Consider the following 112,420-nt stretch of genomic DNA (forward strand, 5'->3'; position numbering starts at 1 on the left):
GCCATGGACGTGAACCCCCTTGGCGGAGAAGGGCGGTTGACCGGGCAGCGTCACGATAACTGGCGTTCCGTCAGATGTCTGCACCGCCCGGAGGGGATCAGCTCTCCGGCTCGCCCGCCACGACCAGCCGACGCAGATGCTCGGAGATCTCCTCACGCGCGTCGCCCGCCAGCCCCGCGTCCGTCACCAGCGTGTCGATCTGCTCCAGCGCGGCGAACGAACTCAGGCCCACCACACCCCACTTGGTGTGGTCGGCGACCACCACGACCCGCCGCGCCGACTGCACCAGGCGCCGGTTGGTCTCGGCCTCCGCGAGGTTAGGCGTCGACAGGCCGGCCTCGACCGATATGCCATGCACCCCGAGGAACAGCACGTCGAAGTGGAGCGCCGCGATCGCCTGGTCGGCCACCGGCCCCACCAGCGAGTCGGAGGGCGTGCGCACCCCGCCGGTCAGCACGACCGTGGCCGCACCCTGCCGCGGGCCGGAGGTGCGCTGCGCCGCGTGGAAGACGTCGGCCACCCGGACCGAGTTGGTGACGACCGTGAGGTCGGGCACGTCCAGCAGCTGGTGCGCCAGTGCGTACGTCGTCGTACCGCCCGACAGTGCGATCGCGCTCCCCGGCGCGACCAGCTCCGCCGCGGACCGCGCGATGTCCTCCTTGGCCGTCAGCTCCAGGCCCGACTTGGCCTCGAAGCCCGGCTCGTGCGTGCTCGCCTCGACGACCGGCACCGCGCCGCCGTGCACTTTCTCCAGGACGCCCTGGCGGGCCAGCGCGTCGAGATCGCGGCGCACGGTCATGTCCGACACGCCGAGCTTGCGGGTCAGCTCGTTGACGCGAACCCCGCCCCGGCGCCGGACCTCGTCCAGGATCAGGGCGCGCCTCTGCTCCGCGAGGAGGTTCTGATTCTCACTCACGTACGCTCCGGTCCTTTCGCCTCAAGCAGTCCGACACGCCCTGCGCACCTACTGCGACAAGGACATTCTCCCCGGCCCGGGTGCACGGACGTCCCATCCTTGCACGGGTGGGTGCCCAGGGCGCCACCCACCCGACGCGGGCATGCCACCAATGCCTCATCCGATCCCCGCATGTCACTCGGATCGGGGAGATTCGGTGTCCACGGCTGTGCGCCCCCGCCGGAGGGGAGATCCTTGTGCCCGCACTGGCACAAGGAGACGGCGCGTCACGGGGGAAGTGCGAACAGTGGAACGTGCGCAGCGACATGCTTCGACGGACGGCCCCGCACCGGGGCCCGGGGAATCCGGAACCGCCCTGGAACTCCTGGTCCACGGGGTGGGCGGCACCACGCCCCAGGAGATGCTGAACGATCCGCGCACGGTGCGGATCACCGGCGACGACACGGCGGCCGTCTTCCGGCGTGCCGAGGACGTCGACGCGGAGAGCAGACCCGACGACTACCGCGGCAGACCGGTGCCGGAGGCGTACGTCTGGTGCAACCTCACCTCCGGCAACAGCGCACGTGCCCTGTGGCTGTTGCTGCTGCCGTTCATGGTCGCCAACCTCGCCCATTGGATGCGCCCCACCGCACGCGGCCGCAAGCGGACGGTGCGTTTCTACGGGCTGCTGGTGCGGCTCGTAGGGCTGACTTTGACGGTGCTGCTGGTCGCGGCCGCCTGCGAGGTCGCCCTGGACCTGGCGGCCTGGCAGTGCGCGGGCACGCGCGCGTGTGCCGAGCAGCACTCCTGGCTGGGCTTCCTGTCGCCCGACGTGTCGGACCACGGCTGGTGGAGCAGGCCCGGCCGCCGGCTCGCCGTCGCGGCCCTGGTGCCCGCCGTGCTCACCGGGCTGCTCTGGTACCTCTCCCACCGCACCTGGAGCGCGTACGAGTCCGAGCAGCCGATGTCCCGCGGTCCCGAACCGGACGAGGAGACCGGCCGCACCGCCCTGGGCCGGCCCGGCTTCTGGTACGGCCGCCGGCTGGTCGCCCGGCTGCGCGCCGCCCACACCGCGGCGGGCCTGCTGACGGTCGCCGCGGCGGTCGCGGCCTCCGCGGCTCGCTTCGACCGCAGACCGGGCGGCCCCGCCGTACTCGACACGCTGGGCTGGCTGCTCTATGCGGCGCTCGCCGGGACCGCCGCCGTCGTGCTGTGGGTGGTCTGCCGCCGGGGACGCAGCGAGAACCGCCTCGACCAAGAACTCGACGAGCACCTCGTACGCCGCCTCCCGCTCGGCGCCCTCCTCCTGCTGCTGCTCGCCTCGGTGTACGCAGGCTGGGAGCGCCCCGGGTGGCAGTCGGCCGGCCGGCTCGCCGGAGGCGGCACCACCTTCGGCGCCATCGCCCTGGTCCAGGGGTTGCTGGTGATCGTCCTCGCGGTGGTCGCCCACCTGCTGTACCGCACCCACCCCGACCCGCGCTCGGTGCTGCGCGGCAGGGGCGGACCCGCCGTCGCGATGCTGGCCTGCGCCCTGGGCGGCGTGATGTCCGGCGGCGTCTCCCAGCGGGTGTCGGACTGGCTGGACGGCACCGGCACCTCCATCGACGGCCCGCCGGTCCTGCTGACCTGGCAGTCGTCCGTGATCCCCGTACTGCTCCTCGTCCTGGTCGTGTTCTGCAGTTGGCTCGGGTGGCGGGCCTGGATCCTGCGCGGCACCGAACTGGGCACCGTCGAGCTCGACTACCCCGGCGAACCCAAGGACACGGCGCGCACCCGCCGCATCGCCACCACGCGCGCGCTGGCCACGCTCACCGACCGCGCTGCCCTCGTCGTCGCCGTCACCGCCGTCGCGACCCTGATCCTGGGCGCCGGAGCCATCGTCGGCGCGAAGATCACCGAAGAGGCGCCCGGCGAGGCCGCCCGGCATGCCGCCACCTTCGTGCAGGGCGCGGCGGAGACCGCCCAGGCCCTGGGCTCCTGGCTGATCGGACTGGGCTTCATACTGTTCGTCACCTGGGGCCGGCGCGCCTACAAGGACGCCTCCGCCCGTCGCACCATCGGCATCCTCTGGGACGTCGGCACCTTCTGGCCGCGCGCCGCCCATCCCTTCGCCCCGCCCTGCTACGCCGAGCGCGCGGTGCCCGACCTGACCTGGCGGATGGCGACCTGGACGCGCGCCACGGGCGGCCGTCTCGTCATCTCCGGGCATTCCCAGGGCAGCGTGCTCGCGGCCGCCGCGGCCTGGCAGCTGACGCCGTCCGTCCGTAAACGGGTCGCCCTGCTGACCTACGGCTCCCCGCTCGAGCGCCTCTACGGCCGCTGGTTCCCGGCCCACTTCGGCCCCGCAGCCCTGAGCTCCCTGCACCACGATGTCGACTGCTGGCGCAACCTCTACCGGCTCACCGACCCCATTGGCGGCCCGGTCCGCCTGTCTGGCGACTGCGGCCCCGAGGTGGACTGCGGCCCGCTGAAGGACCCGCTCGCCTACGGCCGCACCGCCCAGCACCCGCTGCCCGCCCCGATCCTGGGTCACTCCGACTACCAGGCCGACCCGGCGTTCGCCGAGGAGCGGGAACGGCTACTGGCCCGTCTGCGCCGGGAAGTGCCGGGCCCGCGCCCCGGGTAGGAACCGGGGGCCGTCCCGCCCGAACTGCCGCAGGCCGCCGTCCTGTTGCTGGTGCCCGTGGCTGCCCTACCGGTGGCCTGGGTCCGGGGATGGGCGGCAGCCCGGTCTAGGAGGATTCCGGAAGGTCCTCGGCGAAGAGCAGAGTCAGGTCGTCCGTGCTCGGTTCGTCGAAGTGGGCGACCCTGCTCGCGTGCCGCTCGACCATCGCCTCGAAGGTCTGGCGGGCGGTCCGGCCGTTGCCGAACGCCGGGCCCTTGGGGATCGCCGTGAAGTACTTCAGCAGGGCCTCCGCGGTGCCCGGCGCCAGCCGGTACTCGTGCTCGTCGGCCTGCTGCTCGACGATCCGCAGGAGCTCCTGGGGGTCGTAGTCGCTGAAGGTGATGGTCCGTGAGAAGCGGGACGCCACACCGGGGTTGACCGACAGGAACCGTTCCATCTCCGCCGTGTAGCCCGCGACGATCACCACGACCGCGTCCCGGTGGTCCTCCATCAGCTTCACCAGCGTGTCGATGGCCTCCCGGCCGAAGTCCCGGCCCGAGTCCTCCGGCGACAGCGCGTACGCCTCGTCGATGAACAGCACACCGCCGCGCGCCCGGTCGAAGGCCTCCTGGGTGCGGATCGCCGTCGAGCCGATGTGCTCGCCGACCAGATCGACGCGGGACACCTCGACGAGATGGCCCTTCTCCAGCACGCCGAGCGAGGCGAGGATCTCGCCGTAGAGCCGGGCCACGGTCGTCTTGCCGGTGCCGGGGGAGCCCGTGAAGACCAGATGCCGTTTGACCGAGGCCGCCTTGAGGCCCGCCTGCTGGCGACGCCGGCCGACCTCGATCATGTCGGTCAGTGCCCGCACCTCGCGCTTGACGCTGTCCAGGCCCACCAGCGCGTCGAGTTCACCCATCACGGCCTTCGACGTCCGCGTCGGCGGCTCGGGTTGAGCGGCGGCGAGCAGGGGCTCCTGTTCGGTGGTGCGCTGCCCGGGGATCGCGCCGAGCAGCCCGGGCGACTGACCGGTCGTCTGTACGGCGGGCTCCGGGGCGGCGGGCGACCCGAGGCCCGCGCTCTCGTCGCTGGTGCAGTCCTCGACGACGGGGCCCGTGCCAGGCGCGGCGTCGCCGGCTTCCGCGAACTCGTACCCACCGCGCGCGCACCGCTCCGTACGGCACTTCCTCAGCGTCGTACGGCTGCCGTCGATCACATGGAAGCCATAGCCGCCGCTGCCCGTCACACGGCAGTTGAGGAAGCTGCCGCGCCCGCCCGCCGACACGTAGAAACCCGCTTCGGCGGGGGAGTCGACCGTGCATCGCTCGATGGTGGGATCGGCGCCCTTGGTGACGATCACGCCGGTCTGCGTGCCGTCGATGGTGCAACTGTTGAGGGTGCCGCCGCTGCCGTGGTCGCGGAACCAGGCGCCCGTCGCGGCGTCCCGGATGCGGCAGTCGTCGAGCTGCGCGGTCGCACCGTCGCTCACCGACACGGCCGTATTGCGCACCTGGGACAGGTCGCTGTCGACGACGTCCGCGCGCGAGCCGCGGTCGAGGACGAACAGCGCGTCCGGCACGTCGTGCACCCGGCAGGAGTCGAGCACCACCGTGGCGCCGTCGCTCACCCACACCGCCGGGTAGTCGCCCGTGCTGTCGAAGATCTCGCACTGGTTGGCGTCCACGCGCGTGCCCGGATCCCACACCGACAGGCCGTTGCGCCCGAACTGACGCACCGTCGTCCGGGTCAGGGTGAGCACCGAGCGCGACCGCAGGTCGACCGCGTTCTCCGGGATGTCGTGGATGCGGCAGTCGGCCAGGGTGAGTACCGCGTCCGTGTCGAGCGTGACACCGTCCCCCGTGGTGCGGTGCACATCGCAGTCCGTGAGGTGCGCGGTGGCCCGGCCGGTGACCTGGACCCCGCTGCCACGGACCTCGTACACCTCACAACCCACCGCCTCCAGGGCGGAGTTCTCACCGGTCGCCGACAGACCCGCCCCCGAGGCGTGATGGATCCGGCAACGCTCCAGACGCGGGTGCGCACCGCCGCGGACCGCGACCCCCGACTGACCGGCGGACACGACCTCGCACTCCTCGAACACTCCGCCCCCGCCGTCGAGTACGGCGATACCGATGCCGGCCGGATTGTCGACGGTGCACCGCCGCACGGTCGGACGCGCGCCCCCGCGCACCTCGATCCCGGCCGCGGACCGGGTGATGATCCGGACGTCCAGCAGCTCCGGCGTGCCCTCCTCGACGAGCAGGGCGGGCGCCGCGGCGTCCTGCCCCTCCACGTGGAGGTCCTGGACCACGGCCGAGGCGCGCACGGTCAGCGGCACCCCGTCCACGGGCGCGATCCGCACCGAACCGGGGGAGCCCTCCGGCCCGCGCAGGGTCACCGACCGCTGCACGACGAGGTTTTCCCGATACGTACCGGGCGCGACGGTGAGGACGTCGCCGTCGGCGGCGGCCTCCAGGGCGGCGGCAAGCGATGCGTACTCACCCGTGCGGCGTCGCCACCGCGATGTGCCGGTGTGCGTCACCTGGACCGTGCCCTGTGCCATGGTGTTTTTGTGCCCCCACCTCGTGATACGCGGGTTGATGCCGAAGGGATCGGCCGGTCCACCGTAGCGTGCGCGCGGGTGGTGGGTTGACCAGAGCCGGAAGGCCGTCAGCTGCCGGTGCCGGTCCTGCCCCAGTCCGGGCCCGCCCGGTCCCAGGCCTGGTCCCAACGGGCGTACCGGCGGCGGACCATGCGCCAGACGATCAGCCGCCGGCCACTCTCGACGGCACCCGCGGTGAGCATGGCGGCACCGAACCCGGCGAGCACCGCATGCGTCGTCGCCGTCGCGGGATCCAGCGGCCGGGCCACTATCCGGCCGTGCTGGTCCGTCCATATCTTGAAGTGGTCGCCATGGTGCGGGGACTTGAGGTTCGCCATGGCCGTGCCGTGCTGGGCGGAGCCGTCCGGCGCGGTCCAGTCGGCGACGACGCGGCTGCGCAGGTCCCGCGACGAGGAGGTCTCGGGGTCGGTGTCCAGCGGGGAGCGGTCCAACTTGCGCACCACGGTGGCCGTCACCGGGTGGCGGGCCGCGCGCTGGTCCCGGACGGACTGCTGCAGGGAGTCCTCGGCGATGCCGGCGACGAGGGAACCGATCACGGGTGTGACGACCAGGATCAGCAGCAGCGCCACCAAAGCCACCCAGGCCTCGATCAGATCGCTCGTGCGCCGCAGCGGATTGTGCCGCCAGCGCCAGAGTCCGCCGATTGCTCGCACCGTCCCCGCACCCCCTTCCGGCTCCGTGATAACCCCCCGCGGAGCCGTTCACGTGCCGGCCCCGTCAAAGAGAGAGCGAAATCACCCGCTCCCTGGGCCTCTCATGAACTTCTCACGAAAACTCAACGCGCAGGCCCCCGGCCTCGGTTCCCGCGCAACGGGCGTTGTCCGGATCTTTCTTCGAGGGCCGCTCGCGAAGCCCTCTACTCGAGGACCGTCACCGGATCGCCGACCCGGATGGTGCCGGGGGAGAGCGGCACCAGGTTCTGTCCGAAGACCAGCTTGCCGCCGATGCGGCGGTGGCGTCCCAGCGAGGCGAGGGGCTCCTTGCCTCGCGCGGCGGTGCCCTGGTCGGTGGTGGTCACCACGCACCGCCCGCACATCTTGGCGACACGGAAGGTGACTTCGCCGACGGCGACGCGCGACCAGCCGTCCTCGGCCCAGGCGGCGGTGCCGGCCACGACCACGTTCGGCCGGAACCGGTTCATCGGCAGCGGCCCCTCGGCCGGGTGAGCGCCTTGGGCGATCAGGGAGTTGAGGGCGTCGAGCGAGGCGGCCGTGGTGAGCAGCAGCGGGTAGCCGTCGGCGAAGCTGACCGTTTCGCCCGGTCGCGCGTACTCCGGATCGACGGGCCTGCGCGTGGCCGGATCATCCATGTGCACGAGGCGCACGTCGGCGCCGAGATAGTGGCTGCACCAGGCGTGTGCGGTCACGTCCTCGGCGAGGATCCCCTCCACCTTGTCGCGGAAGATCTCCACCGGCACCGTGCCGACCGGCCGGGGAACCGCAACGGTCAGCGGGTCCATGCCCGGGGCGGACAGCCGAACGCCGCCGCCGGGTACGAGCTCGGCGGCGGCGAGGGCAAGTCGCGGCTGCTGACGCTGGGTGACGACCTTTCCCCCGTCGTCGATCAGCGCCCAACGCCGGTCTCCGGCCAGCCCCCAGGGCTCCACGACGGCTTCCCGGGGCGCGAGGCCCCGGAACGCCTTCACCGGATGGACGTGAATCGACTGCAGCAGAGCGTTCCCCATGAGGTCATCGTGCCAGGTGGCAGTGACAACCAGGGAGGACGGCTCAGTAGCCGCCGCGGTACTGCTGCTGGTTGTTGTACGGGTCCTGATACGGAGCCGGCGCGGGCCGGGGAGCGGCGGGGCGCATGGCCTCGTAGCCCATGCCGGTTGCCATCGGCCGTTGTGGCTGCGGCTGCTGCGGACCGGGATAACCGCGCGCCGCCGTGGCCTGCTGCGGGATGTACGCCGCGGGCGCCTGCTGCAGCGGAGCCGGCTGCTGCGCCTGCGGATAGCCGTAGGACTGGGAGGGGCCCGCCGGAAGGGCGGGGAGTGCCGAGGGCAGGGCCGGCAGATAGCTGCCCGGCGCGTCGTACGCGGCGGGGACCCGGATCGGAGCGATCTGCGGGGTGCCCCGCTCGGCGACGAGCCTGTCGTAGATCGGGGTGTCCGGGAAGGCGGAGTAGTAACCGCCGCCGAAGGTGGAGCGGGGGGAGGTCATGGCACATAAGTTAAGCCCTCGATGTGCTAGTTGGGGAGACCGATAAGAGGGTTGTTTTCAGTGTCGCCAGTGACGCGGGATCCCCAATGCGAGCGAACTTGTCAAAAAAGGGCGTCGAACGAGGTGCTGATCCGGTAAAGGCCAAGTTCCGGGCGGGTTACCGGCGGGTTGGCCGCCGGTCCCTGTGTGCTCCCCATGGGAGTTCACTGTTGTGGGGAATAGGTTGTGCGGGTGGAGAAGCCGAAGGGTTGCGCGGACAGGCGCGGTGACACGTGATGGGGGCAGACATGTCAATGCCGAAAGGGTCGAATACGCCGGTGCCGACGACGGCACTGCGGGTGGAATTGGGCTGGCGTTCCGGGCCCGGCGTGCCCGACGCGGACGCGTCGGCGCTTCTGCTCGTGGGCGGCAAGGTCCGTTCCGACGGCGACTTCGTCTTCTACAACCAGCCGGCGCACTCCTCCGGCGCGGTCCGGCACGAGGGCAAGCGGGACGCCGGCGGCCGCATCGTCGACAGTCTCCTGGTCGACCTCGCGCGCGTGGAGCCCGCGATCGAGACCGTCGTCCTCGCCGCCTCCTCGGACGGCGGCACGTTCGGACAGGTCCCCGACCTCTACATCGAGGTCCGCGACGCAGCCCAGGGCACGGTGGTGGCCCGCTTCGACAGCACGGGCGCGAGCGTCGAAACCGCTTTCGTGCTCGGTGAGTTCTACCGCCGCCAGGGCGCCTGGAAGTTCCGCGCCGTCGGCCAGGGCTACGGCAGCGGACTCAAGGGCCTGGCAACCGATTTCGGCATCACGGTGGACGAACCGCAAAGCACCGCACCCCCCGCCCCCGCGCCGCCGCCCCCGCCCGCACCGCCGGTGACCATGCCCCCGCCCGTCGCCCCTCCGGTGACCATGCCGCCGCCGGTGGCGCCCCCGGCCGCCGTGCAGCCGCCCCCGCCGCCGGCACCCCCCGCGCAACCGGTCCGCCTGACCAAGGTGACGCTCACCAAGGCGGCCCCCGCGGTCTCGCTGGCCAAGCAGGGCGGCACCTCGGGAGCCATGCGCGTGAACCTCAACTGGCAGGTGCGCAAGCAGTTCTCGGGCTGGGGCAGCAAACGCGGCCGCGCGGTCGCCATGCACGCGGACCTCGACCTCGACCTGTGTGCCCTGTACGAACTCACCGACGGAAGCAAGGGCGTCGTACAGGCCCTCGGCAACGCCTTCGGCGCCCTGAACCGGCCGCCGTACATCCACCTCGACGGCGACGACCGCACCGGCGCCGTCGACAGCGGCGAGAACCTCACCGTCAACCTCGACCACACGCAGAACTTCCGGCGGATCCTCGTCTTCGTGACCATCTACGAAGGCGCGCGGTCCTTCGCCGACCTGCACGCCACTGTCACCCTCCAGCCCCAGTACGGCGCCGCGATCGACTTCTCGCTCGACGAGTGCACGGTCCCCTCGACGGTGTGCGCCCTCGCCCTGATCACCAACACGGGCAGTGACCTGGTCGTCCAGCGCGAGGTCCGCTACCTGGTGCCCGAACGCGGGGTGAGCCCCCAGCGGACCATCGACTACGCCTACGGGTGGGGCATGAACTGGACTCCCGGCAAGAAGTGAGCGCTCTAGAGAGGGTGCTCGTCCGCGACGGCGTCCGGGCGTGCGTAGGTGCGGCCCTTCCAGGCCCCACCACGTCCCCTGTAGTGCTGCACCGCGGAATCGACCGTCATCAGGAGATAGAGGAACGCGGTGAACGGCAACAGCGGAGCGAGCCACAACGGCTGCCGGTAGTAGCGGAGCATCGGAACATACGTCCCCGTCATCACCAGCCACGCGAGACCGCTGCCGACCGCGGCCGCCGTGTCCCCCGTGGCCAGACCCACGACCAGGACCACGGGCGGCACCAGATACACCAGGGCCAGCCCTACGACCGTCCCGAACAGCAGCAGCGGATTGTGCCGCAACTGCGCGTACGCGCTGCGTGACACCATCCGCCACAGGTCGTGCAGCCGCGGATAGGGCCGCACGCTGTCCACCCGTTCGGCCAGCCCCAGCCAGATGCGACCGCCGCTGCACTTGACCGCGCGCGCGAGCGCCACGTCGTCGATGACGGCGTGCCGGATGGAGTCAGGGATCCGCGCCCGCTCGGCGGCCTCGGCGCGCAGCAGCACGCAGCCGCCCGCCGCGGCCGCCGTCCGCGCGTCCTTCCTGCCGATCCGGCGAAACGGGTACAGCTGCGCGAAGAAATAGACGAAGGCCGGCACGACGAGCCGTTCCCACAGGCTCTCCACCCGCAGCCGGGCCATCTGCGAGACGACGTCGAAGCCGCCGCCGCGTGCGGCGGCGACCAACTCCCGCAGGCTGTCCGGCGCGTGCGCGATGTCCGCGTCCGTCAGCAGCAGATATTCGGGGCCACGCGCGCGTGCCAGGCCGATGCCGTGCCGTACGGCCCACAGCTTGCCCGTCCAGCCGGCGGGCGGTTCGCCGGGGGAGTCGACGGTCAGGGGAAGTCCGCCGTGTGTGTCCGCCAGTGCGCGGGCCAGCTCCCCGGTGCTGTCCGAGCTGCCGTCGTCCACGAGGAAGATCTCCGCCCGGCCCGGATACTCCTGCGCGAGCAGGGACGGCAGGCTCGCGGGCAGTACGGCGGCCTCGTCACGCGCGGGGACGACGACGCAGACCGACGGCCAGTTGTCGGGGTCCTCGCGGGGCGGCAGTCTGACGTCCGTACGCCAGAAGAAGCCCTGACAGAGCAGCAGCCACAGCCAGGCGGCGAGTGAAACGGCGGCGATCCACGCGATGGCGCTCACCCGCGCAGTCTGCCCCACCCGACCGGCCCGCAAGGGCCCATCGTCTATCGTGGCCGGGTGAAGATCGCGCTCATGGACTCCGGAATCGGTTTGCTGGCGGCCACCGCGGCGGTACGGCGTCTTCGACCCGACGCGGATCTCGTGCTCTCCCTGGATCCCGACGGCATGCCCTGGGGCCCCAGGACTCCCGAGGACCTGACCCAGCGCGCCCTGGCCGTCGCGGAGGCGGCCGCCGCGCACCGGCCCGACGCCCTGATCGTCGGCTGCAACACGGCGACCGTGCACGCTCTGCCCGCCCTGCGCGCCCGCCTCGAACCTGGTCTGCCGGTCATCGGCACGGTCCCGGCGATCAAGCCGGCCGCGGCCGGCGGCGGCCCCCTCGCGATCTGGGCGACACCCGCCACCACCGGTAGTCCCTACCAGCGCAACCTCATCGCAGAGTTCGCCGGCGGCGTCGCGGTCACCGAGGTGCCGTGCCACGGGCTCGCCGAAGCGGTGGAACACGCCGACGAGGCAGCCATCGATGCCACCGTCGCCGCGGCCGCCGCGCTGACACCCGACGATGTAACGACCGTCGTCCTGGGCTGTACCCACTACGAACTTGTCGCCGAGCGCATCCGCGCCGCCGTGCAGCAGCCCGGCGTCCCACCGCTCGCCCTGCATGTCTCCGCAGGCGCCGTCGCCACCCAGGCGCTGCGCCGCATCGGCGAGCAGCCCGCCCCCGAGGCACCGGCCACCGGAACCCTGACGGTGCTGCTGAGCGGACGCGAGGGCGCACTCCTGGCGCCCGCGCTGGCCTACGCGGAAGGCAGGCTGCTCCAGGCGGTCAGCCCGGCACGGTGACTGAAAGCGACGAAGCGGACCCCTGCGGTCCATGTCGGCCCCGATCGGCGAAGTCACTCTCCGCGACTCGGTGCCCGCACAGTGAAACCTGAGTAATCTCGTAGGCATGAGGGACCACCCCCACGGCGAGAACGCCCAGTACCCCGATGTCTGGACCGGACGCGCCACCAAGCGCATCCAGTGGCTGCCGGCAGTCGCCGGTGCGGCCGTCATGGCGCTCGGCATCGAGCTGGCCGTCGACTCCGCCTGGACGTCGGGCATCGCCCCGCTGGTCATGGCCGTCGTCGGCTGCATCGCCGCAGGGCTGCTGGTCATCCTCGGCACGCTCGCCTTCCTCCATGTCGATCTGAAGCTCGACAAGGAGTGCCTCGAGGTGCGCTGCGGCCACATCGGTGTCCCGCGGCGTCGCATCCCCCTCTCGCATGTCGCCGGCGCCGAGTTCGAGGCGCACGTCACCCCGCGCCAGTGGGGCGGCTGGGGCTACCGCTGGCGGCCCGAGAAGGGCACCGCGGTCGTCGTGCGGCGCGGCGAGGGCGTCGTCCTGCGCCTGTGGGACGGCCATACGTTCACGATCACCGTGGACAACGCCGAGGCCGCCGTCCGGGTCATCAAGGACCGCCTGCGGCCGGGCACGACCGGCTCGCTGCACTGAGCAGTCCCGTCACGGCGTCAGCCGGTCACCGCGCGCGCGTTCGTCCATCTCCTCCTGCGGTGACTCGTCGGCGATCGGCCGGGCCGTGGCCAGGCCCGCGAGAAGGCCCGCACCGACCGACACGGCGGTGAAGCTCAGCGCGTTGCCGACCGAGGCGATCGCCGCGAGCGCCGTCAGGGCCGCTCCCGCGGTCAGTACGACCGGAGTGGGGCGCGGAGAGCGCCACAGTGCGTGCAGCACCCAACAGAAGGACGAGCCCAGCAGGACGACGCCGACGACGCCCTGTTCCGCCGCCTGCTGCAGCAGTGCCGAGTGCGGTTTGTCGTCGGAGAGCAGGGTGCTGGTCGCCGTGCTGCTCAGTTCACCGAAACGCTCCGGGCCCACGCCCAGGGCGGCATTGCGGTGGGCCAGATGCAGGGCGTCCTGCCACAGCTGGATCCTGTGCGGGGTGAGCTGGCCTTCCAGCGACTCGGTGAGCCCGGCGGGCAGGGCTTTCCCGGCGATGGCCCAGGTCAGGCCGGTCACCAGGGCCGCGGACAGGGCGAGGCCGGCGATGCCCAGGCCGCGGCTGCGCATACGGCCGGCGGCGACGGAGCACAGCAGTACGGCGGCGCAGGTCACGAACCCGCTTGTCGAGCCGAGGACGGCCGCGGTCACCGTGATGCCGACCGCCAGCGCACCCATGGCGAACCGTCTGGTCGGCGCGTCGGTGGCCCAGGCCGCGCAGCACGCCGCGCCGGCGCACAGGGTCAGCAGTGCGGCGGTGGCACCTGCGTGTCCGAGCGGCGCGACGATCTGGGGCCCCGGGGCGAGGTGCGGAACAGCCACCGCCAGGCCGAGTCCGGCCAGCGCCCCGGCACACGGCGCGGCCACCGGCAGCAGCGCCCCGCAGATCCGCCCCGCGGCATAGCCGGCGGCCAGGGCCAGCACCGCGAGCAGCACACCCTCCGGACGGCCGTCGTGCACGGCCGCCGTGATCAGCGACCAGGTGGCACAAGCCCCGAGCACCACCACACCCGCCGCGTCAGAAACGTTTCGTCTCTCGCCGTCCTCCCCAGGACCGGCATCAGACGTCATCCCTGTGGAACCCACCCCGCCCCCCGAACCCGACCGAAGCCCCCCGACCTCGTACGACCCCGGCCTCCGGCTCCTGAAGTGCCGGACGACCAAGACTGGGCACACCGTAACTGCTGATGGACGTTTTGTGGATGAGTTGGGCCGAGTTACGCAGGAACGATGCGGCGGCTGCGGTGGGCAGCGCCCCGTGCTGCCAGGCGGACCGAGCTGTCGGCGTCAAGGTCACCCGCCGTACACTCCCGGAGTGACCGTCACCGCAACCTCCGTGGACGAGTCGGACCAGTTGCAGCCGCCGAGCGCGCCCGCATCGCGTGCCGCGCGCCTCGTACGCTTCGTTCCGGCCCTCGCCGCCGCACTCTCCGGAGTGCTGCTCTACGTCAGTTTCCCGCCGCGCATCGTGTGGTGGCTGGCCCTGCCGGCCTTCGCCGCCTTCGGCTGGGTACTGCGCGGCCGCAGCTGGAAGGCGGGACTCGGTCTCGGCTACCTCTTCGGCCTCGGCTTCCTGCTGCCGCTGCTGGTGTGGACCGGCGTGGAGGTCGGCTCCGGACCCTGGCTCGCGCTGGTGGCGATCGAGGCGATCTTCATCGCGTTGGTCGGCGCGGGCATTGCCGCGGTGTCGAAGCTGCCCGCGTGGCCGGTATGGGCGGCCGCGGTGTGGATCGCCGGCGAGGCCGCACGCGCGCGCGTGCCGTTCCACGGCTTCCCCTGGGGCAAGGTCGCCTTCGGTCAGGCCGAGGGTGTCTTCCTGCCGCTGGCCGCGGTGGGCGGCACCCCGGTGCTCGGCTTCGCGGTCGTCCTGTGCGGCTTCGGCCTGTACGAGGTCGTACGCCTGGCCCTGGACGCGCGGCGCACCCGGGACGTCCGGCGCTCGGCCGCGGCCGTGGCCCTGCTGAGCGTGGCCGTGCCGGTGGTGGGCGCGGTGGCCGCCCGTTCGCTGGTGAGCGACAAGGCCGAGGACGGCTATGCGACCGTCGCGGTCATCCAGGGCAACGTGCCCCGCTCCGGGCTGGAGTTCAATGCCCAGCGGCGGGCCGTGCTCGACTACCACGTGCGCGAGACGAAGCGCCTGGCCGCCGACGTCAAGGCGGGCAAGGTCGCCAAGCCCGACTTCGTGCTGTGGCCGGAGAACTCCTCCGACGTCGACCCCTTCGCCAACGCCGACGCCTACGCCGTCATCGACAGCGCCGCCAAGGCGATCGGTGTGCCCATCTCGGTCGGCGGCGTCGTCGAGCGGGACGGCAAGCTCTGGAACGAGCAGATCCTGTGGGACCCCAAGAAGGGGCCCACCGACACCTACGACAAGCGGCAGGTCCAGCCCTTCGGCGAGTATCTCCCGCTGCGCTCGCTCATCGGCGCCATCAACAGCAACTGGACGTCGATGGTCCGCCAGGACTTCAGCCGGGGCACCAAGCCGGGCGTGTTCACCATGGACCACGCCAAGGTCGGCCTGGTCACCTGCTACGAGGCCGCCTTCGACTGGGCCGTGCGCTCCGAGGTCACCGACGGCGCGCAGATGATCTCCGTACCGAGCAACAACGCGACCTTCGACCGTAGCGAGATGACCTACCAGCAGCTCGCCATGTCCCGTGTCCGCGCCGTCGAGCACAGCCGGACCGTCACGGTGCCGGTCACCAGCGGCGTCAGCGCGATCATCATGCCCGACGGGAAGATCACCCAGAAGACCGGCATGTTCGTCCCGGCATACCTGGTCCAGAAGGTGCCGCTGCGGTCGTCCGAGACGCCCGCCACCCGGCTGGGCATCCTGCCGGAGATCGCCCTGGTGCTGGTCGCCGCGGGCGGGCTCGGCTGGGCGATCGGCGCCGGGGTGCGCGGGCGGCGCGCCCGGGACGTGTAGCCGCACGCCGGGCGGGCGACCCATGGCCTGCCCCGGAGCCGCAAGTGCGGGCCCTTTAGGGTCGGACGTATGGGTACTCCTGACTTCATCCGTGAGATCCGGGCCTCCGCGGGCCACCAGCTGCTCTGGCTCCCCGGCGTCAGCGCCGTCGTCTTCGACGAGGAGGGCCGGGTCCTGCTGGGGCAGCGCGCGGACAACCACAAGTGGGCGTTGATCTCCGGCATCCCGGACCCCGGCGAACAGCCCGCGGCCGCCATCGTGCGGGAGGTGTACGAGGAGACAGGCGTCCAGTGCGTCGTCGAACGCATGGTCGCGGTGCGGTCCGGGAAGCAGGTCACCTACCCCAACGGCGATGTCTGCCAGTTCATGGACCTCTGTTTCCGCGCGCGGGCCGTGGGCGGCGAGGCCCGGGTGAACGACGACGAGTCGCTGGAGGTCGGCTGGTTCGCGCTGGATGCCCTGCCCACCATGAGCGAGTACCACCACTTCCGGATCAAGCAGGCGCTGTCGGATGAACCCACATGGTTCGAGCCCACGAGTCCGGCATGAAGTGTGGGTGATGACCACATGTGGGGAGTGAAGGGGTGTGCCTAGGGTCGGCACATGACCCCGCCCAACGCCCTCCCGGCTCCGCACGCCCCCTCCCTCGACCTCGGCGGCCGCACCGCCCTCGTCACCGGCGCCGCCGGTGGCATCGGCCGCGCCTGTGCGCTGCGCCTCGCGGCCGCCGGGGCCAAGGTGAGAGCGGTGGACCGGGACGGGGCGGGCCTGGAGGTCCTTGCCGAGCAGGCCCGGGGTCTCGCGGGCACCGTCGAACCGCACGTCCTCGACCTCACCGACCTCGAGGCCGCCGAACTCGCCGCCGCGGGCACCGACGTCCTGGTCAACAACGCCGGGCTGCAACTGGTGCGCCCCATCGAGGAGTTCCCGCCCGAGGTCTTCCACACCGTGCTCACCGTGATGCTGGAGGCACCGTTCCGGCTCATCCGCGGTGCCCTGCCGCACATGTACGGCCAGGGGTGGGGCCGCATCGTCAATGTGTCCTCCGTCCATGGTCTGCGCGCCTCGGCCTACAAGTCGGCCTATGTGGCCGCCAAACACGGCCTGGAGGGACTCTCCAAGACCGCCGCCCTCGAAGGCGCCCCCCACGGCGTCACCTCGAACTGTGTGAACCCCGCGTATGTGCGCACTCCCTTGGTCGAGAAGCAGCTCGTCGACCAGGCGCAGGCACACGGCATCCCCGAGGAGCGCGTCCTGACGGAGGTGCTGCTGCAGGACAGCGCCGTCAAAAGGCTCATCGAACCGGAGGAGGTCGCCGAGGCCGTGGCCTACCTGTGCGGCCCGCAGGCCTCCTTCGTGACCGGCACCTCACTCGTCCTCGACGGCGGCTGGACCGCCCACTGAGCGGGCCGGTACCCGTGCCACGACGAGTTGTCCACAGGGCTGACGGGGCGGCCGTGCAATGGGGAATCCTGTGAGCATGTCCCGCGATCACCTGCAGTCCGCCGAGCGCTCCGACGCCGAAGCCCCAGGGCCGACGCTCACCGGCGCCGAGTCGCCGTTCCTGGAGCTGCTGGCCCGGGGCGCGTCCGTCGACGCCTACGAGCAGCCGGTGCTGCTGGCCCGCGCCGAGGGACGGCCGGCCGAGACGATCACCGCGCTCGAGCACGCCAAGCTGCTCGCGCTGCGCGTGCGCGCGGAGCTGGAGGGGCGGCGCCGCCGGGAGGCCGAGCTGTCCGCGCTCTTCGAGACGGCCCACGACCTGGCGGGCCTGCGGGACCTGGACGCCGTACTGCAGGCGATCGTGCAGCGCGCCCGGTCGCTGCTCGGCACGGACGTCGCCTACCTGAGCCTGAACGACCCGGCCCGCGGTGACACCTACATGCGGGTGACCGAGGGCTCGGTCGCCGCCCGCTTCCAGCAGTTGCGGCTCGGCATGGGGGAGGGGCTCGGCGGCCTCGTCGCCCAGACCGCCCGCCCGTACGTCACCGACGACTACTTCAAGGACGACCGTTTCCAGCACACGCACGCCATCGACTCCGGCGTGCGGGACGAGGGGCTGGTCGCCATCCTCGGCGTGCCCCTGATGCTGGGGCACCACGTCATCGGGGTCCTCTTCGCGGCCGACCGGCGCGCCCGGGTCTTCGAACGGGAGCAGATCGCGCTGCTCGGGTCGTTCGCCGCACTGGCCGCGGCCGCCATCGACACCGCCAACCTCCTCACCGAGACCCGCTCGGCCCTTGCGGGCCTGGAGCGGGCCAACGAGATCATCCGCGACCGCAGCGGCGTCATCGAGCGCGCCTCCGACGTCCACGACCGCCTCGCGGAGCTCGTGCTGCGCGGCGGCGGGGTCCACGACGTGGCCGCGGCCGTCTCCCAAGTCCTCGACGGTACGGTCGAGTTCACCGAGGCGACCACCGCTCCCGCAGCGGCACTCGAGGCGTCCCGCGCCGACGGTCACGCGGTGCGCCACGAGGAGGACTGGATCGCCGCCGTCGCGGCAGGCGGCGAACTGCTCGGTGCGCTCGTCCTGCGCGGCCACCCCGGCCTCGACCCGGTCGACCAACTCACCCTGGAACGGGCCGCGATGGTCACCTCGCTGCTGCTGCTCGCCAGACGCTCGGCCGCCGAGGCCGAACAGCGTGTCCGCGGCGAACTCCTCGACGACCTGCTCGACGCCCGCGACCGCGATCCGCGCCTGCTGCGCGAGCGCGCTTCCCGGCTGCACGCCGACCTCGACGCCTCCCACGTCGTGCTCGCCGCCCGACTCGACGGTACCGCCCCCGACGCAGACCAGGAGGCGGCCGCCCGCCGCCGCCTGTGGTCCGCCGCCTCGCACCTCGCCGCGACCCGGCACGGCCTGGCCTCCGCGCGCGACGGCGGCACCGTCCTGCTGCTTCCCCTGGCCCCCGACGACGCCGCCACCGACGTCGCCCGCCGCACCGCACGCCACCTCAGCACGGCGGTTCACGAGGCGGTCACCGTCGGTGCCTCCGCCCGGGTCCAAGATCTCGCAGCTCACCCCGACGCGGTGGCCGCCGCCTACGAGGAGGGCCGTCGCTGCCTGGACGCCCTGCGCCTGCTCGGCCGCTCCGGCGACGGGGCCGCGGCGGAGGACTTCGGCTTCCTCGGCCTGCTGCTTGCCGGGGACCGGGACATCGCCGGCTTCGTCGACCGTACGATCGGCCAGGTCGTCGCCTACGACGAACGCCGCGGCACCGACCTCGTACGCACCCTCGACGCCTACTTCATCTGCGGCATGAGCCCGGCCCGTACCAAGGACGAACTGCACGTCCACGTCAACACCGTGGCACAGCGCCTGGAGCGTGTCGGCCGCCTCCTCGGCGACGACTGGCAGAGCCCCGCGCGCGCCCTGGAGATCCAACTCGCCCTGCGACTGCACCGGTTGTCAGGACCCGCACAGCGCTGACCCCCGTACGCGAGGCGTACGGGGGCCGGTTGACCGGGGGTCAGGGTCACACGGTGCGCGCGTCCGCCGTCGCGGCCGTCGCGGGCTCCGCGTCCACGGACGGCTCGATCTCGGCCAGGTCCCGGTGACGCGTCTCCTTGGCCACGCCGACGGCGAGGACCGTCAGAACGGCCGCGGCGATGACGTACAGGGCGATCGGGGTGGAGCTGTCATAGTCCGCCAGCAGCGCGGTCGCGATCAGCGGTGCCGGCGCGCCCGCGGCGACGGAGGCGAACTGGGCGCCGATGGAGGCACCGGAGTAGCGCATCCGGGTCGCGAACATCTCGGAGAAGAAGGCGGCCTGGGGCGCGTACATCGCACCGTGCAGCACCAGACCCACGGTGACCGCGAGGATCAGGTTGCCGAAACCGCCGGTGTCGATGAGGGAGAAGAACGGGAACATCCAGAGCCCGACGCCGACCGCGCCCAGCAGATACACCGGACGGCGTCCGACCCGGTCCGACAGCGCGCCCCAGGCGGGGATGACCGCGAAGTGCACGGCCGACGCGATCAGTACCGCATTGAGCGCGGTCTGCTTGGAGATGCCGGCCGACGTGGTGGCGTAGACGAGGATGAACGCGGTGATGACGTAGTAGCTGATGTTCTCCGCCATGCGCGCACCCATCGCGATCAGCACGTCCCGCCAGTGGTGCCGCAGCACCGACACGAGCGGCAGCTTCTCGGCCTCCGCGTTCCGGTCGGCCTTGCGGGCCTCGGCCTGCGCCAACGCCTGCTTGAACACGGGCGATTCATCGACAGACAGACGAATCCACAAACCGACGACCACCAGTACGCCGGAGAGCAGGAACGGGATCCGCCAGCCCCAGGACACGAAAGCGTCGTCCGACAGCAGGGCCGTCAGCGCGGACAGCACACCCGTCGCGAGCAACTGCCCGGCGGGCGCCCCGGTCTGCGGCCACGAGGCCCAGAACCCGCGCCGCCGCGCGTCCCCGTGTTCGGACACCAGCAGCACGGCCCCGCCCCACTCGCCGCCCAGCGCGAAGCCCTGAATCAGGCGCAGGGTGGTGAGCAGTACCGGAGCGGCGGCTCCGACCGTCGCGTGCGTGGGCAGCAACCCGATCGCGAACGTCGCCCCGCCCATCAGCAGCAGACTCAGCACCAGCAGCTTCTTGCGCCCGATCCGGTCGCCGTAGTGCCCGAAGACCAGGGCTCCCAGCGGACGGGCGGCGAATCCGACGGCGTACGTCAGGAACGACAGCAGCGTGCCGACCAGCGGGTCGGAGTCCGGGAAGAACAGCTTGTTGAAGACGAGCGCGGCGGCGGAACCGTAGAGGAAGAAGTCGTACCACTCGATGGTGGTGCCGATAAGGCTGGCGGCGACGATGCGCTTGAGGCTGGCGGGGGTCGGTGGAGCGGATGCTGCGGAGGCCATGTGCGCCACTTCCTCGTGTGCGGTGGGGACGGGTAGGTGTGGGCACACCGTAGGAAGGGGCAGGTCAGGCGCACATGTGGTGGGACTACATAGTTCGGGGGAGGGGTGTACGTGTTGCACCTATGCCTGCTTGTGAAGCCCGCATCGCAGGCTCAGATGGCAGGCACCCCCCTGCAGCTGTGACGATGGCGTACGGCTTTCAGATGCGTTTCGGATGCGACGGCAGCCCGGGAGATGACATGCCGATCAGCCGGTTGGGACTAGTCGTGCACGGAGGCCGTCCGGAGGCGGTCTCGGGAGCGCGGACCGTGCGCCAGTGGTGCGCGCGGCGCGGCATCGGCTGCGTCGACATCGACGTGTGGCAGGGCCAGGGCAGCCGCCGCAGCGGGCGGGACGAAGTACGGGCCGCGGGGACCCCCGACCTCATCGTGACCCTCGGCGGAGACGGCACCTTCCTGCGCGGCGCCCGCATCGCCGCGAAGAAGAACATCCAAGTACTGGGCGTCGACCTGGGCAAAGTCGGCTTTCTGACGGAAACGCCGGTCACCGATGTCGAACAGGCGCTGGAGGCCGTGCACGCCGGACGCTCCGAGTGCGAGGAGCGCATGACCCTCACGATGCGGGCGTCGAAGCTGCTTGAGGTACCCGCCGATACGGAGCAGATCCTTTGCTACGGGCGCGGGCCGGCCCTCCCGCCGCCACCGGCACAGCCGGATCTCGTCGAGGACGACACCTGGGGCGTCGCACTGGACGTCACCGCGCTGAACGACGTTGTGGTGGAGAAGCTGGCACGGGACCACCAGGTCAGTGTGGGCGTCTACATCGCCGGCCGACTCCTGGCGTCGTACTCCGCCGACGGCGTCATCGTCGCCACCCCGACGGGCTCGACCGCCTACAGCTTCGCCGCGGGAGGACCGGTGCTCTCTCCCCGGATGCGGGCGGTGATCTTCACGCCCGTCGCCCCGCACATGACGTTCAACCGCACCGTGATCGCGGGCGCGGACGAACCGATCGCCCTGCGGGTGCTTCCCCACTCCGGGCGCGCCGCGGTCAGCGTCGACGGGCAGCCACGGGGCATCCTCGACCCCGGCGACTGGATCGGAGTCATCGCAGCCCCCGAGCCCCTGCGCCTGGTCAGGCTTGCTCCGGCCAACTTCTACGGGCGCCTGCGCGAACGAATGAGGCTCACCGACGCCCCCGCCACGGCCGCGGACGGTGAGTCGGCACCGCTGTTCAGGCCCACCAGCCCCATTCCGGAGGACCTGCACCACCTCTATTTTCCGCCGCCCCCGCCGCCTCCGCTGCCCTGAAGCTCAGCGTCTCCCGACACAGAGTCACCCACCGAAGGAGAGCACTGAAGGAGAGCACTGAAGGAGAGCGCTGAAGGGAGAGCGCTGAAGGGAGAGCCAGGATCAGACCGTGTCCTGTGCACCCGGCAGGGCCAGTTCGAACCAGACCACCTTGCCCGTGCTCACCCGCGTCGCTCCCCAACGCTGTGCGAACTGGTCGACCAGGAACAGCCCTCGGCCGCCCTCGTCGCTCAGCTGGGCGTGCCGCATTCTTGGTACCACCGGTGAGTCGTCGCCCACCTCGCAGCGGAGTACGTCCGTGCACACCAGCCGTAGCGTGATCGGCCGGGAAGCGAACCGCACGGCGTTGGCCACCACCTCGCTCACCAGGAGTTCCGTGGACTCCACCAGGGCGTCGAGACCCCACTGGTCGAGGGTCCTGCGCGTCAGCCGACGGGCCAGTCCCGCGGTCTGCGGACGAGGCGCCATGTACCAGTACGCGACCGTCTCCGGCAGCAGTCCGCCGAACCGGGCGGCGAGCAGCGCGATGTCGTCGTCGCGGTCGGCCGTCTGCAGCGTGCCGAGCGCCACGTCGCACAGCTCGTCCGGTACCGGGGACGTGGATTCCGAGGCGGCCGCGTGCAGCCGCGCGCGCAACCGCTCCACCCCGGTCAACACGTCCGAGCTGCGCGACTCGACCAGGCCGTCGGTGTAGAGCAGCAGCGTCGCTCCGGCCGGCGCGTGCACCTCGACGGACTCGAATCCGTCGCTCCCGACACCGATCGGCGCTCCGGGCGGAACGTCGAGAATCTCGGCGCTGCCGTCGGGATGCAGGAGCACCGGCGGCAGATGGCCGGCGTTGGACACGAGCAGCCGGTGCCGTACGGGGTCGTACATGGCGTACAGGCATGTCGCCGTGTGCTCGGTGCCCAGTCGCCCCGCCTGCTCGTCGAGGTGGTGCAGGACCTCGTCCGGGGGCAGATCGAGCCCGGCCAGGGTCTGCACGGTGGTGCGCAACTGGCCCATGATCGCGGCGGACGTCATGGAATGGCCCATCACATCGCCGATGACCAGCGCGATGCGGTTGCCAGGCAGCGGGATCGAGTCGTACCAGTCGCCGCCGACCTGGGCGGTCCGCGAGGACGGCAGATAGCGGCTGGCCAGTTGAACGCCGGGCAGTTCCGCCAGCGACGGCGGAAGCATCGTGCGCTGCAGGGTGGCGGCGACGGATGCCTCACGTTCGTACAGCATCGCCTTGTCGATCCCGAGCGCGGTGTGGGTGGCGAGCTGGGAGGCGACGAGCAGGTCGTCGTCGGTGAACGCGGTTCGGCCGGCCGCGCGAATGAGGACGACGCTGCCCAGGACATGACTGCGGCCGTGCAGCGGCGCGATGATCAGCCGTTGTCCGGGCGCCAGGGCCCGGGGGACATCGGCCGCCCCCAGCAACTCGGCGACTGCTTCGGCGACGCCCCGGGTGTTCCCGAACACCGGGCGTCCGTCCTGCAGCAGTTTGGCGAGCAGACCGGTGGCGTCCGGGCGTACGACGGCTGCGGCCTGGAAGGTCGTGTCCGGGCTCGGAAGGGGTGGCTCGGGAGCTTGGACGGCAGGGTCGCGCGGTGCGCTGTGGTCCGTGTTGTGCAGCCGCAGGACGCCCGGGCCGGTGGCGATCTCGTCGCCGACCGGCAGCGGAGCGTAGAGGTGAGCGAACGCGGTGTCGGCGAATGCCGGGACGGCCGCACGCCACAGTTCGCACAACGTCTCGTCGAGGCCGATGCCGCGAGCGATCTGCCGGGTCGCCGCGTCCAGGTACCGGAGCCTGTCGGTCTGCGGTTCGGTGGTGCGGTCGCCGGGCCGGGCGGCTGCGAGGTGTTTCGTCATGCGTGTCCTTCCGGCCGAGCGGCCCGCGCCAAGGCGAGCGGATACGAGATCGTCAGTCGCGCCGTCTGCAGCGCAGGAAGATCTGCACTTCGGGCTGCACGTCCGCGGCTGCCGGAGCGTATGTGTACGAGGACTCCTCGACGATCTCGAAGCCCGCCGCCTCCACGATCTCGCGCAGTTCGTCCCGGAGATAGCCGGAGACCCGGATGGTCGATCCGATGAACGGGATGGCGAAGTCGTCCACATCGGCTTCCACCATCGACAGCGCGAACAGGCCGTCCCGAGCCAGCAGGTGGTGGACGGTCCGCAGTGCCAGGGGGATCTCGGCGCGCGGCAGCATGAGGAGCGAGAAGAACGCGGCCACCGCGTCGAAGCCGCCCAGGTCGAGGGGCCCTTCCGGCCGTAGATCCGCGATGTCCGCCCGATGGAAGACCCCGGCGGGTACGTGCCCGCGGGCAAGGGTGATCATCCCGTCCGAGAGGTCGACCCCGACGACCTCGAGGCCGACGTCCGTCAACTGGCGTGCGGTCGGGAGCCCGGTGCCGCATCCCAGATCCAGTACGCGAGCCCCACTCGGCAGCAGATCAATGAGCCACTGTGCGGACGAGACCTGCCCTTCCTTGTGCGGGAAGGCCTCGCCGTAACGGTCACCGATGGCATCGAAGGCCTCGGCCTGACCAGTGCGGTCGAGCCGTACGCTCCCATAGCCGAGCTTGTCGGGAGGGCTGCTCATGGGATCCCCTCGGATTCATATGAAACTGTCCGTGGATCCTTTCATAGTTCTACACGTACGAGTGTGGTCTTTGTTGCACGCGAAAGGCCAGTTTGTGGCTCCCCTTGCGCAGGGAACTGTTCGCTGCGGAATCTTGCAGCACGGTTCTGACCTGCAGAAACGACCCTCACGGCGTGACCTTGCGGGCCAGGTGGCTGGGGCGAACAAGGATCTTGGGTTCGAGACCGACCGCCGGCTGGTGACCGCGGACCGCACGGTCCACGTCGGGGGATGCGAGCCGAGAGGGTCCGGAGCGAGGGGTCCGTGGGGGGCGTGTGGCTGCGATGTCTCGGTGAGGTGAACCTCTCGTGGAGCACGTGTCCGAAGAACTGTTATCCGAGACTTGCCGAACTGTCTCCCAGGTATCGGGCAGGATCGTTCGGCGTCGAGGACGGGAAGCTTTTCATGAGTACACAGCGCACGACGGAGCCGGTGGCACTGGTCACCGCTGCCCGAGGGGGCGATCCGGAGGCCCAGGACGCCCTGGTCGGTGCGTACCTCCCGCTCGTCTACAACATCGTGGGGCGGGCTCTGAACGGCTCCGTCGATGTGGACGACGTCGTGCAGGAGACCATGCTGCGTACCCTCGACGGGCTGGGCCGGCTGCGGACTCCCGAGAGTTTCCGCTCCTGGCTCGTTGCGATCGCGATGAACGAGATCCGCAAACACTGGCAGGAGCGGCAGTTCGCCCCGAGCGGCGTGGAGGAGGCCGCGGACCTCGCGGATCCCGGCGCCGACTTCGTGGACCTGACCATGGTGCAGCTTCAGCTCTCCGGCCAGCGCCAGGAGACCGCGCGCGCCACGCGCTGGCTGGAGCCGGACGATCGGGGACTGCTGTCGCTGTGGTGGCTGGAGTGCGCCGGCGAGCTGACCCGGACCGAGGTCTCCGCCGCCCTGGAGTTGTCACCTCAGCACACGGCGGTACGGGTGCAACGGATGAAGGCACAGCTGGAGGCGGCCCGTGTGGTGGTGCGGGCGCTCGACGCGCAACCACCGTGCGAGGAGCTGCGCGGCACGCTGGGCACCTGGGACCGCCGGCCCTCGGCGCTGTGGCGCAAGCGAATAGCCAGGCATGCCCGCGGCTGCGGACGTTGCTCCGGTCTGTGGAGCGGGCTGATGCCCGTGGAGGGACTGCTGGCGGGGCTGGCGCTGGTTGCCGCGGCGCCCGCGCTGCTGGGGAACGTGCGCGTCGCCGTCGGCGGGATGACCGGCGCCGGCATGGACGCGACCATCGAAACGCCCCAACTCGGCGCGTACGGCGGCCATGTCGGATCGGGCGCGGGAGCCGGTCACCGTACCGCGCGCGGACGGGCGACCTCCCGGAGCGAGGCGCGCCGACGTAGGCGCAACCGGCGCCGGGCCGTCGGCGGTGCGGTCGTGGCGGCCTGCGTGGCGGGTGGCGGTTTCTGGTACTTCGGCATGGACCCCGGGGACGGGACGGAAGGAGCGGCCGTCGCGCCGACGGCCGGAGCCCCTGTCGCGGATCTCTCGGAGTCCAGTGCCGTCGAGACGTCCTCGCCGGCCTCGACGTCTCCGTCGCCGTCCGTGTCGAAGACGAAGGCGGCCAGCGCCTCCAAGACCCCGAAGCCCGCCAAGAAGGCCGTGTCCACGCCCCGGCCCTCCGCCCGCCCCTCCCAGAGTCCTGCCGCCGCACCGCAGGCGTCGTCGACTCCGTCGGACACCGTCGCGCAGGTGGTCGCGCTGGTGAACAAGGAGCGGGCGGCCGCCGGTTGCGGTGCGCTCACGGAGGACGCCCAACTGGAGAAGGCCGCTCAGGGCCACTCCGACGACATGGCCGCTCGCAACTTCTTCGACCACACCAACCCGGACGGCGCCGACCCCGGGCAGCGCATCACCGCCGCGGGATACCGCTGGTCCACGTACGGGGAGAACATCGCCCAGGGGCAGCAGACGCCGGAGGCGGTGATGGAGTCCTGGATGAACAGCGCCGGTCACCGCGCCAACATCCTCAACTGCTCGTTCAAGGACATCGGTGTGGGCATCCACAAGGGCTCGGGCGGGCCTTGGTGGACGCAGGACTTCGGTGCCAAGCTCTGACGCGAACGGCGCCCGTCACAGCGTGACGGAGCACTCGGCCTGGCGGACACCGGGCCGACGGACCGAGCGACCGCCGTCGGTGCTCAGCGCACCGGGAAGCCGAAGGAATACCCCTGCTGCTTCAGCCACGGCAGGACTTCGCGCAGGGCGGCCACGGTCTCGGAACGGTCCCCGCCGGCGTCGTGGAAGAGGATCGTCGGGCCGTTGGACAGCTCGTTCTTGACGGTGGCCACGATGGAGTCGGTGCCGGGGCGCTCGAAGTCCTTGGAGTCCACGTTCCAGCCCAGCGGCCGCATCCCGTGCTGGGCGGCGAGGTGCCTGCTGTAGGGCGTGAAGGCACCGCCCGGGGCCCGGTAGTACATCGGCCGGACGCCCCCCGAGGCCTTGGTGATCATGCTCTCGGCGTCCAGGATCTCCTGTGACTGATAGGCCTCGGACTTGTGGTCCATGGAGGTGTCGTGCGACACCGTGTGGTCGCACAGCCGGTGCCCGGCGGCCACCACCGCCTTGACCAGGTCCGGGTGGGCCTGGGCCTGCGGGCCGATCATGCAGAAGGTGGCCTTCACGCCGTTGTCCTTCAGCACCTGCAGGACCTGCGGCGTCCAGACCGGGTCCGGCCCGTCGTCGATGGTGATGTTGACGCCGCGGGCGCCTTGGTCCGAGGCATGGGCGATGCTCACCGGCACGGCCTTCTGGGCGGAATCCTGTGCCGCGGGACGCGCCGAGGCGCTCGTGTGCTGCCCGCCGATGGCACCGGCCTGCGCGGTCCACACCGAGGTGGCGGCCGCCACCGCCGTCACCCCGACTGCCGCCGCGAGTACCCGCCCGTGCCATCCCCGCCCGCCATGCCGCGCCATGTCCGCCCTGTTCCTCGTCGCCCTGGTGTTTCTTCTGCACCTCGTGCAACTGTCAGGACGGAGGAAAGGCACTGCGGGATCCGGCTGTTACTGATCACGGACAATTCCGCGGGGGTTCCGCGACGTATGACCCGCAGCGCCCGCGGTTCAGGGCTGCAGCGGGCTGCACAACAGGGCCGCGGGGCCCGGTGTGCTGCCCAGACGGGTGGTGAAGGCGATGCCGGCGGCGTACTCGTCGGCCGCGCACTGGCCCTTGTAGTGTCCCTGGGCGAAGTCGCCGCCCGCGCCGTCGGAGGGCCGGTTGTCGGACCGGTCGAACCAGACGGTCCGGCCGGTGCGGCCCAGCGGGGTTCGGGCGGGCGCGCACAGGGCCGCCGACACCCGCTCACCGCGGCGGCTGTAGCCGATGAGGAACTGCCCCGCGGGGCAATGGAGTTTGGTGTAGCCGCCGGCCCAGTCGCCGCCGGCGGGGACGTTGCGCTCGTCGGTGACGACCGTCTGAGTGTCACCCGCGGCCCGCAGATCGCCACCGGTCGTGTCGGTGCACAGGCCACGGCCGCCGGTGTGGCTGAGGCCGATCAGCCGGAGGCCGTCGGGGCAGACCGCCTTGTAGGCGCCCGTATCCCAGTCGCCACCGCCGCGCACCCGCAGCGACTCCACGGCGTCGCCGTGGTCGGTGGAGAGCATGCGCCGGACGGGCACCGGCGCGATGTACCCGGTGCGGGTGGCGGACGTCATGAGGTGGTTCCAGGCGGTGCCGCGCCAGTCGCCCTGGTCGAGGATGCCGTACCGCCGCCCCGAGTCGTCGTAGCGCAGCAGCGCCCAGTCGTCGTGGCCCTCCCAGCCGACCAGGGGCCAGTAGGCGAAGTCGGCGTCATGGTCGGCGAAGTAGTCGGTGATGTTGCCGAACCAGGTGCGCGCGGCGGTCCCGGTCTCGTTCGCTCCGATGCCGAACTCACTGACCCACACGGGCGCGGTGTAGTGCTGCCCTTCCGTCGTGACGAAGAAGGCCTGGTCGGCGAGGACTTGGTACAGCTGGTCGCGGCTCAGGTCCTGGTAGCGGGGGTCGTGGGTCTCGCCGACTCCGGTGGCGCCACTGTGCCGGGGGCCGGTGTAGCCGTAGAAGTGGGCTGAGTAGACCAGCTTGTGGGCGTTCACGAGGGTGTGCGAGAGCGTACGGGCGGGCGTGAGGGTGGGGCGGTCGTGCGGCAGCCCGTCGACGGGCAGGCCGGTCCAGTTGATGCCTTCGATGATGATGAGGAGGTCGGGGTCGGCCTCGGTGAGGATGCGGTCCGCGGCGAGTTGGGCCGCCGCGTACCAGTCGTGGTCGTCGCCCAGGCCCCAGTTGGGATCGTCGAGGACGTCGCGGCGTACTTCGTTGTAGAGATCCGCGCCCACGACGCGGGAGTTGGTCGCGTAGCGGCGGGCCATGAAGACCCAGTCGTCGGCCCACTGACCGGTGGCCTGACTGCTGTTCCAGCGTTCGTTGCCGTCGAGGCCGCAGCACCAACGGGACGTGTTGGTGTGGTTGTTGAGGATGACGGCGAACCCGTCATCGGTGAGGGCGGCGACCACGGCGTCATAGACCTGGAGGGGTGTCCTGCCGCGCAGCTGCGGGTTGGCGGTGACGGCGGCGTCCGGCACGGCGGCCGTCGTGTGGATCATCTCGTTGGAGAAGGGCAGCCGGATGCTGTTGATGCCGAGTTCGTGGAAGTCGGCGAGCAGTTCGGGCAGCGGGGCGCGGTCCAGGCCGAGGGGTATGCCGTACGAGTTCTGGCCGGCGTGGTGGTCGGCGGGATCGGCGGTGCTGCCGCTTCCCGTCCACGAGCCCTGCGCGCCGTCCCAGTTCGCCGACTTCAGGCGGAAGCGGTTCCCCAGCGCATCGACGATGTACCGGCCGCGGGTGGACAGCGGCGGCTGCCAGGCGTCGGTGGCCTGCGCGGAGGCCTCGGCGGCGCGAGGCTCGGAGGCGGTGGTGGCGACGGCGGTCGGTGGAGTGGTCAGCAGCGTGAGAACCGCGGCCGTCACTGTAGCTGTCAGGTACTTGACAAGCCGGTTCGTCTGCATCCGGTCCTCTGCGAGTGCGCGCGGTGGGGAAGCGGGGAGAGCTGTCGACGAGCAACGGCTGTCACCCTACGAATGAACACCGACCAGGTCCATACCAAGCAGGTACACCGTTGCCCCGCTGCTCCGATCAGTGATCCGGAGCAGCGCACATAGGCGCGGAACGGGGACGACACCTCCACCGGACAGCCGATCCTCGGACGTCCGGAGTCGATCGACCCGGCCGAACGGCCGATGTCGCGGGCGACGACCGCGGCAAACAATTCAGGAGTCAGCCGGTAAGGCCCTGACCAGCGCCGATGCGCGTTCCGTGGGCCGGCCCCCGTGCGCCGATGCACGCCTGGAGTCCGACCGGGCTGTCCCCTCCCCGAACGGAGTCGTCGCCTCCCATGACAGCCGTCGAACTGGTCGCCGCGCCTGCGCAGGACGTCCTTCCTTCGCGCAAAGCACCGCACCGCCGGATCCCTGCCCCTCTCCGACGCCGGCGTGTGCCGCTGCTCGCCACGCTGACGATGCTCCCGCTGTATCTCGTGTGGGCGTTCTTCCGCGCCAACGGCGGCGGCGACCTCGCGGCCCAGGAGGCGTGGGCACGCTTCGCCACCCAGCACGGCGACTCGGCGTACGGGCTCTTCTGGTACGGCGGGGTCCACACCGTGAACTACAGCGTGATCTCGCCCTACTTGATGGGCGCCTTCGGGGTCCGCACGGTCGCCGTGGCCTCCGGGCTGGCCGCCGGCCGGCTGGCCGCGGTGCTGCTGGTGCGGTCCGGAATACGGCGTCCGCTGTGGCCCGCGTTGATGGCCGCGTTCGGCCTGTGGGTCAACGTCGCCGCGGGCCGGGTGACGTTCGCGCTCGGCGTCGCCTTCGCCCTCGCGGCCTGTGTGGCGCTGGTGGGCCGGCGCCGTGTGGCACCGGCGGCCGGGTACGCGCTGCTCGCGACGATGGCGAGTCCGGTGGCCGGGCTGTTCCTGGTGGTGGCCGGTGCGGCCTACTGCCTGGCCCGCGACTGGGCACGGGGCGCCGCGCTGACGCTCCCGCCGTTCGTGGTGGTGGGGACGACCACGCTGCTGTTCCCGTTCCACGGCCAGGAACCCATGGCGACCGGGCGGATCCTGTGGCCCGGGCTGCTCGGGGTGGCGGTGGCGGTCCTGGCGCCTCGCGGCTGGCGGGTGGTGCGGTGGGGCGGGGCCGTGTACGCGGTGGGTGTCCTGCTGTCGTATCTGATCGCCTCGCCGATCGGTGCCAACGTGGAGCGGCTGGCGCTGCTGTTCGCGCCCGCCGTGCTTCTTGGCGCTCTGCTGGAGACGCCCCGCCGCGCATGGCCCCGGCGCGGCGCGCTCGCCGCCGTGCTGGCGGCGTCCCTGTTCTGGCTGGGTTCGGGCACGCCCACCTCCTTCCTCCGCGGATCGGGGCAGATCCCGGCGTGGGCCGCCGACACGCACGGCGTCGTACGAGCCCTGGACCGGCTCGGCGCGAACCAGGCGCGCGTGGAGGTCGTCCCGACGCACGACCACCGCGAGGCCGCCGTGCTGGCCCCGCACATCAATCTGGCGCGCGGCTGGAACACGCAGCTGGACATGGAACGCGGCCGCCTCTTCTACGACGGGACGCTCTCGGCGACGACGTACCGGGCCTGGCTGGACCGGTGGGCCGTGGGCTTCGTGGCGCTGCCGGACGCTGAGCCCGACCGGTACGGCGAGGCCGAGGCACGCCTGGTGCGCAGTCGGCCGGCGTGGCTCGAGCCGGTGTGGAGCGATGCGCACTGGAAGGTGTACCGGGTGCGTCACGCGGTGCCGTTGGTGTCGGCGCCCGCCACCGTGGTCCGCACCGCGCAGGCCGAACTCGAGGTGCGGATGCCGAAGCGCGGCTCGGTGACCGTACGGGTGGCCTACTCGCCATGGCTGCATGCCGAGGGCGGATGCCTGCGCAAGCAGGGCGAGTTCACACGTCTCGATGTCAACGGGCCTGGTGTGTACCGGATTTCCTCCGAATACCTCTCCTCCGCCGACGCTTCACCGTCTTCCTCACCGCGTCTCCCATGCTGACGTCGAGCCGGGAGCCGGTCCGTCCGCCCGGCGACGGCACGCAGGCCGCGGCCCCGCCCCCACCGGTCGGCGGGAACGGGGCCACGTACGGGGTGGGTCAGAGGGCGGACGCGGCGCTGTGCAGGTTCTTGGCGGCCAGCGCGAGGCCCTCGGTCTGGGAGTAGGCGGCGTCCTCGTGCTCGATGTTCACGGCCATGTCCGGGTCGATCTCGGCGAGGGCGCGCAGGAACTCGGTCCAGAACGGGATCTCGTTGCCGTTGCCGACGGCGACGAACTTCCACGCCGGGTTCTCGGGCCAGGAGTTGCACCAGAAGCCGTAGCCGGTCGGGACCTTGCCGGGGTCGTCGGCGGGCACGCGGGTGAACGACGTGTCCAGCACGCCGCGGATGTCGGCGCCGGGGCAGAGCGTCGCGTCCTTCGCGGCGGCGTGGAACACCAGCGGGCCCAGCCACTTGATGGAGGCGACGATGTCCATGCCCTGCCACATCAGGTGCGACGGGTCCATCTCGGCGCCGACGTTCGTCAGACCGCCCGCGTCGACGAGACGCTTGAGCGTGACGGGGGAGAAGACGACGTTGTGCGGGTGCATCTCGATGGCGACCCGGACGTCGTTCTCCCGGGCCAGCGCGTCGATCTCCTTCCAGAACTCGACGGCCACGCCCCACTGGTAGTCCAGGACGTCCATGTAGACGCCGTCCCACGGGTTGACGACCCAGGAGGGGTACTTGGCGTCGGGGTCCGAGCCCGGGGTGCCGGACATGGTCACGACGTGCTTCACGCCGAGCAGGCCCGCGAGGCGGATCGTGCGGCGCAGGTCGTCGGCGTGCTTCGGGCCGACACCCGGGAGCGGGTTGAGCGGGTTGCCGTTGCAGTTGAGGCCGGTGAGTTCCATCCCGCGGTCGGCGAAGGTCGCCAGGTACTCCTCGCGCGCGGTGGCCGAGGACAGCAGCAGGTCGACCGGGCAGTGCGGGGAGGGGATGAACCCGCCGGTGTTGACCTCGACGGAGGTCAGACCGTTCTCCTTGAGGATGTCGAGGGCGTCGGTGAGGGTGCGGTCGTGCAGACAGGCGGTGTAGGCGCCGAGCTTGAGGGCCATGTGCGTGCTCCTTGAATGCGTGCGGGTGGTCAGGCGGCGGGCGGGACCGTGACGGCGGCACCGTCGTTCTGCGAGGAGTCGACGACGGCCTGGATGATGTCCATGGTCCGCACCGCGTCGGCGAACGTGGCGCAGGCCGGCAGCGGCTCGGCGACGCCCGCGACCTGGTCGAGGAAGGCCCGGGCCTGGTAGGTGAAGTTGTCGCCGTTGCTGGCGCCCACACCCGGCGCCTCCATCGGCACGCCGCCCGCGAAGTACGGCATCTGCGGGCCGGCGATGATCTGCCGGGCGCCGCGGGTACGGGCCTCGGGCTGGGCGTCGTCGAAGAGGTACTCGGCCGGCCGGTGCTGGTCGAACGCGGCCCGGCCGCCGACGCCCAGGACGTCGAAGGAAAGCCCGTTGGGCAGGCCGAAGCCGGTGCGCGTCACCGAGAAGGTGCCGACGAGCCCGGACTCGAAGCGGACGGTGAAGGACGCCGTGTCCTCGTTCTCGACCTCGCCCACCTCGTCGGAGACGGGGGCCGCGTTGTGCCCGACGACCGCGCCCAGCGGCAGCGGCCGCTTGGTGATCTGCGTCGACAGGGAGGCGCCGGAGACCGAGACGATGGGCCCGGCGACGTACTCGGCGACGTCGATCACGTGCGAGCCGACGTCCCCGAGCGCACCGGAACCGGGGCCGCCCTTGAACCGCCAGCTCAGCGGCCCGTTCGGGTCGGTCGCGTAGTCGCACCAGTACCGGCCGCTGAACAGGGTCAGGTCACCCAGCTCGCCGCCCCGCACATGCTCACGGATCGCGGCGATACCGGGGGAACGCCGGAACGTGTACCCGACGGCCGTCACGACATCGGCGCCGCGCTCCAACTCGGCCATGGCACGGGCGTCTTCGAGCGACCCGGCCAGCGGCTTCTCGCACAGCACGTGCTTGCCCGCGGCGACCAGCGCCTCCGCGATCGGGCGGTGCAGCGCATTGCCCACGACGATGCTGACGGCGTCGATCGTCGGGTCCTCGACGACGGCCTCCCAGCTCGGCAGCGCCTTCTCGAAGCCGTAACGGCGGGCGGCGTCCTCGCCGAGCGCGACGTTCGCGTCGGCGATCGCAGCCAGCCGGACCGGCGGCAGACCGGCCCCGAAGACCGTGTTGACGTTGCGATATCCGGCGGCGTGGCTGCGGCCGGCCATACCGGCTCCGATCACCGCGACGGAGAGGGGTTTGGCGGAGGTGCTCATGGCGGTGCCTTTCAAGGAGAAGAGTTCTGAGCGGGGGAAGGCGTGATCAGGCGGCGAACTGCCGGCGGAAGTGGGACTCGATGTCCTCCATCGAGCGGCCCCGGGTCTCGGGAACGGTGCGGACGTAGAAGACGAACGTCGCGACGTTGACCGCGGCGAAGAGGAAGAACGTGATTCCGCCGACCGTGTCGATCAGCGGCGGGAACACCAGCGTGACCACGAAGTTGGCCATCCAGGTGCCGAAGACGGCCACGCCCATGGCGAAGCCGCGCAGGCGGAGCGGGAAGATCTCCGAGAGCATCAGCCAGAACACGGTCGCGATGCAGCCCTGCATGAACAGCAGGAAGGTCAGCATGGCCGCGAGCACGAGGTAACTACGGGCCGTCGACTCGGGCAGCACCATGAAGCAGAACCCGATCAGCACCAGCGAGACGGTGACGCCGACCTGCCCGGTGAGCAGCATCGGACGCCGGCCGTACCGGCCGAGCAGCCACATGCCGGTCGACACCGCGAGCACGGCCACGACACCGTTGGCGATGGTGGCGGTCAGGGCGGCCTGCGTGCCGAGACCGGTGTCCAGCAGGATCGTCGGCGCGAAGTACATGATCGAGTTGACGCCGGTGAGCTGGGTCAGGGCGGCCAGCCCGAACCCGAAGACCACGATGCGCCGTACCCACGGCGTGCCCAGGTCCCGCCAGCCCGCCCGCGGCTCGGCTGCGTCGGCGGTGACACGGTCCTTGATCTCGGCGAACTCCGCGTCGACGACCTCCGCGTCCCGGACCAGGCCCAGCGTGCGGCGGGCGTCCTCGAACCGGCCGCGGGAGGCCAGCCAGCGCGGCGACTCGGGCACGAACAGCATCCCGACCCACAGCAGTACGGCGGGGACCGTGGCGATCGCGAGCATCCAGCGCCACACGCCGCCCTCGCCCACGCCGCGGGCGATGACCGCGTTCGAGGTGTAGGCGAGCAACTGCCCCGTGACGATCATCAGTTCGTTCTGGGTCACCAGGCGTCCGCGGCGCTCGGCCGGAGCCAGCTCGGCGATGAAGACCGGCACCGTCGCGGACGCGCCGCCCACGGCGAGGCCCAGGAGCACCCGGAACGGCACCATGACCAAGAGATCCGGCGCGAGCGCGGTGCCCAGTGCACCGAGGAAGAACAGCACGGCGAGCCCGAGGATGGTCCGCCTGCGCCCGTAACGGTCGCAGAGCCGACCGCCGAACAGGGCTCCGAACGCCGCGCCGAGCACGAGCGACGAGGCGACGACCCCCTCGGTCAGCGGGGTGAGCCCCAGCCCACCCTCCTCGGGCGAGAGGGACATGAAGGGAAGGGCACCGGAGATGACGCCGGTGTCGTAGCCGAAGAGCAGTCCGCCGAACGTGGCGATGACCGTGATGGTCCGCAGCCGCCGGTAGACCTCGGGAGAGGCATGGCCCGCGGCCGCGGTGCTCGGTGTGGGGGCCTGGAGGGCGTCGTCCCTGACGTCCATGGCCACCTCCTAGCAGTTGGTGTGTGTGTGGGATTTCAGCTGGAGGTGGGGAAGTTGAAGCCGGCGGTGGTCTGCTGCTTCGGCTCGGGCCAGCGGGTGGTGACGACCTTGGCGCGGGTGTAGAAGCGGATGCCTTCGGGGCCGTGGATGGGGGAGTCGCCGATGAGGGAGTCCTTCCAGCCGCCGAAGGAGTAGTACGACATGGGGACCGGGACGGGGACGTTGATGCCGATCATGCCGACGTGGATGTTGCGCTGGAAGCGGCGGGCGGCTTCGCCGGAGGCGGTGAACAGGGCGGTGCCGTTGCCGTAGGGGTTGGCGTTGATGAGGTCGATGGCCTGGTCCAGCGACTCGGCGCGGACGATCGCGAGGACCGGGCCGAACAGCTCCTCCTTGTAGGCGTCCATCTCGGCCGTGACATGGTCGATCAGGGAGGGGCCGGTGAAGAAGCCGTCCTCGTGGCCGTCGACCTTCAGGCCGCGGCCATCGACGACCACGGTGGCGCCCTGCGTGGCGGCAACGCCGACGGCGTTCTCGACGCGTTCCTGGGCGGCCTTGGTGACCAGGGGGCCCATGTCGGTGCCGGGCGCGTCACCGGGGCCGACCTTGACCTCGCGGGCCTTGCGCTCCAGGACCTCGACCAGTGCGTCGGCGGCGTCGCCGACCGCGACGGCGACGGCGAGTGCCATGCAGCGTTCGCCGGCCGAACCGTAGGCGCCGGCGGTGATGTGGTTGGCGGCGAATTCGAGGTCCGCGTCGGGCAGGACGACGGCGTGGTTCTTGGCGCCGCCGAGGGCCTGGACCCGCTTGCCGTGCGAAGTGGCCTGCTGGTGCACGTACTTGGCGATCGGCGTGGAGCCGACGAAGGAGACGGCCTCGATGCCGGGGTGGGTGAGGATCGCGTCGACGGCGTCCTTGCCGCCGTGGACGACGTTGAAGACGCCGTCCGGGAGGCCCGCCTGCCGGTAGAGGTCGGCGACGAAGTTGGCGGCGGAGGGGTCGCGCTCGGACGGCTTGAGGATGAAGGTGTTGCCGGTCGCGATGGCGATCGGGTGCATCCACAGCGGCACCATGGCCGGGAAGTTGAACGGGGTGATGCCGGCGACGACGCCGAGGGGCTGGCGGAAGTTGTGGACGTCGATGCCGCGGGAGACCTGGTCGGAGAAGTTGCCCTTGAGGACGTCGCCGAGGCCGCAGGCGAATTCGACGACCTCGCGGCCGCGGGTGATTTCGCCGCGGGCGTCGTCGACCGTCTTGCCGTGTTCGGCGGAGATGATCCGGCCGAGTTCTTCCTCGTGCTCGACGAGGAGTTGGCGGAAGGCGAACATGACCTGGGTGCGCTGGGTCAGCGAGGACTCGGACCAGGTCTCGAAGGCGTTGGCGGCGGCCTGAACGGCGGTGTCCACGTCGGCCGCGCCGCCCAGGACGACGCGGGCCTGCTCGGCACCGCTGGCCGGGTTGAACACCGGCTGCGTGGCGGTGGCGGTGCCCGGGGTGGGGCTGCCGTTGATCCAGTGCGGGATGGTCTTCACGGTGCGGGTTTCCTTTGCGGGGACGGGACTTACAGGTAGTGGCGCTGGGAGCGCTTGTGGGCGGCGTAGGTGTCGTAGGCGGTGCGGGTGGACTCCAGGGCGGAGGTCTGGCTGACGGGGACGTCCCACCAGCCGTGGCCGGGCGGGTTGGGGCCGTAGAGGTCGGTCTCGACGTGGACGACGGTGGTCCGCGAGGCGGCCTTGGCCTTGTCCATCGCCGCACGGAACTCCTCGACGGAGGTGGCGTGCAGGACGTCGGCGCCCAGGCTCGACGCATTCGCCGCCAGGTCGACGGGGAGGACGTCGCCGTCCAGCTGGCCCGAATCGTCGTCGCGGTAGCGGTACTTGGTGCCGAAGCGCTGCGAGCCGAGCGACTCGGAGAGGGCGCCGATGGAGGCGAAGCCGTGGTTCTGGACGAGGACGATGATGACCTTGAGGCCTTCGGAGACCATGGTGACGATCTCCTGGGCCATCATCAGGTAGGAGCCGTCGCCGACGAGGACGACGACCTCGCGGGAGGGGTCGGCCATCTTGGCGCCGACGCCGGCGGCGACCTCGTAGCCCATGCAGGAGTACGCGTACTCGACGTGGTAGGCCTTCGGATCGCGGGCCCGCCACAATTGCTGGAGGTCGCCGGGCATGGAGCCGGCCGCGTTGATGACGACGGCGCGGTCGTCGAGGCTCTCGTTGAGGGCGCCGAGGATCTGGGTCTGGGCGGGCAGGTCACCTGTGTTGCGGTCGGGTGCGAAGCACTCGTCCTCGATCTGCCGTGTGCGGGCGATGAGTTGACGCGTGTGGTCGCGGTACTCCTGGTCGACTTCCCAGTCCGTGAGTGCCCCGGCGAGGGCCTGGATGCCGAGGCGGGCGTCGGCGACCAGCGGCTCCGCGGAGTGCTTGACGGCGTCCAGGCGGGCGACGTTGAGGTTGACGAAGGTGACGTCGGGGTTGCCGAACACGGTGTGGCTGGCGGTGGTGAAGTCGGAGTAGCGGGTGCCGATGCCCAGGACGACGTCGGCGTCCTTCGCCAGCTCGTTGGCCGCGTACGAGCCGGTGGAGCCGATGCCGCCGACCGCGTAGGGGTGGTCCCAGGGGACGGCGCCCTTGCCGGCGTGGGTGTCGGCGACCGGGATGCCGGTGGCCTCGGCGAAGGCCCGCAGCGCGGTCTCGGCCCCGGAGTACACGGCCCCGCCGCCGGCCACGATGAGCGGCTTGCGGGCACCGCGCAGCAGGCGCGCGGCCCGCTCGACCGCGGCGGGCTCCGGCACCGGGCGGCCGATGTGCCAGACCCGGCGGCGGAAGAAGGAGGCCGGCCAGTCGTACGCCTCGGCCTGTACGTCCTGCGGCAGCGCGAGGGTGACGGCACCCGTCTCCACCGGGTCGGTGAGCACCCGCATCGCGGCCAGCGCGGCCGGGATCAGCTGCTCGGGACGCTGGATGCGGTCGAAGTACTTCGATACGGCGCGGAAGGCGTCGTTGACGGTGACGTCGCCGCCCCGGGAGTCCTCGAGCTGCTGGAGCACCGGGTCCGCGGCGCGGGTGGCGAACATGTCGCTGGGCAGCAACAGCACCGGGAGGCGGTTGGTGGTGGCCAGCGCCGCGCCGGTGATCATGTTGGTGGAGCCTGGGCCGGTCGACGCCGTGCAGGCGAAGGTCGCCAGGCGGTCACGCATCTTCGCGTACGCCACCGACGCGTGGACCATGCCCTGTTCGTTGCGGGCCAGGTAGTAGGGCAGGTCGGCTTCGCGGGTGGTGGCGGCCTGGAGCAGGGCCTGTCCGATGCCGGCCACGTTGCCGTGTCCGAAGATGCCCCACACGCCGGGGATGAGGCGCTGTTCCTGGCCGTCGCGCTCGCTGTACTGGTTGGCGAGGAAGCGCACCAGGGCCTGGGCGGTGGTGAGGCGGATCGTATCCATCAGTCGTTCTCCTCGGCGCCGAACGGCAGCCGGTCATCGGTGTCCTGCGTGTCCCAGGTGGTGCGGACCCAGCCGTGGGCGGGGTCGTCGCAGATCAGCCAGGCGCGGTCCTGGCCGGGGCCGGCCATGACGTTGAGGTAGTAGAGGTCGTAGCCGGGTGCGGCGATCGAGGGTCCGTGCCAGCCGTGCGGGATCAGCACGGCATCGCCGGAGCGGACCTCGGCGAGTACCTCGATGGGCCGCTCGGGAGTGCCGTAGACCCGCTGGTAGCCGAAGCCACCCTCACCCGCGACCTCGAAGTAGTAGATCTCCTCCAGCTCCGACTCGACCGGGCTGCCGCTCTCGTCCGTACGCGCCTGGTCGTGCTTGTGCGGCGGGTACGACGACCAGTTGCCGCCCGGGGTGAGCACCTCGCAGACAAGGAGCTGCTCGGCGTCGAAGGTGCCGGGCAGGCAGTAGTTGTTGACCTGCCGCGAACACGCTCCCGCGCCGCGCAGCTCGACCGGCACGTTCTGCTGGGGCCCGTACCGAGCGGAGAGTGAGCTCCGCTCGGTACGGGCGGAGGGCAGCGCGAACGTCCCGCCGGACGCGCTGCTGATCAGGGCCTCCGACTCGCGGGGGAGGTAGGCGAAGTCGGTGGCCGAGGCGAACACGCCTGTCCGACCGGCGAGTTCGAAGGCCTTGCCGTCCGTGGTGACGGTGCACGAGCCCGTCAGCGGCAGGACCAGGAACTCGGAGTCGCCGGTGGACAGGGCGTGCGCCTCGCCCGGCTGCAGGGTCAGGATCCTGAGGCCGGAGTATCCCCAGCCCGCCGACTCCGGCGTGACTTGGAGGTCGTAGGGGCCGTCGGCCGACGTGCCCTTCGGCAGGTGGTACTTGCTGGTGTCGCTCACAGCAGGCTCACCGCCTTGTCCACGGCACCGGCGACGTCGCCGCCCGCGGGGTAGAGCAGGGAACGGCCCACGACCAGACCCTGCGCGGTGGGCTGCTTCAGCGCCTTGCCCCAGGAGGCGAAGGCCGCCTCGGCATCCTTGACCTCGCCGCCGAGCAGCAGGGCGGGCAGCGTGGAGGAGGCCAGGACGCGTTCCATGTCGTCCACGACCGGGAGCTTCAGCCAGGTGTAGGCGGTGCGGCGGCCCAGCCCCGAGGCGATGGTGATCGACTTGATGACGGCGTCGGTGGAGAGGTCATTGCGGATCTTCCCGTCCTGCCACGCCGACATGAACGGCTCGACCATGGCGATCAGCTGCCGGTCGTTCAGCTCGTCGACCGCCTGGGCGGTGTTCTTCAGGACGGAGGGGGTGGCCGGGTCGTCGAGAGCGATACGGGTGAGCATCTTGCCGCCGTCGAAGCCCATCGCGGCGATGGTGGCGGCGTCGTAGCCGGTGAACCGGTCGTCGATCTCGAACACCGACCCCGCAAGACCCGCCCGGTTCATCGAGCCGAAGACGCTCTTGCCGTCCAGGACGCCGAGCAGCAGCAGGTCCTCGAGGATGTCGGCGGTGGCGAGTACACCGGTGACGCCGGGCCGTTCGAGGGCGATGCAGAGGCGGTCGAGCAGCCGGGCGCGGTCGGCCATGGCGGACGGGTCGCCGCCGACGCCGTTGGCGCCGCGGGCGGGGTGGTCGGCAGCGATGATCATTGTCTTGCCGTGCTCGCCGAAGAGCGAGGTCGCCTTCACGCGGCGTGCGGCGGCGGCCGCGATGGCGCCGGGGTCGCCCACCCGGGCGGACACGATCCGGCTCACGTTGTCGGACAGCACGTCGTCACGCCTTTCGTTCGGGGGAGGCGAGGGCGGCCTCGCGGAGCTTGGTGTCGACCTCGGCCTCGGTGGGCATCGCGTCGGAGCAGGCAAGACGCCCGGCGACGATGGCGCCGGCGGCGTTGGCGAAGGACACCGTGCGGCGGGTGTCCCAGCCGGACAGCAGCCCGTGGCAGAGCGCGCCGCCGAAGGCGTCACCGGCACCGAGCCCGTTGACCACGTCCACCGGCACCGGCGGGATCTCGGCCGCCGCACCGTCCCGGTCCATGGCCAGCACGCCCTTCGGGCCCTGCTTCACCACCGCCAGCTCCACGCCCGCGGCCAGCAGCGCCTTCGCCGCGGCGTACGGCTCGCGCTCACCGGTGGCCACTTCGCACTCGTCGAGGTTGCCCACCGCGACCGTCGTGTGCCGCAGGGCCTCGGCGTAGTAGGCACGGGCCTCGGACGGGTCGGCCCAGAACATCGGCCGCCAGTCCAGGTCGAAGACCGTCGCCCCCGCCTTCGCCCGGTGCGCGAGGGCGGCGAGCGTGGCCGAACGGCTCGGCTCCTCACTCAGCCCCGTCCCCGTCACCCAGAAGACCGCCGCGTCCCGCACCGCACCCAGGTCGACCTCACCGGCGCTGATGTCCAGGTCGGGCGCCTTCGGCAGCCGGTAGAAGTACAGCGGGAAGTCGTCCGGCGGGAAGATCTCGCAGAACGTCACCGGCGTGGGCGCGATCTCCGACGTACCGACGAAACGGCTGTCGACGCCGTAACCCTCCAGGGCCGCCTGCACGAACTCACCGAACGGATCCCGTCCGGTCTTCGTGATCACGGCCGAGGAGCGGCCGTACCGGGCTGCCGCGACGGCGACGTTCGTCGGGCTGCCGCCCAGGTACTTGCCGAACGAGGTGACCTCCGCCAGCCCCACCCCCGTCTGGAGCGGATACACATCCACCCCCACGCGGCCCATGGTCAGCACATCGAACGGCATAACGCTGGTTTCCCTTCGCTCCGGAGACACCGGAAGTGGTGGAGTTAAAGCGCTTTAAAAACGCCTCTGGAAGTACGATGCCTTGCGGCCAAATGTCATGTCAATAGATTGTTAGAGCAATGTTTCGGCCCCCGCCGACGACGGATGTGCCGGCGGGGGCCGCGGCCCGTCACGACCAGGCGGTCAGGTACTCGTCGATCTTCTTGCGCATGAACACCGAGGACTCCTTGGCCCGTTCCTCCCAGGCGAACACGCAGGCGGTCAGCGTGCCGTCGAAGCCGTTCGCGTGCAGCTCGCGGAAGAGCTCGTCGAAGTCGACCTCGCCCTGCCCCATGTCGAGATGCTGGTGGATACGGGCCGTCGTGCCGGGCGGGTTGAGGATGTAGCGGTTGCCCGAGGACGCCGTGTGGTCGAGGGCGTCGGCCAGGTGGACATGGGTGAGCAGGTTGCCCGCGTACTTGATGATGCCGGGGGCGTCGTCACCGATGTGGAAGGTGTGCGGGGCGCAGTAGAGGAACGTGACGTTGGGGTGGTTGATGCCCCGGATCAGGTTGACGGCGTCGAAGCCGTTCTCGATGAAGTCGTCCGGGTGCGGCTCCAGGGCGAGCTTGATGCCTTCGCGCTCGAACTCCGGCAGCAGCTCGTCCATCGACTTCCAGAACTGCGCCTCACTGCGGTCGGAATCCTCGGGGCGCCCGTTGAACTCCGAGATCATGCTGTCCACACCGAGGTCGGAGGCGATCTGGATCGAGCGCTTCCAGTACCGTACGGCGGCCTGCCTCGCGTCCTCGTCCGGGCCGGACCAGCGGAACAGCGGCAGCAGCGAGGAGATCCCTACGCCCGCCGAGTCCAGCGCCTTGCGGAACTGCCGAACCGTCGCGTCGTCCACGCGCGGGTGACGGAAGAAGGGGATGAAGTCCTCTCGGGGGGACAGCTCGATCCACTCGTAGCCCAACTCGGCTACCACGGCCGGGAGTTCGAGGAGGGGTACGTGACGGATCATGTACGGGTCGAGGGCGATCTTCATGGGGAATGCTTTCGGATCAGGGGAGTGGGTGGAATGTCGCGGTGTGCGGCGATACCGAGGTCAGGAAGGTGAGACCTCGGACGAGGCCGCCACGGGCGCGGTGAGGTCCTTCTCCTCCGGGAGTTCTTCGACGTCGACGCCGCGGACCTGGGACAACTCGTGCTTGAGGGCGGCGAGTTCGGCGCCGCCGGCCATGTGGTTGGTCAGCTCGTCCAGCGTGATGTCGCTGCGCTCGGCGGACAGTTCCATGGTGCCCAGGCGCAGTACGCTGAAGTGGTCGCCGACCATGTAGGCGTGGTGCGGGTTGTGGGTGATGAAGATGACGCCCAGTCCGCGGTCGCGGGCGGCCGCGATGTACTTGAGCACCACGCCGGACTGCTTCACACCCAGCGCGGCGGTCGGCTCGTCCAGGATCAGCACACGCGCGCCGAAGTAGACGGCGCGGGCGATCGCGACGCACTGGCGCTGGCCACCCGACAGGGTGCCGATGGGCTGCTCCAGGTTGTCCAGGACGATGCCCATGTTGCGCAGCTCTTCGTCCGCGGTCTCCTTCATCCGCTCGATGTCGAGACGGCGTACCGGCCACGGGCCCTTGGTCATCTCGGAGCCGAGGAAGAAGTTCCGCCACACCGGCATCAGCGGGACGGTCGCCAGGTCCTGGTAGACGGTGGCGATACCGCGGTCGAGCGCGTCACGCGGGGTGGAGAAGCGCACCGGGGTGTTGTCGACGAGGAACTCGCCCTCGGTGTGCTGGTGCAGCCCGGAGATGATCTTGATCAGGGTGGACTTACCGGCCCCGTTGTCGCCCAGGACGCAGGTGACCTGGCTGGGATGGACCTGGAGGCTCACGCCGTGCAGGGCACGGATGTTGCCGTAGGACTTGCCGGTGTTCTTCAACTCGACGACCGGCTTGCCGTCCTGGGGCGCGGTGTCCTTGGGCGCGGCCCCGTCGGGCATGGTTTCGTTGGTGGTTGTCATGGGTGTGGTCACCTCCGGGTCGCTGTGCGCTGGACCCACAGATTGATCAGGACGGCGCCGAGGAGCATCACGCCGAGGAAGGCCTTGAACCAGTCCGGGTTCCAGCCGGCGTAGACGATGCCCTGCTGCACCATGCCGAACATGAACGCGCCGAAGACCGGGCCGATCGCGCTGCCGGCACCACCGGTCAGCAGACATCCGCCGATCACTGCGCCGGAGATGTAGATCAGCTCGATGCCGACGCCCTCGCCGGACTGCACGGTGTTGAACGAGAACAGCTGGTGCATGCCCACGAACCAGGCACCGAAGCCGACCAGCATGAACAGCGAGATCTTCGTGAAGGCCACCGGCACACCGACGGCGCGGGAGCTGTCCTTGTTGCCGCCGACCGCAAAGGTCCAGTTGCCGTACTTGGTGCGCAGGAGCACCCAGGTGGCGATCGCCGCGAACAGCAGCCACCAGAACACGGTGATCTTCACCTGGACGCCGCCGATGTCGAGCGACGAGGCGAAGACCTTCTTCGCCGACGCGAAGCCGTCCATGTTGCTGATGTCGTCGGTCGCCACGTTGCCGGTGACCAGCTTGGTGACGGCGAGGTTGACGCCTTGCAGGATCAGGAAGGTGCCCAGGGTGACCAGGAAGCTGGGCAGCCCGGTCTTGACCACCATCCAGCCGTTGAAGAAGCCGACTCCCAGCGAGACCAGCAGAGCGACGAAGACTCCGACCCACACGTTCATGGTGAGCTGGTAGCTGATCATGCTCGCCGTGAGCGCCGAGGTGATCACCCCGACACCGGCCGACAGGTCGAACTCCCCGCCGATCATCAGCAGCGCCACCGGGATGGTCACGATGCCCAGAGTGGAGGACTGGTACAGGATGTTGGCCATCGAGCTGGCGTCGCGCACCGGCGGCGCCGAGATCAGGAAGAACACGTACACCGCGACGGCACCGAGGAAGACACCCACCTCGGGCCGGGCCAACAGCCGGACGGCCAGCGGCCGTTCAGTGGTTCGCCCGTCGGTCTGCTTCGGGCCTGGGGCCGGCGGTGAGGTCACCGCCGGCTCAGCATGCTGGGTCATACTCATCACCGGGTGCCCTTCGCGGCGAACTTGGCGACGGTCTCGACGTTGGACTTGTCCACGAAGGCCGGACCGGTCAGCACCGGCTGCTCACCGCCACCGCTGAAGTTGCCGTTGGTCTTGTAGAGCCACAGGGAGTCGACCGCCAGGTAGCCCTGCAGGTACGGCTGCTGGTCGACGGCGAACTGGATGCTGCCCTTCTCGATGGCGGAGACGAGGTCCTTGTTGAGGTCGAACGTGGCGATCTTCGCCTTGCTGCCGCCCTCGGACACGGCCTGCACGGCAGTCAGCGCGATCGGGGCGCCGAGGGTGACCACCTCGTCGATGGAGGAGTCCTGCTTGAGCTTGGCGGTGATCGTCGACTTCACCGAGGGCATGTCGGTGCCGTTGACGTAGAGGATGTCCGTCTTGCCGGAGAAGGTCTTCTTCACGCCGGCGCAGCGCTCTTCGAGGTTGACGTCGCCCTGGGCCTGGACGACGCAGAGGGCGTGCTTGGCGCCGGTGCCGTTGAGCTTGCTGCCGAGGGCCTGGCCGGAGACGGCCTCGTCCTGTCCGAAGAACGACAGCAGACCCTGCTGCTTCCAGACGCTCAGGCCCGCGTTCAGGCCGACGAGGGGGATGCCGGCCTTCTCGGCCTTGGCGACCACGGCCTTGAGGGCGTCCGGCTTGGCCAGGGTGACGGCGATGCCGTCGACCTTCTGGTCGATCGCGTTCTGCACCAGGCTGGCCTGGTCGCCGGCGTTCTCGTCGTTGGAGTAGATGAGCTTGACGTTGTCCTTGGCGGCTGCGGCCTCGGCGCCCTTGCGGATGGTGTCCCAGAAGGTGTCGCCGGACGGCGCGTGGGTGACCATTGCGATCGTCATGCGGGGAGTGTTGGCCTTGCCCGCGGAGACGTTGCCGGCGGACTCCTCGGCCTTCTTGCCGCCGGAGCTGCTGGAACAGCCCGCGAGTGTCAGGGCGGCCGCGGCCGCGACGGCGACTACGGGGGTGATTCTGCGGAGACCGGGAGTGGATGAGCGGTTCATGGGGCGTGCACCTCGCTGTGCGACTCGGAGTGAGGAACTGATCCTCGGAGGGAGGAAGTGATCGAGGACTGCTGGGTGGGCCGGGGCGGTCGCGACGTCGAGTGGATGGTCCTCGTGTGCGACCTGCACGGCGGTGTCGCGGGCTAGCGCCTTGTGGGCGTCGTCGGCGGCGACCAGGCAGATGTCAGGCAGCCGGGGTCAGGCACGGTCGGGGCCGCTCGGTGGAGTGCGAACTCTGAGATGCTGCACTGCCGAGCTGACTACGTTGGAACATCAGGACAATTTAAAGCGCTTTAAGTTCTGGTACTATCGGCCTTGTTTCGCGAGCGTGTCAAGGGTGTTGCGCAAGGAGATTGCCCCGGGAGGGACAAGTGGAGGACGTCAGTTCCGCAGGCCACCGGAATGGCAGTCACAAGCGCCCCCGACTGGAGGACGTGGCCGCGCGGGTGGGTGTGTCCACGGCCTCGGTGTCCCTGGTGCTGCGTGGTGTGGCGGGTCCCAGCGAACGGACCCGCCAGCGCGTCCTCAAGGCGGCCGCCGAACTCGGCTACCAGGTGGACCGCACCGCCAGCACGCTGGCCAGCAGGCGCAGCAGACTGCTCGGCGTCATGGTCGACATCCACAGCCCCTTCCACGCCGAACTGGTCGAGCATCTGCACACGGCGGCCGAGGAGGTCGGCTACGACCTGGTTCTCAGCACGATCACCCGTACACGCGACGAGAACACCGCCGTGGACACCCTGCTCGCCTTCCGCAGTGAGGCGCTGATCCTCCTGGGTCCCACGGCCCCCACCGAGATGCTCGCCGCCCTCGACAACAAGGCCCCCGTCATCGCGGTCGGCCGCCGGATCGCCGACGCGGGCCTGGACGTCGTACGCACCGCGGACGACGACGGCGTGGGCCAGATCATCGATCACCTGGCCGGACTCGGGCATCGGGACATCGTCTACGTCGACGGCGGCAGGGGAGTCATCGCCACCGACCGGCGTCGCGGCTACCGCACCGCCATGCGCCGGCACGGCCTCGACGACCACATCCATGTCCTGGGCGGCGACACCACCGAAGCGGCCGGCGAACGCGCCGCACGGCACCTCCTCGACGGCGACGAACTGCCCACCGCCGTCGTCGCGTTCAACGACCAGAGCGCCATCGGTGTGCTGGCCGGGCTGGCCCGCGCCGGTGTCTCCGTCCCGGGCCAGGTGTCCGTGGCGGGCTACGACGACGACACGCTCTCCCGGCTGAGCTGCTTCAACCTGACGACGGTCAGCCAGGGCGCCCGGGAACAGGCCAGGCACGCGGTGACCGCCGCCGTCGAGCGCCTCGACCAGGACCGTACCGAACCCCGGGAGGTCGTCCTCACTCCGCACCTGGTGGTCCGCGGCACCACGGCCGAACCCGCCTGACGCGCGCGACGAAGGCCCTGCCGGCCGCCCACGCTGTTTCCGTGCGTCAGGCCGCCGGCTGTATCAGGCCGGATTCGTACGCGAAGGCCACCGCCTGGACGCGGGCACGGGCGCCGATCTTGGCGAGGATGTGGCTGACGTGGGATTTCACGGTGGTCGGGGCGATGGACAGCCGAGCGGCGATCTCGCTGTTGGACCAGCCGGAGGCGACGGCCGTGAGGACGTCGCGTTCGCGTTCGGTGAGGGCGCCCAGGCCGACGTCCCGCTGGATGGGGCGGACGGCGGGCTGTTCGCGGACGGTGTCGATGAGGGCGCGGGTCAGGGTGGGGGTGATCACGGCGTCTCCGGCCGCCACGACGCGGACGGCCGCGGCCAGTTCGTCCGGGGAGGCGTCCGTGAGGAGGAATCCGCCGGCGCCGGCGCGCAGGGCCGCGTAGGCGTGCTCCTCGTGAGAGGTCGAGGTGAGAACCAGCACGCGGGGAGCGGGCCCACCGGCCGTGGCGGGCCCGGTGGCCGGGAGGAGCCGTGCGGGGCGTGCGATGCGCCGGATGGCTTCGATGTCGTCGGCGTCGGCAAGCCGGCTGTCCATCAGGACGACGTCGGGACGCAGCGCGGCGCTCAGGCCGATCGCTTCGGCGCCGCTGGCGGCTTCGCCCACGACGGTCAGGTCGGGCTCGGCGGCCAGGAGCATGCGCAGGCCGAGACGCTGCAGGGACTGGTCGTTGACGACGAGTACGGAGACCATGGCTGCCCTTCGCCACACTCTAAACGAAACTGTTTCGTTCACTTGATGGTCAGCGTACCCCTCCCGCTATCGAAACGACCTCGTTCCCTTTATGGTCTGGGTCACATCGTGGATCGGCTTGAAAGGAGGCTCTTCCGGGACGGTGTGGCTGTCGAGGCAGCCGGCCGCGGAGTCGACCCCGCCATGTTCGGCCGAGGGCTAAGCTGCCGCGCCATGAAGTCCGAGATCCTCAGCGTCGAACGGTGGGGCCAGGCGCAGCCGCAGCGTCATGACACCCTGTGCAGCGCTCACGGCAAGAAGTCCTGCGCCCGGGACCTGGTGGCCACGGTCGTCCTGCGGGACGCGGGCAGCGATCACATCGAGTGGACCGTGTGCGAGCACTGGCTGGACCACGAACCGGACGTGGTGGTCTACGACGCCCGCCAGGGCTGACGGTCCGTCATCTGTGGGTGTGGGTACGCCCGATGTGACCCTCACGGTTCGCGGTGCTCGTGCGCCGACCGCTCCAGTTCCTCCGCCTCGGCCTCCGCCAGACGCTGTTCGGCCTCCACGTCGATCGAGCGGGTCAGCAGCCAGTAGAGCGCCGCGGCGACCGGCAGCCCGACGAACAGGGAGATGTCGGCTCCGTCGAGGGCGTCGGCGACGGGGCCGACGTAGAGCGTGCCGACGGAGAAGAAGGGGATCATGACGCCGAAGCCCACCAGATAGGCGATGATGCCGTGCCAGCCCCAACGCCCGTAGATTCCGCGCGGGTTGAAGATCTCGGCGATGGCGTAGTGGCCGCGGCGCACGACGTAGTAGTCCATCAGGTTCACCGCGGTCCACGGGATGAACAGGTAGAGCACCAGCAGCAGGAAGTTGTTGAAGTTCTCGAGGAAGTTGGACGTCGCGGCCAGCGCGCCGACCAGGGAGAGCGCCGCGGTCAGTCCGAGCGTCACCAGCCGCACGCCGAGCGTCGGCCGCACGCGTCTGATCGAGTCGATGGCGCTGATGAGCGTCAGCGAACCGCCGTACATGTTGAGCGCGGTGACGGAGACCAGGCCCAGGACCGCGAAGAGCAGCACGATCGCGCCGAACCCGGTGAACACCTTGTCGCCGGCGGCGTTGATCGAGCGGACCGTGTCGAAGTCCTTGCCCGCCCAGGCGGCGAGCATCGAGCCGAGGACCATCAGCCAGATGCCGCCGAGGGCCGAGCCGAAGTAGGTCCAGTAGAAGGTCTTGCGGACCGTCACGCCCGGCGGGAGGTAGCGCGAGTAGTCGGAGACGTAGATGGCCCAGCTGATCTGGTAGCCGGCGACCACGCCGAACTGGGCGAGGAACGGAGTGGCCTTGAAGGCGCCGAGGTCGAAGGAGCCGGCCGGGTAGTGGAGGGTGACCAGCACGCCCACGGTGAAGATGCCGAAGACGACCAGGAAGGAATACGTCAGGAACTGCTCGGCCTTGTGGATGACGTCGTAGCCCACCAGCGCGATGACGAGGGCGACCAGGGTGACCACGACCACCCAGAGCTTGACGCCTCCGTGCACCGTGGTGTGCATCGCCTCGCCGGCGAGGATGGTGTTGAAGACGTTGAAGCCCGCGTACTGGATGTAGGCGAAGAGCCACACCAACAGGGCGCCGACATAGCCGAATTGCGGCCGGGACTGGATCATCTGCGGCAGGCCCAGCTGTGGGCCCTGGGCCGAGTGGAACGCCATGAAGAAGGTGCCGAGGACGGTGCCCGCCACGATCGCGATGAGCGACCAGATGAGATTGCCGCCCTCGGTGATGCTGATCAGGCCCACCGCCAGCGTGGCGATCTGGGCGTTCGACATGAACCACAGGGGGCCGAGGTGCCACAGCTTGCCGTGGCGCTCGTCCAGCGGGACGTAGTCGATGGAGCGGATCTCCAGGCCTGACACCCGCGGTTGTGACGATGTGGTCAAGGCGCCTCCAGAGTGCTGATCCACCCCTGTGGCCACATTCATGCCCCACCGCCGTCCGGTCAAGCAGTCATTACCGACCCTTGACCGGACGGTTCACGGAGGTCAGACCGCCGGGCTGGGGAACGTGGGGTACTCGACCCCGGAGACGTGCTGGACGACGCGGATGACCTGGCACGAGTAGCCGAACTCGTTGTCGTACCAGAGGTAGAGGATGGCGTTGTCGCCGTCGACCTTGGTGGCGCCCGCGTCGACGATCGAGGCGTGGCGCGAACCGATGAAGTCGCTGGAGACCGCGTCGGGGGCGGTGGTGAAGTCGATCTGGCGCTTGAGCGGTGAGGTCAGCGACACGTTGCGGAGGTAGTCGAGGACCTCCTCGCGGTCGGTCTCGCGGCCGAGCCGCAGGCTGAGGATCGCGATCGAGACGTCCGGCACCGGGACACGGATCGAGCTGCCGGTGATGGGCGCCTTGAGGTCGGGCAGCGCCTTGGCGACCGCGGAGGCGGCGCCGGTCTCGGTGATGACCATGTTCAGCGGCGCGGACCGGCCGCGGCGGTCGGCCTTGTGGTAATTGTCCAGCAGGTTCTGGTCGTTGGTGAACGAGTGGACGGTCTCCACGTGGCCGCGCAGCACGCCGTACTCGTCCGCCATCGCCTTCAGCGGCGGCACGATCGCGTTGGTGGTGCAGGACGCGCAGGACAGGATCTGCTCGTCCGGCTTGATCGTGTCGTGGTTGACGCCGTGCACGATGTTCGGGACGTCGCCCTTGCCCGGCGCGGTCAGCACGACCTTGTCGATGCCGGGGCGCAGGTGCTCGGAGAGGCCCTCGCGGTCGCGCCACTTGCCGGTGTTGTCGATGAGGATGGCGTTGTCGATGCCGTACGCCGTGTAGTCGACCTCGGACGGGTCGTTGGCGTAGATCACCTTGATCGCGTTGCCGTTGGCGAAGATCGTGCTGCTCGCCTCGTCCACGGTGATCGTGCCCTGGAACTGGCCGTGGATGGAGTCGCGGCGCAGCAGCGAGGCCCGCTTGACGATGTCCTGATCGCCGCCGCCGCGCACCACGATCGCGCGCAGCCGCAGGCCGTTGCCGGAGCCGGCCTTCTCGATCAGCAGTCGGGCCACGAGGCGGCCGATGCGGCCGAAGCCGTAGAGGACGACGTCCCGGCCCTCACGACGCTCGATCTTGTTCGCACCCGTGGCGCCCGCGACGGCCTCGGCGGTGAACTCCTCGACCGTCAGACCGCGGTCGTCGCTCCGGTACGTCGCGGCGAGCATCCCGATGTCGATCTGGGAGGGACCGAGGTCGAGCGCGGTCAGCGCCTGCAGGAACGGCATGGTCTCGATGACCGAGAGCTCCTCGCCGGCGATCTGCCGGGCGAACCGGTGGGTCTTGAGGATGCTGACCACCGACTTGTTCACCAAGGAGCGGCTGTGCAGCAGGACCGTGACGTCCCGCTCGCGGTGCAGCTTCCCGATGATCGGGATCATCGACTCCGCGATCTCCTCGCGGGTCTTCCAGTTGATGAACGAGTCGTCGTTGACAGCAGTCACTGATCCATCTTTCGAGCTAGGCGGCGCTCATATGTTAAACCCCAGGCGCTTTGATCGATCAAACGGGGGTGCGATGTGGTGAACGCGACATGAATCGAGACGATCCGGCCGCCCGTCCGTACCTCACGGGCATGGGGCAGGCCCGCCCCGCGACCGCCTTACCGGACCGATCGAGGGACGTACACCATGAACGCAAGCGCAGCCATCGGCGTGACCGGCCTGGGCGTGATGGGCCGCAACCTGGCGCGGAACTTCGCCCGCAACGGCTACACCGTCGCCGTGCACAACCGCTCGGCGAGCCGCACGCGTGCGCTCATCGAGGTGTTCGGCGACGAGGGCACGTTCGTCCCCGCCGAGACGCCCGAGGAGTTCGTGGCCGCGCTCGAACGTCCCCGCCGCCTGATGATCATGGTGCAGGCGGGTACCGCCACCGACGCGGTCATCGACGAGTTCGCCCCGCTCCTCGAGCCCGGCGACATGATCATCGACGGCGGCAACGCCCACTTCGCCGACACCCGCCGCCGCGAGGCCGCCCTGCGCGAGCGCGGCCTGCACTTCGTCGGCACCGGCGTCTCCGGCGGCGAGGAGGGCGCGCTCGAGGGCCCGTCGATCATGGTCGGTGGCTCGGTGGAGTCGTACGACGTCCTCGGCCCGATGTTCGAGACCATCAGCGCCAAGGTCGACGGCGAGCCCTGCGCCGCCCACATCGGCAGCGACGGCGCCGGGCACTTCGTCAAGATGGTCCACAACGGCATCGAGTACGCCGACATGCAGCTCATCGCCGAGGCCTACGACCTGCTGCGCCAGGTCGCCGGCTACACGCCCGCCGAGATCGCCGACGTCTTCCGCCGGTGGAACGAGGGCCGGCTCGGCTCCTACCTGATCGAGATCACCGCCGAGGTGCTGGCCCACACCGACCCGGTCACCGGCGCCCCGTTCGTCGACATCGTCGCGGATGCCGCGGGTCAGAAGGGCACCGGCCGCTGGACCGTGCAGACCGCGCTGGACCTGGCCTCCCCGGTCACCGCGATCGCCCAGGCCACCTTCGCCCGCGCCGCCTCCGGCCAGAGCGAACTGCGCGCCGCGTACGCGGGCCTCCCCGGCGGCACCAGGCCCCCGCTGAGCCGCACCGAGGCCGAACGCTTCACCTCGCAGGTCGAGCACGCCCTGTACGCGTCGAAGGTCATCGCCTACGACCAGGGCTGGAAGATGATCCAGGACGCGGCCGCCGAGTACGGCTGGAAGATCGACCTCGGCACTGTCGCCCGGATCTGGCGCGGCGGTTGCATCATCCGCGCCTCCTTCCTCGACCGCATCCGCGCCGCCTACACCGCCGACCGCGACCTGGTCAGCCTGCTCGGCGAGATGGAGTTCGCCATGGAGATCACCGACGCGCAGGTCCCCTGGCGGGAGATCATCGCCTCGGCCGCCCGCCGCGGCATCCCCGTCCCCGCCTTCTCCGCCGCCCTCGCCCACTACGACACCCTGCGCGCCGACCGTCTGCCCGCCGCCCTCCTCCAGGGCCAGCGCGACTACTTCGGCGCCCACACCTACCGCCGCACCGACCGCCCCGGCGCCTTCCACACCCACTGGGCCGCACCGGAGCGTCCCGAGACGACCGCCTGACCAGCGGCGTCCGGACGGACGCGGCGCCGTGACCATCCGCGCGAACCCCTCGTTTCCGAGGGCATGATCCACATCAAGCACGGACTCGTCACGGCCGCCGTCGCCCTCGCGGGCCTCGCGACCCTGACCGCTCCCGTCGCCCACGCGACCGACAACGTCCCCTGCCACAGCACCACCAAGCGGGACCTCACCGATCCCGGCACCGGTCGCGCGTGGCCGGGGACGGAGGTCAAGTTCTGCAACCTCACCCGCGGCCATGTGCCGGTGTACGCCACCCGCTCGCCCGGCGCCGCGGTCGTCGGGTATCTCGAACAGGGCGGCGCCGCCAACTGGTTCGTCACCGAGATGAAGGGCCAGACCTTCCGGGACGGCTCCGCCGAGAACTACTGGTGGGCCAGCACCAAGGCGGACAACGGCCGTTGGGGCTGGGTCCCCGAGGTCTACTTCGCCGGCGGCGCCAACAACGAGGACGACGCAGGCCTGTTGATGCCCGGCGGCTACACCTGCGCCAACGTCTGCCCGCCCCTGCCGTTCTGGGCGCGCTGAGGCGCCGGTCCGGAGTGCTGGGCGGCCCGCTTGCCCAGGTTGCGCCAGGCGATGCCGCCCAGCACCGGTGCCATGAGCATCAGCAGGAGCCACACCACCTTGGGCAGATGACGGACGCGTGAGCTCGGAGTCCTGACACAGTCCACAAGGGCGTGCAGGCACAGCGCGACCACGGCGGCGTACAGGAGGATGGAGAGGGCGAGGCCGGTCATGGCTCAGGTTCCTTCCTGATGGTCCGGTGTCCGCACGGGCACCGGGATCCTGTCTGTTCGCCCCTTCATCGGACGAGCCCGCCCTACCGGTTCACTTCACAGGGCGCCCATTCCGTCGAACTCCGGGGCGGGCCGGCACGGCGCGCCCGTCCTGCCGCCCCTTGACGCCCCGACCGGCGCCGACGAGGCTTCCGCCAAACACGTCTGAACAGGTAGGACGACGATGGCAGACTCCCCGGACACCTCCGACGAAAGATCCACGGGCCGACAGCTCCAGGTCGAGACGCACGGCCTCGACGTGATCGGCGACGCCGAGCGCAAGGGCACCCCGCGGACGCTGTTCTGGCCCTGGTTCGGGGCCAACGTCTCCATCCTCGGGCTGAGTTACGGCGCCTTCGCGCTCGGCTTCGGGATCTCCTTCTGGCAGGCGCTGGTCGCAGGCGTCGTCGGCATCGTCTTCTCGTTCCTGCTCTGCGGCTTCGTCGCGGTGGCCGGCAAGCGCGGCTCGGCGCCGACCATGGTCCTCGGCCGGGCCGCCTACGGCGTGCGCGGCAACCGTCTTCCCTCGGTGATCTCCTGGGTCCTCACCGTCGGCTGGGAGACCGTGCTGTGCGCGCTCGCCACCATGGCCACCGCCACCGTCTTCGGACGGCTCGGCTGGGGCGGAGGCACCGGGACCCAGGTGGTCGCCCTGATCGTGGTCGGCGCCCTCACCGTGATCGGCGGCGTGATGGGTTTCGACCTCATCATGCGCCTGCAGACCGTGATCACCGTGGTCACGGGCGTCCTGACCGTCGTGTACATCGTGCTCGTCGCCGACCACATCCACTGGAGCACGGTCAGCGCCCTCCCGGCGGGCTCCGCCCAGGAGTTCATCGGCGCGCTGGTGTTCATGATGACCGGCTTCGGCCTCGGCTGGGTCAACGCCGCCGCCGACTACTCCCGCTATCTGCCCCGCAGTTCGTCCGGGCGCGGCGTGATCGGCTGGACCACCTTCGGCGCGTCGGTGGCGCCGCTGCTCCTGCTGGTCTTCGGACTGTTGCTGGCCGGCTCCTCCAGCAAGCTCAACACGGCTGTCGCAGCCGACCCGATCGGCGCCCTCACGACGATCCTGCCCACCTGGTTCCTGGTCCCGTTCGCCGTGGTCGCGGTCCTCGGACTGGTCGGCGGCGCGGTCCTCGACATCTACTCCTCCGGCCTCGCCCTGCTCTCCGCGGGCCTGCGCATTCCGCGCTATCTGGCCGCTCTCGTCGACGGCGTCCTGATGATCGCGGGCTCGATCTACATCGTCTTCTTCGCCGACGACTTCCTCGGCCCGTTCATGGGCTTCCTGACCACCCTCGGCGTCCCCATCGCCGCCTGGTGCGGCATCATGCTCGCCGACCTGATCCTGCGCCGCCGCGACTACGACGAGGGCGACCTCTACCGCCCGGCCGGCCGCTACGGCGACGTACCGCCCACCCCGCTCCTGCTCACCCTCGCCGCCACCGCCCTGGGCTGGGGCCTGGTCACCAACTCGTCCGCCGGCTGGCTCAACTGGCAGGGTTACCTCCTCGGCCCGTTCGGTCTCGGCGGCAAGTCCGGCGCCTGGGCCTACGCCAACCTCGGCGTCCTCGCCGCCCTCGCACTCGGCTTCCTCGGCACCCTGGCGCTGGGCCGCGCCCGCGTCCGCGCGCAGGAGGCCGGGGCCCCGAGCCCGGCCGCAGGGGAGGAGGTCCCGATCGCATGACCTCCGCGACCGGCCTGCTCACCGTCATCGACATGCAGCGTGTCTTCGCCGAGTCCGAAAGCCCCTGGGCCACGCCTCGGTTCGCGGAGGCAGCGGAGGGCGTACGACGCCTGCTGCCGGCCTTCCGCGACCGGGTCACCTTCACCCGCTTCCTGGCCCCCGACCGGCCCACCGGCGCCTGGCGTGCCTACTACGAGCAGTGGCCCTTCGCCCTGCAACCGCCCGACGCGCCCCTGTGGCGGCTGACGGACGAGTTCGCCACCCTGGCACGGCACGTGGTCGATGCCCCGACGTTCGGCAAGTGGACGCCCGGACTCGCTCAACGAGCCGGTACGGAGCGTCGGTTGGTCCTGGCGGGTGTGAGCACCGACTGCTGCGTGCTGTCCACGGCAGTCGCTGCCGCGGACGCCGGAGTGGAGGTCGTGGTCGTCTCCGACGCCTGCGCGGGCGCGGACGACGACTCGCACGCCAAGGCACTGCACGTCATGGACCTGTACCGCCCGCTGATCCGCGTGACCACGGTCGCGGAACTGCTCGCGGAGACGGGGTGAGCGGGAGAGGCCGACGGCCCCCACCGCCCCGTCCGGCCCTCCTCGGGGGCGGCTTCTCCACCGACGACGGCCTGCTGGACGACCGGGCGCCGAGCCACGCACGCACCTCCCGGCCCAAGGTGTGCTTCCTGCCCACGGCGAGCGGAGACGCCGTGGGGTATGCGGAGACGTTCCTCGCCGCCTTCTGAGGGCGTACGTGCTGAACGGTCCCGGGAAGATCGGGAGCGACGGTCCCTACCTGAAGCAGGGCGTGCGTGGGCCCGGGGGAGCACGGTCCCGGGCCCACTGCTCCCCGGTTCACCCGGCTCCACCCACTTGGCGATATCCGGGCGGTACCCGGAAGCGCTCGCCGTGTTGAATCACTCGTAGCGCATCACGAACGAACGGCCCCACTCGCCGGGAGGCATCGTGACAGCCGTACCCGAACCCGGTCCGACCGAGCGGGAGATGATCGAACGGGCCGTGGCCCTCCGGCCCGCACTGCTCGAACGTCAGCCGGAGACCGAGCAGTTGACGCCGCGTCCACCGTCGTACCGGTCGGGGTCGCGCAGCCCGACGGCGACGGCCATGTCGTCCTGGACGGCACCTGGCCGTACTCCTCGGGCGCCCCCTACTCCACGCACTACGTAGGCCAGACCCTGCGCGCCCCAGCCACAGCGGGCGAACCGCCGGGACCGCCGGTGCTGTTCGTCGCCCCGCGATCGGCGTGGACGGTGCTCGACGACTGGCACGGCGTACTCGGCCTGCGCGGCAGCGGCTCCAACAGCATCCACATGGAACAGGCCCGTATTCCGGCCCACTTCACCCGCGAGGCGTTCCTGCTCGACCTGCCGGTCGAGGGCGGCAGCGTCGGCTCGAAACTGCACGGCAATCCGATGTACGCCGGGCGGGCGCCGAGCTTCTTCCACGGCGAGCCGGCCGTCATCATGATCGGCACCGCGTACGCCGCCGCCGACGAGTACGCCCGGATCGTCGCCGCCCGCCCCCTCACCCTGGAACCCACCCGCACCCGCGCCGACCTGCACGACTACCAGCAACACCTCGGCGAGGCACTCGGTGTGATCGACATGGCGGAGGCGGCGCTGCGGCAGACCGCGCAGGACTGGATGGAGACGTGCCGGCGCAATGTGACCGGCGAGGCCCCCTTCACCGTCGTCGAGGACAACCGACTCGCGCCGATGTTCCTGAACGCCGGGCGCGCGGCCTGGGACGTGCTGCAGGGCATCCTCTTCCGCACCGCCGGCTCGAGGCACGCCCGCGACGGCGAGCGGATGCAGCGCTACTTCCGGGACGCGGCCACGTACTGGACGCATGTGGGCGCGAGCATGGCCGAGCCGCTGACCCGCCGGGTCGGCTGCGACCGCCTGGGCCTGCCCTCGCAGGACATCCCGCTGATTCCCTGATGAGGCGGCTCCCTGGCGTGATGCGCCGCGTGATTCGCCGAGGAGAGGAGGAATGGGCTCGTCCGGATGGGGTACGCGAGCAGAACCGTGCCCGGGGGCGATCTTGTCCCGGGCGGGCCGTACGACCGCCGCAACCAGGGGATCTGCCATGGACACACCTGCCAATGACCACACCTCGACAAAGGCCCGGCAGGCGCTGGACGCGCTGGCCGTGAACACCGAGGACACGGCGGCGCTGGACACGCTCGCGGGCAGTGACGTGCTCGTTCCGGTGCCGGACGACGCGAGCCAGGAGGACGCCAGGGACCCGGGCGCGGTGGCGCTGCCGGTCCTGGAGCAGCCGGACGGCGATCCGGTGGTACCCGTGTTCACCTCGGAAGACGAGATGGCCGGGTTGCTGCCGTTCGTCTCCCGCTACCGCCTGGTACCGCTGGGCGCGCTTGCCTCGCAATGGCCGGCCGACGATCTCTCGCTGACCATAGACGCCGGGTCCGAGCACCCGCTGACGCTCACCTCCGAGGGCGTACGGACGCTGCTGGCCCGGCCGTAGGACGACAGCGCGACGGGCCTGGCCACCGGGCATGAAAGGCGCCGACCCCGTTCATGCCCGGTGGCCACGGTCGAAGTGCCTGACGATACGACCGCGCGCCGCTGCGGGATGCGCCGCGACTGTCCGCAGAACGTGGCGGATTCTGGCATTTCCGCGGTCCGTCGCCGGCCCCTGCTGCCGTATCAGAGGCTCTTTCCGGGGTTGAGGATCCCCCGGGGATCGAACACCTCCTTCAGGCGTCGCTGCAACGCGTGGGCCGCGGGCCCGAGCTCGTCGGCGACCCACTGCCGCTTCAGCACCCCCACGCCGTGCTCGCCGGTGAGCGTCCCGCCCAGCCGCAGGGCCAGCGCGAAGATCTCGCCCGCCGCCTCCCAGGCCGCCTCCGGCAGCCGGTCCAGGGAGGGATCCACCACGATGATCGGATGCAGGTTGCCGTCCGCCGCGTGCGCGAGGGTGTAGACGGGCACGCCGTGGCGCGCGGAGATCCCCTGGATCTCCCGTACCGCCTGAGCCAGCCGGGACCGCGGGACCGCGATGTCCTCGATCAGCGGGCGGCCCAGCCGTTCCAGCGCGGGCAGGGCGAGCCGGCGGGCGGCCAGCAGGTGTTCGGCCTCGTCCGGGTCCTCGGTCGTCTCCACCGTCGAGGCCGTCGGGGCCAGCAGCTCTGCGACCGCCGCCGCCTCGGCCGCCGCGCCCGCGCCGTCGCACTGCACGACCAGCAGCGCCGCACCCCGCTCCCGCAGCGCCGGGTCGATCGCCTCCAGGACCGGCCCGTCGACCAGCTCGGCCAGCGCGGGCACGACCCCGGCACGGGCGATCGCGTACGAGGCCTCGGCCGCCGCCTCGAACGAGTCGAACCAGGCCGCGAGCGTCGCCGTCGCCACGGGCACCGGCCGCAGCCGCAGTGTCGCCGAGGTGATCACGGCGAGGGTGCCCTCCGAGCCGGTGAGCAGCGCGGTGAGGTCGTAGCCGGTGACGCCCTTGACCGTACGGCGGCCGGTCGTGATGACCGTGCCGTCGGCGAGGACGGCCTCGAGACCGAGCACACTGTCCCGGGTCACCCCGTACTTCGCGCAGCGCAGGCCGCCGGCGTTGGTCGCGATGTTCCCGCCGATCGTGGACAGGGCCGCGCTCGCCGGATCGGGCGCGTACCGCAGGCCGTGTTCGCCCGCCGCTCGGTCCAACTCTGCGGTGATCAGGCCCGGTTCGACGACGGCGAGCTGGTCGTCCACCGACAGTTCGAGGATGCGGTTCATCCGGGACAGATCCAGGACGAGGGCGCCCTCGCCCGCCGTCGCCCCGCCCGACAGACCGGTGCCCGCGCCGCGCGGCACGACTGGTACGCCCAGGGCGTGGGCGTGCCGGAGAGTGACGGTCACGTCCTCCGTCCGTCGCGCGTGCACGATCGCGAGGGGTTCGCCGTCAGGGCGGGTACCGGAGCGGTCGGTGGCGTGCGCGGCGAGCGCGGCCGGGTCGGTGGTCAGCCGGTCGGGCGGCAGATCGCGGGCCAGCAGGCCCAGGAACTGCGCGGACACGGTCGTTTCCGGTGCTGCCGTCACGGGTTCAGGGCCTTCGTTCCGATCGCGAGCAGGGAAATGTCCTCCTGGGGCGCGTGCACGGGCGCGCACTGGATGTCGCGGAAGTGCCGCTCCAGCGGATTGCCGCGGGCCAGCCCCGGATTGCCGAGCAGCCGCACGGCCAGCTCCACGGCCCGCACCCCGTGCCGGTCCGCCAACACGCGTGCGCCGAGGGCCTGTTCAGGCGTGTACGAGGTGTCGCCGGCGTCGAGCTTCGCGGCCCCGTCGAACACCAGCTGCTCGGCGGCGGCGAGTACCACCTCGATCTCCCCTGCGGTCCGCCGGAACCGTTCCGTACGGGCCACCGGATGACCGAGGTTGGCGGGCACGCGCGCGTGGGCGAAGGTGTGGAAGAAGGACTGCGCGGCGCGCGCCACGCCCAAGTAGAGGGCGGCAAGGGGGAGATGGAGGGCCGCGCCCGCCCGGTTGTCCTGTTCGGCGGCGGGCCCGTGCGGCCCGATCCCGATGACATGCTCGTACGGGACCTCCACCTCCCGGAACGTCACGTCGTGACTGCCGCTCGCCCTCAGCCCCAACTGGTCCCAGCGGTCGGTGACTTCGATGCCGGGCGAGCCGCCGGGAACCAGGAACGTGCCCACGCGCGGCTCCGCCTCGTCGGTGGTCGCCCACACCAGGAACCAGTCGAGCCCGTCGGCGCCGGTCACGAACCGTTTCGTCCCGCTGACCGCCCAGCCGTCGGCCGTGCGCCGGGCGCGGGTGGCGGGCAGTCCGCCCCGGGCGGATGAGCCCAGGTCGGGCTCCACGCGCGCGTGGTTGACGAGAACGGGACGCTCCAGCGACTCCTTGACCACGCGCGCGTACAGCTCCTCGGGCCAGTGCGGCTGCGCCGCCTGACGGGCATGGGTGTTCAGCGTCATCGCCGTGATCAACGCGACCGACGGGTCGAGGCGGCCCAGGGAGTGGAGGATCCGGGCGGTGTCCGCGACGCCCCCGCCCCGGCCGCCGTACCGCTCGCCGATCGTCGCCGTCAGCAGGCCGGCCTCGTGCGCGATGCGGAGGGACTCGGCGGGAAAGGCGGCCGATCGGTCGTACTCGGCGGCCAACTCGGCGATGCGGTCGATGAAGGGCGAGTCGACGAAGGGCCGGTCGATGACGGTCGGGTCGGTCACAGCGCCTTCTTCAGGTCGGCGTTCAGATCCGTGCTCCAGAACGACTTCACGTCCAAGTGCTCCTTGAGTGCGCCGAGTTCAGTGAAGGCGTCGGCGACCTTCTGCTGGGAGGCGATGGTGTCGTCGCCGACCGCGCGCGCCTGCGTGGGCCGTTGCTTCTGCTGCGCCACCAGGTCCTGCTGCGCCTGGGCGACCGGCTGGTGCGTGTTCTCTGCGATTACCTTGGCGAAGTCGGCCTCGTGACCATCACGGACGTACGCGTACGCCTTGGTGATCCGCGCGACCAGATCGGCCAACGCCTCCTTCTGCGCCGGGCTGTTCAGCACGTTGTCCCGGGCCGACCAGAGGAAGTTGCCCGACAGGATGTCCGCGCCCGAGCCGACCGTGCGGGCGCCCTGTTGGTGCGCGGTGATGACCGAGGTGCCGTAGGAGGCGAAGGCGTCGATGCTGCCGCCGTTCAGGGCGGCGAGGCCGTCGTTGGGCAGCAGCGGCTTGGCGTCGATGTCCGACCACTTCAGGCCTGCCTGCTTGAGCAGCTCGTACAGGAAGTAGTGGGCGGTGGTGTTCTGCACGTAGCCGACCCTCTTGCCCTTCAGGCCGGCGATGCCGGTCACCTTGGAGCCCTTCGGGACGACGACCTCCTGGTTCAGTGTCGAACCGCGCTGGACGGCGACGACCTTGAAGTTCGGCTTCCCGTCGGCCGCCGCGAAGACCGGCGGGATCTCGCTGGAGGAGGCGACGTCGAGCGCCCCGGCGCGGATGGCCTGGAGCTGCTGGTCACCGCCCTGGAACACGCTCCACTTGATGGTGTACGGGGTGTCGTCGAGGTGGGCGAACTTCAGCACCGCCTCGTCGACCTTCCAGCCGGTGTCGCCGACGCGCAGGGTGACGGAGGACGGATCGGAGGAGGACTCGGCCTGGGCTTCGTTCCCGCAAGCCGCCGCGAAGGGCAGCAGCAGGAGGGCGAGGGCGGCGGACGCGCGGCCGGTGCGACCGCGGATGGTGCGTCGGAACACGGGGTCTCCATGGGAGTCGGTCAGGCGGCCTGAGTCGTGGCGGCGCGGTGGGCGAGCTCCTGCCGGACCAGGGGCAGGACGTAACGGGCGTAGTCGATCGCGTCGTTGAGCGGGTCGTAGCCGCGGATCGAGAGCAGGTCGCAGCCGATGTCGACGTAGTCGAGCAGCGCCTTCGCGACCGTCTCCGGAGAGCCGACCAGCGCGGTCGAGGCACCGGCGGCATTGGTGGCGACCGCCGGGGCGGTCCACAGGCAGCGGTCGTGGACCTCGCCGCGCTCGGCGATGTCGAGCAGCCGCTGCGAGCCGACGTTCGCCGGGCGGCCACTGGTGCGGTAGTGGCGCAGCAACTCGGTGTTGCTCGCCTGGTCCTTGAGCACACCCAGCGTGCGGTGCGCCTTCTCCCAGGCCAGTTCGTCGGTGGGCGCGATGATGGGGCGGAACGACACCCAGATACGAGGACGAGGGCGCCCGGCGGCGTCCGCGATCGCGTTCACCGCGGCGATCTGCTCGGCCGTCTCCTTCAGCGGCTCGCCCCACAGCCCGAAGATGTCGCCCTGCTGCCCGCCGACCCGGTAGGCGTCCTGCGAGGAGCCGCCGACGGAGATCGGCACGAGTCCATTCACGGGCTTCACGTCCGAGTAGTAGCCCTCGAACCTGAAGTACTCGCCCTCGTGCGAGACGGGCCCGTCGGCCTGCCACACCTTCCGCAGGATCTGGATGTACTCGTCCGAACGCTTGTACCGCTCGGCCTTGTTGAGGTAGTCCCCCTCGCGGTGCTGCTCCTCGTCGCTGCCGCCGGAGATGATGTGCAGCGTGAGCCGGCCGTCGATGATCCGATCCAGCGTGGCCAGGGCGCGGGCGGCGTGGGTCGGGAAGATCACGCCGGGCCGGTGCGCGAGGATCGGGCGGACCCGCTCGGTGTGCGTGGCCACGAACTGGGCGACCTGGAAGGCGTCCGGCGAGGCGGAGTGGTAGGCGACCAGGGTGTGGTCGAAGCCGCCGTCGTCCAGGGCGCGGGCGTACTTGCGCAGGTGGTCGGGGTCGAAACCGGTACGGCTGGCGGCCGCCGGGCCCGAGGCCCCGGAGTCGGTGTGGACGGCGCTGATGAACTCGACAGGCATGAAGAACTCCAGTTGCTACGTGATGAGTTGCTGGTTGACGAGCTGTTACTTGACGAGAGAAGCGTCGGACGACTTGGCCACGTCCACGTTCGGATCCAGGACCCCGATGCCGTTCATGAGGTCGGCCACGCCCTGGACGGTCTTGTTCACGTCGGCGGTGATCGGCAGGACCCTGCTGTACGCGGCCGAGGCCAGCGTCTTCGCCACGGAGGCGTCGGCGCCGTTGCGCTGCTCGATGGCCTTCGCGTAGGCGTCCTGGTGGGTACTGGTCCACTGCAGGGCTGTACCGAGACGCTTCAGGTAGTCGGCCAGCGCGGCCTTCTTCGCGGAGTCGGCGAGGGCCTTGTCGGAGGCGTTGATGAAGCCGATGCCGCTGACCCGGCCGTCCGCGCCGTCGACGAGGAGCTGTCCGCCCTGCTCCAGGCCGACGGCCTGGTAGACGCCGAAGGTCGCCCAGATCTTGATCTTCCCGGAGGCGAAGGCGGCCTGCGCGTCGGTCGGCAGCAGGTACTGGACCTTGACGTCCTTGTAGCTGAGGCCGTTCTGCTTGAGCACGTTGGCGAGCAGGTACTCGGAGATGCTGCCCTTGGCCGAGGACACCACGACCTTCTGCCCCTTGAGGTCCTTGACGCTGTCGATGCCGGAGTCCTTGCGGACGACGATGCCGACATGTGTGCCGTCGTTCTTGAGGGCGGCGACGTTCTTGACCTTCACCCCGCCGCTGAGCGCCTGCAGCGCCGGCAGGTCGGCGGAGTACCCGGTGTCGGCGGCGCCCGCCTGCACGGCCTGGTAGAGCGGGGCCGCGCCCTCGAACTCGGCCCACTTCACCTTGTACTTGGCACCCTTGAGCGCATCGGATGCGGCGACGATCGTCTGGAGCGTCTTGGCCTGGTCGCCGATGGTGAGGGTGACCTGCTTCGAGGAGGAGGCGTCGGCCGAGGAGTCCGCGCCGCAGGCGGTCAGCGCCAACAGGGCGGAAAGGCTCAGCGCGGCGGCGGCGATTCTGCGGGTCACGAGGCGGGTCACGAGGGGGTTCCTTCCAGAGTGTGGGTCACGCCGAGCCAGTTCAGGAGGCGGGCGCGCAGGGTGACGAACTCGGGGGCGGTCAGGTCCCGGGGGCGGGGCAGCTCGACGGTCAACTCGTGGGCGATACGGCCCTCGTCCATCACCAGGACGCGGTCGGCGAGCAGCAGCGCCTCCTCGACGTCATGGGTGACCAGGAGGATCGCGCAGCCGTGCAACCGCCACAGCTCGGCGACCAGTTGCTGCACCTTGCCGCGGGTCAGCGCGTCCAGGGCGCCGAACGGCTCGTCCAGGAGCAGCAGTTCGGGCTCGCGGACCAGGGCGCGGGCGAGCGAGACGCGCTGGGCCTGACCGCCGGAGAGAGTCTTCGGCCAGACGGTCGCGCGGTCCGCGATGCCCACCTCGTCCAGAGCCTTCGCGGCGCGAGCGCGATCGGGCCGGCCGGGCAGCCCGAGGACGACGTTGCGCCACACCTTCAGCCAGGGCAGCAGTCGCGGCGACTGGAAGGCCGCGCTGCGGCGCGCGGGCACGGTCACCTCACCGCCGATCTCGTCGTCGAGCCCGGCGAGGATCCGCAGCAGCGTCGACTTGCCGCAGCCGCTGTGCCCGAGCAGGGCCACGAACTCGCCCTCACGGATGTCGAGATCGAGCTCGTGCAACACGGTGTGTCCGTCGAAGGCCCGCGAAAGCCCCCGTATCTCCACGCTGTTGGCCATGACGCTCACGCCTCGCCCTCGAAATTGGCCCGCCACGTCAGCAGGCGCCGAGACAGGATCCGTACGGCGAAGTCGCAGGCCAGGCCCAGCAGCGCGTACACGACGAGGCACAGCACGATGACGTCCGTGCGGAAGTACTGCTGGGCGTTGCTCATCAGATAGCCGAGCCCCGCGTCCGCGTTGACCTGCTCGGCGAAGACGAGCGCGAGCCAGGCGGTGGACAGCGCGTACCGGAGTCCCACGAGTGCCCCGGGCAGCGCGCTCGGCAGGATCACGTACTTGATCAGCCCGAGCCGTCCAAGGCCCATCATCCGTGCGGCCTCGACGAGTTGGGAGTCGGTGGAGCGGATGCCGCCGTAGATGTTGAAGTAGAGCGGGTACGTCACCCCGAGTGCGACCAGCGCGATCTTCGGGGTCTCCTCGATGCCGAACCAGACGATGAACAGGGGGATCAGGCCCACCCAGGGGATCGCCCGGAACATGCCCATCGAGGAGTCGATGACGTCCTCGCCGAGCCGGAAGAGCCCGGCCAGCAGGGACAGGGCCAGGGCGACGGTCGCGCCGATCAGGAAGCCGGTGGCGGCACGCCGGCCCGACGCGGCGATGGCGCTGGGCAGTTCACCGTTCTTCGTGAGTTCGACGGCCTGCTGTACGACGTCCACGGGGGAGGCCAGCACGGACTCGGGGAGTACGCCGGTGGCCGAGGTCAGGAACCACAGGAGGACGAGGCCCACGGGTCCCGCCGCCCGGCGGACCGAACGGGGCACGGTGAGGCGGCGGCCGGTCCTGGCGGTGCCGCGGATGGTGATGCGGGGGGATGGCTGGGGTGCCTCGGGCAGGTCCTGCTTCGACAGCACTCCCGCGGCGAGCGGTTTTGTCGTCATGGCGGGTTCCTCTTCAGGAGGGCGACGGTCCGGTGGCGGCCGGACGGGCGGGGTCGGCGGACCAGGCGGACCAGGAGCCGGGGAAGAGCACGGCCTCGAAGCCGGCGATCTCCAGCGCGGCGATCTGATGGGCGGCAGTGACGCCCGAGCCGCAGTACACGCCGATGCGCGAGGCCGCCCCGGCACCCCGCGCGCCCTTTTCCTCGAATCGTTTGCGCAGCACGTCCGGCGGCAGGAAGGTCCCGTCGGCCGCGAGGTTCTCCCCGGTGGGTGCGGACACCGCCCCCGGGATGTGCCCGGCCCGCGGATCCACCGGCTCCACCTCGCCCCGGTACCGCTCGGCGGCCCGCGCGTCCAACAGCAGTCCGGAGACGGCGAGTTCGGCGGCGCCGTCGGCGTCGGTCACCGGCAGACCGCCGGCGCGCAGAACGACATCCCCGTCAGGCGGGCCGGCCGGGATCCCCGACTCCAGCGGCAGCCCGGCAGACCGCCAAGCCCCCAATGCCCCGTCGAGCAGCGTCACCTGCGCGACACCCGCGTACCGCAGAAGCCACCAGGCCCGAGCGGCCGCGGTGTTGCCCAAGTCGTCGTGGACAACGACCGGTTGGCCCTGTCGCAGGCCCCACCTCCGCGCCGCCGCCTGCAGATCCGTAAGCTCGGGCAGCGGATGCCGCCCACCCTCCGCACTCGGCGGCGCGGCCAGCTCACGGTCCAGGTCGACATACACCGCGCCCGGGATGTGCCCGTCGGCGTAGTGGTCGCGGCCGTGCGGATCGCCCAGCGCCCAGCGGACGTCGAGCACCAGGGGCGGGGTGTCGGAGGCGAGCTGGTTGCGGAGTTCGGCGACCGTGGTCGTCACGCTCATGCGAGGCCCTCCGCGATCGCGGGCAGCTCGGGGGAGAGCCGCAGTCGCTCCAGGAACAGCACGACCGTGGCGGCGGCGGTGCGGTGCAGCGCGTCGTTGAGGACGTCGTGCCGACCGCCGTTGAAGATCACCGTCCGTACGCCCGCGTGTCCTTCGTACGCGCTCAACGCTCCCTCGACCGGGCTCACCGCGTCGTCCTTGCCGTGCAGGGCGAGGACCGGGACGCGCACCTGGTCGAGTCGGAGGCCGGGCAGCTCCGGGGTCGCCTCCAGGGCTCCCCGCCGGAAGTCGGGATCCTGGGTGAGGCGGCCCTGATGGGTGGGGCAGGCCGTGCGGGCCTCGACCTCGGACTCCCAACTCCCGCACGTCCAGGGCGTGGTGGGCAGCCCGGCCAGGATCAGCGCGTCGACGCCCGCGCTGTGCTCGGCGGCCAGATGCGCGGCGTAACGGGCCCCGGTGTCGGAGCCGACCAGCACCTTCGGGCCGGGCAGCGACTCGTCGGCGAGCAGCTTGGCCGCGTCGTCGAGCACGGACGGATCGGCGGACGCGTCGCCGAGGGCACGCACCCGGTAGGCGTCGAAGGCGAGCCGACGGCCGAACCGCTCGTACACACCGCCGTGCTCACCCCGCCCCGCGAGCACGATCAACGTGCCGCGCGCGGCGAGACCTTCGGGTTCGTCCCAGGAGAAGGATGAGGACATGAGGGGGCAACTCCCGTTTCAGGGCAGGGGACATACAGGGGGACAGGCAGGGCGCGTGCAGGGAACGAGGCCAGAAAGAGGGCAGGCGCAAGCGGCTGTCACGTGTCAGCGAGGCGGCGACACGATCAGCTCGGACGGTGGCGGCGCACCGAAAGGGAGGTCAGCGACAGCGCGCGCTGCACGCCACGCCGAAGTCGATGACTCGGCGCTGCGTCAGAAGGGCAGCAGAAGCGGTCGCGTGCAACATGCGCCCATCATGACCGGCGGCGACCGACCGCGTCCAACGATGATTCCGCATCGAAACCGATCAGGAATCGCGATCGATACGCGACGGCGGTTACTGTCACGGCATGCCCCAACCTGTCCTCGACATCGTGGCCCTGCGCAGCCTGACCGCGATAGCCGACTGCGGCGGCTTCCACCGCGCCGCCCGGACGCTCGCCCTGAGCCAGTCTGCGGTCAGCCAGCACGTCCGCCGACTCGAGAAGACACTGGGGCGGCCCGTCGTCGAACGCGAGGGCCGCGGCACCCGGTTCACCCCCGAGGGCCGCCTGCTGCTGGAGCAGGCCCGCCGGATCCTCGCCGTGCACGACGAAGCCGTACGCACCCTGCTCGACGTGGACGGCGACACCGTTACCGTCGGCTCCACCGAGCACGCCGCCGACCAGTTCCTGCCCCGCCTGACCGCCGCCGTCCAGGAGGTGCGCCCCGGCTGCCGGGTCCGCTTCCGCATCGACCGCTCCGCCCGCCTTGTGGAGGCCGTGGAGCGTGGCAGCGTCGACGTCGCGGTGTATGTCACCGAGGCGGCCGCCACCGAGGGCACGCGCGTCGGCGGCCTGCCGCTGACCTGGCACGCCGTGCCCGGCTGGGAGCCGCCGGCCGAGCCCGCACCCGTGCCGCTGGTCGCCATCGAGGACCCGTGCGCGATCCGCCGGCGCGCGATCGCGACCCTCGCCGCACACGGCGTGCCCGCCGCGGTCGTCGGCGACGCGGGCTATCTCGCGGGCGTCCTCGACATCGCCCGCACCGGCGAGGGCGTGGCCCTGCTCGCCGCGGTCGGCTCCGCCCCCGACGGCCTGACCCCCTACGAAGGTCTGCCGTCCGTCACCCCGATCCCCATGAGCGCCCTGGCCCGCCCCGGCGCGGACCCGGCGACGGCCGAGGCCGCCTTCGCCGCCGTACGGGATCTCCTGCGTCAGGACTGAGACGAGGGACGGCGGAGGACTGGGACCCGCCAACGGCAAGATCGGACGACCGCGGCCGCAGTGGCGCACGGGCATGGTAGCGCGCGACTCCTCTCAACTCCCCTTGTGAACAAGGAAGTTGCGATGACGTCCCGCAAGTGACAGGCCCGCTCAGGTGGCCGCCGCGTCGTCCCGCTGCCCAGCGGTGGCGTACTCGCGCATCCCGCCCTCCAGCAGGGCGAAGCCGCGCTCGGCGAGGCGGCGGACGTCGGTGGCGAGGCGGGTCGGCTCCTCGCCCGAGAGGACCTGTTGTCGTACGTGGGCGATCAGGGCCCGGTGGACCCCGAAAAGGGCGTCTGCCGCGACCCGGACCGCGATGTCGTCGGCCGGGGTCCCGGACTCGGCCGCCAGTGTGGCGGCGAGGGCGTCGACGCACGCGCCGAGGGCGCGTTGCTCGCGGGCCTTGAGTGCCGGGCTGTCCGCGATCATGCGGTTGACCGTGCGGAGCCGGGCGAGTGCGTCCGTGTCACCGGCCTCGACCTGGGCCAGCAGTCCCGCGGTCTCCAGCAGTCTGCGCCGGAAGGCGGTCAGGGCCGCCTCCCCGGCGGGGCGGGTGCGGACCGCCTCGACCAACTGCTCCCCGAAGGCCTCGAAGCGGGAGTAGAAGAGGTCCTCCTTGGCGGGGAAGTAGTTGAAGACCGTGGCCTCGGAGACCTCGGCGGCGCGGGCCACCTCGACGACCGTGACGCGGTCGAAGCCACGCTCGGCGAACAACTGCCACGCGGTCTCGCCGATCCGGTCTCGCATCTGCTGCTTCTTCTGCTCCCGGAGCCCCATGCGCCTCTCCGCCATCTCCACTGTAGAGCGACCCTAACTTTAGGGTTACCCTAACATTGAAGGCTTACGGCACACCGAGGAGGTCGACACCGATGGCGGCACAGACAGCAGTCCTCGACCTGGTGCACAGCTGGACGCAGGGCGAGGAGAAGAACGACGCCGGACACGTGGACGCGCTGCTCACCGACGACTTCGCCGGAGTGGGCCCGCTGGGATTCGTCCTGGGGCGCAAACAGTGGCTGGAGCGGTACCGCAAGGGCCTGGTGAACCGCGCGTTCACGGTGCAGGATCCGCAGGTGCGCGACTACGGCGCCGCGGCGGTCGTCGTCGGCGTCCTGGCGCAGGAGACCAGCCTGGGCGGCGAGGACAAGTCGGACCGCTTCAGGGTCACGCTCCTCGCGGTGCGCCAGGACGACGGCTGGCGGCTCGCCCATCTCCACATCGGCGCCCTGCAGCAACGGAACTGACGAACACTCAGGGAGTGGACACCGATGAAGGACCGCACCTACCTCAAACCGCCCTGGATGCAACGGCACGTCGGGAACCGCCTGGCGCCCTTGTTCGGACGGTCCGTCGTCTCCCGGCTCTCCGTGCGCGGTCGCCACAGCGGGAGTTGGCGGACGGTGCCCGTCGCCGTCCTCGAGTACGAGGGTGAGCGCTACCTCGTCTCCTATCGCGGCCTGAGCGACTGGGCACTGAACCTGCGCGCCGCGCCCGACTGCAGGCTGACCGTCCGCGGCCGTACCGAGGACCTCACGACGGAGGAGGTGCCCGAGGCCGAGCGCCCGCCCCTGATGGCGGCCTACCGCGAGAAGTACGGCAGCATGCCCACCGTCTCCGCGGTCCTGACCGCACTGCCGGACCCGGCCGACCATCCGGTCTTCCGTCTGCGCGGCCGGAACTGATCGTCCTGCCCGTGCGCGGTCCACAATGGCCGCATGGAATGGATCTCCGGCGTGGCCGGCGGGCTGCTGCTGGCGGTCCTGTTCGTCAACGTACTGCGCACTCTCGTGGTGCCCCGCGGTCTCTACTCGGTGCTGGTGTTCCGGCTCTGGTGGCTCCTGCGCCGTCTGCTCCGGCTCGCCGCACCCGGCGGCGGCTACGACGCCATCGACCGCGCGCAGACCTGGCTCGCTCCGCTGATCCTGATCGGCATGCTCGTGACCTGGCTCGGCGGAGCCCTGGTCGGTTTCGGTCTGCTGCTGCACGCCGTGTCAGGGCTGGACTGGAGCGACTCCTTCCGTGAGGCGGGCTCCAGCCTGCTCACCCTCGGCTTCGCGGGCGGCGCCCGGTTGCGCCTGTCCACGCTCGACTTCCTCGCCGCGGCCACCGGCCCCGTGCTCATCGCTCTGCAGATCGCCTATCTGCCCACGCTGTACGCCGCCTACAACCGCCGCGAACTGGAGGTCACCCTGCTCCAGTCACGGGCAGGCGAACCCGCCTGGGGTCCGGAGATCCTGGCCCGGCAGTGGCTGGTCGACACCGAGATCGCGCTGCCCGAGCTGTACCGGGCCTGGGAACGCCTGGCCTCCGACATGGGCGAGAGCCACTCCACGTACCCGGTCCTGATCGCCTTCCGCTCGCCCCGCCCGTACCGCCACTGGCTGGTCGGCCTGGTCGCCGTCATGGACGCGGCGGCCATGCAGCTCGCACTCACCCCGCGCAGTGCTCCGCCGGAGGCGCGCCTCGTGCTGCGGGCCGGCTTCACCGCCCTGCGCGACATGGCCCGCGCCCTGCGCCTTCCCTTCGACGCCGACCCCGCTCCGGACGCCCCCGTCCAGCTCACCTACGTCGAGTTCGAGGCGGCGGTCGCGATGCTTGAGGCGGCGGGCTTCAGCGCCGAGCGCAGCACCCCGGAGGCCTGGCCGCACTTTCACGGCTGGCGGGTCAACTACGAGGCGATCGCTTACGAGTTGAGCCGCCGCTGCGACGCGGTACCCGCGCTGTGGACCGGCCCGCGCGACTTCGCCTCGACGCCGGTTCCGCCGCGCAGACCGGCGGATCGGCAGCCCGGGCTTCCGCCGGCAGCGGGGTAGGCGTCCTCACGCCGCCGTGACCGGAGCGGGGTGCGGGAAGGTGACGCCGGTCAGTTCCTCGGAGAGCGTCCACAGGCGGCGGGCGGTGGCCGGGTCGCTGGCCGCCGGCGAGCGGCCGACCAGGGTCGGGGCACCGCGCATCTCGCCGAGACCGTCGGGGCCGACGTAGCTCGCGCCGGGCAGGTCCTGGACGGCGGCGTAGAGCGTGGGCAGTGCGCCCGCCTGGCTGTCCTGGGCCATGAAACGGTTCCCGACCCGCATCAGCGCACGCCGCAGCGCACTGCCGTCGTGGCTCTGCAGGTTGGTGGCGGCATAGCCGGGGTGCGCGGCCAGGGCGCGTACGGACGAGCCCGAGTCGGCGAGCCGGCGCTGGAGTTCAAGGGTGAACAGAAGGTTGGCCAGCTTCGACTGGCTGTACGCCTTCATGGGGGCGTACTCGCCGGTGAGGTTGGGGTTGTCGAGATGGATGCGCGGGGTGCCCGGCATCCGGTGCGCGCCGGACGACACGGTCACCACACGGTCGGTGATGTGCGGCAACAGCAGGTTCGTCAGGGCGAAGTGGCCCAGGTGATTGGTGCCGAACTGCGTCTCGAAGCCGTCCTTCGTGGCGGACTCGGGGATGTTCATGATGCCGGCGTTGTTGACGAGCAGATCCAGATCGCCCTGCCAGGCTGCCGCGAACTCGCGCACGGAGGCGAGATCGGCGAGGTCGAGCCGGCGCACCTCCACGCTTCCTCGCACGCCCGCGGCGGCGGCCTCGCCGCGCTTCGGGTCCCGTACCGCGAGCACCACGTGCGCGCCCGCACCGGCCAGCGCCTTGACGGTGACGATGCCGAGCCCGCTGTTGGCACCGGTCACGACAGCGGTGCGGCCGGTCTGGTCGGGGATGTCGGTGACGTTCCACTTGCTGGGTTCCGTAGTCATGCCTGTAAATGTAGGCGGCGCCAACAATGCTGTCAATGACAACAATAGTGACGCCGCCAACAATGTAGGCGACATAAACATGACCTATACACTGGCGCCCATGCACACCCGTACTCGCCGCTACCACCACGGCGACCTGCGCGCCGCCCTGCTGACCCGCGCCGAGGAGACGCTGCGTGAGAAGGGGCCGACCGCGCTGTCGCTGCGCGAACTCGCCCGCGACCTCGGCGTCAGCCATGCCGCGCCGAGCCGCCACTTCAAGGACAAGCAGGCCCTGCTGGACGCGCTCGCGCTGACCGGATTCGAGCGGCTGAGCGCCGTCCTCGGAGCCTCACAGGCAGACGTCGGCGAGACCTTCGCGCGGCGGCTGGACGCGATGGTGCGCGCGTATGTGGGCTTCGCCCGGGACAACGCCGAACTGCTCGACCTGATGTACTCGATCAAGCACGATCCACAGGCCTCCGACGCGCTGATCGAGGCCATGCAGCGCTGGTCGGACCTGGTCGTCCGGCTGATCGGCGAGGGCCAGGCCCGGGGTGAGGTGCGGGAAGGACCGATGGAGCGCGTCGGCCTCCCGGTGTTCGCGACCCTGCACGGCTACGCCGACCTCGCGGTGACCGGCATGCTGCCCCCGGAGGCGGACGAAAACGGGTTGGACGACGTCATCGCGTTCATCCTGCGGGGCTGTGCCCCCTAGGGCGGTCTCAGCCCTTGTCGAGTTGGTCGGCCAGGTCGGCCAGGTCGTCGGCGTACAGGTCGAACCGGTCCGAAGAGCCGGGCGGGTCGCCGACCGGGCGGGCGACGTAGGCGGTGCGCAGGCCGAGGCGCTGGGCTCCCCGCAGGTCCCAGGCGTGGGCGGCGACCATCAGCAGCCGCTCCGGCGGTCGTCCGGAGACGGCGACGGCCAGCTGGTAGACCGCGGGCTCGGGCTTGTAGGTCCGGGCGTCCTCGGCGGACACGGCCTGATGCCAGCGCAGCCCGGCATGGGCGTTGAGGCCCAGCAGTGCGGTCCGGCTCGCGTTGGAGAGTCCGATCAGCGGGAACCGTTCGGAGAGCCGGGCGAGCCCTGCCACGGTGTCGGGCCACGGCGGCAGTCGGCGGGCCGACAGCGCCAATGCCTCAATGGCGGCCGGGTCGTCGACTCCGGCCGCGTCGGCGACGACCCGGGCGGCTTCCAGGTCCAGGACGTCGCTGGGGAGGTACGGCCGGTCGCCGTCGAGGATGCGACGTTGCTCCCGCTCGATGTGCTGCTGCCACTGCGCCAGAAGCTCCTCGGTGCCGGGTTCGTCGAGCGACGGGGCGAGTGCGCGAATGCCGGCGCGGATACCGGCGGGTTCGTCGACGAGCGTGCCGAGCACGTCGAACACGAGGGCGTCGATCTCCAGCTGTGACATCGGCGAGTTCTCCCGGGCGAGGCAGGGGCGTGAAAGCTGCTCTTGCCCGAACGTGTCCGGAGCCACCCTGAATTCCCGACCCGCGTACGAGAACTGCGTACGAGAACCGTGCACGACAACCGCGCACACCGCCGCGGTCTGCAGTGAGCGACCTGCCGTGAGCGGCCTGTCGTGAGCGGTCGGCCGGGCCTACTCGGCCCCGTCACCCAGCAGCCGGACCAGTACCTCGCGCTGCAGCGGCAGTGCCTCGGCGTGCAGGTCGCGACCCTTGGCGGTCAGGGCGACCCACACGCCGCGCCGGTCCTCGATGCAGACGGACCGCTCCACCAGGCCGTCCTTTTCCAGCCGGCCGATGAGCCGGGACAGCGCGCTCTGGCTGAGATGGACCCGTCCCACGAGGTTCTGCACCCGGCAGTGGTCACCGTCGCGGGGCGCCTCGGACGCGAGGATGTCGAGCACCTCGAAGTCGCTCGCGCCCAGGCCGTGCGGGTGCAGGGCCCGGTCGATCTCGCACATCGTGCGCGCGTGCAGCGAGAGGATGTCCCGCCACTTCTCCTCGAGCCGGGCGTCGGCCGTCTTCGCTCCCATACCCGCACGGTAACACCGAATCGGCCATTCGTTGAGTGTGCAATCAATGCGGGTGCATACAGCTCGGCTCGGGTGGTCGTCAGGCGGACGGGTCCTGGAGCAGCCCGACCAGATTGCCGTCCGCGTCCTTGAGCGAGGCGATCAGCCTGCCGTTGCCGACGTCCTGGACGTCCTGGAGCACCTCCGCACCCGCGTCGACCAGCGCGGCGAGCCGCCCCCGGATGTCGTCGACGTGCCAGTACGGCACCGGGCCGGTCAGGCCCTTCGCGTGTCCGTTGGGGTCGAGGCCGATGTCCTGCCCGGCGTCCTTGAAGCCGACGTAGTACGGGCCGTCCGCGTACGGTTCCACCTCCAGCAGGGCGCTGAACAGGGCCTTCGCGCGGGCGATGTCCTTGACGGGGTAGATGATCGTCTTGAGACCGGCGGTCATGGTGTGCTCCTCGGCAGCGGGTGAACCAACGGATTTCGTCGGTGGTTTCACGCTAGGACGGAGGAGCGGGTCATGGCTTCTTCGATCCTGACCGGTTCCGCGCGATCAGACTTCCGCCACCAGCAGCCGGTAGCCGACGTCGAGAGCGTCGCGGGCGAGCAGGTCCGCGTGGGCGGTGTGCCATCGACCGGTCGCGAGGTCTTCGGCGAGCCGTGCCAGACCGGGCGCGAGAGCCTCTTCGCCGGTCTGGGCGAGCATCGAGATGCCCGCGCGCACCTGCGGGTCGAGATAGGCGTGGGGGCGGCACCAGAACGCGGCGCCGAACCCGTCCGAGCAGTCGTGCGGGATGGGCACGGGCCGCTGGTGGGCTCCGCCGAGCAGGGCGGCCAGCCGGTCGACCGGGATGGCCCGCGTGTCGTCGAAGGCGGCCGCCTGCGGGAGGTAGTCGCGCACCAGCCAGAACCGCTCACGGAAGATCTGCTGGTCCCAGGTCAGAACGACGACGCGGCGGCGCGCGACCCGGCGCAGTTCGGCGACTCCGGCCGCCGGGTCGGTCCAGTGGTGGACGGTCAGCAGTGCCAGCACGGCGTCGGCGGCCTCGTCGCGCAGGGGAAGACGTTCGGCGACCGCGCGCACGACGGGCGCGGAACCGGGCGGACGCTGGTCGACCATGACCTGGCTGGGCTCGACGGCGAGTACGGTGTGCGGCGGCTCGTACGATCCGGTGCCCGCCCCCACGTTGATCACCTCCGCGGCGTCCCCGAGCGCCGCGTGGATCTGCGCACCGATCCGCGGATCCGGTCGCCGGGTCAGGCCGTACGTCGTACCGAGCGTGTCATAGATGGCCATGGCTCTCAGTATGCGCAGCGACCGCCATACCGGGTCGGCCCGCGGGCAGTTGACGGTGACGGGAGGGCGCGCTGCCGGCCGGGTCGCCGGACAGCGCGCCGGGACGGACCCCGGGTCCTACGTCGACTCCCGCTTCACCAACTCCGTCGGCAGAATCACCGCCGCCGGGTCCTCGCCCCCGATCTGCGCCAGCAGCACCCGTACCATCTCGGCGCTGATGCGGTCCCAGGGCTGGCGGATCGTGGTGAGTTCGGGGCGGGCGGCCAGCGCCGCGGGGGAGTCGTCGAAGCCGCCGACCGCGACGTCCTGCGGCACGCGCCGGCCCGCCCGTTCCAGCGCCGTCAGGACGCCCTGTGCCATCAGGTCGGACGCGACGAACACCGCGTCCATGTCCGGGGCTCGCGCGAGCAGTTGCTCGGCGCCCGCCTCACCGCTGGCCCGGCTGTAGTCGCCGGAGACGACGAGCCGGTCGTCGAAGTCGATGCCCGCCTCGGCGAGCACCTCCTTGTAGCCGGCGAGGCGTTCGACGCCGCCCGGGGTGTCCAGCGGGCCGGTGACCACACCGATCCGGCGACGGCCGACCGACAGCAGGTGGCGGACCATGTCCCGCGCCCCGTCCCGGTCGTCCGCAGCCACGTAACTCACCTTCGAGCCCAGCCCGATCGGCTTGCCGCACGCCACCAACGGCACGCCCGCCTCGCGGAGTTGCTCCGCGACGGGGTCCCCGGAGTGACTGGAGACCAGCAGCACCCCGTCGACATGACCGGCGGTGATGTACCGCGTGATGCGCCGCCGCTCGTCGAGCGTGCCCGCCAGCATCAGCAGAAGCGGGATGTCGTGCGCGGCCAGCGCCTGGGTGCAGCCGCTCAGCAGGACGTTGAAGTTCGGGTCCTCGAAGAACCGCTCCTGGGGCTCCGTCAGCAGGAAACCGACCGAGTCCGAACGCCCGGTGATCAGCGAACGGGCGTGCCGGTTCACGACGTAACCCGTCTTGCGGATCGCGGCGTTGACCGCCTCCTGGGCGGACGGGCTGACGTAGTGCCCGCCGTTGAGCACCCGCGAGACGGTTCCGCGCGAGACTCCCGCCTCGCGTGCAACGTCGTGGATCGTCGGCGGTCTGCGTCGGCCCCCCGTGTTGCTCATGGTCATGACTTTACGGCCCCGGAGAGAAGATCGAGACTCCAGAAGCGCTGGATGACCAGGAACAGTGCGACCAGCGGGATCACCGCCAGGAACGCGCCCGTGATCACCAGGGTGTACAGCGCGGGAGTGTTGGAGCCCTGTTCGAGGAGCGTGTACAGACCCAGCGTGATCGGGAACCGCTCGTCGTCGCTGAGCATGATGTACGGCAGCAGGAAGTTGTTCCACACGGCCACGAACTGGAACAGGAAGACCGTGACCATGCCGGGGATCATCATCGGCAGCGCGATCCGGGTGAAGATCCGCCACTCGCCGGCCCCGTCCATCCGCCCGGCCTCCACCACGTCGGTGGGAACGGCGGCCGCCGCGTAGATCCGCGAGAGGTAGACGCCGTACGGGGAGAGGATCTGCGGCAGCAGCACGGACAGGTAGGAGTCCGTGAGGCCCGCCTTCGCCAGCAGGAGGTACTGCGGGACGGCGAGGATCACCGGAGGCATCAGGACGCCCGCGAGCAGGACGTTGAACATCGTCTCGCGGCCCCGGAAGCGGTAGGTCGCGAGCGCGAAGCCGCTGAACGCCGAGACGACGGTCGACAGCAGGGCACCGAGACCGGCGTACAGGGCGGAGTTGCCCATCCACGTCCAGTAGATGCCGCCGCGATAGGCGTTGAGGTCCGTGAGGTTGCCGGTGAAACCGGTGCCCGGCAGGAAGGTGAAGGTCGAGAACAGCTCCCGCCCGGACTTGGTGGACGCGATCACGACCCAGGCCACCGGCAGCAGCGTGTAGATCGCGCCGAACAGCAGCGTGGCGGTCGGCACCAGGGCGATCCGGCGGCGCAGCGGCGGACCCTGGGCGGTACCCGGAGTGGTGCCCGCGGCCGGTGCGGCCTTGCGGACGGCAAGAGAACTCATCGTCCTTCCTCCTGCTTGTTACGGCGGTTCGCGGCCCGCAGGAAACCGAAGGACAGCACCAGGGTGGCCAGCGCGATCAGGGTCGCCTCGGCGGCGGCCGAGTAGATGTCGCCCCGGTGGAAGGCGTCCTCGTACACCTTCATCAGCGGACTCCAGCTCGTGTTCAGGGAGTTGGTGAGCGGCTTGAGGGTGGTCGGCTCGTTGAACACCTGGAGCGTGGCGATGATCGAGAAGAAGAAGGTCAGCACCAGCGAGGGCGCCACCATCGGGATCTTGATCCGGAGCGCCGTCTGCAGCGGGGTGGCGCCGTCCAGCTTCGCCGCCTCGTACACCTCGGCCGGGATCGCCCTGAGCGCCGTGTAGATGACGATCATATTGAAGCCGGTGCCGCCCCAGACCGCGATGTTCGCCAGGGCGAGATACAGCGGTCCACCGTCGAGCAGGTTCGGCTGCGGCAGGCCGAGCTTGTCGAGCACGTAGTAGAAGGGACTGACGTCCGGCAGGTACAGGAAGCCCCACATCAGCGCCGCCACCACGCCGGGGATGGCGTACGGCAGGAAGATCGCGAGCCGGGTGAACGGCGCGAGCCGCACCTTGTCGGAGTCCAGCATCAGCGCGAACAGCAGCGCGAGGCCCAGCATCACCGGGACGACGATGCAGCCGTAGCCGAGCACGCGCAGCGCGCCGTGCAGCAACTCGCTGTCCTGGAAGGCCTCGGTGTAGTTCTCGAAACCGGCCCAGACCTCCTTCCGGGCGCCCGATCCCAGGCCGAGGCCGGAGACGTGGACCTTGCGGAAGCTGAGCCAGACCGCGTAGCCGATGGGCAGCGCGAAGAACAACGCGAAGAGGATCGTGGCGGGGAGGAGGAAGACGTACGGGGCCCTCTTGACCCCGTACGACCTCCGGGTGGCGGTGCTGGTCACTGAGAAACCCCGAAGCCCTGCTTCTTCAGGTCGGCGACGGTGTCGTCCTGCATCTTGTTCAGGGCGGCGCCGAAGTCCGACTTGTTCTTGACGGCGGTGCCGAACGCGTCGTTGAAGGTCGCGTAGGCGACGTTCACGTTCGGGCCCCAGGCGGACGGCGCGGTGGTCTTCGCGATGTCGGCGGCCTTGGTGTAGAAGTCCGGCTGGTTGGAGAAGAACGCCGGCGGGTTGGCGAAGGCGCCGCTGGTCTGGGCGTTCGTGGCGGCCGGGTAGATGCCGCCCTCCTTCGCCAGCGCGTTGAGGGCGTCGCCGTCCGTGTTCAGCCAGGCGGCGAACTTCGCGGCCGCCTCCTGGTGCTTGGAGTCCGTGGTGACGGCGGTGGAGGAGCCGCCCCAGCTGCCGGTGAGGTTGTCGCCCGAGGACCACTGGGGGAGCGGGGCCATGGCCCACTTGTCCTTGGTGTCCGGTGCGGCCGTGGCGAGCGTGCCCGGCGCCCACACGGCGCTGACCCAGGCGATCTCCTGGCCCGTGTTGAGCGCCTTGTTCCAAGCAGGCTGGTACATCGGCTGGTTGTCGATGGCGCCTTCCTTGACCAGCCCGCCCCAGAACTTGGCGACCTTCTGGGTGGCCGCGTCGTTGATGCCGACCTTCCACTTGTCGCCGGAGGCCGTCCACCACTTGGCGCCGGCCTGCTGGGCGAGGCCCGCGAACAGACCGGAGTCGTTGGCGGAGAATGTGGTGAGGTCCTTGTCCGGGGCCTTCTTCTTCAGCGCGCGAGCGGTCTCGGCGAACTGCTCCCAGGTCTTCGGGACGGTCAGGCCGTACTTCTTGAACAGGTCCTGGCGGTAGTAGAACATCATCGGCCCGATGTCCTGCGGCACCGCGTACACCGAGTCCGTGCCCAGCGTGGTCTGCTGCCAGACGACGTCGGTGAACTTGCTCTTCGCGTCGCCGACGTCCTTCGATATGTCGGCGAGGGCGTCATTGCTGACCAGCGTCGGCAGCGCCTGGTACTCGGCCTGCACCAGGTCGGGCGCCTGCTTCGCCTTGTGCGCGGTGAGGATCTTGGTGACCAGCGAGTCGCCGGACGCCTGCTTCTTCACGGTGACCGTGATCTGGTCCTTCTTGCCCGGACCCTTGTTCCACAGGTCCACGACCTTGTCCATGCCGGGCGTCCAGGTCCAGTACGTCAGCGAGACCGGACCGGACTCGGCCTTGCTGTCGTCGGACGAGCCGCAAGCGGCGAGGGCGGTGGCGCCGAGGACGACGGCGACGGTGGATGCCGTACCTCTGAAAAAGAGTCGCCTGCGCTGCGTGTTGGGCATGGATCTCTCCCCTGACCTGGGTCCCCGCCTCTTGCGGAAACCTGCCATGCGAATCACATGAGCCGGGCCCTCGCCCGTCGCGAAGGCCTGCGATGCTCTCTGTGAGCGTTCACAGTAGAGAAACATCCCGGACACTTGTCAATGGTTGTTGCTGTGCGGTTATGTTGGGCTCGCACCGCCGATGATGTCTGTGCACGTTCCCAAATGATCGATAAAACGGGAGAGATCCATGCCGGAGACCAGCCCCAGGGGCCTCACCAGGCTCGCCTTCGGTGGGGACTACAACCCCGAGCAGTGGCCGGAAAGCGTCTGGCACGAGGACGTCCGGCTGATGCGCGAGGCCGGCGTCACCATGGTGAGCGTCGGGATCTTCTCCTGGGCGCTCCTGGAACCCTCACCCGGGACCTACGACTTCGGCTGGCTCGACCGTCTGCTCGACCTGCTGCACGAGCACGGCATACGCGTGGACCTGGGCACGCCCACCGTGTGCCCGCCGGTCTGGTTCTACCGGGCCCACCCCGAGGCGCTGCCGGTGACCCCCGAGGGCGTGCGCCACGAGTTCGGCTCGCGGGCCGCCATCTGTCACAGCAACGCCGACTACCGCGCGGCCGCCGCGGGCATCACCACCCGGCTCGCCGAGCGCTACGGCGACCACCCGGCCCTCGCGATGTGGCACGTGCACAACGAGTACGGCGTCCCCGTCTCGGCCTGCTACTGCGACTCCTGCGCCGCCCACTTCCGCCGCTGGCTCGCGGCGGCGTACGGGAGCGTCGACGCCGTCAACGAGGCCTGGGGCACGGCTTTCTGGGGCCAGCGCTACACGGACTTCGAGCAGATCAACCCGCCGCGCGCCACCCCCACGGCCGTCAACCCGGCCCAGGCGCTGGACTACAAGCGCTTCGCCGACGCCACCATGCGCGAGAACTTCGTCATGGAGCGCGACATCCTGCACCGCCTCTCGCCCGGCCTCCCGGTCACGACGAACTTCATGACCGCCCTCAGTCAGTGCGACTCCGTCGACTACTGGGCCTGGGGCCGCGAGGTCGACCTCGTCACCAACGACCACTACCTGATCACCGACGGCCGCCGCACCCACGTCAACCTCGCGATGGCCGCCGACCTCACCCGCTCCGTCGCGGGCGGCGCCCCCTGGCTGCTGCTCGAGCACTCCACCTCGGGCGTCAACTGGCAGCCCCGCAACCCCGCCAAGGCCCCCGGCCAGATGGCCCGCAACTCCCTCGGCCATGTGGCCCGCGGCTCCGAGGGAGCCCTGTTCTTCCAGTGGCGACAGTCGAGGCGCGGCGCCGAGAAGTTCCACTCGGCGATGCTCCCGCACGGCGGTACGGAGACCCGCGTGTGGCGCGAGGTCGTCGAACTGGGCGCCAGTCTCGACTCGTTGAGCCGGATTCGCGGCACGCGCACCCGGGCCGACGTCGCCGTCCTGTGGGACTGGCACTCCTGGTGGGCGCAGAACCTCCAGTGGCGCCCCAGCGAGGACCACGACCCGCGCGAGCGCGCCGACGCCTTCTACGAGGCCCTCTACGACCGCCACCTCACCGTCGACTTCGCCCACCCGGAAGCCGACTTGTCGGCCTATCCCCTGGTCGTCGTGCCCGCGCTCTATCTGATGACGGAGACGGCCGGCAACAACCTCAAGGAGTACGTCGAGAACGGCGGCACCCTCGTCGTGTCGTACTTCTCCGGCATCGTCGACGAGCACGACGCCGTCCACGAGGGCGGCTACCCGGGAGCCCTGCGGGACGTGCTCGGCCTCACGGTCGAGGAGTTCTCGCCGCTGCTGCAGGGCCAGTCGGTGCGCGTCAGCGGCCCGGACGGGTCCGAGCTGAGCGGCGACGTGTGGACGGAGTTCGTCGTCCCGCGCGGCGCCGAGACCGTGTGGACGTACGCCGACGGCCTGACCGCGGGCCATCCGGCCGTCACCCGCCACCGCCTCGGCGAGGGCACCGCCTGGTACGTCTCCACCCGGCTCGCGGCCGAGGGTCTAGACGCCCTGCTGGGCTGGGCCATCGAGGACGCGGGCGTCGCCCCGCGCGCCGACCTGCCCCGCGATGTCGAAGTGGTGCACCGCACCGGCGAGTCGGGCGACTACCTCTTCGCCATCAACCACACCGCGTCGGACGCCAAGGTGCCGCTGGAGGCGCACGGCACCGAACTGCTGACCGGCGAACGCGCCGCGGGCCGCCTCGCCCTCCCCGCCGGAGCCGTCCGGGTCGTACGACTCGACGGCTGAGCCGACTCCCCTCCGTCCGCGTGTGCCACGAGAGCCGCGGGCGGAGGGGCTCTTCCTCCGGCCCCCCGGAGAAGTACCCCATCCCCATCACGTCGAAGGGACGACGGACGACGATGTTCCATCCCAGACGCACGCTCAGGGCCCTGCTGCTGCCGCTCGTGGCCGGGCTCGCCCTGGTCGCCCTGCCCGCCCAGAGCGCGCAGGCGGCGAGCACGCTCACCAACGGCGGCTTCGAGTCGGACGGCGCCGGATCGGCCGCCCCGGCCGGCTGGTCGGAGTACGGCGACACCGGGGCCTCGTACACCGAGTCCGGTGGCCACAGCGGGAGTTACCGCCTGTCCCAGTACTCGTCCTCCGCCTACAAGGTGGAGACGTACCAGTACCTGTCCGGGCTGACCAACGGCAAGTACACGCTCACCGCCTGGATCCGCTCCAGCGGCGGCCAGAACTCCGCCTACATGTCCCTGAAGAACTGCGGCAGTTCGGAACAGCGCACCGACCTGCCGGTGTCCACCAGCAGCTGGGTCCGCATCGTCACGTCGATCAACGTGACGAACAACCAGTGCACGGTCGGCATCAACAGTGACGCGAACGCGGGCAACTGGATCAATGTCGACGACCTGACCTTCGCGTCCGGCTCAACGGGTCTGTCCGTCAAGGGTGCTGACATCTCGTCACTCGCCAAGAGCGAGGCCCTCGGCGGCGTCTACAAGACCAGCTCCGGCACCACCGGCGACGCCGTCACCATCCTCAAGAACGCCGGCATGAACTACGCGCGCCTGAAGGTCTGGGTGAACCCGGCCGACGGCTACAACAACAAAACGCATGTGCTGGCGGTGGCCAAGCGCGTCAAGGCGGCCGGCATGAAGCTGCTCGTCGACTTCCACTACTCGGACACCTGGGCCGACCCGGGCAAGCAGACCAAGCCGACCGCCTGGGCCTCGCACTCGTACAGTCAGCTGAAGACGGACGTCTACAACCACACCTACGACGTGCTCAACGCGCTGAAGGCCCAGGGCACCACCGCCGACATGGTCCAGGTCGGCAACGAGATCAACGGTGGCATGCTGTGGTCCGAGGGTTCCACGGACAACTGGTCGCAGCTCGCCGGACTGATCAACTCCGGCTACAGCGCGGTGAAGGCGGTCTCCTCCGGCACGCAGGTCGCGCTGCACCTCGCCAACGCGGGTGACGACGCCACCATCCGCTGGTGGTTCGACAACGCCAAGACGTACGGCATCAACTACGACGTGATCGGCCTGTCGTACTACGGCTACTGGCACGGCTCGCTCGCCGCCGCGCAGACCACCCTCGACGACGTGGCCTCCCGCTACGGCAAGCCGGTGTTCATCGCCGAGACCGCCTACCCGTTCACCCTCGCCCAGGACGACTCGCTGGAGAACCAGATCGACACCACCGGCGAACTGGTCACCGGCTACCCGGCCACCGCCGCCGGCCAGCTGGCCTGGATGAACGCGGTCGCCAACATCGTCGAGGCCGTCCCGAACGGCCGTGGCCTCGGCGTCTTCTACTGGGAGGCGACCTGGACCGCGGTCACCGGCAACGGCTGGGACCCGGCCGACTCCGCCTCCGGCAACGGCTGGGAGAACCAGGCCCTGTTCGGCTACGACGACAAGGCACTCCCGGCGATGGCGTGGTTCAGCCACCGCTGAACCACGAGGTGAGGGCCCGGCCGTGGAGGGGGCGGCCGGGCCCTCACCCGTGTTCGTGGAGGTGGGCCCGGACTGCCCTGTGCCGGATGGGCCGTACGTTCCCGGACAAGGGTGGTCGAAAGCCGTACGCGATGGGGCGGACTGCGGAAGAGTGTGAAGACGCGGTAAAGCGGTGGTCCGTCCGGAGAGGGGGACGAGATGTTGAGGACTTCCGTCAGCGAGAGGCGTCTGGACATCCTGGAGTGGCTGAAGGATCCGGCCGCGCACTTCCCGCCGCAGCAGCACGGCGACCTCGTCGAGGACGGCGTGACCTCGGACGCCGTCGCCGCCAAGCTCGGCGTGGACCGTGCGGTCGCCTGCACCCACCTCGACCTGCTCGCGAGCATCGGCGTGCTGCAGACCCGCAGGATCCGGTGGCGCACCTACTACCGGCGCGACGAGATGCGCATCGCCGAGGTCGCGCGCATGTTCGAGAAGGGCTGGTGAGCTGCGACAAGGCCTGGTGAGCGTCGACGCCCGCAGCCGGCGCATCCCGACCCGGAGCCCTCAAGCCAACCGATAGCGCAGGTCCACGGCCTGTGCGGGGTGGCCGTCGTGGATCCGGGCCCACCGGACCGGCTCGATACCGGGGCAGTCGAACAGCCGCACTCCGGAGCCGAGCATGACCGGCGCCAGATGCACACGGAACTCGTCGATCAGACCGCGCTCGACGCACTGCCGGGCGACGTCCTGGCCGTGGATCTCGAGGTCCTTGCCCTCCGCGCGGCCAGCCCGATCTCGACCGCCTCGGCCACATCGCAGTGGAGGAAGGTCACACCGGGATCCGGGATCGCGTCCTCGGGATGGTGCGTCAGCACGAACACCGGGCCACGCCACGCCCCGCCGTAGGGCTGTCTGCCCGCCTGGCCGGGATGCCGGTCGGCGACCGCGTCGTACCCACGACGACCACCCAGCACGGCACCCAGGCCGGCGATCGCCTCCTGGTGGACGCCCGGGCCGACCTCCACCCCGGACATCCAGTCCATCGAATGGTCGGGACCGGCCGCGAACCCGTCCAACGACATCATCGGGGCCTTCCTTCGTGGATACCCCGGCCTTCAGGCCGGGGAGGGAACGAAGCTCCTGCGGAGCGGGGCAGGAAAAGCCGGTTCGCCGCCAGGGCGGACCGGTGTCCGCCGTCCACCGGCCGACACCTGCCACTCACACGGAACTTGGTAGAGTGTGAGGCATGACGCAGCAGGTCAAGCGGGCGTTCAAGTACCGCTTTTACCCCACGGACGAGCAGGCAGCCGAGCTGTCCCGCACGTTCGGCTGCGTCCGCCTCGTCTACAACAAGGCGCTGGAAGAGCGCACACGGGCCTGGTACGGCGAGCAGCGGCGCATCTCCTACGTGCAGTCCTCCGCCGCGCTCACGGAGTGGAAGAAGACCGGGGAACTGGCCTTCCTGACGGAGGTGTCCTCCGTCCCGCTCCAGCAGGCGCTGCGCCACCTCCAGACGGCGTTCGGGAACTTCTTCGCCAAGCGCGCGAAGTATCCGCGCTACAAGAGCCGGAAGAAGTCCCGCGCGTCGGCCGAGTACACCCGCAGCGCCTTCACGTGGCGCGACGGGCAGCTGACTCTGGCCAAGATGGCCGGCCCCCTGGACATCCGCTGGTCGCGTCCGCTGCCCGAGGGCACGGAGCCGACCACGGCGACCGTGTCCCGCGACGCGGCGGGACGCTGGTTCGTGTCCCTGCTGTGCGAGGACACCATCGCCCCGGCCCCGGCCCCGGCCACGGATGCGGCGGTCGGTATCGACGCGGGCATCACGTCCCTTGTGACGCTGTCCACCGGCGAGAAGGTCGCCAACCCGCGCCATGAGCGCAAGGACCGGGCTCGCCTGGCCAAGGCACAGCGGGAGTTGTCCCGCAAGGCGAAGGGCTCGGCGAACCGGGAGAAGGCCCGACGCCGTGTCGCCGAGGTCCACGCGCAGATCGCCGACCGGCGCCGCGACTTCCTCCACAAGCTGTCGACTCGTCTCGTCCGTGAGAACCAAACGGTCGTGATCGAGGACCTCACCGTCCGCAACCTGCTGAAGAACGGCACGCTCGCCCGCGCAATCAGTGACGCGGCCTGGACGGATCTCCGCATGATGCTGGAGTACAAGTGCGCCTGGTACGGGCGCGAACTCGTCGTGATCGACCGCTGGTTCCCCAGCTCGAAGCTGTGCGGAACCTGCGGCACGGTCGCGGCGAGGATGCCGCTGAACGTCCGCGAGTGGACATGTGACTGCGGCGCCGTGCACGACCGCGACGTGAACGCGGCACGCAACATCCTGGCGGCCGGGCTGGCCGCGTCTGCCTGTGGAGACGGTGTAAGACCTCAACGGGAGTCCTCCCGGACGGGGCGGTCGTCGGTGAAGCAGGAACCCCAGCGGGTGACCGCTGGAATCCCCCGCCTTTAGGCGGGGGAGGAAGTCAACAAATGCCACCGCACCTTGCCCATCGGACTCTCCATTCGTCTCTGCCTGCTCGAATGGACCGCCCGGCGCGCCGAAACTCATCGGTGAGCGACCGAACCGAACCCCACCAGGAACCAGTCAGGCGTGGCGCAGACCCGGTGGACGTACCTGGTCACCGCACTAGGAACGCATGGCCGACGGCCCCTGCCCGCGGTCCGTCGGCTCCGGCGCCGTCTCGTCCGGCGGCTCGTCGAGGTGCCCCAGCCACTCGCACACGAGCCGGCCCACCAGCGCACCGCCATAGACGACGAACCCCACGCCGACGAGCCAGGACTCCACCACCAGGACCGTGCCGACAGGGCCGTAACTGATCGCGTTGGTGACCAGGAGCGGGGTGAACACCAGGTACGAGAAGCCGCGCAGGCCGACCAGACCCGCCATCGTGGCGAGCGCACCGGGCAGCAGATAGCGCCAGGGCACCTGATGGTTGAGCAGGAAGTGCGGTCCCCACCAGAAGAACAGCACGCCGACACCCACGCTGAGCAGGATGCGGGGCGGGCCCTCCAGCACGTTCCGGGTCTGCACCTGGGCGTACAGGTACCCCATCAGCATGATCAGCCAGAGCGCGTGCCGCCAGATCCGGTGCCACGGAGCGGCGGCCGTCTTCCAGATCCGCTCGTAGCCGTTCTGCACGCTCGACGCGAAGGACATGCCGAACAGCGCGAGCAACGCCACACTCAGCGCGCTGGTGGTGCTGATCACCGCGCGGGTCGGGCCGAAGACATGGGCGAGCGCGTCGGCGGACCGGCCGGTCAGGGCCATGCCGTCCACCAGCCACAGCGCGAACCCGCCGTGCCCCAGCGGATCCGCCGCCGCGACCAGGATCAGCAGCGGCGCCAGCGTGACCAGGGAGAGCGTCGCGAACCCCATGGCCCGGTGCATCAACTCCAGCTCCGTGCCGCGCCGGTGCAGCTCGGCGAGCCCCAGTCGGTGCCACGAGCCCGACCGTGACATGGGGACCACCCCTTCCTCCGGCCCGGAGCTACCGGTGGTGGTGTCCTGAGTGGCCAGGAACGCGTCCCGGTAAACCTGATCGGGTGACGCGGCACCCGGCGGGCATCCCTACACATGCCAGCATGAACCGTCCCGACCTCGACGAGGAGGTTTTCATGGACCGTCCCAGTGAACTCGTCCCGCTCCGGTACGTCGCCATCGGCGGCCGAGGCCCCGAGGACGTCGTCGCCGACGCCCACGGCCGTGTACTGACCGGAGTGGAGGACGGCCGCATCCTGCGCATCGACGGACTGAACGGCCCGTCGGCCGCCCGCGTGGAGGTGCTCGCCGAAACGGGAGGCCGACCGCTCGGTCTCGAACTCCTCCCGGACGACGCCCTGTTGGTGTGCGACGCCGAACTCGGACTGCTGCGCGTCGACCTGCGCGAGGGCATCGTCCGCATCCTCGCCGACTCGGTGGCGGGGGAGAGGCTGCGGTTCTGCAGCAACGTGGTCGCCCTCGCCGACGGAAGCGTATGCTTCACCGTCTCCAGCCGCCGCTACCCCTTGGACCAGTGGATCGGCGACCTCGTCGAACACACCGGAACGGGCCGCCTGCTGCGCCTGGCCCCCGGCAGCGAGAACCCCGAAGTCCTGCTGGAGGGGCTGCAGTTCGCCAACGGCCTCGCCCTGAGCGCCGACGAGTCCTTCCTGGTCGTCGCCGAGACCGGCGCCTGCAGACTGACCCGCTACTGGCTCACCGGCGACCGGGCCGGACACGGCGAACCCTTCGTCGAGAACCTCCCGGGCATGCCCGACAACCTCTGGCGCGGCGCACCGGACGGCCCGATCTGGGTGTCCCTGGCCGGCCCCCGCGTCCCCCCGCTCGACCTGCTGCACCGCACCGCCCCCGCCGTCCGGCGCGCGGCGGCCCGCCTCGTCGTCCGCGCCCCCTTCCGCCCCACCGGCACCATCGGCGCCCTCGCGGTCGACGATCAGGGCGCGATTGTCCACCACCTCGCCCGCCGCCACTCCGGCTACCGCATGGTGACCAGCGTCTGCGAGGCCGGCGGCCGGCTGGTCCTGGGCAGCCTGTGGGAGCGGGGCGTCGCGGTGTGCGAGCCGCCGGTCCCGAAATGACCCCGGTCCGGCCCGGGCGCTACCCTGTTGGTCGGCCGCGAGTACGCCTCGCGGCGCGGCGGTGGGGCCCGCCGTACCCGAACCGCGGCAGTGCTGCCGCCAACGGTCCCTACTTGCGAAGGAGCGGCGCCCGCATGCCCCGGGCCCCGGCGAGTAGGAGACGTACGACCATGACAGCCCCGGAAGCCGAGAGCGTCCGCGCTCGCCCCCGTCCCTCACGGCGGCCCGCCTGGCGCGCCCAGGCCCCCGTCGTCGCGGTGGTCGCGCTCGGCGGAGCCCTCGGCGCCACCGCCCGCTACGCGCTCTCCCTGTGGTGGCCCACCCAGACCGGCTCATTCCCGTGGGCGACCTTCTGGACGAACGTCGTCGGATGCGCCGTGATCGGCGTGTTCATGGTCGTCATCACCGACGTGTGGGCCGCCCACCGCCTCGTCCGCCCCTTCTTCGGCACCGGCGTGCTCGGCGGCTTCACCACCTTCTCCACCTACGCCGTCGACATCCAGAAGCTCGTCGACGCCGGCCACCCGCGCACCGGGCTGGCCTACCTCGCCGCGACCCTGCTCGCGGCCCTCACGGCGGTGTGGCTCGCGGTGACCGCGACCCGCCGCGTCCTGAAGTGGAGGCAGCCATGACGAGGCTGACCGGCAGCGCCCTGCGGGTGACCGTCTTCATCGGCGAGAACGACACCTGGCACCACAAGCCCCTCTACTCCGAGATCGTGCACCGCGCACACGCGGCGGGCCTCGCGGGCGCCAGCGTGTTCCGCGGCATCGAGGGCTTCGGCGCCTCCTCCATGATCCACACCTCGAGGCTGCTGTCCCTGAGCGAGGACCTGCCCGTCGCGATCGTCGTGGTCGACACCGAGGAGCGCGTCCGCGCCTTCCTCCCCGAGCTCGACGAACTCGTCGGCGAGGGCCTCGTCATCCTCGACGACTGCGAGGTCATCCGGTACGTCGGCCGCGACGAGAGCCCCGGCAAAACGGACATGAAGGGTAAGAAGTCGTTGTGAACTGGCTGTTGGTCGTCGCGGGCGCCGTGGTCGGCGCCCCGCTGCGCTACCTCACCGACCGCGCGGTGCAGTCGCGACACGACTCGGTCTTCCCCTGGGGCACCTTCGCGGTGAACGTCGCCGGCTGCCTGATCCTCGGCCTGCTGACCGGCGCCGTGGCAGAGGGGGTCGCGAGTTCCCACCTCCAACTGCTCGTCGGCACCGGCCTGTGCGGGGCCCTGACGACGTACTCGACCTTCTCGTACGAGACCCTGCGACTGACCGAGACCGGGGCGGGGCTCTACGCTGCCGCCAACGTCGTCGGGAGTGTGGCGGCGGGCCTCGGCGCGGCGTTTGCCGGGGTGTCGCTGGCCCAGGCCGTGTGGGGTGGGTGAGCGGCTCCTTTCCCGCGCGTAGTAAGACTGTCTACAGCACTGTCGACCAACTCCTCAGAACTGGATCCCATGAGCGTCATTAACGTCGGTCAGGCCGTCGTCCTCGGAGCCGTCGAGGGGGTGACCGAGTTCCTCCCGGTCTCCTCCACCGGTCATCTGAAGATCACCGAGGGGCTGATGGGCATCCCCGTGGACAACGACGCCGTCGTCGGGTTCTCGGCCGTCATCCAGGTCGGTGCGATCGCCGCCGTGCTCGTGTACTTCTTCAAGGACATCGTGCGGATCGTCTCCGCCTGGGGCCGTGGCCTGGCCAACAAGGAGGAGCGCTACCACCACGACTACAAGTTCGCCTGGTGGGTGATCTACGCGACCATTCCGATCGTGATCGTGGGCCTGGCGGCCAAGCCGCTCATCGAGGGCCCGCTCGCCTCGCTCTGGGTGGTCGCCGCCTCGCTGATCGTCGGCAGTGGCGTGATGTGGGCGGCGGACCAGATGGGTCGGCACAAGCGCGGTGAGGACGACACCACGTTCAAGGACGCGATGCTGGTCGGCAGCTCCCAGATCCTCGCCCTGCTCTTCCCCGGCTTCTCCCGCTCCGGCGCCACCATGTCGACGGCCCTGATCCTCGACCTGGACCGCGTCGCCGCCACCCGCCTGTCCTTCTTCCTCGGCATTCCGGCCCTGACCGGCGCCGGTCTGTACGAGCTCAAGGACGCCCTGGGCACGGGGGTGGGTGCCGCGCCGCTCGCCGTCGGCACGATCGTCTCCTTCGTCGTCGCCTACGGCTCCATCGCCTGGCTGTTGAAGTTCGTCGCCAAGCACTCCTTCAACGCCTTTGTCGTCTACCGGCTCATCGTCGGCGTGCTGCTGCTGGGCCTGCTCAGCATGGGCGCCCTCAGCAGCTGAGCGGCGTCCGGCCGGTCGTCCCGGGGCGTGGGGTCCGTGTTTTCGGGCTTCACGCCCCATCAATTTCACTTCTGACATCTCTTGACAGTTCCCGCTCGTCACCCGGAGGATCGCTTCCGTGAACCTGTCAGACAGCCAGACAGCCAGTCAGGGCCCGCGGCGCATCAGCGCCATGGAAGCGGTGCTCGGACATCTGCGTGCCGCCATCGAGCACGGTGAGTACGCCGTGGGGGACAAGCTGCCCTCCGAGGCGGAGCTCTGCCGCACCCTCGAGGTGAGCCGGCCCGTGCTGCGCGAGGCGCTCAGGGCCCTGCAGACGATGGGCCTGACCGTCTCCAAGACGGGCAAGGGCACCTTCGTCGTCGCCAACACGGTGGAGGACCCCACCTTCGGCGACTACGCGGCCAGCGACCTCCTGGAGGTGCGCCGCCACGTGGAGATCCCGGTGGCGGGCTACGCGGCCGTGCGTCGCACCCCCGAGGACCTCGACCACCTGGCGCACCTGCTGGAGCGCATGGAGGGGGAGACCGACACCACCTCGTGGGTCGCCCTCGACACGCTGTTCCACCTGGCCGTCGCCCAGTCCGCCCAGAACCCGGTCTTCCGCCGGGTCATCGAGGAGATCCGGGACGCCCTGGCGCGTCAGTCGGCCTTCCTCAACGAACTGGGCGGACGCCGCGAGCAGTCCAACCGCGAGCACCGGGCGATCGTCGAGGCCCTGATGGACGGTTCCGAACTCGACGCCGTGGAGGCCATGGCCCACCACCTGGACCGCGTCGAGACGACCCTCACCGACATCGTGCGCTCCGCGCGCACGGACATCCCCACGGAAGGCGGACCCGAGGCGTGAGCGAGCAACACCTCAAAGACGAGACGCGCACACCGGCCGCACATGTCGACGCAGGCGACGCCGGCTACAGCAAGTCGCTGAAGTCCCGGCACGTCAACATGATCGCCATCGGCGGCGCGATCGGCACCGGCCTGTTCCTCGGCGCCGGCGGCCGGCTCGCCGACGCCGGCCCGTCCCTGTTCATCGCCTACGCGGTCTGCGGCGTCTTCGCCTTCCTCGTCGTGCGCGCCCTCGGCGAACTCGTCCTGTACCGGCCCTCGTCCGGCGCCTTCGTGTCGTACGCCCGGGAGTTCCTGGGCGAGAAGGGCGCGTACGTCGCGGGCTGGATGTACTTCCTGAACTGGGCCACCACCGGGATCGCCGACATCACCGCCGTGGCCGTCTACACGCACTACTGGAGCATGTTCTCCGACATCCCGCAGTGGGTGATCGCGCTCATCGCGCTCGCAGTGGTCCTCACCGTGAACCTCATCTCGGTGAAGATGTTCGGCGAGCTGGAGTTCTGGTTCGCCATCATCAAGGTGGGCGCGCTCGTGGCGTTCATGCTGATCGGCATCTTCCTGCTCGTCACCCAGCACCCGATCGAGGGTCACCACCCCGGCCCGGCCCTGATCACCGACAACGGCGGCGTCTTCCCCAACGGACTGCTGCCCATGCTGCTGATCATCCAGGGCGTCGTCTTCGCCTACGCCTCCGTCGAACTGGTCGGCGTCGCCGCCGGCGAGACCGAGAACCCCGAGAAGATCATGCCGAAGGCGATCAACTCGATCATGTGGCGCGTCGGCCTCTTCTACGTCGGCTCGGTCGTCCTGCTCTCGATGCTGCTGCCCTGGAACAAGTACACCGCCGGCGAGAGCCCCTTCGTCACCGTGCTGTCCAACATCGGCATCCCGGCGGCGGGCGGCGTGATGAACCTGGTCGTCCTCACCGCGGCCATGTCCTCGCTCAACTCCGGCCTCTACTCCACCGGCCGCATCCTGCGCTCCATGGCGATGTCCGGCTCCGCCCCCAGGTTCACCTCGGTCATGAGCCGCAGCCAGGTCCCCTACGGCGGCATCCTGCTCACCAGCGGCATGTGCGTGCTCGGCGTCGGCCTCAACTACGTGGTCCCCGCCGACGCGTTCGAGATCGTGCTGAACTTCGCCGCGATCGGCATCCTGTCCACCTGGGGCATGATCATGATCTGTCACCTGCTCTTCTGGCAGAAGACCCAGAACGGCGAGCTGACCCGCCCGAGCTACCGACTGCCGGGCTCCCCCTGGACCGAACTCGTGACGCTGGCCTTCCTCGCCGCCGTCCTGGTCCTCATGTACGCCGACGGAGGCGCCGGCCGCACCACCGTGCTGTGCCTGCCGCTGATCGTCGGAGCCCTGGTCGGCGGATGGTTCGGCATCCGCGGCCGGGTCGCACGCAAGTCCACCGAGGCCACATCGACCGGAGCCGATGCGTGACCCACGCACCGCTCCTTGACAAGAGGCAGTGATGTACAGCAGTTACGTCGCGGACCCACCCCTGATCCGCGAGCCCCTCCACGCCCCCGTCGCCCACCTGATACGCGGCGGGGTCGTCGAGGGCATCCACTACGGTTCCGTCGTCGTCCTCGACGCCGACGGACAGGTCCAGCTCCAGATCGGCGACATCGAGGTCGCCTTCTACCCCCGGTCGGCTCTCAAGCCGGTCCAGGCCGTCGCCATGGTCCGGGCCGGGCTCCCGCTCGACGGCGAGCTTCTCTCGCTCACCGCGGCCAGCCACTCCGGCGAGGAACGCCACCTCGCCGGCACCCGGCGCATCCTCGAACTCGCCGGGCTCACCGAGGACCACCTGCGCAACGTGACCGACATGCCGTTCGACCCGGTCGTCCGGGACGAGTGGATCCGCGCGGGACGTCCGCCCTCCCGGCTCGCCCAGAACTGCTCCGGCAAGCACGCGGCGATGCTCTACACCTGCAAGCTCAACGGCTGGTCCGTGGACGACTACCTGGATCCGAAGCACCCCCTTCAGCAGGCGATCGCCGAGATCGTCGAGGACCTCACCGGGCAGCGCATCGCCCAGGTGACCGTCGACGGCTGCGGGGCTCCTCTGTTCTCCGTGTCCCTGCACGGCCTCGCCCGTGCCGCCGCCCGTATCACCACGGCTCCCACCGGTACTCCGGAGGCGCGTGTCGCCGACGCGATGCGTGAGCATGCGGAGATGGCCTCCGGCGCCGGCCGGGACGTGGCCGCGCTGATGCGGGCCGTGCCGGGGCTCCTTGCCAAGGACGGGTTCGAGGGAGTGCAGGTCGCTGCGCTGCCCGACGGTCGGGCTGTTGCCGTGAAGATCGCGGACGGGGCGAATCGGGCGCGTGTTCCGGTCGCCGCGGCTGCGCTGGTGCGGGCGGGCGTGGACCCGGCGGTGCTCGCCGAGTTCGCGGGAGAGCCGCTGCTCGGTGGAGGCGAGCCGGTGGGGTGTGTGCGAGCGGTACGTGCGCTCGACCCGGTTCCTCTGACGGCTTGCGCCTAGTAGTCCGTGCGGCCATGCCGTTCGACGACTGCGGGCCCTGTGTGGCCGGTCGCGCAGTTCCCCGCGCCCCCGTGGGGCGCTCACCCTCGCCCCTGTGACATTCGGGGCGTCCGATTTCACCCCTCAGAAAGAGGACCCGCACCCTCATGACCACCGCCGCCACCCGCAGCGAACACGATCTGCTCGGAGACCGGGACGTTCCCGCCGACGCGTACTGGGGTGTCCACACCCTGCGCGCCACGGAGAACTTCCCGATCACGGGCACCCCGATCTCCGCCTACCCGCATCTGATCGACGCCCTCGCCGCCGTCAAGGAGGCCGCTGCCCTCGCCAACGAGGAACTCGGTCTGCTGGAGCCCAGGAAGGCCGCCGCCATCGTCGAGGCCTGCCGTGAGATACGCGACGGCAAGCTGCACGACCAGTTCGTCGTGGACGTCATCCAGGGCGGCGCCGGTACCTCGACCAACATGAACGCCAACGAGGTCGTCGCCAACCGGGCGTTGGAGCTGCTGGGGTTCGAGAAGGGCCAGTACCAGCACCTGCACCCCAACGAGGACGTCAACCTCGGCCAGTCGACCAACGACGTCTACCCGACCGCGGTCAAGGTGGCGACGGTCTTCGCCGTACGGGGACTGCTCAAGGCGATGCACGTCCTGCAGGACGCCTTCGCCGGCAAGGCTGTCGAGTTCCGCAACGTGCTCAAGATGGGCCGTACACAGTTGCAGGACGCCGTACCGATGACGCTCGGTCAAGAGTTCTCCGCGTATGCCGTCATGATCGACGAGGACCGCAACCGTCTTGACGAGGCTGTCGAGTTGATCCACGAGATCAACCTGGGCGCCACCGCGATCGGCACCGGGCTCAACGCCCCCGCCGGGTACGCCGAGTCGGCCCGCCGCCATCTCGCCGAGATCACCGGGCTGCCGCTCGTCACCGCCGCCAACCTGGTCGAAGCCACCCAGGACTGCGGCGCGTTCGTCCAGATGTCCGGTGTGCTCAAGCGGATCGCCGTCAAGCTCTCCAAGAGCTGCAACGACCTGCGGCTGCTGTCCTCCGGGCCGCGCGCGGGCCTCGGCGAGATCAACCTGCCGCCGGTGCAGGCCGGTTCGAGCATCATGCCCGGCAAGGTCAACCCGGTGATCCCCGAGGTCGTCAACCAGGTCGCCTTCGAGGTGATCGGCAACGACGTCACCATCACCATGGCAGCCGAGGCCGGACAGCTCCAGCTCAACGCCTTCGAGCCGATCATCCTGCACTCCCTGTCGGAGAGCATCACGCACCTGCAGAGCGCCTGCCTGACGCTGGCCGAGCGGTGCGTCGACGGCATCACCGCCAACACCGAGGCGCTGCGCGCGAGCGTCGAGAACTCCATCGGCCTGGTGACCGCCCTCAACCCGCACATCGGGTACACGGCCGCCACCGACATCGCGAAGGAAGCCCTCGCCACCGGCCGGGGCGTCGCCGAACTGGTCCTGGAGAAGGGCCTGTTGCCCGCGGAGAGGCTGGCCGACCTGCTGCGGCCCGAGGTCGTCGCCGGCAGCGGTTCCGTCATCCCCTGATCCACGGCCGCGCGCCAGGACCGACCCGGAGGCACAATGGCGATCATGGCAGATTCCCCTTCGAGCCTGACCTTCGAACCGGTCCTGGAGCGCATCGCCGAGGAGATCGGGCGGACCCCCGGCCGCGGCCGGCCCGCCGACTACATCCCGGCGCTGGCGGCCTGCGACCCACGCAGCTTCGGCATGGCGGTCGCGGAGCTCGACGGAACGGTGTACGGCGTCGGGGACTGGCGCGAGCCGTTCTCGACGCAGTCGCTCACCAAGGTCTTCACCCTCGCCCTCGACCTGGCCCGCGAGGGCGACGAACTCTGGGAGCACGTGGGCCGCGAGCCTTCGGGCAACCCCTTCAACTCCCTCATCCAGTTGGAGTATGAGAACGGCATCCCGCGCAACCCGTTCATCAACGCGGGCGCCCTCGTCGTCACCGACCGTCTCCAGACCCGTACCGGAGACGCGGCGGGCGAACTGCTGACCTTCCTGCGCACCGAGAGCGGCAACCCGGCCCTGGACTTCGACAAGGACATCGCCGCCTCCGAGTCCGCGCACGGCGACCGCAACGCCGCCCTCGCCCATTTCATGGCGTCGTACGGAAACATCGACAACCCGATCCCGGTGCTCCTTGACCAGTACTTCCGGCAGTGCTCCGTCACCGCGTCCTGCGCCGACCTCGCCCTCGCCACCGGCTTCCTGGCTCGCCACGGCATCCGCGCCGACGACAGCCGCCTGCTCACCCAGAGCCAGTCCAAGCAGGTCAACGCGGTGATGCTGACCTGCGGGACGTACGACGCGGCGGGCGAATTCGCCTACCGCGTCGGCCTGCCCGGCAAGAGCGGCGTCGGCGGCGGCATCATCGCGGTCGTCCCCGGACGCTGCACACTGTGCGTGTGGAGCCCGGGGCTCGACGAGCGGGGCAACTCGGTGGCGGGGGTCGCGGCGCTGGATCGCTTTACGACGCTGACGGGGCTGTCGGTGTTCTGAGTGTCTGTGTTTGTGCTCGGTGCTATGTCACATTCCACTGGTCGGCGGAATGTGACATAGCACTGACCTGACGGACGCTCAGCCCAGGAACTCCGTCAACAGCGGCACCAACACGGACGTGCGCCGCATCAGGTCCACATGCGTGGTGGACGGCAGGACCGCCAGCTGTGCTCCGGGGATCAGCCGCTGCATCTCGGCCGCGTGCTCGACGCGTACGAAGTCCGTGTCGCCGATGACCAGCAGCGTGGGCGCCTGCACGGCGCGCAGGTCGTCGGCCGTCCAGGACAGCGGGGAATGGGCCGTGACCGTGACCTTGGCGAGGAAGTCCTGGAAGTGTTCGGGGTCCGGCGCGACAGCCGCGTAGGCGTCGGCCATCTCCTGGAAGTCTGCCTGGCTGGGCAGCCGGGGGGAGGTGTAGTCCGGCGTACGGGCGTCGTCGTGGTAGCCGTCCTGGTGGTAGTGCGTGGCGGCGAGCACCAGCCGTCCGACGCGCTCCGGGTGCCGTACCGCGACCTCGAGCGCGGTCAGCCCGCCGAGGCTGAAGCCGATGAAGTCGGCCTGCTCGATGCCGAGTTCGTCGAGCAGCGCGACGACGTCCGAGGCGAGGCTCGCCACCGTCATGTCGCGATCGATGTCGGCCGTGTGGCCATGCCCCTGGAATTCGGGCGCCACGACGCGGCGCTCGGCGGCCAGCGCGGGCAGCACGGCCGCGAAGGACAGGCCGACGGTGTGGACCCCGCCGTGCAGCAGCACCAGCGGACGCCCTGTGTCGTCGTCGGGGCCGTGGATCTCGTAGTACATCTCGAGGCCGTTGACCTTGGCATGGGCGGAGCTGTTCGGCACGGTCATCACGTCCGTTCTGTGGCTGTCGAACACGAGGTGGGACCCAAGGCCGCTACAAGGTCGGATACACGGGTCGGATACGTGGCTCGGACACCTGGGCGGACCCATAGGTCGGTTACAAGGGAGACCGCCCGGACGCGGAGAAGTCATCGCTCCGGCCGCGGGATCACATGCCGGTCACATGCAGGTCCCCGCCCGGAAGGCGGCGCGTCAATCTCCCGCCATCCGGCGTTGACACGCTTCCCGAGTGTTGGCCATGGGTTTTCCCGTCGATCTCCGCCGCTGTCAGGTGCTGGGCCTGGCCGGCACCGCCTTCCTCGCGTTGGGAGGTGAGACCGCCGGCGCCCTGCCCGTCCAGGACATCCTGGCCCCCGCCAATGTCCGTGCGGCCCTGGGCCTGGTCGGCGTGTACTTCGGCGTCGTGCTGCTGATAGCCGCCTGGCTGCTGCTCGGGCGGCTCGTCCGCGGCGCCGAGCCGCCCACCTCGCGCGACCTGTTGCTGGTGCTCGGCGTCTGGGCGGCCCCGCTGCTCCTCGCTCCGCCGCTGTTCAGCCGGGACGTTTACAGCTACCTCGCCCAGGGCGCCATGGTCGACGCCCACATGGACGTCTACACACACGGGCCCGCCCAGCTCGGCGGCCCGCTCGCCGACGAGGTCGCCCCGCTGTGGCAGCACACCGGCGCCCCGTACGGCCCGGTGTTCCTCGCCGTCGCCTCCGCACTGTCCGGCCTCACCAGCGGCGAGCTCCCCGCCGGCCTGGTCGGGATGCGGCTGGTCGCGCTGCTCGGCGTGGCGCTGATGGCGGCCGCGCTGCCCCGGCTCGCCCGGCACAGCGGCGCCGATCCGGCCGCCGCCCTCTGGCTCGGCGCCCTCAACCCGCTCGTGCTGCTCCACCTGGTCGCGGGCGCCCACAACGACGCCATCATGCTCGGTCTGCTCGGCGTCGGCCTGGTCGCGGCCCTCGGACGCCGGCCGGTCCTGGGCGCCGTATTCGTCACCCTCGCGGCCCTGGTCAAGGCGCCCGCCCTGCTCGGGCTCGCCGCGGTCGTCGTCCTCCAGGTGCGAGCCGGGCGACACCCGGCGAAGGCCGCCCTGACCACCGTCCTCGCCGCCGCGGCCACCACGGTCGCGGCCACGGCCCTGGCCGGAACGGGATACGGCTGGATAGGCGCCCTCGACACCCCCGTCTCCCCGCACAACTGGGCGCTCTCCAGCCTCCTGGGCCGCGCCACCGGCGCCCTGCTGGCAGGGTTCGGCAGCGACCTGGCACCGCTGGCCCTCCCGGCCTGGCACGCACTCGGCCTCGCGATCACCGCGCTGCTGATAGCGGCCATATGGTGGCGGCTGCGCCCGCGCCCGGTCTACGCGCTCGGCCTGAGCCTCGCCGCGGTGGCCGCCTTCGGCCCGGCGATCCGCCCCTGGTACGCGCTGTGGGGACTGTTCCTCATCGCCGCCGCGGCACCCACCACCTCCGTACGGCAACGGGTGGCGGCCGTGACGGGCGTGCTCGCGCTCGCGACCCTGCCGAGCGGCGACCCGGTCGACAGCGGGCAGTTGATGCTGGCCGTCTCCGGCGGGGCACTGGCCGTGGTCGTCCTGTGGCAGGCCCATCAGGCGGCCCAGGCACCCGCGCTGGGACGGACCGCATGACCCTGCCCCGCACCGACCGCGGCCGACTGCTCCTGGTCCTCGCCCTCGCCGCGGCTGTCACCGTCTTCACCGCGACCGTGCCGCTGCTGCGCGACTGGTTCGACCTGCGCGTCTACTACGGAGCCGTCAACAGCTGGATCCACCACGGCGGGAGGATCTACGACTACCGGGTGCCGGGTACGACGTACGGCTTCACGTACCCGCCGTTCGCGGCCGTCGCCATGCTGCCCATGGCCCTCGTCGGCCTGCGCACGGCGATCGTCGGCTCCCTGCTGCTGAACCTGGCGGCCCTCGCTCTGGTCCTGCACCTGTTGACCGACGGGGCGTGGCGGCGCTACGGCTGGTACGGCTGTGCGGTGGGTGCCTGTCTGCTCGCGCTGTTCGAACCGCTCCGCGACACCTTCAGTTTCGGCCAGGTCAACCTCCTGCTGCTGGCGCTCGTACTGACCGACGCATGGCTGCTGCGCACCGGCCGGGACCGATGGGCGGGCGTCGGTATCGGCCTGGCGGCCGCGGTCAAACTCACGCCCGCCGTCTTCATCGGCCTGCTCCTGCTCGCCCGCCGATGGCGTGCCGCCGCCGTCGCGACGGCCGTCACCGCGGCGGCGACCGCGCTCGCCGCCTGGGTGGCCCCGGACGCCTCCCGTTTCTACTGGACAAAGGCCCTGTGGGACACGAACCGGGTGGGCCGCCTCGACTACGTCTCCAACCAGTCGCTGCAGGGCATCCTGGCCCGGCTCGGCGTGTCGGAGCGCGCGGTCTGGGCCGCGGCGGTCCTGCTGGTCCTCGGTATCTGGGCGTGGCGCACCCGCCGGGCACTCGCCGCGGCGGACTGGCCGACGGCGTTCGCCCTCACCGGACTGGCCGCCTGCCTGGTCAGCCCCATCACCTGGGTGCACCACCTCGTATGGCTGCTGCCGTCCTTCGCCGTGCTGATCCGCGCCGGGCACGCGCGCATGGCGGGTGCCCTGTACGCCGTGCTGTGCACCAGCGTGGTGTGGCTGTGGTTCCACGACGCGTCCGGCGTCGACGGCTTCCTCGGCAGCAACACCTACACCTGGATCACGCTGGGCCTGCTGCTGTGGCTGCCGGTGGGTCAACTCCGCGCCGACAGCCTCCTCTTGGTTCGCAGGGCCCGCGCCACGGCCCCCGCGCCGAGAACGGCCGCACCCGAGATGACGGCTGCCGTCGGCCACCCCGATCCACCGTCCGGGGCGACGGCCATGGGCGTGGCGTGGGGGCCCGGGCGCGGCCGTGGCCGTGGCCGGGGCCTGACCCGCAGGGCGTCCAGCGAGCCGACCGGTTCGACCCGTCCGGCCGCCTCGAACCCCCAGTCGAGCAGTTCGCGAGCCTCCTCGTAGACGGCGAATCCGCCGCCCGCCTGTGGGTTCATCACCGTGACCACGAGCGTGTGGCCGCCCCGGTGGGCCGCGGCGACGAGCGTGTTGCCCGCGTTGCTGGTGTAGCCGTTCTTGACGCCGATCAGTCCCGGGTACGGCGCCACGCCGTCGGCGCCGGTCAGCAGCCGGTTGGTGTTCTGGATGTCGTACGACCAGCCGCCACCGCCCGGGAACCTCGCCACGGCCGTGCCGCAGTACTGCGCGAAGTCCGGGTTGCGCAGTCCCTCCCGGCCGAACACCGCCAGGTCGTACGCCGACGACACCTGGCCCGGGGTGTCGTATCCGTCGGGCGAGTGCACGTCGGTGTCGAGGGCGCCCAGGGCACGGGCCTTCGCCTGCATCCGCACCGCTGTCGTGTGCCAGCCGCCGTTCAGCGAGGACAGGACGTCCACGGCGTCGTTCCCGGAGTTGAGGAAGACCCCGCGCCACAGATCGGCGATCCGGTACGTCTGCCCCTCGGCGACCCCGACCTTGCTGCTGCCCGGACCGATGTCCTCCAACTCCTCCTCCCTGACCGTGTGCTCGCTGTCGGCCGGCAGGGCCGGCAGCACGGTGAGGGCGAACAGGGTCTTCAGCGTGCTGGCGGGCGGCAGCCTGCGATGCGCGTCGTGCGCGGCCAGCACCTCGCCGGTACTCGCGTCGGCCACCAGCCAGGACAGCGCGGAGACGTCCGGAACCCGGGGCGCCCCGAGACGGGCGCGGACCTGAGTGCCCTCGCGAAACAGGAACGACGGCTGCGGCACCGCCGTGCGCGGGGCACCGGGTGGGGTGGGTTCCGTGCCGGCGGCCGCCGCGACGGGTGTGAACGCCAGGACGCCCGCCGCACAGAGTGCGCAGGTGATGACGGCTGTCCGGGACGAGAAGTCGATGATCATATGATCAACGTAGGAATCGACCCGGCGTACGTGACGCTGGCTGGGCCGGACGCGATGCGCTAGCACCCGGATGCCGCAGTGAGGGGCAGGGAGTGGGCCGTGGCGACAGCCCCCCGCCGCCCCTGCGGCCGGGGGCTCCGGCCGTGGGCAGGCTGTTCATGGGGATGCCCGCCGGAGTGCATCCGTTGCTGCGGGAGCGGGTCCGGCTGCTGGAGGACGCCTGCCGGGAGTCGTGCGAACTCAAGCGTCGGCCCGGCACCTCGGCGGACCTGGCGGATCTACTCGTCGAAGGCACCCGCGAGATGAACACCCTCATCGTCGGCAAGGCGGTCACCGGCGAGAGCGCCTTCGTCTGACCGCCCGCCCCACACACACCATCCCGCGCCGACCCCGAGTGAGGCATGCCTCGGGGCCGGCGAGGATCCGCGTCAACTGCCGGACAGCCACAGGCAAAGGCAGGGGCAAAGAACGCCGTCTTGACCCGTCCCTACCACCCCACTGACCGACTGGCAACGCAACGTTCACTCAGGGGCCGCTGGGGCGCGCCAGGGTGCCGTCGTCGACGGTCAACAGCTCGTCAGGGAGGGCACCATGACCACACAGGCAGGGACATCGGACGGGTCGGAGAAGTCTGCGGAGGAGGGTCTCAGTCGTCGCCACGCGCTGGGCCTCCTGGGCACCGCAGGGGTCGGCGCGGCCGCCGCCCCGCTGCTCGGAGCAGGGACGGCGCAGGCCGCTCCGCTTGCTGCCCCGGCCTTTCACCTCACCGCGGACTCGTCCGGCGCACCGCCGGTTCAGGGGCTGCACCTGACCTTCGGCGCGGACCCGCGCTCCCAGATGACGGTCTCATGGATCACCGACAGACCGGTGAACAGACCCGTGGTGCACTACGGCACGCTGGAGCACGGCTTCGGATCCAGCGCGGCCGCGCGGACCGTCAGTTACGTGGACGGCACCTCCAACCGCACCGTCTACATCCACCACGCCTCGCTGAACCGGCTCACCCCGGGCACCGACTACCTCTACCTCGCCACCCACGAGGGGACGACACCCGACAGTGGCACGTTCCGCACGGCCCCGCGCGGACGGACGCCGTTCACCTTCACCAGCTTCGGCGACCAGTCCGCCCCGCAGGTGACCTGGGCGGCCAACGGCACGCCGGCGCTCGACGCGAACTCCACCCCCGCGACGAAGGACATCGTCACCGGCGTCGAGCAAGTCGCCCCGCTCTTCCATCTCCTCAACGGCGACCTGTGCTACGCCAACCTCGACGTCGACCGGGTGCGTACCTGGAACAACTTCTTCACCAACAACACCCGTTCCGCGCGCTTCCGCCCCTGGATGCCGGCGGCCGGCAACCACGAGATCGAGAAGGCCAACGGCCCGCTCGGACTCGGCGCCTACCAGACCTACTTCGACCTCCCCTCCACCGAGACCGACGCCGAACTGGCGGGCCTGTGGTACGCGTTCACGGTCGGCTCCGTCCGGGTGATCGTGCTGCAGAACGACGACAACTGCCTCCAGGACGGCGGTGACGTCTACATCAGCGGCTACTCCGGAGGACGCCAACTGGCATTTCTGGAAAAGGAGTTGAAGGCGGCGCGTTCCTCCCGTGACGTCGACTGGGTGGTCGTCGCGATGCACCAGGTCATGATCAGCTCCTCGGACGCGAACGGCGCCGACCTGGGCCTGCGTCAGAAGTACGGGCCCCTGTTCGACCGGTACGGCGTGGACCTGGTGCTGTGTGGCCATGAGCACAACTACGAGCGCTCACTCGCCGTCCGCGGAGTTGTCACCGGCAGCGAGACGCTGACCCCCCGCCCGGTCTCCCAGGCCACCGACTCCATCGACACCGGGCTGGGCACCGTGCACATGATCCTCGGTGGCGGAGGCGTCTCGGGAACCACGAACCAGAACTTCTTCAAGGACGGCAGCGCCAAGGTGATCACCGCCGTGTCGGCCACCGCCGGCGCCAACGGCAAGCGCACCTCCACCTACACCAAGGAGGAGGCGGTGTGGACCGGAGTCCGGGACATCGAGCACCCCTACGGCTTCGCCGCCTTCACCGTCGACCCGGGCCGGCACGCCGGTGACACCACCCGCATGCACGTGACCTACTACAACGTGAACAAGCCGAACGGCGACCTGTCGGTGTTCGAACAGTTCACGCTCCACCGCCGGCGTTCCGACGGCCACACCGGGTAACCCTGAACGTCGTACGGCGCCGAGCGTCGTCACGGACCGGGGTGTCTCACAGTGAGACACCCCGAAGCCAGGTCCTCCGGCACGCTCACGATGACGCTCCAAAGCAGGGGCGCGACGGTGGGAGGTCGGACATGGCGACACGGTCGTGGGGACACCGTCAACGGCTGCTGGCCCTGGGCGGGTTGGGGGTACTGCTGGCGGTGTGCGGCGCGGTCGCCACCGTGGCGGATGTTCCAACCGGCCCTGGAGTCGCCCTCACGGGCGTGGTCCTCGGCTGCTGGGAAGTGCTGGGCCTGTGGCTGTGGAACGCCTGCCGGCGCCCCTACGTCGAGTTCGCCCAGAACAGCGTCACGGACGGCGGCGAACTCATCGTGCCCTCCACGCAGGAAGCGATCGACGCTCGCAACGCGCGGCTCCAGGCCATCGCCACCTGATGGCGGCACCGGGCCCCGACCGCAGCCGAGCGCCGGTCACGCGACAGCTCCACCGTGCACAACTCGGTGGCCGGCCACGTGGCCGGCCGGTCCTGGTCCTCCTCGTGTTCTCGTGGACTGTCAGTGCAGTCGCGTCGGACGGCCCGCACCCAGCGTTCGGTGAAGGTGTTCGCCTTCGGAGGTCTTGGCGGGGTGAGCAGAACTTGTATGTCGGCGCCGGTGAGCACGATGTCGAAGGCGGCGGAGAATGTGCCGTCGCGGTCGCGCAGCAAGAACCGGACGGCGCCGGGTCGGAACCGTCGAGGAGAGTGCGGCGGCACTCCTGTCCGTGCTGCTCGACTCGGAGCGCCCTCTCCATCCATCAAGTGGTGGCTCCCCGATCAGTGCCATTCCCGCCCGCCACCGAGGAGCCCCGCACCGGGCAGGTGCCGCCCTCAGTCCTGCTGCCCGATGTTGACCATCCAGGGGATGCCGAACCGGTCGGTGCACATGCCGAACACGTCGCCCCACATCTGCTTGTCGAGCGGGACGGACACGGAGCCGCCGGTGGACAGCTTCTCCCAGTAGCCGCGCAGCTCGGCGTCGTCGTCGCCGCTCAGGCTCACCGAGAAGTTGTTGCCGGGGGAGTGCTCCATACCTGGAGGGACGTCGGCGCCCATCAGCGTGAAGCCGCTCGTGGTCTCCAGCATGCCGTGCATGATCTTGTGGGCCTCGGGGGCGTCCGGCTGCCCGAAGTCGCCGAAGGTGTTGAGGTCGAGAGTGCCGCCGAAGACCTCCTGGTAGAACTCCATCGCCTGCTTGGCGTCACCGTTGAAGCTGAGGTAGGGATTGAGCCGCGAAGTCATGAAAACCTCCCTGAAACGGGAAAATCGCTACTTGTGTGCAGGCTAGCGCGGGGCACTGACACTGGCGCGGCGGTGCTGTGACGGAGCGTCGTGCGGGCTGGGTCGGTCGACGGTGGGCTGCGCGAGGGTGTGGGTGACGAGGGCGTTCGCGTGGCCGTGGCCCAGTCCGTGCTCGGACTTGAGCCAGTTCACGAGCTCCATGTGCTTGGCCGGAGGGGACGTACGGATCAGGTCCGTCCACTCCGCGATCACATAACTGTGCGCGGGTCGGTGCATGCGCGGTCAGCGGAGGGTGAACCGCCGGACGAACCCTCGAACCGGACGGCCGTCCGAACCTTCGGACGCAGGTGCTGCTTCTCGGTCTCTCACCCCCGTGGCCCCTCCGAGTGGCAGGCCGGTTGCGCATCGTCGAGATTGCATTGCAGAGCGGAGCGGTCCTCGAGAGATCCGCTGCTCTTCACGGGTGCGTGACCATGCCGCGCCACGACGGCTCACTCGAGCAACGACGAAGGGTGTCCACGTGACAGATTCACGCCGCTCGCTGCGGCATTCATCACGGTTCGGCATAGCCGCGGTCGCCGCGGCTGCCGCGCTGCTGGCCGGCGGCCTGTCCCAGTCGGCGTCCGCCGCCGCGGCCGTGTCCACCACGGCGGCGGCCACGGATCCTGCCATGAACGCCTCCCCCGACGTCACCACGTTCTCCAAGGGCTGGTCCAATCCCTGGGGCATCGCGTTCCTGCCGGACGGAGCTTCGGCGCTGGTGACCGAGAACGAGACCTCCCGCGTCTTCCGCCTCCGCGACGACGGCTCCCGGACACAGGTCGGCAAGGTGCCGAACGTGGTCGTCCTCCAGCCCGGCGACGACGGCGTCGGGGGACTGCTGGGCGTCGCCCTGTCTCCTTCGTGGGACGGCAAGAAGGACAAGAGCGTGTTCTTCATGCACACCACGGCGAGCGAGACCCGGGTGGTGCGGATGGACTACGACGGCAAGGCGCTGAGCGGCTACACCGTGCTGCTCGACGGCATCAGGCGGGGCTCGAACCACAACGGCGGCAGGATCGCCTTCGGTCCCGACGGCTACCTCTACGTCGCGACCGGCGAGGCCACGCAGGCGCAGCTCGCGCAGGACAAGAACTCGGTCAACGGGAAGATCCTCCGGATCACCAAGACCGGCGCTCCCGCCCCCGGCAACCCGTTCGGCAACCACATCTACAGCTACGGTCATCGCAATCCGCAGGGCCTGGCCTGGGACAGCAAGGGCCGGCTGTGGTCGTCAGAAATCGGCCAGGACGCGACCGACGAACTCAACCTGATCAAGCCGGGCGCCAACTACGGCTGGCCCCGCTGCGAGGGCACTTGCGACGACGACGGCATGACCAACCCGAAGGTCACCTGGGATCACACCACCGCTCCCGCCCAGGTCGCCGTCGTGGGCGACAACCTCTACGTGTCGTCGCTGCGCGGCTTCAAGCTGTGGCGCATCCCGATCGACGCGGTGGACGAAGGCAAGGGCAACGACGAGAAGACCTCCGTCTTCTCCGGCTACGCGCTGCGTGCCCTCGCGAAGGTTCCCGGCAAGAACGAGCTGTGGATGGGCACTTCGAGAAACGGGGACGGGGACGACAGGATCCTCCGCGTGACCATCAAGTGACCCCAGCGGAAGGAACGCGGTCAGTGAGCGGTCCTTCAGAAGGAACGGCGTCAGTGAGCGGTCCTTGCACGGGTCGCGTCACTCGGCGGGCAGCGTCGGCTGGATGCGCCGCAGGAACGTCGCGTTGTCGGGGGTGTCCCGCATGCGCTCCAGCAGCGTTTCCAGGCTGGCCTGGCCGTCCCGGGTCTGCAGGACGCGTCGCAGACCGCGTACGGCGGTCAACTCCGCCGGGGGCAGCAGGAGTTCCTCGCGGCGGGTGCTGGACGGGGTGATGTCCACGGCCGGGAACAGGCGGCGGGAGGCGAGTTCGCGGCTGAGACGGAGCTCCATGTTGCCGGTGCTCTTGAGCTCCTCGAAGAAGTAGTCGTCGGCGCGGGAGCCGGTCTCGACCAGGGCGGTGGCGAGGATCGTGAGCGAGCCGCCCTCCTCGGCCAGCCGGGCGGAGCCGAAGAACCGCTTCGGCCCGAGCAGCGCGGTCGCGTCGACGCCGCCGGTCAGTGTGCGGCCACCGGCGGCGGCCGCGTTGTTGTGCGCCCGGCACAGCCGGGTGAGCGAGTCGAGCAGGATGACGACGTCCTCGCCGGCCTCGACGAGCCGCTTGGCCCGCTCGATGACGAGCTCGGCGAGCGCGATGTGCTGCTTGGCCGGCCGGTCGAAGGTCGAGGCGTACACCTCGCCGCGCACGGAGCGCCGCATGTCGGTGACTTCCTCGGGGCGCTCGTCGAGCAGTACCACCATCAGGCGGCACTCGGGGTGGTTGCCGGCGACGGCGGCCGCGACCTGCTGGAGCAGCACGGTCTTGCCGGTCTTGGGCGGGGCCACGATCAGCCCGCGCTGGCCCTTGCCGACGGGGGTGATCAGGTCGGCGATGCGCCCGGTCAGGCCGGCCGCCGGGTGTTCGAGGCGGAGCCGGTCGCGCGGGTGCAGCGGGGTGAGGTCACGGAAGTGACGGCGGCCGCGCAGTTCGTCGGGCGTGCGCCCGTCGACCCGTACGACCTCGGTCACGCGCCGACCGTCGCGCAGGCCTTCGACGAGGTCGCCCTTGCGCAGGCCATGGCGGCGGATCAGCGCGGGGGAGACCGGGAGGTCGGACGGCGAGGACTGCAGGCTCGCGGCGCGTAGGTGCCCCTTCCCGCTCGTGTCGATGTCGAGGACACCGGTGGCGACCTGGGTCGTGGGCTCTTGCTTTACAGGGGGGTGTTCGAGAGTGGTGGTCATGGTGGTCGGTCCTTTCGAGGACGGATGGCATGGGACATGCGGAAGGAAGGGGTGACGCCGCGACGGGAAGGCGGACAGAGCGCCTTCGGCGGCAGGAACAGCACCTCGGGGTACGGCACAGCGGTGCAGGTCACGAGGTGGTGCTGGAAAGCCGGTGCACCGCCGGGAACAGCGGGCGATTCGGCGAACTGAAGGGAACTGGCACCGGCGCCCACAACGGGGGCGTACACAAGTGCTAGCAGGACCGTACCACAGGGTGCACGGCGCCAAACCGCTCACTGGTTGGCGGGGGCCGTCTCTCCGCAGGCTTCGGATGATCGGTCCAGCCCCGGTGGATGGTCGATCCTGCTCCGCTCAACGCCTCGACGACTTCGCTTATTCCGAGCCTCCAGGATTGGCATGAGGTGATCGGTTTCGAGGCGGCCGGCGTCGGAGCCGATCGATGGGGTGATCGGCGGCATGGGTGGCGCCCAACTGGCCCCCGCCTACGGCCTGTCGGTGTTCGGCGGCAGCGTGCGGAGCAGTAGCCCTTGGGCAAGATCGCGGACGCGGTCGAGGCACTGAGCAGCCGCAGGCTGCGGGCCAAGGCGATCTTCGACGTGACCTGACCGTCGGCCCTCCCAATGGCTCGCGCCGAATACCAGCCATACGAACCCCCGATGGCCCTTCATCGACCTATTTCTTGTTCCGCCCAGGCCCCCTACCTACGCTGCCACCACCGCACTTCGGCGGGCATGGGACAAGGGACTTGGGCAATCATGGTTCGACTGGCCGGGAAAATCGCTTTCATCAGTGGAACGGGGGCCGGAATTGGCCGGGCCGCCGCGCTGGTATTCGCTGCGGAAGGCGCCACCGTATTCGGCTGTGACATCGACGCGGACAGTGCGGCCGAAACGGTGGAACTCGTCGAGAAGGCCGGTGGAGTGATGCGGTCCCTCGCTCCCGTCGACCTGTCCACGGAGGCGGGCGCGGGGGAGTGGATCGACGCCGGGATCGAGGCCTTCGGCGGGATCGACATCCTCTACAACAACGCCTCCGCGCTGCGGAACGGACCGTTCGAGACGATGCCGGCCGACGACTGGTACTTCACCATCAAGAACGAGCTGGACATCCCCTACTTCTGCACCCGGGCCGCCTGGTCGCACCTGATCGCGCGCGGTGGCGGTGCCGTCCTCAACGTCGCGTCCGTGGCCGCCGTACGCGGCGCGCCGTTCATGCCGATGGTGCCGCACGGCGCCGCGAAGGGCGGGGTGCTGGCGATGAGCAAGCACCTGTGCGCGGCGGGAGCCCCGCACCACATCCGCGTCAACACCATCGCCCCAGGGATGACCCGCACGTCGGCCACCGCGCCGTTCCTCGACGATCCGAACGGGCCCAGGGCCCAGTTGGAGGCGCGGATCCCGGTCGGACGGGTCGGCGAACCGGAGGACATCGCGCGCGCCGCAGCCTTCCTGTGCTCCGACGAGGCGGCGTTCGTGAACGGGGCCAACCTCATGGTCGACGGCGGCGACAGTGCGATGGCGGGCTGAGCGGCCGTGACCACACGACTCGACCACGTGGGCGTCAACGTCCGCGACCTCGCCGCCCAAACCGCCTGGTACACCGAGGCGTTCGGGCTGAAGTCCGTCTTCGAGTTCCACCTCGAAGGACCCGGCCTGAGCGGCATCGTCCTGGCACACCCGCACGGCTGGCGCATCGAACTGCTCGCCAGGCCCGGCTCCGTACCCGGACTGCGCGCGCCGGACCCGCTGACCGCCGCTCTCACCGAGGGCTACGGACACTTCGCGGTCACCACCCCCGAACTCGACCCCGTCTACCAGGCCCTGGTGGCCCACGGAGCGGGCGAGGCCGTACCGCCGGGACCGTCCCCCGAGCCCGGCATCCGCATGGCCTGGGTCACCGACCCCGAGGGAAATCTCATCGAACTGATAGAGAAGAACGCAGAGTGAGGGCACGCACAATGACGGAATCGATCTCCTTGAAAAGGCTGGACCGTGGAACGCTCATAGCGTGCTGCCTCGCGGTCGCGGCGGCACAGTTGTGCATTACGGTGCCTTCCCCGATCAACGGCAATATCCAAGCCGCTTTCGGGGCTTCCGGTTCCCAGGTGGCCTGGGTGACCTCCGCCTTCATTCTCCCCACCGCCATTCTCGAGCTGAATTTCGGCGTGGTCGGTGACCTCTTCGGCCGTAAGCGTCTCCTGGTGTTCGGCGGATTCGTTCTCGCGCTCGGCGAACTCCTCAACGCCACCTCCCAGAACATCACGATGCTGTGGATCGGCCAGGCGCTGGCCGGTGTCGGCGCCGCCGCGCTCTTCCCCAGCTCCCTCGCGGTGATCGCGGCCGCCACCCCTGGGGAGAAGGACCGCGCCAAAGCGGTCTCGATCTGGGCGTTGAGCATCTCCCTCGCCTCCGCGGCAGGGCCGCTGTCGTCCGGCATCCTCGCCACCGTCGCCGACTTCCGCTGGGCGTTCGTGCCGCCCGTCGTCCTCGGTCTGGTCGTCGGCGTCACCAGCTGCTTCCTGGTCACCGACTCCAAGGCGCCCGAGGGTCGCAGCCTGGACTGGCCGGGCCAGATCACCATCGCCGTCGGTCTGACCGCCCTGCTGTGGGGGATCATCGAGGGCGGCGACCGCGGCTGGAGCAGCCCGGTGATCGTCGGCTCGCTCACCCTGGCCGCCGTGGCCCTGATCGGCTTCTTCGTCGCCGAACGGCGGTCGGCGTCCCCGATGTTCAACCTGGACCTGCTGAGGATCCCGTCGTTCGCCGCCGCGGCCGTCGTCGCGCTGGCCGGGATGTTCGGGTTCATCGGCACCGCGTACTGCGTCTCGATCCGTCTGGGCGCCGTGATGCACCTGAGCGCGCTCAGGGCGGGCATGCCGTTCGTGATCCTGCAGCTGATCCCGCTCCTGCTGGCGCCCGTGCTCAGCAAGATGCTCACCCGGGTGGAACCGCGCTGGCTCCTGATGGGAGGCCTGCTGCCCATGGCCGCGGGCCAGTTCTGGATCGCCGCGCTGCCCATCACCACGACCTCCCTCGCCGCCTTCATCGGCCCGGTCATGCTGCTCGGTATCGGCTTCATCTGCGTCGTCTCCTCGCTGACCTCCGCCGCCGTGAACGCCGTGCCGATCAACATGACCGGCATGGCCAGCGGCGCCACCAGCCTGGTCCGCGAGTTCGGTCAGGCCCTCGGCCCCGCCGTGATCAGCACCGTCGCGATGAGCGCCGCGTCCTCGGTCCTGGTCGGCAAGCTGAGCGGCGCCGACGCCGGCATGGAGGCGGCCGCGGGCCCGCTGGCCGTCGTCAACGCGGGCAGCGACAGCGCCCGGGCCGCCGCCCAGACCGCCCTCGGTCACGGCATGGCCCTGGGCGTGGTGATCTGCGGCTGCGCCTCCCTGCTCGGCGCGCTGGTCACGCTCCTGCTGGTCCGCAAGAGCACCGCACGCTCGGCGGTGGGTGCGGGCGAGGCGACGGTGCAGACAGCGTCGGCGTAGCGGGAGCGATGGGGAGAGGCCGGGGTCAGGGACCCCGGCCTCTTCACGTGTGCGGGACGGTCGCGTCAGGCGTTCGGGTCGAAGGGGATTCCGGAGGGCATGGAGTGGGCCAGGGCGTACTGGAAGTCGCCGTCATCGATCTTGATGGTGGCGGATCCGAAGTCGGCGCTCAGGAGCTTGTCGCGGAATCCGGCCGGGTAGCCGTTCCAGCCGACCAGGCGCGGGTAGAACCACCCGCCCGTGGCGTTCTCGGGCGGCTCGTCATTGCTGTTGGCGAACCGGAAGCAGTGCGTCGAGACGCCGTCCTTGTGGTAGACGATCTTCGGATGGGTGCCGTCGAAGCGCACCGACGAGCGGGCCGCCACCTGATAGCCGCTGTGCTGCGACACGGACACGTACTGGACCTCGTTGTTGTTGATCCACACCACGACGTGCTCCCAGTCGTGGGTGTGTCCGATGGCGGCCGGACCCAGGGTGGCCTGGTCCTTCTCGAAGTAGCTGGCGTACATCACGGCGCACCAGCCGTTGTTGCACTTCTCGCGTGAGTAGGTGTTGGCGTTGGCGAGTTGGGCGTAGTCGTGGCAGTGCCCATTGACATCACCGCCGAGCTTCAGGCCGGGGTTCAGGGTGCCGTCGGCGCCGATGGCCGCCGTGGCGTAGCAGCCGTCCTTGTCGTAGTCGTAGGCCGGGGAGAAGGTCTGTTCCAGACCGTCGGCGTTCTGCGGCAACGGGGTCAGGACACTGGCATGGGCACTCGCGGGGACCGCCACGACGAGCGTCATCGCGCCGAGTGTGCCGAGGAGGACCTTGGCGAGGGACCTCAACTTGCGCATTGCGACTCCTTGTTGAGTGACCTCGTCAGCAGTAGAGGTTGTTGCCGGGGCTGACGCCGAGGATCGAGGTGAAGCGCTGGTAGGCATCGACGCGACTCTGTACCTGCGCCGGGTTTTTGCCGTCGCATTCGAGGGAGCCGTTGATGGAGCGGATGGTCTGGCCGAAGCCGGCGCTGTTGACCATGGCGTTGTGGGGGGTCATGGTGCCGGGGCCGGACTGGGTGTTCCAGTACCACAGGCCGGTCTTCCAGGCGACGGAGGCGTCGTTCTGGACCAGGTTGGGATTGTTGAGGAGGTCGATGCCGAGTGCGTCGCCGGCGGCCTTGTAGTTGAAGTTCCAGGACAGCTGGATGGGGCCGCGTCCGTAGTAGGCGGCCTGGCCGGCCGGACAGCCGTAGGACTGGCTCCAGTCGCAGTACGTGGGGTAGTTGGCGGTGTTCTGCTCGACGACGTAGACCAGCCCGCCGGTTTCGTGGTTGACGTTGGCGAGGAAGGCCGCGGCCTCCTGCTTCTTCACCGTGTCGCTGCCGGTGTTGGCGAAGCCGGGGTAGGCGCTGAGCGCGGCGGTCAGTCCGCCGTACGTGTAGAACGAATTCCGGCTCGGGAACATCTGGTTGAACTGCGCCTCGGTCACCACGAATCCCGACGGGTTGTTGCCGCCGCCGCTCGCGGGCGCGTTCCACTTCTGGTTCGCGGCGCCCGTGCAGGTCCAGATCTGCAGCCGCGTGGCATCGGCGCTGTTGTTGTCGCGCACGTCCAGACACTTGTTGGCGGCCGGGTTGACGATGTCGTGGGCGCCGGTGACCACCCACTGCTGGTTGGCGCCGCCGGAGCAGTCCCAGAGTTGGACGGCGGCCCCGTCGGCGGTGCTCCGGTCCACCACGTCCATGCACTTGCCGAGCGCGCGCAGGGTGCCGTCGCCCGGGTTGGACCAGGACTGGGCGCCGGTTCCGTTGCAGCCGTAGAGCTGTACGGCGGTCCCGTTCGCGCTGTCGGCTCCCGCCACGTCCACGCACTTTCCGGCCAGGCCGGTGATCTGGCCGTCCGCCGCCAGG

The 112,420-nt window shown here is 70.5% G+C and carries 104 protein-coding genes and 3 pseudogenes (2 of these 107 only partly in view); 48 read left to right on the forward strand and 59 right to left on the reverse strand.

All coding sequences use genetic code 11. The features are described 5' to 3' along the window. Both OG303_RS44805 and OG303_RS44810 read right to left on the reverse strand, forming a co-directional pair. Positions 1 to 5 carry the start of an SRPBCC family protein gene (locus OG303_RS44805; RefSeq protein WP_405875761.1) on the reverse strand. Its footprint begins 466 nt before the window's first position, so only the first 5 of its 471 coding nucleotides appear in the window; its start codon is at positions 3 to 5; the stop codon falls past the left edge of the window. A gap of 92 nt (positions 6 to 97) precedes the next feature. Further along, positions 98 to 916, reverse strand: a complete 819-nt coding sequence (locus OG303_RS44810; RefSeq protein ID WP_405875762.1) for a DeoR/GlpR family DNA-binding transcription regulator — start codon at positions 914 to 916, stop codon at positions 98 to 100. Positions 917 to 1,202: 286 nt separating this feature from the next. On the opposite strand from OG303_RS44810, the gene OG303_RS44815 reads away from it, so the two are divergent. Continuing rightward, positions 1,203 to 3,521 carry a hypothetical protein gene (locus OG303_RS44815; RefSeq protein ID WP_405875763.1) on the forward strand — a complete coding sequence of 773 codons (2,319 nt, stop codon included), beginning with the start codon at positions 1,203 to 1,205 and terminating at the stop codon, positions 3,519 to 3,521. A 106-nt stretch (positions 3,522 to 3,627) separates the two neighbouring features. Here the strand turns inward: OG303_RS44815 and OG303_RS44820 are convergent, their stop codons facing one another. The 4 genes from OG303_RS44820 to OG303_RS44835 form a co-directional block, all read right to left on the reverse strand. Beyond that, positions 3,628 to 6,063 carry a right-handed parallel beta-helix repeat-containing protein gene (locus OG303_RS44820; protein WP_405875764.1) on the reverse strand — a complete coding sequence of 812 codons (2,436 nt, stop codon included), beginning with the start codon at positions 6,061 to 6,063 and terminating at the stop codon, positions 3,628 to 3,630. A 107-nt stretch (positions 6,064 to 6,170) separates the two neighbouring features. After that, positions 6,171 to 6,776 carry a hypothetical protein gene (locus tag OG303_RS44825; protein ID WP_405875765.1) on the reverse strand — a complete coding sequence of 202 codons (606 nt, stop codon included), beginning with the start codon at positions 6,774 to 6,776 and terminating at the stop codon, positions 6,171 to 6,173. 203 nt (positions 6,777 to 6,979) lie between these two features. Continuing rightward, a complete protein-coding gene (locus tag OG303_RS44830) occupies positions 6,980 to 7,807 on the reverse strand; it encodes an MOSC domain-containing protein (protein WP_405875766.1) in 828 nt (275 codons plus the stop codon). Positions 7,808 to 7,850: 43 nt separating this feature from the next. Beyond that, positions 7,851 to 8,285 (reverse strand): DUF6643 family protein, encoded by a 435-nt coding sequence (locus OG303_RS44835; protein ID WP_405875767.1) that lies wholly within the window; start codon positions 8,283 to 8,285, stop codon positions 7,851 to 7,853. Positions 8,286 to 8,578: 293 nt separating this feature from the next. Between OG303_RS44835 and OG303_RS44840 the strand changes: the two genes are divergently transcribed. Then, positions 8,579 to 9,892, forward strand: coding sequence for a TerD family protein (locus tag OG303_RS44840; RefSeq protein WP_405877788.1), 1,314 nt, complete (start codon positions 8,579 to 8,581; stop codon positions 9,890 to 9,892). A gap of 5 nt (positions 9,893 to 9,897) precedes the next feature. Here OG303_RS44840 and OG303_RS44845 read toward each other — a convergent pair whose 3' ends face one another. Next, positions 9,898 to 11,079, reverse strand: coding sequence for a glycosyltransferase (locus OG303_RS44845; RefSeq protein ID WP_405875768.1), 1,182 nt, complete (start codon positions 11,077 to 11,079; stop codon positions 9,898 to 9,900). 57 nt (positions 11,080 to 11,136) lie between these two features. Here OG303_RS44845 and OG303_RS44850 point away from each other — a divergent pair, with 57 nt between their 5' ends. Together OG303_RS44850 and OG303_RS44855 are read left to right on the forward strand one after the other, a co-directional pair. Then, a complete protein-coding gene (locus tag OG303_RS44850; protein WP_405875769.1) occupies positions 11,137 to 11,922 on the forward strand; it encodes a glutamate racemase in 786 nt (261 codons plus the stop codon). A 106-nt stretch (positions 11,923 to 12,028) separates the two neighbouring features. Further along, positions 12,029 to 12,574, forward strand: a complete 546-nt coding sequence (locus tag OG303_RS44855; protein ID WP_405875771.1) for a hypothetical protein — start codon at positions 12,029 to 12,031, stop codon at positions 12,572 to 12,574. A 9-nt stretch (positions 12,575 to 12,583) separates the two neighbouring features. On the opposite strand, the gene OG303_RS44860 is transcribed toward OG303_RS44855, so the two are convergent. Then, positions 12,584 to 13,651 carry an O-antigen ligase family protein gene (locus OG303_RS44860; protein WP_405875772.1) on the reverse strand — a complete coding sequence of 356 codons (1,068 nt, stop codon included), beginning with the start codon at positions 13,649 to 13,651 and terminating at the stop codon, positions 12,584 to 12,586. Between the two features lie 244 nt (positions 13,652 to 13,895). Here OG303_RS44860 and lnt point away from each other — a divergent pair, with 244 nt between their 5' ends. From lnt to OG303_RS44880, 4 genes are all read left to right on the forward strand, one after another. Further along, positions 13,896 to 15,506 carry an apolipoprotein N-acyltransferase gene (gene lnt / locus OG303_RS44865; protein WP_405875774.1) on the forward strand — a complete coding sequence of 537 codons (1,611 nt, stop codon included), beginning with the start codon at positions 13,896 to 13,898 and terminating at the stop codon, positions 15,504 to 15,506. Between the two features lie 69 nt (positions 15,507 to 15,575). Beyond that, a complete protein-coding gene (locus OG303_RS44870; RefSeq protein WP_405875775.1) occupies positions 15,576 to 16,055 on the forward strand; it encodes an NUDIX hydrolase in 480 nt (159 codons plus the stop codon). A 54-nt stretch (positions 16,056 to 16,109) separates the two neighbouring features. Beyond that, a complete protein-coding gene (locus OG303_RS44875; protein ID WP_405875776.1) occupies positions 16,110 to 16,910 on the forward strand; it encodes a 3-hydroxybutyrate dehydrogenase in 801 nt (266 codons plus the stop codon). Positions 16,911 to 16,986: 76 nt separating this feature from the next. Further along, positions 16,987 to 18,936, forward strand: coding sequence for a helix-turn-helix domain-containing protein (locus tag OG303_RS44880; RefSeq protein WP_405875777.1), 1,950 nt, complete (start codon positions 16,987 to 16,989; stop codon positions 18,934 to 18,936). A gap of 46 nt (positions 18,937 to 18,982) precedes the next feature. On the opposite strand, the gene OG303_RS44885 is transcribed toward OG303_RS44880, so the two are convergent. After that, positions 18,983 to 20,368, reverse strand: a complete 1,386-nt coding sequence (locus OG303_RS44885) for an MFS transporter (RefSeq protein ID WP_405875778.1) — start codon at positions 20,366 to 20,368, stop codon at positions 18,983 to 18,985. 239 nt (positions 20,369 to 20,607) lie between these two features. On the opposite strand from OG303_RS44885, the gene OG303_RS44890 reads away from it, so the two are divergent. After that, on the forward strand, positions 20,608 to 21,678 hold the full coding sequence (locus OG303_RS44890) for an NAD(+)/NADH kinase (RefSeq protein ID WP_405875779.1): 1,071 nt from the start codon (positions 20,608 to 20,610) through the stop codon (positions 21,676 to 21,678). A gap of 102 nt (positions 21,679 to 21,780) precedes the next feature. Here the strand turns inward: OG303_RS44890 and OG303_RS44895 are convergent, their stop codons facing one another. Both OG303_RS44895 and OG303_RS44900 read right to left on the reverse strand, forming a co-directional pair. Further along, complete coding sequence (locus OG303_RS44895; RefSeq protein ID WP_405875781.1) at positions 21,781 to 23,535, reverse strand: SpoIIE family protein phosphatase; 1,755 nt, start codon at positions 23,533 to 23,535, stop codon at positions 21,781 to 21,783. A 52-nt stretch (positions 23,536 to 23,587) separates the two neighbouring features. Beyond that, positions 23,588 to 24,268: a class I SAM-dependent DNA methyltransferase gene (locus tag OG303_RS44900; RefSeq protein WP_405875783.1), complete on the reverse strand. Its 681-nt coding sequence runs from the start codon at positions 24,266 to 24,268 to the stop codon at positions 23,588 to 23,590. 444 nt (positions 24,269 to 24,712) lie between these two features. Here OG303_RS44900 and OG303_RS44905 point away from each other — a divergent pair, with 444 nt between their 5' ends. Then, positions 24,713 to 26,365: a sigma-70 family RNA polymerase sigma factor gene (locus OG303_RS44905; RefSeq protein ID WP_405875784.1), complete on the forward strand. Its 1,653-nt coding sequence runs from the start codon at positions 24,713 to 24,715 to the stop codon at positions 26,363 to 26,365. Between the two features lie 83 nt (positions 26,366 to 26,448). Here the strand turns inward: OG303_RS44905 and OG303_RS44910 are convergent, their stop codons facing one another. Both OG303_RS44910 and OG303_RS44915 read right to left on the reverse strand, forming a co-directional pair. Next, on the reverse strand, positions 26,449 to 27,222 hold the full coding sequence (locus tag OG303_RS44910) for a polysaccharide deacetylase family protein (protein ID WP_405875785.1): 774 nt from the start codon (positions 27,220 to 27,222) through the stop codon (positions 26,449 to 26,451). A gap of 147 nt (positions 27,223 to 27,369) precedes the next feature. Further along, positions 27,370 to 29,289 carry a glycoside hydrolase family 5 protein gene (locus OG303_RS44915; protein WP_405875786.1) on the reverse strand — a complete coding sequence of 640 codons (1,920 nt, stop codon included), beginning with the start codon at positions 29,287 to 29,289 and terminating at the stop codon, positions 27,370 to 27,372. A gap of 386 nt (positions 29,290 to 29,675) precedes the next feature. On the opposite strand from OG303_RS44915, the gene OG303_RS44920 reads away from it, so the two are divergent. Then, a complete protein-coding gene (locus tag OG303_RS44920) occupies positions 29,676 to 31,331 on the forward strand; it encodes a hypothetical protein (protein ID WP_405875787.1) in 1,656 nt (551 codons plus the stop codon). Between the two features lie 97 nt (positions 31,332 to 31,428). Here the strand turns inward: OG303_RS44920 and OG303_RS44925 are convergent, their stop codons facing one another. The 12 genes from OG303_RS44925 to OG303_RS44980 all read right to left on the reverse strand — a co-directional run bounded on the left by OG303_RS44925 (position 31,429) and on the right by OG303_RS44980 (position 45,431). Continuing rightward, positions 31,429 to 32,427 carry a sugar phosphate isomerase/epimerase family protein gene (locus tag OG303_RS44925; protein WP_405875788.1) on the reverse strand — a complete coding sequence of 333 codons (999 nt, stop codon included), beginning with the start codon at positions 32,425 to 32,427 and terminating at the stop codon, positions 31,429 to 31,431. Between the two features lie 29 nt (positions 32,428 to 32,456). Next, a complete protein-coding gene (locus tag OG303_RS44930; protein WP_405875789.1) occupies positions 32,457 to 33,653 on the reverse strand; it encodes a Gfo/Idh/MocA family protein in 1,197 nt (398 codons plus the stop codon). Between the two features lie 46 nt (positions 33,654 to 33,699). Then, on the reverse strand, positions 33,700 to 35,142 hold the full coding sequence (locus OG303_RS44935) for a sugar porter family MFS transporter (RefSeq protein ID WP_405875791.1): 1,443 nt from the start codon (positions 35,140 to 35,142) through the stop codon (positions 33,700 to 33,702). A 35-nt stretch (positions 35,143 to 35,177) separates the two neighbouring features. Next, positions 35,178 to 36,674, reverse strand: a complete 1,497-nt coding sequence (locus tag OG303_RS44940) for a CoA-acylating methylmalonate-semialdehyde dehydrogenase (RefSeq protein WP_405875793.1) — start codon at positions 36,672 to 36,674, stop codon at positions 35,178 to 35,180. Between the two features lie 29 nt (positions 36,675 to 36,703). Continuing rightward, positions 36,704 to 38,587, reverse strand: coding sequence for a 3D-(3,5/4)-trihydroxycyclohexane-1,2-dione acylhydrolase (decyclizing) (iolD, locus tag OG303_RS44945; protein ID WP_405875794.1), 1,884 nt, complete (start codon positions 38,585 to 38,587; stop codon positions 36,704 to 36,706). Then, positions 38,587 to 39,480, reverse strand: coding sequence for a 5-deoxy-glucuronate isomerase (gene iolB, locus OG303_RS44950; RefSeq protein ID WP_405875795.1), 894 nt, complete (start codon positions 39,478 to 39,480; stop codon positions 38,587 to 38,589). The genes iolD and iolB overlap by 1 nt, the downstream gene beginning before the upstream one ends. Next, positions 39,477 to 40,349: an aldolase gene (locus OG303_RS44955; protein ID WP_405875796.1), complete on the reverse strand. Its 873-nt coding sequence runs from the start codon at positions 40,347 to 40,349 to the stop codon at positions 39,477 to 39,479. Before OG303_RS44955 ends, iolB begins: the two co-directional genes overlap by 4 nt. A gap of 4 nt (positions 40,350 to 40,353) precedes the next feature. Continuing rightward, entirely contained in the window at positions 40,354 to 41,322 is a 969-nt protein-coding gene (gene iolC, locus OG303_RS44960) for a 5-dehydro-2-deoxygluconokinase (protein ID WP_405875797.1), read from the reverse strand. Positions 41,323 to 41,491: 169 nt separating this feature from the next. Next, positions 41,492 to 42,349 (reverse strand): sugar phosphate isomerase/epimerase family protein, encoded by an 858-nt coding sequence (locus OG303_RS44965; protein ID WP_405875799.1) that lies wholly within the window; start codon positions 42,347 to 42,349, stop codon positions 41,492 to 41,494. A gap of 60 nt (positions 42,350 to 42,409) precedes the next feature. Further along, a complete protein-coding gene (locus tag OG303_RS44970) occupies positions 42,410 to 43,327 on the reverse strand; it encodes an ATP-binding cassette domain-containing protein (RefSeq protein ID WP_405875800.1) in 918 nt (305 codons plus the stop codon). An 8-nt stretch (positions 43,328 to 43,335) separates the two neighbouring features. After that, the gene (locus OG303_RS44975; protein WP_405875801.1) at positions 43,336 to 44,412 is read right to left on the reverse strand and encodes an ABC transporter permease; all 1,077 of its coding nucleotides are present in this window, start codon (positions 44,410 to 44,412) and stop codon (positions 43,336 to 43,338) included. After that, positions 44,412 to 45,431: a sugar ABC transporter substrate-binding protein gene (locus OG303_RS44980; protein ID WP_405875802.1), complete on the reverse strand. Its 1,020-nt coding sequence runs from the start codon at positions 45,429 to 45,431 to the stop codon at positions 44,412 to 44,414. Before OG303_RS44980 ends, OG303_RS44975 begins: the two co-directional genes overlap by 1 nt. Before the next feature lie 371 nt (positions 45,432 to 45,802). Between OG303_RS44980 and OG303_RS44985 the strand changes: the two genes are divergently transcribed. Next, entirely contained in the window at positions 45,803 to 46,834 is a 1,032-nt protein-coding gene (locus OG303_RS44985) for a LacI family DNA-binding transcriptional regulator (protein ID WP_405875803.1), read from the forward strand. A gap of 46 nt (positions 46,835 to 46,880) precedes the next feature. Here the strand turns inward: OG303_RS44985 and OG303_RS44990 are convergent, their stop codons facing one another. Then, positions 46,881 to 47,579, reverse strand: coding sequence for a LuxR C-terminal-related transcriptional regulator (locus OG303_RS44990; protein WP_405875804.1), 699 nt, complete (start codon positions 47,577 to 47,579; stop codon positions 46,881 to 46,883). 213 nt (positions 47,580 to 47,792) lie between these two features. Here OG303_RS44990 and OG303_RS44995 point away from each other — a divergent pair, with 213 nt between their 5' ends. After that, positions 47,793 to 48,011, forward strand: coding sequence for a hypothetical protein (locus OG303_RS44995; protein ID WP_405875805.1), 219 nt, complete (start codon positions 47,793 to 47,795; stop codon positions 48,009 to 48,011). A 41-nt stretch (positions 48,012 to 48,052) separates the two neighbouring features. Here OG303_RS44995 and OG303_RS45000 read toward each other — a convergent pair whose 3' ends face one another. Both OG303_RS45000 and OG303_RS45005 read right to left on the reverse strand, forming a co-directional pair. Continuing rightward, positions 48,053 to 49,504, reverse strand: coding sequence for a purine-cytosine permease family protein (locus OG303_RS45000; RefSeq protein ID WP_405875806.1), 1,452 nt, complete (start codon positions 49,502 to 49,504; stop codon positions 48,053 to 48,055). Between the two features lie 102 nt (positions 49,505 to 49,606). Continuing rightward, complete coding sequence (locus OG303_RS45005; protein WP_405875807.1) at positions 49,607 to 51,055, reverse strand: glyceraldehyde-3-phosphate dehydrogenase; 1,449 nt, start codon at positions 51,053 to 51,055, stop codon at positions 49,607 to 49,609. Positions 51,056 to 51,241: 186 nt separating this feature from the next. Here OG303_RS45005 and gndA point away from each other — a divergent pair, with 186 nt between their 5' ends. Next, positions 51,242 to 52,681: an NADP-dependent phosphogluconate dehydrogenase gene (gene gndA / locus OG303_RS45010; RefSeq protein ID WP_405875808.1), complete on the forward strand. Its 1,440-nt coding sequence runs from the start codon at positions 51,242 to 51,244 to the stop codon at positions 52,679 to 52,681. 63 nt (positions 52,682 to 52,744) lie between these two features. After that, positions 52,745 to 53,227 (forward strand): hypothetical protein, encoded by a 483-nt coding sequence (locus OG303_RS45015; RefSeq protein WP_405875809.1) that lies wholly within the window; start codon positions 52,745 to 52,747, stop codon positions 53,225 to 53,227. Here the strand turns inward: OG303_RS45015 and OG303_RS45020 are convergent. Beyond that, positions 53,179 to 53,439: a PLD nuclease N-terminal domain-containing protein gene (locus tag OG303_RS45020; RefSeq protein WP_405875810.1), complete on the reverse strand. Its 261-nt coding sequence runs from the start codon at positions 53,437 to 53,439 to the stop codon at positions 53,179 to 53,181. The two genes, OG303_RS45015 and OG303_RS45020, sit on opposite strands and share 49 nt — an antisense overlap. 223 nt (positions 53,440 to 53,662) lie before the next feature. Here OG303_RS45020 and OG303_RS45025 point away from each other — a divergent pair, with 223 nt between their 5' ends. The 3 genes and pseudogenes from OG303_RS45025 to OG303_RS45035 all read left to right on the forward strand — a co-directional run. Then, positions 53,663 to 55,168: a purine-cytosine permease family protein gene (locus tag OG303_RS45025; protein WP_405875812.1), complete on the forward strand. Its 1,506-nt coding sequence runs from the start codon at positions 53,663 to 53,665 to the stop codon at positions 55,166 to 55,168. After that, entirely contained in the window at positions 55,165 to 55,719 is a 555-nt protein-coding gene (locus OG303_RS45030) for a cysteine hydrolase family protein (RefSeq protein ID WP_405875813.1), read from the forward strand. Before OG303_RS45025 ends, OG303_RS45030 begins: the two co-directional genes overlap by 4 nt. Beyond that, a pseudogene (locus OG303_RS45035) lies at positions 55,716 to 55,904 on the forward strand (hypothetical protein); the annotation flags it as partial. The gene OG303_RS45030 and the pseudogene OG303_RS45035, both read left to right, overlap by 4 nt. 306 nt (positions 55,905 to 56,210) lie before the next feature. Here OG303_RS45035 and OG303_RS45040 read toward each other — a convergent pair. Beyond that, positions 56,211 to 56,342, reverse strand: a complete 132-nt coding sequence (locus OG303_RS45040; RefSeq protein ID WP_405875814.1) for a hypothetical protein — start codon at positions 56,340 to 56,342, stop codon at positions 56,211 to 56,213. Positions 56,343 to 56,399: 57 nt separating this feature from the next. On the opposite strand from OG303_RS45040, the gene OG303_RS45045 reads away from it, so the two are divergent. After that, on the forward strand, positions 56,400 to 57,122 hold the full coding sequence (locus OG303_RS45045) for a hypothetical protein (protein WP_405875815.1): 723 nt from the start codon (positions 56,400 to 56,402) through the stop codon (positions 57,120 to 57,122). Between the two features lie 148 nt (positions 57,123 to 57,270). After that, the gene (locus tag OG303_RS45050; RefSeq protein ID WP_405875816.1) at positions 57,271 to 57,672 is read left to right on the forward strand and encodes an SseB family protein; all 402 of its coding nucleotides are present in this window, start codon (positions 57,271 to 57,273) and stop codon (positions 57,670 to 57,672) included. A 182-nt stretch (positions 57,673 to 57,854) separates the two neighbouring features. On the opposite strand, the gene OG303_RS45055 is transcribed toward OG303_RS45050, so the two are convergent. Genes OG303_RS45055 through OG303_RS45095 form a run of 9 tightly spaced genes read right to left on the reverse strand, consistent with a single transcriptional unit; the run spans position 57,855 to position 66,705 of the window. Further along, positions 57,855 to 59,207 carry an FAD-binding oxidoreductase gene (locus tag OG303_RS45055; RefSeq protein WP_405875817.1) on the reverse strand — a complete coding sequence of 451 codons (1,353 nt, stop codon included), beginning with the start codon at positions 59,205 to 59,207 and terminating at the stop codon, positions 57,855 to 57,857. A gap of 20 nt (positions 59,208 to 59,227) precedes the next feature. Beyond that, the gene (locus tag OG303_RS45060; RefSeq protein ID WP_405875818.1) at positions 59,228 to 60,379 is read right to left on the reverse strand and encodes an acyl-CoA dehydrogenase family protein; all 1,152 of its coding nucleotides are present in this window, start codon (positions 60,377 to 60,379) and stop codon (positions 59,228 to 59,230) included. Continuing rightward, positions 60,376 to 61,395: an ABC transporter substrate-binding protein gene (locus OG303_RS45065; protein ID WP_405875819.1), complete on the reverse strand. Its 1,020-nt coding sequence runs from the start codon at positions 61,393 to 61,395 to the stop codon at positions 60,376 to 60,378. Before OG303_RS45065 ends, OG303_RS45060 begins: the two co-directional genes overlap by 4 nt. 20 nt (positions 61,396 to 61,415) lie before the next feature. Then, positions 61,416 to 62,516, reverse strand: coding sequence for an LLM class flavin-dependent oxidoreductase (locus OG303_RS45070; RefSeq protein ID WP_405875820.1), 1,101 nt, complete (start codon positions 62,514 to 62,516; stop codon positions 61,416 to 61,418). Positions 62,517 to 62,561: 45 nt separating this feature from the next. Next, complete coding sequence (locus OG303_RS45075) at positions 62,562 to 63,530, reverse strand: ABC transporter substrate-binding protein (protein WP_405877790.1); 969 nt, start codon at positions 63,528 to 63,530, stop codon at positions 62,562 to 62,564. An 8-nt stretch (positions 63,531 to 63,538) separates the two neighbouring features. Then, positions 63,539 to 64,255 carry an ABC transporter ATP-binding protein gene (locus OG303_RS45080; protein WP_405875821.1) on the reverse strand — a complete coding sequence of 239 codons (717 nt, stop codon included), beginning with the start codon at positions 64,253 to 64,255 and terminating at the stop codon, positions 63,539 to 63,541. A 5-nt stretch (positions 64,256 to 64,260) separates the two neighbouring features. Beyond that, a complete protein-coding gene (locus tag OG303_RS45085; RefSeq protein WP_405875822.1) occupies positions 64,261 to 65,139 on the reverse strand; it encodes an ABC transporter permease in 879 nt (292 codons plus the stop codon). A 13-nt stretch (positions 65,140 to 65,152) separates the two neighbouring features. Then, a complete protein-coding gene (locus OG303_RS45090; RefSeq protein WP_405875823.1) occupies positions 65,153 to 66,004 on the reverse strand; it encodes a sulfurtransferase in 852 nt (283 codons plus the stop codon). Further along, positions 66,001 to 66,705, reverse strand: coding sequence for an alpha/beta hydrolase (locus OG303_RS45095; RefSeq protein ID WP_405875825.1), 705 nt, complete (start codon positions 66,703 to 66,705; stop codon positions 66,001 to 66,003). Before OG303_RS45095 ends, OG303_RS45090 begins: the two co-directional genes overlap by 4 nt. Before the next feature lie 350 nt (positions 66,706 to 67,055). On the opposite strand from OG303_RS45095, the gene OG303_RS45100 reads away from it, so the two are divergent. Then, complete coding sequence (locus OG303_RS45100) at positions 67,056 to 67,910, forward strand: LysR family transcriptional regulator (protein ID WP_405875826.1); 855 nt, start codon at positions 67,056 to 67,058, stop codon at positions 67,908 to 67,910. 150 nt (positions 67,911 to 68,060) lie between these two features. Here OG303_RS45100 and OG303_RS45105 read toward each other — a convergent pair whose 3' ends face one another. Next, positions 68,061 to 68,726 carry a TetR family transcriptional regulator gene (locus OG303_RS45105; RefSeq protein WP_405875827.1) on the reverse strand — a complete coding sequence of 222 codons (666 nt, stop codon included), beginning with the start codon at positions 68,724 to 68,726 and terminating at the stop codon, positions 68,061 to 68,063. Positions 68,727 to 68,818: 92 nt separating this feature from the next. Between OG303_RS45105 and OG303_RS45110 the strand changes: the two genes are divergently transcribed. Genes OG303_RS45110 through OG303_RS45120 form a run of 3 tightly spaced genes read left to right on the forward strand, consistent with a single transcriptional unit; the run spans position 68,819 to position 70,762 of the window. Then, on the forward strand, positions 68,819 to 69,193 hold the full coding sequence (locus OG303_RS45110) for a nuclear transport factor 2 family protein (protein ID WP_405875828.1): 375 nt from the start codon (positions 68,819 to 68,821) through the stop codon (positions 69,191 to 69,193). A gap of 24 nt (positions 69,194 to 69,217) precedes the next feature. Continuing rightward, positions 69,218 to 69,631, forward strand: coding sequence for a nitroreductase family deazaflavin-dependent oxidoreductase (locus OG303_RS45115; RefSeq protein ID WP_405875829.1), 414 nt, complete (start codon positions 69,218 to 69,220; stop codon positions 69,629 to 69,631). Positions 69,632 to 69,664: 33 nt separating this feature from the next. Next, entirely contained in the window at positions 69,665 to 70,762 is a 1,098-nt protein-coding gene (locus OG303_RS45120; RefSeq protein WP_405875830.1) for a hypothetical protein, read from the forward strand. A gap of 6 nt (positions 70,763 to 70,768) precedes the next feature. Here the strand turns inward: OG303_RS45120 and OG303_RS45125 are convergent, their stop codons facing one another. Next, the gene (locus OG303_RS45125) at positions 70,769 to 71,686 is read right to left on the reverse strand and encodes an oxidoreductase (protein WP_405875831.1); all 918 of its coding nucleotides are present in this window, start codon (positions 71,684 to 71,686) and stop codon (positions 70,769 to 70,771) included. Between the two features lie 100 nt (positions 71,687 to 71,786). On the opposite strand from OG303_RS45125, the gene OG303_RS45130 reads away from it, so the two are divergent. Continuing rightward, a complete protein-coding gene (locus OG303_RS45130; RefSeq protein WP_405875832.1) occupies positions 71,787 to 72,383 on the forward strand; it encodes a TetR/AcrR family transcriptional regulator in 597 nt (198 codons plus the stop codon). A gap of 7 nt (positions 72,384 to 72,390) precedes the next feature. On the opposite strand, the gene OG303_RS45135 is transcribed toward OG303_RS45130, so the two are convergent. The 8 genes from OG303_RS45135 to OG303_RS45170 all read right to left on the reverse strand — a co-directional run bounded on the left by OG303_RS45135 (position 72,391) and on the right by OG303_RS45170 (position 79,246). After that, entirely contained in the window at positions 72,391 to 73,080 is a 690-nt protein-coding gene (locus OG303_RS45135) for a haloacid dehalogenase type II (protein WP_405875834.1), read from the reverse strand. A gap of 189 nt (positions 73,081 to 73,269) precedes the next feature. Continuing rightward, the gene (locus OG303_RS45140) at positions 73,270 to 73,668 is read right to left on the reverse strand and encodes a MarR family winged helix-turn-helix transcriptional regulator (protein WP_405875835.1); all 399 of its coding nucleotides are present in this window, start codon (positions 73,666 to 73,668) and stop codon (positions 73,270 to 73,272) included. Positions 73,669 to 73,747: 79 nt separating this feature from the next. Next, positions 73,748 to 74,098 carry a VOC family protein gene (locus OG303_RS45145; protein WP_405875837.1) on the reverse strand — a complete coding sequence of 117 codons (351 nt, stop codon included), beginning with the start codon at positions 74,096 to 74,098 and terminating at the stop codon, positions 73,748 to 73,750. 105 nt (positions 74,099 to 74,203) lie between these two features. Further along, positions 74,204 to 74,947 (reverse strand): methyltransferase domain-containing protein, encoded by a 744-nt coding sequence (locus tag OG303_RS45150; RefSeq protein ID WP_405875839.1) that lies wholly within the window; start codon positions 74,945 to 74,947, stop codon positions 74,204 to 74,206. Positions 74,948 to 75,064: 117 nt separating this feature from the next. Then, positions 75,065 to 76,096 (reverse strand): LacI family DNA-binding transcriptional regulator, encoded by a 1,032-nt coding sequence (locus OG303_RS45155; RefSeq protein WP_405875840.1) that lies wholly within the window; start codon positions 76,094 to 76,096, stop codon positions 75,065 to 75,067. After that, complete coding sequence (locus OG303_RS45160) at positions 76,093 to 76,998, reverse strand: carbohydrate ABC transporter permease (protein ID WP_405875841.1); 906 nt, start codon at positions 76,996 to 76,998, stop codon at positions 76,093 to 76,095. Before OG303_RS45160 ends, OG303_RS45155 begins: the two co-directional genes overlap by 4 nt. Further along, positions 76,995 to 77,921, reverse strand: a complete 927-nt coding sequence (locus tag OG303_RS45165; RefSeq protein ID WP_405875842.1) for a carbohydrate ABC transporter permease — start codon at positions 77,919 to 77,921, stop codon at positions 76,995 to 76,997. Before OG303_RS45165 ends, OG303_RS45160 begins: the two co-directional genes overlap by 4 nt. Then, a complete protein-coding gene (locus OG303_RS45170) occupies positions 77,918 to 79,246 on the reverse strand; it encodes an ABC transporter substrate-binding protein (protein WP_405875843.1) in 1,329 nt (442 codons plus the stop codon). The genes OG303_RS45165 and OG303_RS45170 overlap by 4 nt, the downstream gene beginning before the upstream one ends. Before the next feature lie 229 nt (positions 79,247 to 79,475). On the opposite strand from OG303_RS45170, the gene OG303_RS45175 reads away from it, so the two are divergent. From OG303_RS45175 to OG303_RS45185, 3 genes are all read left to right on the forward strand, one after another. Beyond that, positions 79,476 to 81,497, forward strand: a complete 2,022-nt coding sequence (locus OG303_RS45175) for a beta-galactosidase (protein WP_405875844.1) — start codon at positions 79,476 to 79,478, stop codon at positions 81,495 to 81,497. A gap of 113 nt (positions 81,498 to 81,610) precedes the next feature. Next, on the forward strand, positions 81,611 to 83,170 hold the full coding sequence (locus OG303_RS45180; protein ID WP_405875845.1) for a glycosyl hydrolase 53 family protein: 1,560 nt from the start codon (positions 81,611 to 81,613) through the stop codon (positions 83,168 to 83,170). 198 nt (positions 83,171 to 83,368) lie between these two features. Continuing rightward, on the forward strand, positions 83,369 to 83,656 hold the full coding sequence (locus OG303_RS45185; RefSeq protein ID WP_405875846.1) for an ArsR family transcriptional regulator: 288 nt from the start codon (positions 83,369 to 83,371) through the stop codon (positions 83,654 to 83,656). A 60-nt stretch (positions 83,657 to 83,716) separates the two neighbouring features. Here OG303_RS45185 and OG303_RS45190 read toward each other — a convergent pair whose 3' ends face one another. Next, a complete protein-coding gene (locus tag OG303_RS45190) occupies positions 83,717 to 83,851 on the reverse strand; it encodes a hypothetical protein (protein WP_405875847.1) in 135 nt (44 codons plus the stop codon). 14 nt (positions 83,852 to 83,865) lie between these two features. After that, positions 83,866 to 84,237: a dihydrofolate reductase family protein gene (locus tag OG303_RS45195; RefSeq protein WP_405875848.1), complete on the reverse strand. Its 372-nt coding sequence runs from the start codon at positions 84,235 to 84,237 to the stop codon at positions 83,866 to 83,868. 161 nt (positions 84,238 to 84,398) lie between these two features. On the opposite strand from OG303_RS45195, the gene OG303_RS45200 reads away from it, so the two are divergent. Then, a complete protein-coding gene (locus OG303_RS45200) occupies positions 84,399 to 85,613 on the forward strand; it encodes an RNA-guided endonuclease InsQ/TnpB family protein (RefSeq protein ID WP_405875849.1) in 1,215 nt (404 codons plus the stop codon). Between the two features lie 177 nt (positions 85,614 to 85,790). Here OG303_RS45200 and OG303_RS45205 read toward each other — a convergent pair whose 3' ends face one another. Then, entirely contained in the window at positions 85,791 to 86,624 is an 834-nt protein-coding gene (locus tag OG303_RS45205; RefSeq protein ID WP_405875850.1) for a ribonuclease BN, read from the reverse strand. Between the two features lie 155 nt (positions 86,625 to 86,779). Between OG303_RS45205 and OG303_RS45210 the strand changes: the two genes are divergently transcribed. From OG303_RS45210 to OG303_RS45255, 10 genes are all read left to right on the forward strand, one after another. After that, positions 86,780 to 87,742: an SMP-30/gluconolactonase/LRE family protein gene (locus tag OG303_RS45210; RefSeq protein ID WP_405877792.1), complete on the forward strand. Its 963-nt coding sequence runs from the start codon at positions 86,780 to 86,782 to the stop codon at positions 87,740 to 87,742. Between the two features lie 170 nt (positions 87,743 to 87,912). After that, a complete protein-coding gene (gene crcB, locus OG303_RS45215) occupies positions 87,913 to 88,374 on the forward strand; it encodes a fluoride efflux transporter CrcB (RefSeq protein ID WP_405875851.1) in 462 nt (153 codons plus the stop codon). Further along, the gene (locus tag OG303_RS45220; RefSeq protein ID WP_405875852.1) at positions 88,371 to 88,751 is read left to right on the forward strand and encodes a DUF190 domain-containing protein; all 381 of its coding nucleotides are present in this window, start codon (positions 88,371 to 88,373) and stop codon (positions 88,749 to 88,751) included. Before crcB (OG303_RS45215) ends, OG303_RS45220 begins: the two co-directional genes overlap by 4 nt. Further along, positions 88,748 to 89,125, forward strand: coding sequence for a fluoride efflux transporter CrcB (gene crcB / locus OG303_RS45225; protein ID WP_405875853.1), 378 nt, complete (start codon positions 88,748 to 88,750; stop codon positions 89,123 to 89,125). Before OG303_RS45220 ends, crcB (OG303_RS45225) begins: the two co-directional genes overlap by 4 nt. A gap of 69 nt (positions 89,126 to 89,194) precedes the next feature. After that, positions 89,195 to 90,031: an undecaprenyl-diphosphate phosphatase gene (locus tag OG303_RS45230; RefSeq protein WP_405875854.1), complete on the forward strand. Its 837-nt coding sequence runs from the start codon at positions 89,195 to 89,197 to the stop codon at positions 90,029 to 90,031. 172 nt (positions 90,032 to 90,203) lie between these two features. After that, the gene (locus tag OG303_RS45235) at positions 90,204 to 90,881 is read left to right on the forward strand and encodes a FadR/GntR family transcriptional regulator (protein ID WP_405877794.1); all 678 of its coding nucleotides are present in this window, start codon (positions 90,204 to 90,206) and stop codon (positions 90,879 to 90,881) included. Further along, positions 90,878 to 92,332, forward strand: coding sequence for an amino acid permease (locus tag OG303_RS45240; RefSeq protein ID WP_405875855.1), 1,455 nt, complete (start codon positions 90,878 to 90,880; stop codon positions 92,330 to 92,332). The genes OG303_RS45235 and OG303_RS45240 overlap by 4 nt, the downstream gene beginning before the upstream one ends. A 31-nt stretch (positions 92,333 to 92,363) precedes the next feature. Next, positions 92,364 to 93,380 (forward strand): asparaginase, encoded by a 1,017-nt coding sequence (locus tag OG303_RS45245; RefSeq protein ID WP_405875856.1) that lies wholly within the window; start codon positions 92,364 to 92,366, stop codon positions 93,378 to 93,380. 146 nt (positions 93,381 to 93,526) lie between these two features. Next, complete coding sequence (aspA, locus tag OG303_RS45250; RefSeq protein ID WP_405875857.1) at positions 93,527 to 94,939, forward strand: aspartate ammonia-lyase; 1,413 nt, start codon at positions 93,527 to 93,529, stop codon at positions 94,937 to 94,939. A gap of 36 nt (positions 94,940 to 94,975) precedes the next feature. Next, positions 94,976 to 95,917 (forward strand): glutaminase, encoded by a 942-nt coding sequence (locus OG303_RS45255; protein ID WP_405875858.1) that lies wholly within the window; start codon positions 94,976 to 94,978, stop codon positions 95,915 to 95,917. A gap of 78 nt (positions 95,918 to 95,995) precedes the next feature. Here OG303_RS45255 and OG303_RS45260 read toward each other — a convergent pair whose 3' ends face one another. Next, entirely contained in the window at positions 95,996 to 96,766 is a 771-nt protein-coding gene (locus OG303_RS45260; protein WP_405875859.1) for an alpha/beta fold hydrolase, read from the reverse strand. A 250-nt stretch (positions 96,767 to 97,016) separates the two neighbouring features. Here OG303_RS45260 and mptB point away from each other — a divergent pair, with 250 nt between their 5' ends. Both mptB and OG303_RS45270 read left to right on the forward strand, forming a co-directional pair. Then, on the forward strand, positions 97,017 to 98,411 hold the full coding sequence (gene mptB / locus OG303_RS45265) for a polyprenol phosphomannose-dependent alpha 1,6 mannosyltransferase MptB (protein ID WP_405875860.1): 1,395 nt from the start codon (positions 97,017 to 97,019) through the stop codon (positions 98,409 to 98,411). Beyond that, positions 98,408 to 99,772: a glycosyltransferase 87 family protein gene (locus OG303_RS45270; protein ID WP_405875861.1), complete on the forward strand. Its 1,365-nt coding sequence runs from the start codon at positions 98,408 to 98,410 to the stop codon at positions 99,770 to 99,772. Before mptB ends, OG303_RS45270 begins: the two co-directional genes overlap by 4 nt. A gap of 83 nt (positions 99,773 to 99,855) precedes the next feature. On the opposite strand, the pseudogene OG303_RS45275 reads toward OG303_RS45270, so the two are convergent. Further along, a pseudogene (locus OG303_RS45275) lies at positions 99,856 to 100,686 on the reverse strand (D-alanyl-D-alanine carboxypeptidase family protein); the annotation flags it as partial. A 143-nt stretch (positions 100,687 to 100,829) separates the two neighbouring features. On the opposite strand from OG303_RS45275, the gene OG303_RS45280 reads away from it, so the two are divergent. The 3 genes from OG303_RS45280 to OG303_RS45290 all read left to right on the forward strand — a co-directional run bounded on the left by OG303_RS45280 (position 100,830) and on the right by OG303_RS45290 (position 103,325). Continuing rightward, positions 100,830 to 101,042, forward strand: a complete 213-nt coding sequence (locus tag OG303_RS45280) for a hypothetical protein (protein ID WP_405875862.1) — start codon at positions 100,830 to 100,832, stop codon at positions 101,040 to 101,042. A 235-nt stretch (positions 101,043 to 101,277) separates the two neighbouring features. Beyond that, positions 101,278 to 102,891 (forward strand): purple acid phosphatase family protein, encoded by a 1,614-nt coding sequence (locus tag OG303_RS45285; RefSeq protein ID WP_405875863.1) that lies wholly within the window; start codon positions 101,278 to 101,280, stop codon positions 102,889 to 102,891. A 131-nt stretch (positions 102,892 to 103,022) separates the two neighbouring features. Then, positions 103,023 to 103,325, forward strand: a complete 303-nt coding sequence (locus OG303_RS45290; RefSeq protein WP_405875864.1) for a hypothetical protein — start codon at positions 103,023 to 103,025, stop codon at positions 103,323 to 103,325. A 434-nt stretch (positions 103,326 to 103,759) separates the two neighbouring features. On the opposite strand, the gene OG303_RS45295 is transcribed toward OG303_RS45290, so the two are convergent. Both OG303_RS45295 and OG303_RS45300 read right to left on the reverse strand, forming a co-directional pair. After that, on the reverse strand, positions 103,760 to 104,170 hold the full coding sequence (locus OG303_RS45295; protein ID WP_405875865.1) for a VOC family protein: 411 nt from the start codon (positions 104,168 to 104,170) through the stop codon (positions 103,760 to 103,762). Positions 104,171 to 104,212: 42 nt separating this feature from the next. Further along, positions 104,213 to 104,419, reverse strand: a pseudogene (locus tag OG303_RS45300) (DUF4287 domain-containing protein); the annotation flags it as partial. Between the two features lie 271 nt (positions 104,420 to 104,690). Here OG303_RS45300 and OG303_RS45305 point away from each other — a divergent pair. Next, complete coding sequence (locus OG303_RS45305) at positions 104,691 to 105,821, forward strand: PQQ-dependent sugar dehydrogenase (protein WP_405875866.1); 1,131 nt, start codon at positions 104,691 to 104,693, stop codon at positions 105,819 to 105,821. A gap of 78 nt (positions 105,822 to 105,899) precedes the next feature. On the opposite strand, the gene rho is transcribed toward OG303_RS45305, so the two are convergent. Then, positions 105,900 to 107,039, reverse strand: coding sequence for a transcription termination factor Rho (rho, locus tag OG303_RS45310; protein ID WP_405875867.1), 1,140 nt, complete (start codon positions 107,037 to 107,039; stop codon positions 105,900 to 105,902). Between the two features lie 758 nt (positions 107,040 to 107,797). On the opposite strand from rho, the gene OG303_RS45315 reads away from it, so the two are divergent. Genes OG303_RS45315 through OG303_RS45325 form a run of 3 tightly spaced genes read left to right on the forward strand, consistent with a single transcriptional unit; the run spans position 107,798 to position 110,532 of the window. Continuing rightward, entirely contained in the window at positions 107,798 to 108,568 is a 771-nt protein-coding gene (locus OG303_RS45315; RefSeq protein WP_405875868.1) for an SDR family NAD(P)-dependent oxidoreductase, read from the forward strand. Positions 108,569 to 108,574: 6 nt separating this feature from the next. Next, positions 108,575 to 108,988: a VOC family protein gene (locus tag OG303_RS45320; RefSeq protein WP_405875869.1), complete on the forward strand. Its 414-nt coding sequence runs from the start codon at positions 108,575 to 108,577 to the stop codon at positions 108,986 to 108,988. 11 nt (positions 108,989 to 108,999) lie between these two features. After that, on the forward strand, positions 109,000 to 110,532 hold the full coding sequence (locus tag OG303_RS45325) for an MFS transporter (protein ID WP_405875870.1): 1,533 nt from the start codon (positions 109,000 to 109,002) through the stop codon (positions 110,530 to 110,532). Between the two features lie 65 nt (positions 110,533 to 110,597). Here OG303_RS45325 and OG303_RS45330 read toward each other — a convergent pair whose 3' ends face one another. Beyond that, on the reverse strand, positions 110,598 to 111,365 hold the full coding sequence (locus tag OG303_RS45330) for an NPP1 family protein (protein ID WP_405875871.1): 768 nt from the start codon (positions 111,363 to 111,365) through the stop codon (positions 110,598 to 110,600). 25 nt (positions 111,366 to 111,390) lie between these two features. Further along, positions 111,391 to 112,420, reverse strand: the 3' portion of a protein-coding gene (locus OG303_RS45335; protein WP_405875872.1) for a glycoside hydrolase family 19 protein. Its footprint extends 98 nt past the window's final position; 1,030 of the gene's 1,128 nt are visible here — the last part of the coding sequence; the start codon falls outside the window, past its right edge; it ends in the stop codon at positions 111,391 to 111,393.

It is taken from the genome of Streptomyces sp. NBC_00005 (assembly GCF_045160215.1).
Classification (GTDB): domain Bacteria; phylum Actinomycetota; class Actinomycetes; order Streptomycetales; family Streptomycetaceae; genus Streptomyces.

Coding starts and splice junctions, on each gene's coding strand:
- OG303_RS44920 (WP_405875787.1), top strand. CDS start 29,676: ATGACAGCCGTCGAACTGGTCGCCGCGCCTGCGCAGGACGTCCTTCCT.
- OG303_RS44830 (WP_405875766.1), bottom strand. CDS start 7,807: ATGGGGAACGCTCTGCTGCAGTCGATTCACGTCCATCCGGTGAAGGCG.
- OG303_RS44995 (WP_405875805.1), top strand. CDS start 47,793: ATGAAGTCCGAGATCCTCAGCGTCGAACGGTGGGGCCAGGCGCAGCCG.
- OG303_RS45025 (WP_405875812.1), top strand. CDS start 53,663: ATGGCAGACTCCCCGGACACCTCCGACGAAAGATCCACGGGCCGACAG.
- OG303_RS45115 (WP_405875829.1), top strand. CDS start 69,218: ATGAAGGACCGCACCTACCTCAAACCGCCCTGGATGCAACGGCACGTC.
- OG303_RS44900 (WP_405875783.1), bottom strand. CDS start 24,268: ATGAGCAGCCCTCCCGACAAGCTCGGCTATGGGAGCGTACGGCTCGAC.
- OG303_RS45205 (WP_405875850.1), bottom strand. CDS start 86,624: ATGTCACGGTCGGGCTCGTGGCACCGACTGGGGCTCGCCGAGCTGCAC.
- OG303_RS44860 (WP_405875772.1), bottom strand. CDS start 13,651: ATGACGTCTGATGCCGGTCCTGGGGAGGACGGCGAGAGACGAAACGTT.
- OG303_RS45015 (WP_405875809.1), top strand. CDS start 52,745: ATGATCCACATCAAGCACGGACTCGTCACGGCCGCCGTCGCCCTCGCG.
- gndA (WP_405875808.1), top strand. CDS start 51,242: ATGAACGCAAGCGCAGCCATCGGCGTGACCGGCCTGGGCGTGATGGGC.
- OG303_RS45100 (WP_405875826.1), top strand. CDS start 67,056: ATGCCCCAACCTGTCCTCGACATCGTGGCCCTGCGCAGCCTGACCGCG.
- OG303_RS45080 (WP_405875821.1), bottom strand. CDS start 64,255: ATGGCCAACAGCGTGGAGATACGGGGGCTTTCGCGGGCCTTCGACGGA.
- OG303_RS45090 (WP_405875823.1), bottom strand. CDS start 66,004: ATGAGCGTGACGACCACGGTCGCCGAACTCCGCAACCAGCTCGCCTCC.
- OG303_RS45160 (WP_405875841.1), bottom strand. CDS start 76,998: ATGAGTTCTCTTGCCGTCCGCAAGGCCGCACCGGCCGCGGGCACCACT.
- OG303_RS45030 (WP_405875813.1), top strand. CDS start 55,165: ATGACCTCCGCGACCGGCCTGCTCACCGTCATCGACATGCAGCGTGTC.
- OG303_RS45020 (WP_405875810.1), bottom strand. CDS start 53,439: ATGACCGGCCTCGCCCTCTCCATCCTCCTGTACGCCGCCGTGGTCGCG.
- OG303_RS45235 (WP_405877794.1), top strand. CDS start 90,204: ATGGAAGCGGTGCTCGGACATCTGCGTGCCGCCATCGAGCACGGTGAG.
- OG303_RS44980 (WP_405875802.1), bottom strand. CDS start 45,431: ATGAACCGCTCATCCACTCCCGGTCTCCGCAGAATCACCCCCGTAGTC.
- OG303_RS44820 (WP_405875764.1), bottom strand. CDS start 6,063: ATGGCACAGGGCACGGTCCAGGTGACGCACACCGGCACATCGCGGTGG.
- OG303_RS45230 (WP_405875854.1), top strand. CDS start 89,195: ATGAGCGTCATTAACGTCGGTCAGGCCGTCGTCCTCGGAGCCGTCGAG.
- OG303_RS45135 (WP_405875834.1), bottom strand. CDS start 73,080: ATGTCACAGCTGGAGATCGACGCCCTCGTGTTCGACGTGCTCGGCACG.
- OG303_RS44870 (WP_405875775.1), top strand. CDS start 15,576: ATGGGTACTCCTGACTTCATCCGTGAGATCCGGGCCTCCGCGGGCCAC.
- OG303_RS45270 (WP_405875861.1), top strand. CDS start 98,408: ATGACCCTGCCCCGCACCGACCGCGGCCGACTGCTCCTGGTCCTCGCC.
- OG303_RS45050 (WP_405875816.1), top strand. CDS start 57,271: ATGGACACACCTGCCAATGACCACACCTCGACAAAGGCCCGGCAGGCG.
- OG303_RS45290 (WP_405875864.1), top strand. CDS start 103,023: ATGGCGACACGGTCGTGGGGACACCGTCAACGGCTGCTGGCCCTGGGC.
- OG303_RS45150 (WP_405875839.1), bottom strand. CDS start 74,947: ATGGCCATCTATGACACGCTCGGTACGACGTACGGCCTGACCCGGCGA.
- OG303_RS45285 (WP_405875863.1), top strand. CDS start 101,278: ATGACCACACAGGCAGGGACATCGGACGGGTCGGAGAAGTCTGCGGAG.
- OG303_RS44885 (WP_405875778.1), bottom strand. CDS start 20,368: ATGGCCTCCGCAGCATCCGCTCCACCGACCCCCGCCAGCCTCAAGCGC.
- OG303_RS45120 (WP_405875830.1), top strand. CDS start 69,665: ATGGAATGGATCTCCGGCGTGGCCGGCGGGCTGCTGCTGGCGGTCCTG.
- OG303_RS44970 (WP_405875800.1), bottom strand. CDS start 43,327: ATGACAACCACCAACGAAACCATGCCCGACGGGGCCGCGCCCAAGGAC.
- OG303_RS45245 (WP_405875856.1), top strand. CDS start 92,364: ATGTACAGCAGTTACGTCGCGGACCCACCCCTGATCCGCGAGCCCCTC.
- OG303_RS45185 (WP_405875846.1), top strand. CDS start 83,369: ATGTTGAGGACTTCCGTCAGCGAGAGGCGTCTGGACATCCTGGAGTGG.
- OG303_RS44905 (WP_405875784.1), top strand. CDS start 24,713: ATGAGTACACAGCGCACGACGGAGCCGGTGGCACTGGTCACCGCTGCC.
- OG303_RS45140 (WP_405875835.1), bottom strand. CDS start 73,668: ATGGGAGCGAAGACGGCCGACGCCCGGCTCGAGGAGAAGTGGCGGGAC.
- OG303_RS45070 (WP_405875820.1), bottom strand. CDS start 62,516: ATGCCTGTCGAGTTCATCAGCGCCGTCCACACCGACTCCGGGGCCTCG.
- OG303_RS44930 (WP_405875789.1), bottom strand. CDS start 33,653: ATGAGCACCTCCGCCAAACCCCTCTCCGTCGCGGTGATCGGAGCCGGT.
- OG303_RS45315 (WP_405875868.1), top strand. CDS start 107,798: ATGGTTCGACTGGCCGGGAAAATCGCTTTCATCAGTGGAACGGGGGCC.
- OG303_RS44895 (WP_405875781.1), bottom strand. CDS start 23,535: ATGACGAAACACCTCGCAGCCGCCCGGCCCGGCGACCGCACCACCGAA.
- OG303_RS44915 (WP_405875786.1), bottom strand. CDS start 29,289: ATGCAGACGAACCGGCTTGTCAAGTACCTGACAGCTACAGTGACGGCC.
- OG303_RS45260 (WP_405875859.1), bottom strand. CDS start 96,766: ATGACCGTGCCGAACAGCTCCGCCCATGCCAAGGTCAACGGCCTCGAG.
- OG303_RS44925 (WP_405875788.1), bottom strand. CDS start 32,427: ATGGCCCTCAAGCTCGGCGCCTACACCGCCTGTCTGCACGACCGCACC.
- aspA (WP_405875857.1), top strand. CDS start 93,527: ATGACCACCGCCGCCACCCGCAGCGAACACGATCTGCTCGGAGACCGG.
- OG303_RS44965 (WP_405875799.1), bottom strand. CDS start 42,349: ATGAAGATCGCCCTCGACCCGTACATGATCCGTCACGTACCCCTCCTC.
- OG303_RS45155 (WP_405875840.1), bottom strand. CDS start 76,096: ATGACCATGAGCAACACGGGGGGCCGACGCAGACCGCCGACGATCCAC.
- OG303_RS45325 (WP_405875870.1), top strand. CDS start 109,000: ATGACGGAATCGATCTCCTTGAAAAGGCTGGACCGTGGAACGCTCATA.
- iolC (WP_405875797.1), bottom strand. CDS start 41,322: ATGCCGTTCGATGTGCTGACCATGGGCCGCGTGGGGGTGGATGTGTAT.
- crcB (WP_405875851.1), top strand. CDS start 87,913: ATGACAGCCCCGGAAGCCGAGAGCGTCCGCGCTCGCCCCCGTCCCTCA.
- OG303_RS45200 (WP_405875849.1), top strand. CDS start 84,399: ATGACGCAGCAGGTCAAGCGGGCGTTCAAGTACCGCTTTTACCCCACG.
- OG303_RS44880 (WP_405875777.1), top strand. CDS start 16,987: ATGTCCCGCGATCACCTGCAGTCCGCCGAGCGCTCCGACGCCGAAGCC.
- OG303_RS45210 (WP_405877792.1), top strand. CDS start 86,780: ATGGACCGTCCCAGTGAACTCGTCCCGCTCCGGTACGTCGCCATCGGC.
- OG303_RS44990 (WP_405875804.1), bottom strand. CDS start 47,579: ATGGTCTCCGTACTCGTCGTCAACGACCAGTCCCTGCAGCGTCTCGGC.
- OG303_RS44890 (WP_405875779.1), top strand. CDS start 20,608: ATGCCGATCAGCCGGTTGGGACTAGTCGTGCACGGAGGCCGTCCGGAG.
- OG303_RS45110 (WP_405875828.1), top strand. CDS start 68,819: ATGGCGGCACAGACAGCAGTCCTCGACCTGGTGCACAGCTGGACGCAG.
- OG303_RS44935 (WP_405875791.1), bottom strand. CDS start 35,142: ATGGACGTCAGGGACGACGCCCTCCAGGCCCCCACACCGAGCACCGCG.
- OG303_RS45085 (WP_405875822.1), bottom strand. CDS start 65,139: ATGACGACAAAACCGCTCGCCGCGGGAGTGCTGTCGAAGCAGGACCTG.
- OG303_RS45220 (WP_405875852.1), top strand. CDS start 88,371: ATGACGAGGCTGACCGGCAGCGCCCTGCGGGTGACCGTCTTCATCGGC.
- OG303_RS45255 (WP_405875858.1), top strand. CDS start 94,976: ATGGCGATCATGGCAGATTCCCCTTCGAGCCTGACCTTCGAACCGGTC.
- iolD (WP_405875794.1), bottom strand. CDS start 38,587: ATGGATACGATCCGCCTCACCACCGCCCAGGCCCTGGTGCGCTTCCTC.
- OG303_RS45295 (WP_405875865.1), bottom strand. CDS start 104,170: ATGACTTCGCGGCTCAATCCCTACCTCAGCTTCAACGGTGACGCCAAG.
- OG303_RS45330 (WP_405875871.1), bottom strand. CDS start 111,365: ATGCGCAAGTTGAGGTCCCTCGCCAAGGTCCTCCTCGGCACACTCGGC.
- OG303_RS45170 (WP_405875843.1), bottom strand. CDS start 79,246: ATGCCCAACACGCAGCGCAGGCGACTCTTTTTCAGAGGTACGGCATCC.
- OG303_RS45130 (WP_405875832.1), top strand. CDS start 71,787: ATGCACACCCGTACTCGCCGCTACCACCACGGCGACCTGCGCGCCGCC.
- OG303_RS45125 (WP_405875831.1), bottom strand. CDS start 71,686: ATGACTACGGAACCCAGCAAGTGGAACGTCACCGACATCCCCGACCAG.
- OG303_RS44975 (WP_405875801.1), bottom strand. CDS start 44,412: ATGAGTATGACCCAGCATGCTGAGCCGGCGGTGACCTCACCGCCGGCC.
- OG303_RS45195 (WP_405875848.1), bottom strand. CDS start 84,237: ATGATGTCGTTGGACGGGTTCGCGGCCGGTCCCGACCATTCGATGGAC.
- OG303_RS45105 (WP_405875827.1), bottom strand. CDS start 68,726: ATGGGGCTCCGGGAGCAGAAGAAGCAGCAGATGCGAGACCGGATCGGC.
- OG303_RS44875 (WP_405875776.1), top strand. CDS start 16,110: ATGACCCCGCCCAACGCCCTCCCGGCTCCGCACGCCCCCTCCCTCGAC.
- OG303_RS44835 (WP_405875767.1), bottom strand. CDS start 8,285: ATGACCTCCCCCCGCTCCACCTTCGGCGGCGGTTACTACTCCGCCTTC.
- OG303_RS44910 (WP_405875785.1), bottom strand. CDS start 27,222: ATGGCGCGGCATGGCGGGCGGGGATGGCACGGGCGGGTACTCGCGGCG.
- OG303_RS45145 (WP_405875837.1), bottom strand. CDS start 74,098: ATGACCGCCGGTCTCAAGACGATCATCTACCCCGTCAAGGACATCGCC.
- OG303_RS44855 (WP_405875771.1), top strand. CDS start 12,029: ATGAGGGACCACCCCCACGGCGAGAACGCCCAGTACCCCGATGTCTGG.
- OG303_RS45175 (WP_405875844.1), top strand. CDS start 79,476: ATGCCGGAGACCAGCCCCAGGGGCCTCACCAGGCTCGCCTTCGGTGGG.
- OG303_RS45180 (WP_405875845.1), top strand. CDS start 81,611: ATGTTCCATCCCAGACGCACGCTCAGGGCCCTGCTGCTGCCGCTCGTG.
- OG303_RS45095 (WP_405875825.1), bottom strand. CDS start 66,705: ATGTCCTCATCCTTCTCCTGGGACGAACCCGAAGGTCTCGCCGCGCGC.
- OG303_RS44840 (WP_405877788.1), top strand. CDS start 8,579: ATGCCGAAAGGGTCGAATACGCCGGTGCCGACGACGGCACTGCGGGTG.
- mptB (WP_405875860.1), top strand. CDS start 97,017: ATGGGTTTTCCCGTCGATCTCCGCCGCTGTCAGGTGCTGGGCCTGGCC.
- rho (WP_405875867.1), bottom strand. CDS start 107,039: ATGACCACCACTCTCGAACACCCCCCTGTAAAGCAAGAGCCCACGACC.